Source organism: Pseudomonas sp. 50_B (genome assembly GCF_017491625.1).
In the GTDB taxonomy this organism is placed as follows: domain Bacteria; phylum Pseudomonadota; class Gammaproteobacteria; order Pseudomonadales; family Pseudomonadaceae; genus Aquipseudomonas; species Aquipseudomonas danubii.
Window position 1 is genome coordinate 1 of record NZ_JAFGYX010000018.1, and the last position, 115,343, is coordinate 115,343.

Genomic DNA, 115,343 nt, shown 5'->3' on the forward strand with positions numbered 1-115,343 from the left:
CTCCCTGGCCCGCTCCCGACGCCTGCTGGCAGGCGCTGATGACCCTCAAGGTGTCCCGCCTCGAGGGTTGTGTACTGGTCAGCGGCGAACCGCAACTTCTGCAGTCAGGGCTCAACGCCGGTCTCTGGACCATAGGTCTGGCCTCCTGCGGGTCCCTGTGCGGCCTGACGCCTAGTGAATGGCAGGCTCTGAGCCAGCAGGAGCGCGAACTCAAGCGCGGCAAGGCCACCCTGCAACTCTTCGGCCTGGGGGTGCACTCGGTCATCGACCACCTGGGGGACCTGAACACCTGCCTGGCGGACATCGAACTGCGCCGGCTCAAAGGTGAAAAACCCTGACATAAGCCTGTTGATCAGGATCATGCACAGTGCCCGGGAGTGGATTACTCTAAGCCGTGGGCATGGACCTTTGCCTCAAACGCGCGGTCCATCCCTGTGCCTATCAATAAAGGGAGAACGCCATGCCTGCCCGCGAACTGCAAGAACAACTCGATACCCTGCGCGAGCAATTGGAGCAGAACCCACCGCTTTCGGAAGCCGAGCGCGCCAATCTGCAGGAACTGATGCAGCAGATCGAACTGCAACTCAAGCTGGAGACCAGCACCCACGACGCCAGCCTCGCCGACGGCGTCAACCTGGCAGTGGAACGCTTCGAACTGGAACATCCGGCCATCGCCGGAACCCTGCGCAATATCGTCCAGACCCTGGGCAACATCGGTATCTGATAGCGCCCGATAACACCGCCCCATAAAAACAAAGCCCCGCATCATTTGCGGGGCTTCTGCTTACTGGCGAACCAATCGCTGATTGGCGAACTCCATGGTTTCGGTACTGCGGTACGGATTGATATCCAGCCCGCCGCGACGCACATAGCGAGCGTAGACGGTGAGTTTCTCGGGTTTGAGCAACCGCTGCAGATCAAGGAAAATCCGCTCCACGCATTGCTCATGGAAGTCCGAGTGTTGACGGAAACTCACCAGATAGGCCAGCAGGCTGGCGTGATCCAGCGCCGCGCCACGGTACTCCACCACGACACTGCCCCAGTCCGGCTGGCTGGTCACAGGGCAATTGGATTTGAGCAAGTGGCTGTGCACGCTTTCCTCCACCACTTGCGAATCATCGCAACGCAGCAGCTCAGGTCGCGGATGCTCATAGCTGTCGACACTGATATCCAGCTCGTCGATGCAAATGCCTGGCAGTGCCACCACACCTTGCGCCTCGACCTCCCCAAGGCTGCGAATACGCACCCCTACGGGCTTGCCTGCGGCGGCCGAGAGATCCTGACGCAAAGTTGCCTCAAGCGTCGCTCGATCAGCGAAGGGGGTCTGGTTCAACGAGTTGAGGTACAGCTTGAAAGACTTGGACTCGATGATGTTCGGCGAATCTGCAGGAATACTGAATTCACCAATGGCCACCACCGGCTTGCCTGAAGGCAGCAGCCAGGACAATTCGAAGCAGTTCCAGAAATCCACTCCCTTATACGGCAGGGTATCGGCACTCAAGCCCAGCTCGGCCCATTTTGCTGCCCGGGGAATCGGGAACAGCAGGGATGGCGTGTAAGTGGAAACGTATTCACTGGACTTGCCCAGCGGCGAATGTTCGGCTGCGGGATGCATGGCGGAAACCTGACTGAAGAATCAGCGGATTCTACCAGCCTTTGCTCCCGCCTTTGAGCCCCGAACGCTTAAGGGCTGACGGTGAGCTTGCCGACCATACCGGCCTGGTAGTGCCCGGGAACATTGCAGGCGAACTCCAGGCTGCCGCTTTTGCTGAAGGTCCAGGTCAGGTCGGCCTGCTTGCCAGGCTCCACCAGCACACTGTTGGGATCGTCATGCTGCATGCCGTGATCCATGCCCGCCATGGAGCCGTGGCCCATGGCTGCGTGATCCATGGTTTTCATGGCTGTAGGCGTGAGCATCCCGCTTTGCTGCATCTTGAGCATTTCCTGCTGGTGCTCGGCATGCATCGCCGCGTTACCCAGGTTGAATTCGTGGAGCAGTTGCCCCTTGTTGATCAACACAAAACGCACAGTCTCGCCGGCCTTGATCTCCAGGACCTTGGGATTGAACGACATATCGCCCATCACCACTTCGACCACCCGAGTGGCCTTGGCGGCCGCGGCCGGCTGGCCGAAGTCATAAGAGGCCGCCGGTGAAGCCCAGAGCGGTACGCTCAACAGCATCAGACAGCCTCCCAGGGCCGAGCGGCGTCGCAACCACAGGTTTTGCAGATTCATCATCAGGCTCCAACAAGATCAGGATTGAGCATGTGGCAAACTCTAACGGCCCAGCGCTGCCAGCCAGCTGACGGCTAGATTACAACTTTGTCAGCTTGATCTGCCCTGCCCCCCAGCAAGGTATAAAGCCCGGGTTACACAAGCCACGAGTACCACCATGAAACTGTTGATCGTCGAAGACCAGCCGAAAACCGGCCAGTACCTGCGCCAAGGCTTGAGCGAAGCCGGCTTCAATGCCGAGCTGGTAGCGGATGGCAATACCGGCCAGCACCTGGCGCTGACCGGTGACTACGCCCTGTTGATTCTCGACGTGATGCTCCCGGGGCGCGACGGTTGGCAGATCCTCCAGGCCGTACGCAGCGCCGGCCTGGACATCCCAGTGTTGTTCCTCACCGCCAGGGACGCCGTGGAGGACCGAGTCCACGGCCTGGAACTGGGAGCCGACGACTATCTGGTCAAGCCCTTTGCCTTCTCCGAACTGCTGGCACGGGTTCGCAGCCTGCTGCGCCGGGGTAGCGTGATGACCCAGGAAACCAGCCTGCAACTGGCTGACCTGCGACTGGACCTGATCCGCCGCCGGGTAGAACGCAGCGGCCAGCGCATTGATCTGACCGCCAAGGAGTTCGCCTTGCTGGAAATGCTCCTGCGACGCCAGGGAGAAGTCCTGCCCAAATCGCTGATCGCCTCCCAGGTCTGGGACATGAACTTCGACAGCGACACCAACGTCATCGAAGTAGCAATCCGCCGTCTGCGCCTGAAAATCGATGACGATTACCCGAACAAGCTGATCCATACCGTACGCGGCATGGGGTATGTGCTCGAAGAGCGTCCGGCCTGATGCGCCGCCTGTCACTCAGCGCACGCCTGGCGCTGCTGTTCGCCGCCTGCACCGCCGTGGTCTCGCTATTTGCAGGGGTGCTGTTCAGTCGCGCCAGCGAAGCCCACTTCATCGAACTGGACCAGCAACTGCTGGACAGCAAGCTGATCGCCCTGCGCAGCGTCTTGCAGGATGTGACCGAGGCCCGAGATTTTGCCCGGCATCAGGCACGGCTGCAGGACGAGCTGAGCCATCAACCGGACCTGGCCCTGCGGATTATCGGCAGTGACGGCCGACTCTGGTTCGACAGTGCCCCTGCCCTACCCGCCTCCTTGCCCAGCGAAGCCGGCCTGCACAACCTGAATCTGAACAGTGCGGCCTACCGGATCTACTCCGCGCCGCTCAAGCCAGGTCAACCCGACTCGCCACAGCTGGCCCTGCTGCTGAATATCACCCATCACCAGCACTTTCTGCAGCGCATGCAGCACCTGATCTGGTTCACAGTAGGGCTCTCGGCCCTGGCCACTGCCCTGCTTGGTGCCTGGGCCGCCCGCAGCGGCCTGCGACCCTTGCGACGCATGAGCGCAGTGGCCGCAGGAGTCTCCGCCAGTTCCCTGACCCAGCGCCTGCCCCAGGAACAGATGCCCGTCGAACTGGCCGACCTGGCCAGCAGCTTCAACGCTATGCTCGGCCGCCTTGAGGAATCCTTCCAACGCCTTTCGGCCTTTTCCGCTGATATTGCCCACGAGTTGCGCACGCCCCTGTCGAACCTGCTGACCCACACCCAAGTCACCCTGACCCGCCCGAGAGCGATCGAGGACTACCGCGAAGCCCTGCACAGCAACCTCGAGGAACTGCAATGGATGGCGCAACTGGTCAACGACATGCTGTACCTGGCCAAGGCCGACCATGGACTGCTGACCCCGAAATGCGAAGCACTGGAGCTGGCCGAGGAAACCGACATGCTGTTGGAGTTCTATGGCCCCCTGGCGGAAGACGCGAACGTCAGCCTGAGCCGTGAAGGCCATGCCGGCTTTATCGGTGATCGCAGCATGCTGCGCAGGGCATTGTCCAACCTGCTGGACAATGCCCTGCGTTTCACACCTCCTGGAGGATCGGTCCAGGTACGGATCAGCGACAGCCTACAGGGCTTGAACCTGAGCATCGAAAACAGCGGAGAGGGTATCGCCAGGGAGGTACTGCCGCGGTTGTTCGACCGTTTCTACCGGGTAGATCCGGCGCGACGCGAGGGCAGCAGTGAACATGCAGGATTGGGACTGGCGATCACGCAGTCGATCATTCGCGCCCATGGCGGACGGATACGTTGCGAATCGGAAGCGGGCTGGACACGCTTCGTGATCGAGTTGCCGAGCAAGCGTTGAGAGCCTGTTCACCGGCAAGCCGGCTCCTTCACCAATCAGGCAGGAGCCTGCTTGCCGGCGAGAGCGGACCTCAGGAATACCGCAAAGCGTGAGCCGGCTCGACCTTGGATGCGCGCCAGGCCGGATACACAGTGGCCAGGAAGCTGAGGATGAACCCAGCGCTACAAATCAGCGCCACATCCCCACCCTGCAGTTCGGAAGGCAGGTTGCTGACAAAGTACACATCCGAACTGAAAATCTGCTGACCGCTGATCCGCTCCAGCCAGCCCACCATCTCGCTCACGTTCAACGCCGCAATGACCCCTAGCACCCCGCCGATCAGGGTGCCGACAATCCCGATCACCGTGCCCTGGACCATGAAGATCGCCATGATCTGCCGCGGCGTGGCGCCGATGGTGCGCAGGATTGCGATGTCCGCGCCCTTGTCGTTCACCACCATGATCAGGGTGGCGATGATGTTGAACGCCGCCACCGCGACGATCATCAGCAGCAACAGGCCGATCATGGTCTTTTCCATCTTCATTGCGCTGAACAGGCTGCCCTGGGTGTGGGTCCAGTCATCGGCGCGGAAGTCCGCACCCAGCCCCTTGGCGATATCCACCGCCACCTGTGGCGCGGCATACAGATCCTTGACCGCCAGGCGCACGCTCTGCACCTGATTGGGCTGCCAGCGCTGCATCTCTGCGGCGTCGGCCATATGGATCAGGCCCATGGAGCCATCCAGCTCGGCGCCCACCTTGAACACCCCCACCACGTTCAGGCGCTGCATACGCGGGGTGATACCCCCTGGGGCCGTGCTCACTTCAGGCACGATCAGGGTCAGCTTGTCGCCTACATTCAAGCGGAAACGCCGAGCGGTGATCTCACCGATCACCACACCGAACTCGCCGGGTTTCAGGTCTTGCAGGCTGCCCTGGACAATATGCTGGGCGACGATGGACACCTTGCCCTCCTGGGCCGGGTCGATACCGCTGATCTGGATCGGTTGCATCGCCCCCTTGTAGGAGAGCATGCCCTCCATCTCGGTGAAGGGCACCGCCGCAGTGACTTCCGGGTTCTTCAGGGCCGCTGCGGCCACTGGCTGCCAGTCATCAATGGGCTTGACCCCGACGATGGTGGCGTGGGGCACCATACCAAGGATGCGCGAGCTCATTTCCCGCTGGAAGCCGTTCATCACCGACAGCACCACGATCATCGCCAATACGCCCAGGGCGAGGCCGATCATCGAGGTCATGGAAATGAACGAGACAAAACGATTGCGCCGCTTGGCGCGGGTGTAGCGCGCGCCGATAAAGATCGATAAGGGTCTGAACATGGGCAAGGCACCCTGGAAAAATTAATGACCCGGTGTCAACGGGCCAGCCGCCGACACCGCGTGCGGCCGCATCAGATGGCGACCAGGTGACCTTCTTGCAGGTGCAGTACGCGATCCATCTGCCGGGCCAGGTTCATATCGTGCGTCACCACCAGGAAGGCGGTACGCATCGAAGTGCTGAGTTCCAGCATCAGGTCCTGAATGCCCTGGGCCGTGTGCGAGTCGAGGTTGCCGGTGGGCTCGTCGAGCATCACCAGCCCCGGCTGGTTCACCAGGGCCCGGGCGATGGCTACCCGCTGACGCTCACCGCCGGACAGTTCGGCCGGCTTGTGCTCCAGGCGATGACCCAGGCCGACCCGCTCCAGCAGCGCAGTAGCACGCTGACGGGCTTCAGGAATCGGCGTACGGCCGATCAGCAGCGGCATGCAGACGTTCTCCAGTGCGGTGAACTCCGGCAGCAGGTGGTGGAACTGGTAGACGAAGCCCAGGGCGCGATTGCGCAGTTGACCGCGAGCCTTCTCACCCAGTGCCGAGAGTTCTTCGCCGGCCAGCCAGACGCTGCCCTTGGAGGGCGTATCCAGGCCGCCCAGCAAGTTGAGCAAGGTACTCTTGCCGGAGCCCGACGTACCGACGATGGCCACTCGCTCCCCCGGATGCAGCTCCAGTTGCAGGCCGGACAGGACCACCACCGATTCCGGACCTTCCTCGTAGGACTTGCCCAGGTCACGGCAGCTCAGGATTGCTTTTTCACTCATGCCCAACTCACTCATAACGTAGCGCCTCCGCAGGCTGGGTGCGCGCCGCACGCCAGGCTGGATACAGGGTGGCGAGGAAACTCAGGACCAATGCCGCGCCGCAGACCATCAACACGTCCTCGGCCATCAGTTGCGACGGCAGGTAGTCGATGAAATACACGTCGGCATTCAGGAATTTATGGCCGATCAGACCTTCAAGGGCGGAGATCGCAGCACTGACATTCAAGGCTGCGAGCATCCCCAGCACCGCACCGATCAAGGTGCCGACCACACCGATCACCGTGCCCTGGACCATGAAGATCGCCATGATGGTGCCCGGCGTAGCGCCCAGGGTGCGCAGAATAGCGATGTCGCCCTTTTTGTCGTTCACCACCATCACCAGGGTCGAGATGATGTTGAATGCAGCGACCGCGACGATCAGCAGCAAGAGCAGGCCGATCATGGCTTTTTCCATGCGGATGGCCTGGTACAGGTTGCCGTGAGTACGGGTCCAGTCACGGGCGTAGAAGTGGTTCTCGCCCAACTGCTGAGCGATTTCCCAAGCGGTGCGCGGGGCCTGGAACAGGTCGTCGAACTTCAGCCGCAGGCCCTGGACCTGATCCGGCTTCCAGCGGTGCAAGCGGCCCAGGTCTTCCAGGTTGGTCAGGCCCAGGTAGCCGTCGATCTCGCCGGCGCCGACATGAAAGATGCCCACCACGGTAAAGCGCTTCATCCGCGGGAACATGCCGGCCGGGGTCACCGTGACTTCCGGGGCAACGAAGGTCAGCTTGTCCCCCAGGCCAACCCCCAGCTTGGCGGCCGCCTTATCGCCGATGACGATACCGAAGCTACCGGGCGCCAGCGCGTCCAGCTGCCCCTGCTGCATGAAATGGTCGATGATCGACACCTGCCGCTCTTTGCCAGGATCTATGGCGTTGAGCAGCACCTTCTGCACCTGGCCGTTGTTGGTCAGCAGGCCCTGCATCTGGGTGAATGGCGCCACCGCCAGGACTTTCGGGTTCTGCTTGACCTTGTCGGCCAGGCTTTGCCAGTCACTGATGGGTTCACCGGATTCGATGGTGGCGTGGGGCACCATGCCCAGCACGCGGGTGCGCATTTCATGATCGAAGCCATTCATCACCGACAGCACCACGATCATCACGATCACGCCAAGGGCGAGTCCGATCATCGAGGTCAGGGAAATGAATGACACAAAATGATTGCGACGCTTTGCACGGGTGTAACGCGTGCCGATAAAAGCAAACAGAGGTCTGAACATGTCGGGGCTTGTGCAGAGGAAAAGAAGACGTCCTTGTGGCGGGGCCTGGTAAGCAGCTTTACACTCAGACCACTGCCTCTACCATGGGTTCGCCATGTCGACATTAGATGAAGAAGATCGCCGCGAATACTACCGTATCGAGGACACGATCGCACTGGAAATTAGCCCCTTGTCCGCCCACGACGCGGCGAGCAAGGAAGTGTTGCAGGATGAGTCTCCGCTGTTCAATCTACTCAGCGAACTGCACCTGAGCGAATTCGAATCACAGCACCTGCTGCGCCAGGTCAGCGAGCGCGATCGCACCCTGGCCAGCTACCTCAAGGCCATGAACAAACGCATCGACCTGCTCAGCCAGGTGGTGGCGCAGACCGTGTTCGGCAAGTTCGGCGAACCGCAGCGGGTCACCCTTTCCGAAGGCGGCATCGAGTTCAACCACCATCTGAGCTATCCCAGCGGCAGCCACCTGGCGGTGAAACTGCTGTTGATGCCGCAAGCCCTGGGTCTGCTGCTGCGAGCCAGGGTCATCCACTGTGAGCCACAGAGCTTCGGCACCTTCGAGATCGGCACCGAATTCGAAGCATTGACCGATGCCCAGCGCCAACTGCTGGCGCGCTACATCCTGCAAAAACAGGCTCAGCAACGCCGCATGGCCCGGGACCAGACAGACCCCGCCGCTGGTTGAGCCGCAAGCCTGACCCCCTCTTAAGGAACAACATCCGTGAAGGAGCAATTGTGACCCTGATCTATGGCCATCGCGGCGCTAAAGGCGAAGCACCGGAAAACACCCTGACCAGCTTTCAGGAATGTCTCAAGCACGGCGTGCGCCGCTGCGAGCTCGACCTGCACCTGTCCATGGACGGCGAGCTGATGGTGATTCACGACCCGACCCTCAAGCGCACCACTGACCGGCGCGGCAAGGTGGTGGAGCATTCCGCCGCCGAACTGGTGACCTACGACGCACGCAAAGGCGGCCCGGGCTGGGTCAGCCCCTGCCCTATTCCGCGCCTGGAAGAGCTGTTCGAGAAATGCGACTTCGAGCACTGGCAGCTGGAAGTCAAGAGCGCCTCACGCACCCGCGCCGCTACGACGGTGCTGGCGATTCGGGAAATGGCCCAACGCTTCGGCCTGCTGGACAAGGTCACCGTGACCTCAAGCTCGCGGGAAGTGCTGAAAGCGGCGGTCGAACTGACCCCGGACCTGTCTCGCGGACTGGTAGCCGAATACGCCTGGCTCGACCCCTTGAAGGTCGCCCAGAGCTATGGCTGCGAGATTCTTGCGCTGAACTGGACCCTGTGCACCCCGGAGCGACTGCAAAGGGCGCAGCGTCAGGGCTTGCATGTGTCAGTGTGGACGGTCAACGAGCCCGCGCTGATGCGCAGGCTCGCCGACTTCGGCGTAGATAGCCTGATTACAGACTTTCCCGGTTTGGCCAGCGCCACCCTCGAGAATTACTGAAATCGGTCTCCCCGGCCGGCTCAGGCCACCGGCCGGAGCCGCTCAAAAAAGCCGGTTGAGGCCGTCGTACGCTGCTACCCGATAGGCTTCGGCCATGGTCGGGTAGTTGAAGGTGGTGTTGACGAAGTACTTCAGGGTGTTGTGCTCACCCGGCTGGCTCATGATCGCCTGACCAATGTGGACGATTTCCGAAGCCTGATAACCGAAGCAATGCACGCCGAGGACCTCCAGGGTTTCCCGATGGAACAGGATCTTCAGCATGCCTTGCGGCTCGCCGGCGATCTGCGCACGGGCCATGCCCTTGAAGAACGCCTTGCCCACTTCGTAAGGCACCTTGGCCTGGGTCAGCTCCTGCTCGTTCTTGCCGATCGAGCTGATCTCCGGAATGGTGTAGATCCCGGTCGGTACATCGTTGACGAAGCGCCAGCTGCCATTGTCGACGATGCTGCCGGCGGCCGAGCGTCCCTGGTCATGGGCGGCACTGGCCAGGCTTGGCCAGCCGATCACGTCACCGGCACCGTAGATGTTCGGCACACAGGTGCGGTAGTTCTCGTCGACTTCGATCTGGCCGCGGCTGTTGACCTTGACCCCGATATTCTCCATGCCCAGCTTGTCGGTGTTGCCGGTCCGGCCGTTGCACCAGAGCAAGGCGTCGGCCTTGATCTTCTTGCCGGATTTCAAGTGCAGGATCACCCCGTTGTCCACACCTTCAACGCGGTCGTATTCCTCGTTGTGGCGCACGGTGATGTTGTTGTTGCTGAAGTGGTAGCTCAGGGCCTGGGAAATCTCCGAGTCCAGGAAGCTGAGCAACTGGCCGCGGTTGTCCACCAGTTCCACCAACACCCCAAGACCACTGAAGATCGAGGCGTATTCACAACCAATGACCCCGGCGCCGTAAACGATGAGTTTGCGCGGGGTGTGGCCAAGGCTGAGGATGGTGTCGCTATCGTAGATACGCGGGTGACTGAAATCGATGTCCGCCGGGCGATAAGGACGCGAACCGGTGGCGATGATGATGTGCTTGGCTACCAGTTTTTCCACCACGCCATTGGCGCAAACCACTTCCACGGTCTGCTCGTCGGCGAAGCTGCCAGTGCCGAAGAACACGTCGACCCGATTGCGGGCGTAGTAGCCGGTGCGCGAAGCCACCTGCTTGGAAATCACCTTCTCGGCGCTCTTGAGCACGTCCGGGAAGGAGAACCAGCGCGGCTCGCCAATGGCCCGGAACATCGGATTGGTGTTGAACTGCATGATCTGCCGGACCGAGTGACGCAGGGCCTTGGACGGAATGGTACCCAGGTGGGTGCAGTTGCCGCCGACCTGGCGACGGCTATCGACCATCGCCACTTTGCGTCCTGCTTTCGCGGCGTTCATTGCCGCACCTTCTCCAGCGGGGCCCGAGCCCAGCACCACTACGTCGTAGTTGTAGACAGCCATGCGTACTCCTCAGAACAGGCCGAGATGCCCTTCTGGCATCTCCGGCTAAATCATGCCGCGGCCAGCGGCATGAAGGATCAATTTGGCTCGGTTACGAACCCGGGCACAGTCTATAGAAGCGTCAACGCCGCGCACATTAACCCTTGGTCGCGTCGTAGGCTACTTTTGCCTGCACTACAGCATTCACAACAGCGTGCCTGGTTATTGTTTTGGTCCGGCCAACAGCGCATCGAACGCCGGGTTGCTACGTGTGACGAAGCCTTTATCGGCACGCATCACAAAAAATGCGCCGATACGGTGTTTTTGTGCGTAGTCCCAGCCTGCTTCGGGACCAAGAATCAGTAACAGCGTAGAGAGGCCATCGGCCATGAGTGCCGAAGGATGAATCACGGTCACCGACGCCAGCCTGTGAGTGATGGGCTTGCCAAGCCTGGCATCGAAGGTATGGGAATAGCGCTGGCCGTCCTGCTCGAAGTAATTACGGTAGTCGCCAGACGTGGATACACCATAGCCGTCCAGTGCGATCACCCGCTGGGCCACCTGCTGGTCGTCCCGCGGCTCCTCCAGGGCGATACGCCAGGGCGCGCCGTCCGGTTTGCGGCCCACGGCCTTGAGCTCGCCAGTGACTTCGGCGAGAAAACTGTCGATTCCCAACTGCGCAAGCCGCGCGGCGATGCGATCCACTGCGTAACCGGCGGCAAGGCTGTTGAAGTCCACCTCCACCGGCGCATCCTTGCACAGCTCCAGGCCTTCGATATGCAAGTGCCCATGTCCGACCCGCTGCCGAGCCTCGGCCAGGGCTGACGCACTGGGAATTTTTTCTTCTCGCCCCTGAGGCCCAAAGCCCCAGAGGTCGAGCAGCGGCTCCACCGTCAGATCAAAGGCGCCGCCACTGTCCCGGGACAGCTGCTCGCCAACTCGCGCCAAGTGCAACACCGACTCAGGCATCGGTTGGCAGCTGTTGCTGGGCAAGGCGTTGAAACGCTCGATATCCGAGTCACTGCGGTAGGTGGACATCTGCCGATCAACCTCGGCCAGGATTTGCTCGACCTCGGCCTTGACCCGCGACTCATCCGGCACGCCGGGGCGCTGCACGTACTGAACGGAGTAGGTGCTGCCCATGGTCGGCCCGGAGACGCTGTGCAAGCGATCGCCACCGCAGCCCGCCAACAGCGCCATCGCCCCCCACAATGCGTTCCACCACCATCGCCCTCCCGACACGATTCCCCTCCAGATCAATTGCCCCAGAGGGCGAGCTGACAACACAAATGGCCATTATGCGACAGGCGGATGCGGCATGCGCGCCAGACCTGCCAGCCTGGACGGCACCAGAAGCTCGACCCAGAGCCATCGCGCAGCACCCAAGAGTTTTTGTTGCCTGACGCCACCAGCACACATATTGTTACAAAACTGTTCAGCGTGCTGCCTCGCGCCCCACCTTTGCAGTGAGGACGAGTACTGACCAGGGATTGCTAACAAAACAGCCAAAGTGAGTGAAAAAATGTCCACGACCACGGGCAACGGCAAGGCGATCTTTCGCGTTGTCAGCGGCAACTTTCTCGAGATGTTCGACTTCATGGTCTATGGCTTCTACGCCACGGCAATCGCCAAGACCTTCTTTCCGGCCGACAGCGCTTTCGCTTCATTGATGCTGTCCCTGGCCACTTTCGGCGCCGGCTTCCTGATGCGTCCACTGGGAGCGATCTTCCTCGGCGCCTACATCGACCGTCACGGCCGCCGCCAGGGCCTGATCATTACCCTGGTACTGATGGCCGCGGGCACTGTGCTGATTGCCTGCGTGCCGGGCTACGCCACTCTCGGCGTCGCCGCTCCACTGCTGGTGCTGCTGGGTCGCTTGCTGCAGGGCTTTTCCGCTGGCGTGGAACTGGGTGGCGTGTCGGTGTACCTGGCCGAGATCTCGACACCGGGTCGCAAGGGCTTCTTCGTCAGCTGGCAATCGGCAAGCCAACAGGCGGCCGTGGTGTTTGCCGGCTTGCTGGGGGTGGGTCTGAACCACTGGCTGAGCCCCCAACAAATGGGTGACTGGGGCTGGCGCGTGCCGTTCCTGGTGGGCTGCATGATTGTTCCGGCAATCTTCATGATCCGCCGCTCTCTCGAGGAAACACCCGAGTTCCAGGCCCGCAAACATCGCCCCACCCTGCAGGAAGTCATCCGCTCCATCAGTCAGAACTTCGGAGTCGTCATTGCCGGCATGGCCTTGGTGGTGATGACCACCGTGTCCTTCTACCTGATCACCGCCTACACCCCGACCTTTGGCAAGGCCGAGCTGCACCTGTCGGACTTCGACGCCCTGCTGGTGACTGTGTGCATCGGCCTGTCGAACTTCTTCTGGCTGCCGGTCATGGGCTCGCTGTCGGACCGCGTCGGTCGTAAACCGCTGCTGCTGGGCGCCACCATCCTGGCCATCTTCACCGCTTACCCGGCGCTGTCCTGGCTGGTGGCCAACCCCAGCTTCAGCCACCTGCTGATCGTCGAGCTGTGGCTGTCCTTCCTCTATGGCTCGTACAACGGCGCGATGGTGGTGGCCCTGACTGAAATCATGCCGGTAGAAGTGCGCACCACCGGCTTCTCGCTGGCCTACAGCCTGGCAACCGCAACCTTCGGCGGCTTTACCCCGGCGGCCTGCACCTACCTGATCCACGTTCTGGGCAACCAGGCGGCACCGGGCATCTGGCTCAGCGGCGCGGCGGTGCTGGGGCTGATTGCGACACTGGTGCTGTTCCGTGGCAACCGCCACGAACTGCGTACAGCGCAGGCGGCTGGCAGCGCCTGACAGCCAACAGCGCGGACAAGTTGGCACCTACAAATGACGCCGGCCTCGCAGGCGAAAGCCACAAACAAAAACGCCCCGACAAGTCGGGGCGTTTTCATTTCAGCAGTCGCTTAGCGTGGGAATGCTGGCGGGTTGACCCCTGCCATGTCTTCCATCACGCGCACAACCTGGCAGCTGTAACCGAACTCGTTGTCGTACCAGACGTACAGAACAACGCGGTTGTCCTGAACGATGGTCGCTTCAGCGTCGACAACACCGGCGTGACGCGAACCCACGAAGTCGGTGGACACCACTTCCTGCGAATTGACGAAGTCGATTTGCTTATGCAGATCGGAGTGCAGCGCCATGTAGCGCAGGTACTCGTTCATCTCTTCACGGGTGGCGGCTTTCTCAAGGTTCAGGTTGAGAATGGCCATCGACACGTTTGGCGTTGGAACGCGGATCGCGTTACCGGTCAGCTTGCCGGCCAGCTCAGGCAGGGCCTTGGCAGCAGCGGTAGCAGCACCCGTCTCGGTGATCACCATGTTCAGCGCGGCGCTACGGCCACGGCGATCGCCCTTGTGGAAGTTGTCGATCAAGTTCTGGTCGTTGGTGTACGAGTGAACGGTTTCAACGTGACCGTTGATGATGCCGAACTTGTCATTCACCGCCTTGAGCACCGGCACGATGGCGTTGGTGGTGCAGGAAGCGGCGGACACGATCTTGTCGTCAGCAGTGATTTCGTTGTGGTTGATACCGTGAACGATGTTCTTCAGCTTGCCTTTGCCAGGTGCGGTCAGAACCACGCGGTCGATACCCGGGCAGGTCAGGTGCTGGCCCAGGCCGTCGGCATCACGCCATACACCGGTGTTGTCCACCAGCAGCGCATTCTTGATCCCGTACTGGGTGTAGTCCACCTCGGTCGGGTTCTTCGCGTAGATCACCTGGATCAGGTTGCCGTTGGCGGTGATGGTGTTGTTTTCTTCGTCGATGGTGATGGTGCCGTTGAACGAACCGTGTACCGAATCGCGACGCAGCAGGCTGGCGCGCTTGGTCAGGTCGTTTTCGGCGCCTTTGCGCACCACGATGGCGCGCAGACGCAGGCCGTCGCCACCACCGGTTTTCTCGATCAGGATGCGCGCCAGCAGACGGCCGATACGACCGAAGCCGTACAGGACAACGTCAGTGCCTTTGCGGGCTGAAGCGTTTTGCTGGCCAACCACGTCAGCCATTTCTTCGCGAACGAACTGCTCGGCGCTGCGGCCATTGCCTTCGTTACGGAATTTGAACGCCAACTTGCCCAGGTCTACCGAAGCTGCGCCGAGCTTGAGCTCGCTCATTGCTTTAAGCAGAGGGAATGTTTCGTGGACGGAGAGTTCGCTGTCGTCGGAGGAGCGATGGCGAGCAAAGCGATGAGCCTTGAGAATCGCGATGACAGACTGGTTGATCAGGCTGCGGCCATAGATCGAGCTCACCACATTGTTATTGCGGTAGAGCTGACCGATAAGCGGAATCATCGCTTCTGCGAGTGCTTCACGGTCGATCCATTCACCAAGACACTGGTCGGGCTTCTGAGTCACGGGAACCTTCCACATGTAGGGGCAGAAAAAAGGGGCTACATTATGACGCCGAGTCCCTCTCGTAGCAATGCGCGCCTGTCGTGCGGAACGTAACAAAAAGCCCTTGCAAAAAAACACCACTATGCTGGAGGCCAGTAAAACCGCGGCTTCCAGCCGCGTCAATTTTTTGGACAGCCAAGCAACCTGTATGTAACCCTCCGTAACACCGAGCAAATTCGGCACTACATTTCCGCCAAAAAAGCACATTATGTTGTCATAGCCACTACATTTGCCCTGACCGGCGTAATAGACGCATCAGCCACTGACAGTGGCCACCCGGGGCCGTTACAATTACCGACTTTCGTCGCAACGCTTGGAGCTTGACCGTCCGTGCCCGTCCTGCGTCTACCGCTACTCCCTGCCGCCGCCGGTAAACAGCATTGGGGCAACCTGCCCGGTGCCGCCCTGAGCCTGGCCATCGCCGAAGCCGCCAGCGCCGCCAAGCGCTTTACCCTCCTGCTGACCGCCGACAGCCAAAGCGCTGACCGGCTGGAACAGGAACTGGGCTTCTTCGCCCCGGATCTGCCGGTGCTGCATTTCCCCGATTGGGAAACCCTGCCCTACGACCTGTTCTCGCCGCACCAGGACATCATTTCCCAGCGCATCGCCAGCCTCTACCGGCTGCCGGAGCTGGAGCACGGCGTACTGGTGGTGCCCATCACCACCGCCCTGCACCGCCTGGCGCCAACCCAGTTCCTGCTGGGCAGCAGCCTGGTACTGGACGTTGGCCAGAAGCTCGATGTGGAACAGATGCGCACGCGCCTGGAGGCCAGCGGCTACCGCTACGTCGATACAGTTTATGAGCACGGCGAATTCACCGTGCGCGGCGCCTTGATCGACCTGTTCCCCATGGGCAGCAAGTTGCCTTACCGCATCGACCTGTTCGACGACGAAATCGAGACCCTGCGCACCTTCGATCCGGAGAACCAGCGCTCCATCGACAAGGTCGACTCGGTGCGCCTGCTGCCAGCCAAGGAATTCCCTCTGCAGAAAGAAGCAGTGACTCGCTTCAAGGCGCGCTTTCGCGAACGCTTCGACGTGGACTTCCGCCGCTGCCCGATCTTCCAGGACCTGAGCAGCGGGATTACCCCGGCCGGTATCGAGTACTACCTGCCGCTGTTCTTCGAAGAGACTTCGACCCTGTTCGACTACCTGCCCCAGGACACCCAGGTGTTCTCCCTGCCGGGCATCGAACAGGCCGCGGAAAACTTCTGGAACGATGTACGCAACCGCTATGAAGAGCGCCGCGTTGATCCATCGCGCCCGCTCCTGCCTCCGGCGGAACTGTTCCTGCCGGTGGAAGACTGCTTCGCCCGCCTGAAAAACTGGCCACGGGTGGTGGCCAGCCAGCAGGACATCGAAACCGGCGTCGGCCGCGAGCGTTTCCCGGCCCACGAATTGCCCAACCTGGCTATCGAAGCCAAGGCCAACCAGCCGCTGGCGGCGCTCTCGGGCTTCCTCGACGAGTTCCCCGGCCGAGTGTTGTTCACCGCCGAATCCGCCGGCCGCCGGGAAGTGCTGCTGGAGTTGCTGGAACGCCTCAAGCTGCGACCGAAGACCGTCGACAGCTGGCCGGATTTCGTCGCCAGCAAGGAGCGCCTGGCGATCACCATTGCCCCTCTGGACGAGGGACTGGTATTGGACGATCCGGCCCTGGCCCTGGTGGCGGAAAGCCCACTGTTCGGCCAGCGGGTGATGCAGCGTCGGCGCCGGGAAAAACGCGCCGACGCCAATAACGATGCAGTGATCAAGAACCTCACCGAGCTGCGCGAAGGCGCGCCGGTGGTGCACATCGACCACGGTGTCGGCCGCTACCTGGGCCTGGCGACCCTGGAGATCGACAACCAGGCCGCCGAGTTCCTGACCCTGGAATACGCAGAGGGCGCCAAGCTCTATGTGCCCGTGGCCAACCTGCACCTGATCGCCCGCTACACCGGCAGCGACGACGCCCTGGCGCCGTTGCACCGCCTCGGTTCCGAAGCCTGGCAGAAAGCCAAGCGCAAGGCCGCCGAGCAAGTGCGCGATGTGGCCGCCGAGCTGCTGGACATCTATGCCCGGCGCGCCGCCCGGGAAGGTTACGCCTTCGCCGATCCGAAGGCCGACTACGCCACCTTCAGCGCCGGCTTCCCCTTCGAGGAAACCCCGGACCAGCAGAGCACCATCGAAGCGGTGCGCGAGGACATGCTCTCGGGCAAACCGATGGACCGCCTGGTGTGCGGCGACGTCGGCTTCGGCAAGACTGAAGTGGCCATGCGCGCCGCTTTCATTGCGGTCCACGGCGGCAAGCAAGTGGCCATCCTGGTGCCCACCACCCTGCTCGCCCAACAGCACTACAACAGCTTCCGCGACCGCTTCGCCGACTGGCCGGTGACCGTGGAGGTGATGAGCCGCTTCAAGTCGGCCAAGGAAGTGAACGCCGCGGTGGCGGACCTGGCCGAAGGCAAGATCGACATCGTCATCGGCACCCACAAGCTGCTGCAGGACGATGTGAAGATCAAGAACCTGGGGCTGGTGATCATCGACGAAGAACACCGTTTCGGGGTGCGCCAGAAGGAACAGCTCAAGGCCCTGCGCAGCGAAGTCGACATCCTCACCCTGACCGCCACGCCGATCCCGCGAACCCTGAACATGGCCGTCTCGGGCATGCGCGACTTGTCGATCATCGCCACGCCGCCGGCGCGACGCCTGTCGGTGCGCACCTTTGTCATGGAGCAGAACCAGAGCACGGTCAAAGAGGCCCTGCTGCGTGAACTGCTGCGTGGCGGCCAGGTGTACTACCTGCACAACGACGTTAAAACCATCGAGAAATGCGCCGCCGACCTGGCCGAACTGGTGCCCGAAGCACGGATCGGCATCGGCCATGGGCAGATGCGCGAACGCGAACTCGAACAGGTGATGAGCGACTTCTACCACAAGCGCTTCAACGTGCTGATCGCCTCGACCATCATCGAGACCGGGATCGACGTGCCGAGCGCCAACACCATCATCATCGAACGCGCCGACAAGTTCGGCCTGGCCCAGTTGCACCAGTTGCGCGGTCGGGTCGGCCGTAGTCACCACCAGGCCTATGCCTACCTGCTGACACCCCCGCGCCAGCAAATCACCCCGGACGCTGAAAAGCGCCTGGAAGCCATCGCCAATACCCAGGACCTGGGGGCCGGTTTCGTGCTGGCCACCAACGACCTGGAGATTCGCGGCGCTGGCGAGCTGCTGGGCGACGGCCAGAGCGGGCAGATCCAGGCTGTGGGCTTCACCCTTTATATGGAGATGCTCGAGCGCGCGGTGAAGGCCATCCGCAAGGGCGAACAGCCAAACCTCGACCAGCCCCTGGGCGGCGGCCCGGAAATCAACCTGCGCCTGCCGGCACTGATTCCCGAGGACTACCTGCCGGATGTCCACGCCCGCCTGATCCTCTACAAGCGCATTGCCTCGGCGACCGACGAGGACGGCTTGAAGGACCTGCAAGTGGAGATGATCGACCGCTTCGGCCTGCTGCCGGAGCCGACCAAGAACCTGGTCCGCCTGACCCTGCTCAAACTCCAGGCCGAAACCCTGGGGATCAAGAAGGTCGATGGCGGCCCGCAAGGCGGGCGCATCGAGTTTGCCGCGGATACGCCGGTGGACCCATTGGCACTGATCAAACTGATTCAGAGCCAGCCCAAACGCTACAAATTCGAAGGCGCAACCCTGTTCAAGTTCATGGTGCCGATGGAGCGCCCGGAAGAGCGCTTTAATACACTGGAGGCGCTGTTTGAACGCCTCACCCCGAAAACTGCTTGAAGGACGCCCCATGCGCCTGTTCCGCTCCCTGTCCCTGCTCTTGACTCTGATCGCGCCGATGGCGTTTGCCGACGACCTGTACCAGGTGGAAATGATCCTTGTACGGCAGAATGCCGAGCCGCAGATCCTCAGCCGTGCTGCCCCGGAAGACTGGGCCGCCGGCGCTCAACGCCTGAGCCCGGACAGCCAGCGCACCCCGTCCCTGGGCGGGATCGTCGAGAAGCTCAACGCCAGCGGCAACTACAGCGTGCTGCTGCACAAGGCCTGGCAGCAGACCCTGGGGGAAACCCCGGTCAAGGTGGCCCTCAGCGACGGGCCGGAGCAATTCGGCCAGTTCCCCATCGAGGGCACCCTGAACCTCAAGCTCGGGCGCTTCACCGATGTGGACGCAGACTTCTGGATCAACCAGATCGACAGCAATGGCCTGGTCACCCGCAGCGAACGCCTGAAGCAGCAAAGCCACACCAAAAACGGTCAGCTCAACTACCTGGACAACGGCCACCTGGCGCTGCTGATCAAGATCACCTCGCTCACCGCACCGGCGCCGCGCCCTGCTCCAACTGAAATACCGGACTGATCGAAGTCCCTATGACCCCGCCCCTGACCAAACCCCTGGCCCCGTCCTGGGTCAATCGCTTCAAGGAACAAACCTTGGAGCGTGGCCGGCGTTACGCCCTGGAAAGACGCGTGCGCATCGTGACTGCCGCAGACAGCGCTATCACTGCCAGTTGCGAAGGCTCCGGTGGCAATGTCTATCGGCAGAACATCAGCCTGCGAGAATCGAGCAAGGGCAACCTGCTGCTGATCGACGCCCATTGCACCTGCCCGGTCCGCAGCAACTGCAAACACATCGCCGCCGTGCTGTTGCAAGTGGAAGAAACCCTGGCCTTCCCCGCCGCAGCCAAGGATGCCGAGCTGCTGGAGAAACTCTCCGCTGTCCTCGACAGCCGCCGCCCCGCCGCGCCGCCACAGCACTTGCTGGAGGATGTGCAACCCGTGCCGCGCCTGTGGCTGGCAAGCATCGAATTCAGCGCTTTCGAACCACGCAACGGCAAGATGCAGCGCTATATCCAACACCGCGCCGCACTGTCATTCAACTACATGGGCGAACACGTCAGCGGCCAGAAGTATGCCGATGTGATCATCCGCCAGGAGCATCAGACCCTGCGTATAAAGCGCCACCCCGAGCGTGAGCAAGGCTGGCGCGAGCAACTGCGAAACCTGGGTTTCAAGATCGCCACCCGGCAGAGCAAGGCGTTACCGGAAAGCGCCGGCGAGCTGTTCGAGATGGTCAACGACAGCGCCTGGCTGACCTTCACCCTCAATGAGCTGCCCAAGCTGCGCAACCAGGGCTGGGAGCTGCAGATCGACGACGGCTTCGGCTTCGACCTGACAGCCGTGGACGACTGGTACGCCAGCGTCGACGAAGCGCCAGGGCGCGACTGGTTCGACCTGGAACTGGGGATCATCGTCAATGGCGAGCGCCTGAGCCTGCTGCCGATCCTACTTAACCTGATGCGCTCCCACACCGAACTCCTCAACCCGGAACGCCTGGCCAGGCGCCGTGACGATGAGTTGATCCTGGTGAACATTCCCAACCGACCCAATTCCTTGCACGGCCCGCTGCAAGTGGCACTGCCCTACGGCCGCCTGAAACCGGTGCTGGCAACCCTGGGTGAGTTCTATCTACATGAGCCCGGGGAAACCGCCCTGCGCCTGAGCAGTGCCGATGCCACACGCCTGAACCCACTGCAGGACCTGCCGCTGCTCTGGGAGGGTGGCGAGCATATCCGCACCTTTGCCCAGCGCCTGCGCGACATCAAGGACTACTCGGCGCCGGTGCCAGAAGGGTTGAATGCCACCCTGCGCCCCTATCAACAGGAAGGCTTGAGCTGGATGCAGTCCCTGCGCCAGCTGGAAGTGGGCGGCATCCTCGCCGATGACATGGGCCTGGGCAAAACCCTGCAGACCCTGGCCCATATCCTCAGCGAGAAAAACGCCGGCCGCCTGGACCGCCCTTGCATGGTGGTCATGCCCACCAGCCTGATTCCCAACTGGCTGGACGAAGCGGCGCACTTCACCCCGCAACTCAAGGTTCTGGCGCTGTATGGCGCGGGACGCAAGAAACACTTCGCGCAACTGGCCGACTACGACCTGCTGCTGACCACCTACGCACTGCTGCCCAAGGATGTTGAACTGCTGGCCGCGCAGCCCTTGCACGTACTGATCCTAGACGAGGCGCAGTACATCAAGAACCCGTCGAGCAAGGCCGCCCAAGCCGCACGCGAACTCAACGCCCGGCAGCGCCTGTGCCTGTCTGGCACGCCCCTGGAAAACCATCTTGGAGAACTCTGGTCGCTGTTCCACTTCCTGTTGCCGGGCTGGCTTGGCGATGCCAGGAGCTTCAACCGCGACTACCGGGTGCCGATCGAAAAGCACGCCAGCGAAGTGCGCCTGCAGCACCTCAACGGCCGGATCAAACCCTTCCTGCTGCGCCGCACCAAGGAGCAGGTGGCCACCGAGCTGCCGCCCAAGACCGAGATCATCCATTGGGTCGAGCTCAACGAGGCGCAACGTGATGTCTACGAAACCATGCGCCTGGCCATGGACAAGAAAGTCCGCGACGAGATCACCCGCAAGGGCGTAGCGCGCAGCCAGATCATCATCCTCGAAGCGCTGCTCAAGCTGCGCCAGGTGTGCTGCGACCTGCGCCTGGTCAACGACTCGCCCCCGGCGCGGGGCAGCTCGTCGGGCAAACTCGACAGTCTGATGGAGATGCTTGAGGAGTTGTTCGAAGAAGGCCGGCGCATTCTGCTGTTTTCGCAGTTCACCTCGATGCTGAGCCTGATCGAAGCCGAGCTCAAACGACGCAAAATCGCCTACGCCCTGCTCACCGGCCAGACCCGGGATCGGCGCACGCCGGTGCGGGATTTCCAGAGCGGCAAGCTGCAGATCTTTTTGATCAGCCTCAAAGCGGGCGGCGTGGGCCTGAATCTGACCGAGGCCGACACCGTGATCCACTACGATCCGTGGTGGAACCCGGCGACCGAGAGCCAGGCTACCGACCGCGCCTACCGCATCGGCCAGGAAAAGCCGGTGTTCGTCTACAAGCTCATTGCCCGGGGCACCGTGGAGGAGAAGATCCAGCTCCTGCAACAGGAGAAGTCGGACCTGGCGGCAGGCGTACTGGACGGACGCAAGGCCGGCGACTGGAAACTGCAGAGCGAAGACATCGAAGCCCTGTTCGCCCCGCTGCCAGACAACAAAGCCGGCCGCTGACCCGATATGGGCACCCGGGAGTTGCTCCTGGTGCCCATTAGTCCGGCGTCCTCAGTCAATCAGCTGGGCAGCCCTCAACGCCTCCAGGGCCTTGAGCCAGCGAGGGTCCTGCTTGTACTCGACATTGGCAAACGCCTGACCACGCATCCGTGCAATGCGCGGCGACGGCTGCACTTTCAGGCGCTGCGCCGCGCTCAATGCCAGCTCGGCCGCAGCACGGTCATTGCACACCAGGCCCATGTCACAACCGGCACCAAGAGCGGCTTCGATCCGGCTCGCGGCATCCCCCACCACGTGAGCGCCGGCCATGGACAAGTCATCACTGAAGATCACCCCGTCAAATTGCAGCTCGCCGCGCAGGATGTCCTGCAACCAGCGCCGAGAGAAACCAGCCGGCTGGGGGTCGACTTGCGGGTAGATCACATGAGCCGGCATCACTGCCGCCAGTTGCTTGCTCAGGCGCGCAAATGGCAGCAGGTCCTTGGCACGAATCTCATCCAGGCTGCGCTCGTCGTTGGGAATCGCCACATGGGAATCGGCCTCGGCCCAGCCATGCCCGGGGAAATGCTTGCCCGTGGCCGCCATCCCGGCGCTGTTCATGCCGCGGATAAAGGCACCGGCCAACAGCGCCGCGCGCTCCGCACCCCCCTCGAAAGCCCGACTGCCCACTACCGCACTGCGCTGATGATCAAGGTCCAGGACCGGAGCAAAACTCAGATCAAGGCCCACAGCCAGCACTTCGGTGGCCATTATCCAGCCACACTGTTCAGCCAGGTATTCGGCATTCGGGTTATCCGCGAGGGCGCGCATGGCCGGCAGACGAACAAAGCCCTGGCGTAGCCGCTGTACCCGGCCACCTTCCTGATCCACCGCCAATAGCAGATCAGGACGGATGGCGCGGATCGCCGCACAGAGCTCACGCACCTGGCGCGGATGCTCGATATTGCGAGCAAAGATGATCAATCCACCCACTTGCGGCTGGCGCAGGAGTTGGCGATCTTCAGCCGTCAGCCAAGTACCGGCGACGTCCACCATCAAGGAGCCTTGCAGGCCAACGGTCATAAAATTTCCTTAATCACAAATACGCGCGCCATCAGCGATGGCTTCCTGGCGACGCAGACAAGGCCGTATCCGCGAGGGACACAGCCGAGCCGATCGACATCGACGAGAGGAAAGCACAGGGGTAAAAACGGGAATCGGCATGGGCGGCTAGCTTAGCGGATGTAAGCTGTCGCGCCCACCCGTGAGGTCAAGCCTTGGCGACTGCCGGGGCCGACTTGCTACGCGGCTTGAGCTGAGCGCTAGCCATGGCTTCGTCTGTGACCCCGGTTTCGGCACGCATGCCGGCGGCGAGGAACGGCACCATCAGCCGCATCACCTGCTCGATGGAGGTATTGACCCCGAAATCGGTCTCGGCAATGGCACGCAGCGCCTTGATACCAGACATGCTGAAGGCCGCAGCACCCAGCATGAAGTGCACACGCCAAAACAACTCGATGGGGGGAATACGCGGCGCCGCTTCGTTAACCAGCAACATATAACGGCGGAATACCTTGCCGTACATGTCTTCCAGATAACGCCGCAAATGGCCCTGGCTCTGGCTAAAGGCCAGTCCCAGCAGACGCATGAAGATCGACAGATCGTTACCACTACGAGGCTGCACCACCAGCGCCTGTTCGACGAGGATTTCCAACAGTTCCTCAAGACTCGGCTTGCTGTCCGGTTTTGACTGCCGCCGCTCCAGCTCGCGATCAAGACTGATGCAGAAAGGTCCAAGGAAGCGCGAGAACACTGCCTGGATCAACGCCTTCTTGGAACCGAAATGATAGTTGACTGCCGCCAGGTTGACCCCGGCCTTGCTGGTGATCAGCCGCAACGAGGTTTCGGCAAAACCTTTTTCCGCGAACAACTGCTCGGCAGCATCGAGAATGCGTTCAACGGTTTCCGACTGGGCCATGGCTACTCCGCCTGACAAACACTTGTTTGAAACATACGTTTCAGGCTCTGCAATGTCAAGCCTGCCGGCCTCTGCAGAGGCCATACGGCGCGCTATTTAATCATACCTACCGACCTCTGTAGCCAGCCTTCGGCAACGGATTCCAGCATCAGGATGACGACCGCCCGGTAGCCCCCACAAAAAGGAGGATTGCCAAGTGACACTCACTGTATATAATCCCAGTCACTGTATAAAAAGACAGAGCGATCGACATGCTAAAACTGACGCCACGCCAAGCTGAGATTCTGGCTTTTATCAAACGCTGCCTCGAAGACAATGGGTATCCCCCCACCCGTGCCGAAATTGCCCAGGAGCTGGGCTTCAAGTCACCCAATGCCGCCGAAGAACATCTCAAGGCTCTGGCCCGCAAAGGCGCTATCGAGATGACTCCAGGAGCCTCTCGCGGCATTCGCATCCCCGGTTTTGAAGCCAAAACCGACGACTCGCTACCCATCATTGGTCGTGTCGCCGCCGGCGCCCCTATTCTCGCCCAACAGCACATCGAAGAGTCCTGCAACATTAACCCGACCTTCTTTAATCCTCGCGCCGACTACTTGCTTCGGGTCCAAGGCATGAGCATGAAAGACATCGGCATCTTCGACGGCGACTTGCTCGCGGTGCATACCACCCGCGAAGCTCGTAATGGCCAGATTGTAGTAGCGCGCATCGGCGATGAAGTCACGGTCAAGCGCTTCAAGCGCGAAGGCAGCAAGGTCTGGCTGATCGCCGAGAATCCGGAATTTGCCCCTATCGAAGTCAACCTGAAAGATCAGGAACTGGTGATCGAAGGCTTGAGTGTCGGCGTCATTCGCCGCTAAAGGAGGCTCCATGCAGTTCCCCCAGACACCACAGCAAGCACAACTACCACTGTTCGAAGCGTTCCTGGCCCAGCCACTGGCGCCCGTACTCAAGGAAGCGGTCGAATCGCCCTGGAACAACGATCCAGAAGCCTTCAGTGAACTGTCGCTGCGCGGCGCCACCGGGAACTGCCTGAACCTTCTGGCCCCCATCCTCAGGGAGCTGAGTCAGGATCAGGACGCCCGCTGGCTGACTCTGATCGCCCCTCCATCCAGCCTGACCCAAAGCTGGTTGCGGGAGGCTGGACTGAATCGCGAGCGCATCCTGCTGCTGCATCCACGGGGTAATCAAAGCCCGCAGCAGCTCGCTTGTGAAGCCTTAAGACTGGGCCGCAGCCATACCGTGGTCAGTTGGCTGAACCCGCTAAGCGGCAGTGCTCGGCAACAATTGATCAGTGCCGCACGCACGGGTGATGCGCAAAGCCTGAATATTCGCCTGGGATAAATACCGGGAAGTCACAGTAAATGCACTTGAATGACGCGAGGCTTCTCCAGGATTGAGAAGCCGAAACAAATATGACGAATAACCGGAAGAAAACCGATAAACGGGTTTAGTGGAGAACCCGCGGACCGTCTTCCTTGTCGATTTCACCTTCAACCAAGCGTCCGGCCATCTGCACGCCGACGCTCAACATGGCCTTGGCCACTTCCACATGCTGACCTTGCAAAAAGACTTTGGCATCCTCGGAAAAATCCAAAGTAACCAGAGAACCCTCGTCCTCAGCTCTGCGCAGCTCAATACGACCGTCTGGCAATTCGACAATTTCTAGAAAGGACGTTGGCATAAAAGTCTGGTCTCCACGAAAGGCGGGGATTATATCAGTCATAACCCCCACCTCGCTCAGGATCTTGCATGGCAGCAGCCACTGCTCGACGCGCCACCTTCCCTTCTCCACCCGATGCCCCCTAAGCCGAACCCGCCAAAGAGGCGCAGCAGAGCCCCTCAGAAATTCGGCTTGTATTCAAAACCCGCCGACGCCTGGCTGTCGGAAAACGGCGTGACCAGTGACTTTTTCAGGGTCAACCGATTAACCAGCGAGCCGGGAAACAACTGAATGCTGTTATTGAAATGCTCCACATTCAGATTGAACAGGGTAATGGCGCCGCTGACATTGCCCTCCTGCTCGGCTACCTCACGCATCAGGTTGTTCATCAGCTCCGCAGACTTGAGCTCGGGATAGGCTTCAAACGCCAGGTTCAACCCTCCCAGCAACGCCTTGGTCTCCCGATCCACCGACTTCAACGCATCGCCATCCGCCACAGATGGCAAGCTGGTGATAGCGCTACGGAGCCCGACTATTTTCTCCAGCAACTGGCTTTCGTAATCCTGAAAACCGGCCACTTGCGGCTCAAGCACATCCAGCACCTTGATCTTCTGCCTCTGGTAGGTGAGCACATCTGACCAGGCCCGTTGCACGCGGTTATAAGCGCTGACGATCTTGTTGTAATGCACATAGGCAAGAACACCCAAGACAATCGCAATCAATAACAACAATTCCATACCCTACTGCTCCATATCATCGGTGACTGTCAGCGGAAGCTCGAAATTGTTGTCCTGCAACTCCGCCAACTCATGCACGAGGGCCAGAACCGGAAAAAGGTTCGGCAATTTAAGCCCCTGCTTGATCTTTGCGTAGAAGCCCGGAAGGTCCTCAAGGGTTCCCGGGTCCTGATAGGCCATGACTTCGGCATCATCGAAGCTCAGACACAAGCGCCCCTGACTGGAAAACTCCAGATTCACATTCTTCAGCTGCCGACAAAGACCCAGCAAGAAAACCAGGGTGGTGGGCGTTGCGAACCTTGCGCAAGCCAGCTCACTCTCACCACAAAACATGAAAGTCCTGTTGAAGTCATCGAAGGTAGTCTCGAAGACCTTGCGCCTGGTAATTTTTTTATCCGGGAGATTGCTGCGCACTGCCACGCCCCTCACCCAGGGGAACTCCACCACCAGACTGAAGCGATCGAAGCTCTCATACACCCGCTCGGACTCGCCATCGGATTTTTTCTTGATATGAGAGTTCACATAACGCAGGTGGTGAAAGACAAAAGACAGCTCGTGCCGAGCTCCCTGATAGACCCCCTTGGCCGAAGCCTCGATACGACGACTGTCATTGCCACGGTCATAGTCATCAAACTCACCGCTCAATTGCCTGAAACGCTCATCAGCTGATCCACCCGGGTCCCACAGACCATTACTGAGGAACGAACATTTACGGGCTATCTTCTTCGGTAGCTCGTCAAAGACCGCCTTACGGCTCATCCAGATGTACAGACTGGCAAAACCCAGGCACGCCGCGACAAACACCATCGGGATCACACCAGCCATGGCAGGCACGGCCGCAGCAATAGCCAGCATCAACAGCACCAGGGGCTGGGCATGATCGAATTTCAACCCACCTTTGAAAGTGCGGAGCTTGTCGATAACCTTCAGCAAATCCTCGTTTGACCTGGCGCGCGCAACTTCCGCGTCGCAGTTGGCCAACAAGCGGACCAGCTCGGCATCATGCTTGAGAAACTGCATCATTCTTCCTTGCTCAATTCGCCGGATTCAGAAGTCTGTGGAACGACAGCAGCAACAACATGACCGTCGTGCTGCTGGGCCAACCGCTCTATCTGCGCCAACAACGGATACAACTTCGGCAACTCGATGCCAGCCTCGATCCGCTCACGAAAGACCGCCAGATCACTCAGCAACCCCGGATCGGCATAAGCCATGATGTCTTCATTGTTGAAGCTCAGGCAGAGCCGTCCCTGGCTGGAGAACTCCAGATTGACCCCATGGAGCTGGCGCGAAAGCCCCATCAACAGATCCAGCGTCGCAAGCGTGGCGAAGCGCTCGCAACGGGCGGGGTCAATGCCGCGCAGCACAAAGGTCTGATTGAAATCGTCGCGGTCGGTCTTGAAGGGCTGTCCAGACAGCGGTATTTCCAAGGGGCTGGACCGAACCGCAATCTCTCTCACCCAAGGGAAATCCACCACCAGACTGTAGCGGTGGTAGTTCGTGTAAACCGTCCTGAAGCCTCCGCTGGCCTCACGTTCGCGACTGGAGATCACATATCGTAGATGGTGATACTCGAATGCCAGCGAATGCCGCTCTCCTCGATACACCCCCTGGAGCGAGTCCAGGATACGGCGCTGCTCAATCTCGCTGCCCCGCTGGTAATCGGTGAACTCGTTGTCCAGTCTCTTCAGGCGCCAGTCGGCACTGCTGTCGAATTCGCTCAAGTCGTTGCCCAACATCATGCACTTGCGGGTAATGCTCGCCGCCAGATCCGTCAACGCCCCAGAGACGCCCTTGCTGACCCGGTAGCTGAAGAAACAAAGAGCCACAAACACCCAGAACATTCCGCCCATGCCATCCATCAACAACCCAGCCGCTAGCGCGGCAAACGCCAGCACCAGGAGCGTTATTGACTGCACATGATCGAACTCCAGGCCACCGGGGAATATCTCCAGCCGGTCGAGCACCTCCAGCAGATCCGCCTTGGACTGAGCGTTGATGACTCGCATCTGGCAATCGCTCAGCAGGCGAACTAGCGCTTGGTCACGCAAGAAGAACAACATAAATCTTCCTTGATCAATTAAACGCGTCGCGCATCAAGCGACGCTCAGGCTCAACACTCGTTCAAGCCATCTCGAAAACGAATGGCCAGGGCCTTGAGATTCTGCCGCCAACTTTCCAACTCTTCCCGGCTCAGTTCCTGCTCCGACTCTTCCTCGTCCAGATTGACCGCCACGATCAGCGGCTGGGTCACATCACCCTTGGGCTTGTGTGGTGCTCGCGGCGGTTGAAAGAGTTCGCTGTAAGCGGATAGCAGTTGCGCCAGCCAGGTCTGCGGGCTCTGCGCCAATTCCACCAGCTCCGCCAGCTCGGGAATCGCAATGCTATCCAGCACTTCACGGCTAAGGATCTGCTCGACCCGCGCAGTATTGGCCTGCGGTAGCCGGTAGAACCCTGCAATTTCGTGGCATAGCCCCAGCAAGGCACCGTACAGGTGGAACAGCACCGATTCGCGCCCGGCCTGAACCTGTGCCTGGGCATTCATCGCCCGCCCCTCTTCGGCCCGGGCCAGGGATTCGAGGGCCAGGCCGGCAAAGTAGATTTTCTGATTGGTACGGGTATAGAGCTCGTGGGCCATGTAGGCAGCCTCCACTACAAGAAGAGAACCGAATGCGGACGGCACAGTTTCAAGGATCACTCCCGCGCACCGCAAGGCAAAAGAAAGGCCGCATGACTCCCAACGGAATCATGCGGCCCTGTACAGCGCTACATCGAGGAGCAAGCCCCTCGAAACAAACAGTGCTTAGCGCTTGTCTTCGACCTTCCAGGTACCACCGTCGTAGAACGCACGCCAGCCGGTCGGCTTGCCATCAACCTCGGTCTGTACGTACTGCTCCTTGGTCTTGCGGCTATAGCGCACCACCGCCGGACGACCGTCCGGGTCCTTTTTCGGCGCTTCGCAAAGGAAGTGATACTTCGGATCAATTTCGTCCTTGTGCGGGATCAGCTCCAGCACCAGCGGCGCGCGGGTTTCACGGTTTTTCGGGAACTGACTGGCGGCCAGGAACAGACCCGAAGCACCATCGCGCAGTATGTAAGTGTCGTTGACCTTCTCGCACTTGAGCTCAGGCATCTTCACCGGGTCCATCTTCGGTGGCGCCGCGTCGCCGCTTTTCAGCAGCTTGCGAGTGTTCTTGCAGGTCGGATTGGTGCAACCGAAGAACTTGCCGAAACGGCCTGTCTTGAGCTGCATCTCGCTCCCGCACTTGTCGCATTCCAGGCTCGGGCCTTCATAGCCCTTGATCCGGTAGCTGCCCTCTTCGATCTCGTAACCGGCGCAATCCGGGTTGTTACCGCAGATGTGCAGCTTGCGCTTTTCATCCAGCAGGTAAGCGTCCATCGCCGTGCTGCAGATCGGGCAACGGTGCTTGCCGCGCAGTACCAGGGATTCAGATTCGCCCTCGTCGTCCGCAGCGATCTCATCGCCCGGCACCAGGTTGACGGTGGCCTTGCATCGCTCCTTCGGAGGCAGGCTGTAGCCCGAGCAACCCAGGAACACGCCGGTGGAAGCGGTACGAATCTGCATCGGCCGACCGCAGGTCTGGCACGGAATATCGGTCATCACCGGCTGATTAGCGCGCATGCCGGTGTCAGCGCCCTCGGCCACTTCGAGTTTCTTCTTGAAGTCGCCGTAGAACTCGTCAAGGACGTTCTTCCAGTCGCGCTCGCCCTGGGCCACGTCATCGAGGTTCTCTTCCATGCCGGCGGTGAAGCCGTAGTCCATGAGGTTGGAGAAGCTTTCGGAGAGACGCTCGGTGACGATGTCACCCATCTTTTCCGAATAGAACCGACGGTTGTGCAGGGTTACGTAGCCGCGATCCTGAATGGTCGAAATGATCGCCGCATAGGTCGAAGGACGACCGATGCCGCGTTTTTCCATTTCCTTCACCAGGCTGGCTTCGGAATAGCGCGCCGGCGGCTTGGTGAAGTGCTGGCTTGGATCGAGCTTGATCAACTTCAGCACTTCGCCCTGCGCCATGTCCGGCAGCACATCGTCATCACCTGGCTTGCTGATCTGCGGCATGACCCGGGTGTAGCCGTCGAACTTGAGGATACGGCCCTTGGCGCGCAGCTCGAAGTCGCCAGCGGCCACGCTGACGGTAGTGGACAGGTATTGCGCCGGCAGCATCTGGCAAGCAACGAACTGGCGCCAGATCAGCTCGTAGAGCCGCTCAGCGTCACGTTCCATGCCCGACAGTTTGCTTGGATGGGTGTTCACGTCGGACGGACGAATCGCTTCGTGCGCCTCTTGGGCCCCTTCCTTGCTGCTGTAGACGTTGGGCGAGGCCGGCAGGTACTTGTTGCCGAACTCGTCTTCGATATAGGTCCGCGCCATCGCCACGGCATCAGCCGAGAGGTTGGTGGAATCGGTACGCATATAGGTGATGTAGCCAGCTTCATACAGACGCTGGGCCATCATCATGGTCTTCTTCACCCCGAAGCCCAGGCGGTTGCTCGCGGCCTGCTGCAGGGTGGAGGTAATAAATGGCGCCGACGGCTTGCTGCTGGTGGGTTTGTCTTCGCGCTTGGCGACGCTGTAGGCCGAAGCCTTGAGCTTCTCCAGGGCAGCCATGGCCTGTGTTTCATTGAGCGGTTTGAAGGCCTCGCCGTTTTCACGGGCCACTTCAAAACGCACATTCGAGCCCTTGGCGGTGCCCAGATCAGCGTGAACTTCCCAGTATTCTTCCGGGATAAAGGCACGAATTTCGCGCTCGCGCTCCACCACCAGCTTCACGGCTACAGACTGCACACGACCGGCGGACAGGCCACGGGCAATCTTCGCCCACAGCAGCGGCGAAACCATGTAGCCCACCACGCGATCAAGAAAGCGACGGGCCTGCTGAGCGTTGACCCGATGAATGTCCAGCTCGCCGGGCTGGGAGAAGGCTTCCTGGATCGCCTTCTTGGTGATTTCGTTGAACACCACGCGCTTGTAGCGGCTGTCGTCACCGCCGATGGCTTCCCGCAGGTGCCAGGCGATGGCTTCCCCTTCGCGGTCCAAGTCCGTTGCGAGATAGATGGTGTCGGCATCCTTGGCAAGGCGGCGCAGCTCTTCAATGACCTTTTCCTTGCCGGGAAGGATTTCGTACTTGGCCTTCCAGCCGTGCTCGGGGTCGACGCCCATGCGTGAAACCAGCTGCTTGCGCGCTTTTTCCTTCGGCGACAAGGCCGGGGCTTCGCCCGCAGCGGCCTTGCCACGCTTGGCGGCTGGCTCTTTGGCGGCGCTCGCCGAACCGCTGGTGGGCAGGTCTCGGATATGGCCGATACTCGACTTCACCACGTATTGGTTGCCCAAGTACTTGTTGATGGTCTTGGCCTTAGCCGGGGATTCCACAATGACCAGCGATTTGCCCATGGATCAGAAAATTCCTGAATTCGAGAAGTGAAAGGCGGTTGGCGCCTGACGCGGCCCCGCTATATATAGTGGCAACAAGGTGAGGTCAAGCGCAGGGTACTGCGCGACCTGCACTTACGTCGGTGAAAAAAGACTGGGTTCGGCCTGCACCAAAGCAAAGCGTGGGACCTGCTCGCCGTCAACTTCGACCGACTCCAGGAACATGCTCAAGGGTCGCACCCAAAAACCGTAATCCCCATACAGGGCTTGGTAAAACACTACTTCTTCTTCCGTTTCCGAGTGCCGCGCCACGCTGAAAACGCGGTACTGCGGCCCCTTGTAATGCTGATAGAGCCCGGGTTGTAACTGCATGCTCTGGCCCTCGTGCAATTTTTTTTCAAAATAAAAACAAATAAATCTTCAGAAAAACAAAAACCGGGGCACAGGGCCCCGGCTTCCATCAACCCAACGCTTAAACGCGTTCGAAGACGGTCGAGATGCCCTGGCCAAGGCCGATGCACATGGTGGACACACCGAAGGTGCCGCCATTCTGCTTCATGACGTTGAGCAGGGTCCCGGAGATACGTGCACCGGAGCAACCGAACGGGTGACCCAAGGCGATCGCGCCGCCGTGCAGGTTAACCTTCTCATTCATCTTGTCGAGCACTTTCAGATCTTTCAGCACTGGCAGAGCCTGTGCAGCAAAAGCTTCGTTGAGCTCGAAGAAGTCGATGTCGTTGATGCTCAGGCCTGCGCGCTTCAAGGCTTTCTGCGTGGCCGGTACTGGACCATAGCCCATGATCGCCGGGTCCACACCCGCCACCGCCATGGAACGGATCACTGCCAACGGCTGGATGCCCAGATCCTGGGCACGCTGGGCCGACATCACGATCATGCACGAAGCGCCGTCGGTGATCTGCGACGAAGTACCGGCAGTCACGGTGCCACCCTTGGGGTTGAACGCCGGCTTCAAGGCCGCCAGGCTTTCCAGGGTGGTTTCGGGACGAATGGTTTCATCGTAGTCGAACAGTTTCAGGAAACCGTTCTCGTCATAGCCCTGCATCGGGATGATTTCGTCCTTGAACTTGCCTTCCACGGTCGCCTTGTGGGCGAGCTGGTGGGAGCGCACGCCAAAGGCATCCTGCTGCTCACGGGTGATGCCATGCATCTTGCCCAGCATCTCGGCGGTCAGGCCCATCATGCCCGAGGCTTTCGCCGCGTACAGGGACATGTGCGGGTTCGGATCGACACCGTGCATCATGCTCACGTGACCCATGTGCTCGACGCCGCCCACCACGAACACATCACCGTTACCGGTCATGATCGCTTGCGCAGCGGTATGCAGTGCGCTCATGGAAGAGCCGCACAGGCGGCTGACGGTCTGGCCGGCCGAGGTGTGAGGGATCTGGGTCATCAGCGACGCCATGCGCGCGATGTTCCAGCCCTGTTCCAGGGTCTGGTTGACGCAGCCCCAGATCACGTCCTCGACTTCCGCCGGGTCGACCTTGGTGTTGCGTTCCAGCAGTTTGCTGATCAGGTGCGCCGACATGTCTTCGGCGCGGGTGTTGCGGTGCATGCCGCCCTTGGAGCGGCCCATCGGAGTACGACCGAAGTCGACAATCACGACGTCTCTAGGATTCAAGCTCATATGTTCACTCTCGCTCTAGTGTGGGCGCTTAACCGAAGAAGCTCTGGCCGTTCTTGGCCATTTCACGCAGCTTCGCGGTCGGGTGGTACAGCGCGCCCAGATCGGCGTACTGGTCGGCCAGGGCAACGAACTGGGCAACACCGATGGAATCGATGTAGCGCAGCGCACCACCACGGAATGGAGGGAAACCAATACCGTAGACCAGGCCCATGTCAGCTTCGGCAGCAGTTTCGACGATGCCGTCTTCCAGGCAACGAACGGTTTCCAGGCACAGCGGGATCATCATCCAGTTAATGATGTCTTCGTCAGTGACTTCACGCTGCTCGTAGACGATTGGCTTGAGCACTTCCAGCACCGACGGATCAGCGACCTTCTTCTGCTTGCCCTTCTTGTCGGTTTCGTAGGCATAGAAACCCTTGCCGTTCTTCTGGCCCAGGCGCTTGGCTTCGTAGAGTACGTCCACGGCCGAACGACGATCGTCCTTCATGCGATCCGGGAAGCCTTCAGCCATCACGTCACGACCGTGGTGACCGGTGTCGATGCCGACCACGTCCATCAGGTACGCCGGGCCCATTGGCCAGCCGAATTTTTCCATGATCTTGTCAATGCGCACAAAATCCACACCGGCGCTGACCAGCTTGGCGAAACCGCCGAAGTACGGGAACAGAACGCGGTTGACCAAAAAGCCCGGGCAGTCGTTGACCACGATCGGGTTCTTGCCCATTTTCTTGGCGTAGGCAACGGTGGTGGCAACGGCCAGCTCGCTGGACTTCTCGCCGCGGATCACTTCCACCAGAGGCATCATGTGCACCGGGTTGAAGAAGTGCATGCCGACGAAGTTTTCCGGACGCTTGAGGGCCTTGGCCAACAGGCTGATGGAGATGGTCGAAGTGTTGGACGCCAGAATGGTGTCTTCTTTGACCTGACCTTCGACTTCAGCCAATACCGCTTGCTTGACCTTAGGGTTCTCGACCACCGCCTCGACCACCAGGTCGACGTGACCGAAGTCCCCGTAAGACAGGGTTGGACGAATGCCGTTGAGCACTTCAGCCATTTTCGCGGCAGTCATGCGGCCTTTATCAACGCGACCGACCAGCAGTTTCGCAGCTTCCGCCAAACCCTGCTCGATACCGTGTTCGTTGATGTCCTTCATCAGGATCGGCGTGCCTTTAGAGGCCGACTGGTAGGCAATGCCACCGCCCATGATGCCGGCGCCGAGTACTGCGGCCTGCTTCACGTCCTTGGCGATCTCATCGTAGGCCTTGGCCTTTTTCTTCAGTTCCTGATCATTCAGGAACAGACCGATCAGGCTTTGTGCGGCAGAGGTCTTGGCCAGTTTGACGAAGCCGGCGGCTTCCACTTCCAGAGCCTTGTCGCGGCCGAAGTTGGCGGCCTTCTGGATGGTCTTGATCGCTTCAACAGGCGCCGGGTAGTTCGGGCCTGCCTGACCGGCGACGAAACCTTTGGCGGTTTCGAAAGCCATCATCTGCTCGATGGCGTTGAGCTTGAGTTTTTCCAGCTTCGGCTGACGCTTGGCCTTGTAGTCGAACTCGCCGGAAATAGCGCGCTTAACCAGGGCCAGAGCGGCGTCCTTGAGTTTATCGGGAGCAACCACAGCATCGACGGCACCGACTTTCAGCGCGTCTTCAGCACGGTTTTCCTTGCCGGCGGCAATCCACTCGATGGCGTTGTCGGCACCGATGATGCGCGGCAGACGCACGGTACCGCCGAAGCCCGGGTAGATGCCCAGCTTGACTTCCGGCAGGCCGATCTTGGCGCTGGCCGCCATGACGCGGTAGTCCGCCGCCAGGCACATTTCCAGGCCGCCGCCCAGGGCGATGCCATTGATCGCGGCAACGGTCGGCACGTTGAGGTCTTCGAAATCGCTGAAGATCTTGTTGGCTTCGAGGTTACCTGCCACCAGCTCGGCATCCGGCAGCTTGAAGTTATCGACAAACTCGGTGATGTCGGCGCCGACGATGAATACGTCCTTGCCACTGCTGACGATCACGCCCTTGATCGAAGCATCTGCCTTGATGGTGTCAACAGCCTGACGCAATTCATTCAGGGTTAGACGGTTGAACTTGTTGACGGACTCACCCTTGAGGTCGAAATTCAATTCGACGATGCCACTTTCAAGAGCCTTAACCGTGATGGCTTTACCTTCGTAAATCATCAACTGATCTCCACGATATGGAAGCTGAACAGTACACGTCGGACGCTGACTTCTGGCTTGGCACTAACGTCACCGTCGATGCTAACGCCAATCCGCCAGGCACACCCGCCAACGCGATAGTCGGGATTCTGTATAGAGCCGCCTGAGATACAAACGCTCATTTCATACGCCCGTTTGATTTGGGTACGCCACATTCAGGGAAAATCCGGCAATTGTCAATCGTACAAAACGCTGTTTGAAACGCGACTTTGCGGTCACTTCACTGCTCCCCAGATGATCAACACACCCCTGCATTCATCGCCATTCATAGGATCAATATTTAGAAAAATCGCCCTAAATCGTCAGCCCACAGGGAACGATAGCGACTAAGCTGGAGATATATCTGAAGAAAAGGTCAGAAAGTTTTATCAAATAGGGGCACAGCCCAGACAGCAAGAAGCCACCCCAGGGTGGCTCAAACGAGATTACCGGCCTGCCTGGCCATCCCGCCCGATGCTGAGTCGGGCTTTTTATTGCCAAACGCCCACGATTGCCGCGGGCGCCCTCCCCCCCCATGACTTCAGGCCAAGGCCTTGAGCACCGAGGCGATATCCTGCAAGACACTGGCCTCGCCGCGCTCGCTCCAGTACAGGGCGATCAGTTGCTTGTCCGCTTCAACCTTGAAGACCCCTGGCGGCAAGCTCTGCAGATGCTGGAGCAGCGACTCATCGACACAGGGTTCACGCCACTGGTTGACCCAGCTACCAGGGGCTATCTGCCAGTAACTCCAGCAAGCCGATTGTGCGCTGCGCCTCGGCCGGTGGTATTGCGGGCAAGGATTGGGCGGCTCCTGCCCCAACCAGTGCGGCCATTCCTGGGGCGCCAGTTGCATGGCCAACCCCATGCGCCGCGCCTCCAGGCGTAGGGCGATCAAGCCGCTCTGGCGGCGCGAGGGCCGCAGCCACGCCAACGGGCTCAGAACCACCGCAAGGATTGACACCACTATCCAGACCGTCATATCAGTACTCTCGATTTTTAGATGAGCGGGGCCTGGGTGGAACCAACCCGCTTGAAACCAGCCATACTTGAAGCTATTGCAATCCTCAGGAGGAGCGCCTCATGTCCTACCACCATATTCTGGTCGCCGTAGATTTAACCGAAGAGTGCGATCCTGTTATCCACCGTGCTCGCGAGCTGTCGGTGAGCAATGGAGCCAAGCTGTCCCTGGTGCACATCGTCGAACCCATGGCCATGGCCTTCGGCGGTGACGTGCCCATGGATCTTTCGCAGCTGCAGCAGCAACAGTTCGATCAGGCCAGGGAACGCCTGGACCGGCTGATCCACAAGTACCCGGAGCTGACCAAGGAATACAGTCACCTGACCTATGGACAACCGCGCCAGGAAATACATCACCTGGCCAAGGAACAGGAATGCGATCTGATTGTGGTGGGCAGCCACGGCCGTCATGGCCTGGCCCTGCTGCTGGGCTCCACCGCCAATGACGTCCTGCACGGCGCACCGTGTGACGTGTTGGCTGTGCACCTGGCCAAACGCTAAGCCCTCACCCGACAGTTACCAGACCGGTCACTGCTCCGAAAAAAAGCCCGACGCTAAAGTCGGGCTTTTTTATCAAACACCGGTCACTCAGGCATCCAGCTCGGCCCAGCGCTCGACCATCTGCTCCAGCTCGGCATTCAACTGCTCCAGCCGGGCAATGACCGCAGCGGTTTCAGCCGCAGGGCGCTGATAGAAACCGGCATCAGCCATCTCCGCCTCGACCCCGGCAATCTGTTGTTCCATGGCATCGATCTGCCCCGGCAGCGCCTCAAGCTCACGCTGCAATTTGTAGCTGAGCTTCTTCTTCGCCGGAGCCTCTTGCACGGGGGCTGGCGCTGCGGCTTGCACCGGCGCAACCACGGCGGAATTCAGTTCGGCCTTGCCGGACTTGTTCTCGGTAACCCCCAGCAGCCGCGGCGAGCCACCCTGGCGCAACCAGTCCTGATAACCGCCAACGTACTCGCGAACCTTGCCTTCGCCTTCAAAGACCAGGGTGCTGGTCACCACGTTGTCGAGGAAGGCCCGGTCGTGGCTGACCATCAGCACGGTGCCCTGGAAGGTCAGCAACACTTCTTCCAGCAGCTCGAGGGTTTCCACATCGAGGTCGTTGGTCGGCTCGTCGAGCACCAGCAGGTTGGCCGGTTTGCTGAACAACTTGGCCAGCAACAGACGGGCACGCTCACCGCCGGACAGGGCCTTGACTGGCGTACGGGCACGTTGCGGACTGAACAGGAAATCACCGAGGTAGCTCAGCACGTGACGGCTCTGGCCATCGATCTCGATGAAGTCGCGACCTTCGGCAACGTTGTCGATCACGGTCTTTTCCAGGTCCAACTGGTGGCGCAACTGGTCGAAGTAGGCCACGTCGATCCGCGTGCCCTCTTCCACCTTGCCGCTGCTCGGCACCAGACCGCCGAGCATCAGCTTGAGCAAGGTGGTCTTGCCGGTGCCGTTGGCGCCCAGAAGGCCAATGCGATCGCCGCGCTGCAGGACCATGGAGAAGTCCTTGACCAGGAACGGGCCGTCCGGGTGAGCGAAGCTGACATTCTCCAGCACCATTACCTGCTTGCCAGACTTGTCGGCGGTTTCCAGCTGAATGTTGGCCTTGCCGGTACGCTCGCGACGCTCACTGCGCTCCACGCGCAGCGCCTTGAGCGCACGCACGCGGCCTTCGTTACGGGTACGCCGGGCCTTGATGCCCTGGCGAATCCACACTTCTTCCTGGGCCAGGCGCTTGTCGAACAGCGCGTTGGCGGTTTCTTCCGCCGCCAGCATGGCTTCCTTGTGCACCAGGAAACTGGCGTAGTCGCCGTTCCAATCGATCAGGCCGCCACGATCCAGTTCGAGGATGCGGGTGGCCAGGCTCTGCAGGAAGGAACGGTCGTGGGTAATAAAGAGGACCGCGCCCTGGAAATCCTTCAGCGCCTCTTCCAGCCAGGCAATGGCGCCGATGTCCAGGTGGTTGGTCGGCTCGTCGAGGAGCAGCAGATCCGGCTCGGATACCAGGGCCTGCGCCAACAGCACGCGACGCCGCCAGCCACCGGACAACTCGGCGAGGGTCTTGTCGGCTGGCAGTTGCAGGCGGCTCAGAGTGCTGTCCACCAGTTGCTGCAGGCGCCAGCCGTCACGGGCTTCGAGGTCGTGCTGGACGTGCATCAGTTTTTCCAGATCGGCGTCGGTGACAATGTTCTGGCTCAGGTGGTGGTACTGGGCCAGCAGCTCGCCGACACCGTCCAGGCCCTGGGCAACCACGTCGAACACGGTCCGCTCGTCGGCCACAGGCAGTTCCTGAGGCAATTCGCCGATCTTCAGACCGGGTGCGCGCCATACGGAGCCGTCGTCGGGCTTCTGATCGCCCTTGACCAGCTTCATCATGCTGGATTTGCCAGTACCGTTACGGCCGATGATGCACACCCGCTCACCACGGGCGATCTGCCAGGACACCTTGTCCAACAACGGCATGGCGCCGAAAGCAAGGGACACATCGCTGAATTTGAGCAGGGTCATGTTCTTCTCCAAAAACCGGGCGCGCATTCTACCTGACTTGCGCCCTCAGAAGGCCCGCTATTTCGCCACCGGCAACCCCGAAGGCACTTTTGTTGCCAACTGATGCCAAGGGCTCGGCAAAGCTTTCACCGGTTGCTGGCAAAAGGCTAAGCTAGTGAACAATCAGTGTTGGCCTTGTCGGCACTTGTCATGATTTCTCTGCCCGGATGTCTCATGCGCAGTCGCCTTTTCAGCCTTTTATCCTGTCTGCTTCTTTCCGCCACTGCCGTCCAATCCGCCCAGGCGGCGGACCTGACCCAACAACGCCGGTATTACGACGAGGCCAAACGCGCTCTGGCCAAGGGCGATTCAGGCCCTTATTTCCGTTATGCCGATGCCCTGCGCGACTACCCACTGGAACCGTACCTGGCCTATGACGAACTTACGGCCCGCCTGAAGAGCGCCAGCAACGCCGAGATCGAGAAATTCCTCGCCGAACATGGCGATCTGCCCCAGGCCAACTGGATGAAACTGCGCTGGTTGCGCTGGCTGGCGGAACGCGGCGATTGGGCGACCTTCACCAAGTACTACGACCCGAAACTCAATTTCACCGAGCTGGACTGCCTCAACGGCCAGTACCAGTTGGGACACAATCTCAAGGCCGAAGGCTACGCCGCTACCGAAAAGCTCTGGCTGACCGGCAAATCCCAACCGGCCGCCTGTGACGCGCTGTTCGCCCAATGGGCCGCTGAAGGCCAACTGACCGAACAGAAGCGCTGGCAGCGGGCCAAGCTGGCGGCCGAAGCCCGCAACTACCCCCTGGCCAACAGCCTGGTCAAGAGCATGACCACCCTCGCGCCCCAGGGCCGTCTGCTGGTGGACGTGGCACAAAAGCCGGAGCTGCTGAGCCAGCCTTCGCGCTTCCAGCCCGCCGATGAGGCGATGTCCGACGTGGTCGGCCTCGGCTTGCGCCGACTGGCTCGCCAGGACCCGGACAAGGCCATGGCCCTGCTGGACGGCTATGCCAGCAGCATGCACTTCTCACGTGACGAAAAAGTGGCCATTGCCCGCGAAATCGGCCTGACCCTGGCCCGGCGCTTCGACAGCCGCGCCCTGGACGTCATGACCAAGTACGACCCAGAGCTGCGGGACAACACCGTCTCCGAATGGCGCCTGCGCCTGCTACTGCGTCTGGCGCGCTGGGAAGATGCCTACCAGTTGACCCGCAAGCTGCCTCAGGACCTGGCCAGCACCAACCGCTGGCGCTACTGGCAGGCGCGCAGCCTGGAGCTGGCCCAACCGAAGAACCCCCAGGCCCTGGCGCTGTTCAAAGGCCTGGCCCGGGAGCGTGACTTCTACGGATTCCTCGCCGCGGATCACGCCAAGGCCCCTTATCAGTTGAACAACCAGCCGCTGATGCTGAGCCAGGCAGTCATCAACAAAGTGCGCAACACTCCGGGCGTGCGTCGCGCCCTGGAATTCCATGCCCGGGGTCAGATCGTCGATGGGCGCCGTGAGTGGTACCACGTCAGCCGGCACTTCAACCGTGACGAAATGGTGGCCCAGGCCAGGCTGGCCTACGACCTGAAATGGTACTTCCCGGCCATTCGCACCATCAGCCAGGCCCAGTACTGGGATGACCTGGACATCCGCTTCCCCATGGCTCACCGCGACACCCTGGTGCGCGAAGCCAAGGTCCGCGGCCTGCATTCCAGCTGGGTGTTCGCCATCACCCGCCAGGAAAGCGCCTTCATGGACGATGCCCGTTCCCACGTGGGCGCCAGCGGCCTGATGCAACTGATGCCTGGTACCGCCAAGGAAACCGCGCGCAAGTTCAGCATTCCCCTGGCCTCTCCCCAGCAAGTGCTGGACCCGGACAAGAACATCCAATTGGGCGCGGCGTACCTGAGCCAGGTCCACAGCCAGTTCAACGGCAACCGGGTATTGGCATCTGCTGCCTATAACGCGGGTCCTGGACGGGTGCGGCAATGGCTCAAGGGCGCCGACCACCTGAGTTTCGACGTGTGGGTGGAAAGCATTCCCTTCGACGAAACCCGCCAGTATGTGCAGAACGTGCTGTCCTACTCGGTGATCTACGGCCAGAAGCTCAACTCACCGCAGCCGCTGGTGGACTGGCATGAGCGCTACTTCGACGATCAGTGAGGCCAGCCTTCTACAAGCCCGCAGCGACGCGGGCTTTTTATTGGGCGGCCACCCATTGCGGGAGCTGGCATGCCGGCAAAGAGGCCTTCGGACTCAGCACCAGCTTGATGGCCGCTTTCGCCGGCAAGCCGGCTCCTACGCAGATGCCTGAGGGCCGTCGTTGAATTGCAGGGCCGCCAATCGCGCATAGAGCGGACTGTTGGCGATCAGTTGCTGATGAGTACCTACCGCCACCAGCCTGCCCTGATCCATGACCGCAATCCGGTCGGCATTCTTCACCGTGGCCAGGCGATGGGCGATCACCAGGGTGGTGCGGTTCTTCATCAGACTGGGCAAGGCTTGCTGAATCAGATGCTCACTCTGCGCATCCAGGGCGCTGGTGGCCTCATCCAGCAACAGGATCGACGCATCCACTAACAGCGCTCGAGCAATTGCCAGGCGTTGCCGCTGTCCGCCAGAAAGTCCCAGCCCGCCATCCCCCAGGTGAGTCTGATAACCCTCTGGCATCTGCTCGATGAACTCGTGGGCATAGGCGATCTTCGCCGCCTCCTGGACCTGGGCCAGGGTGGCACCAGGATTGCCATAGCGGATGTTCTCTTCGATGCTGCCGTAGAACAGCGCCGGGCTTTGCGACACCAGGGCAAAACAGCGCCGCAGATCCAGCGGATCGAGCTGGGTCAGGGGCACCCCATCCAGCAATATCCGCCCCTGCTGCGGGTCGTAGAAACGCAGCAGCAGATCGTAGAGGGTGGATTTGCCTGCCCCCGACGGCCCGACCAACGCCAGGGTTTCTCCGGCCTGAACCTTCAGGCTAAGGCCATCGACGGCGTAGCGGTCCGGCCTTGACGGATAGGAAAAGCTCAGGCCGTCCAACTCCAGATCGCCCTGCACACGTGCCGGCAAGCTCACCAGACCGCTACTGGGCGCCTGGATAATGTTCTCCGCCCGCAGCAGTTCGGCGATCCGCTCCGCAGCTCCGGCAGCGCGCTGCAGTTCGCCAATGACCTCACTCAAGGTGCCAAAGGCGCTACCGACAATCAGGCTGTAGAACACGAAAGCCGCCAGCTCACCGCCGGAAATACGCCCGGCGATCACATCCATGCCTCCTACCCAGAGCATCACCCCCACCGCGCCCAAGACCAGGACGATCACCAGAGTGATCAGCCAGGCGCGCTGGACAATACGCTTGCGCGCGGTATCGAAGGCCTGCTCCACCGTCACGGCAAAGCGCTGCTCGTCCTGGGCCTGGTGGTTGTAGGCCTGGACCGTCTTGATCTGCCCCAGCGTCTCGGACACATAGCTGCCGACATCGGCGATCCGGTCCTGACTCAAGCGCGACAGGCTGCGCACCCGGCGGCCGAAAATCAGGATCGGCACCAGCACCAGCGGCAAGGCCACCACCACGATGCTGGTGAGCTTGGGGTTGGTGACGAACAGCAGGACGATCCCTCCCAACACCATCAGGGCATTCCGCAGGAACAACGACAGCGAAGAACCGATCACCGACTGCAGCAAGGTGGTGTCCGCCGTGAGCCGCGACTGGATCTCCGAACTGCGATTGTTCTCGTAGAAGCCGGGATGCAGGTAGATCAGGTGATTGAACACCTGACGCCGGATGTCCGCCACGCAGCGCTCGCCGATCCAGGACACCAGATAGAAACGCACGAACGTGCCTATCGCCAGGGCCAGGACCAACAGCAGGAACAGGCCAATGGACTGGTTCAGCAAATGCGGGGACTGGGTCATGAACCCCTGGTCCACCAACAGGCGAATCCCCTGCCCCATGGACAAGGTGATGCCCGCAGTAACAATCAATGCCAACAGGGCGCCGAGCGCCTGCCAACGGTAGGGAGCGATAAAACGGCTGGCCAGATGCAACGCCCGGCGGTGACGAGAAGAGAGCATGCAGTTCATCCATTGACGCACCGGCGACTGACCCGTTGCAGCGGCGGCAACGAGAGGAATTCGCAGGAACTTTGCTAAATCACAATGAGTCAGGTTGATTATGACCGCTGACACTAGCGCCTAGAGATTATCGGTCTAATCCGTGGCTGGCACTCCCCGGGCATTTCTGTTGGAGTGAAGTCGCCGGGCCAGCCCTTGCGGCGGTCTGTAACAGCTTGGTCACCCGGCCATTCTAGAGTAAGCACACAACCTGATGAGGAGACAGGCCATGTCCTTGCAACACAGCAGCAATGACAAGATTCAAGTAATCCGTACCCAGCCGAACCAGTCTCTGGGGTGTGCCATCATCGACGCCCAGGGTCGCGAAGTACCTATTACTGAAGAAATGATCCAGAACGCCTGCCGCGAGCTGGAAAAGCGACTGGTCAAGCCTGCTCGGCAAGATTGACACTCAGCCTCATGTCCTCTTGACCCGGCCAGACGGCCGGGTTTTTTATGCCCGCGCAATACTGCTTGAACGGGTTCAGACTTCGCTGGCGCCCAGGGCCCGAACGATCTGGCTCAGGGCTGGCGAATCACCCTGAATCCGCACCTGCAGCCCGTCGATCTCGCGACGCTCCGGATAATGCTTGCGCAGGCCGTCGAAGGCGCTGCGTTGCTGAGCGACATCATCCGCCAGGCTACGGCGAAAATCCGCATCATCACGGCGCGGGTCATACACCGCCCGGCAGATCATCGCCAAGGCCCAGGCCGGATCGGCATTGGCATTCAGGCTGACTTGCGGCACCCAGGGCGCCGGCAGCAATGTGGCCAGGCTGACCTGTTCGGCCTGACCAAGGAAGCGGCAGTAGGCCTGGTAGATCTGCGCCGTGCCACGCTGCTTGCCATCCAGGCTGTAGCCGGCGATATGGGGCGTGGCCAGCACGCACAGGTCCGCCAGCTCGCGATCCACTGTCGGCTCCTCTTCCCAGACATCCAGCACCGCCTGCAAATCCTCACGCTGCAGCAACACTTCACGCAGTGCCTGGTTATCCACCACCGGGCCACGGGCTGCATTGATCAGCCAGGTACCTTGCTTGAGCTGGTTCAAGCGCTGGCGATCCAGCAGGTGCCAGGTGGCATGCTCGCCATGCCGAGCCAGTGGCGTGTGCAGGCTGATGACGTCGCAACGCTCGATCAATTGCTCCAGGCTGACGTAGTCGCCGCCTTCCGCTGCCTGTCGCTGCGGGTCACAGACCAGGACTTGCCAACCCAGACCGCGCAGGACCTTGATCAGGCGTCCGCCGACTTCACCAGCCCCCACCACGCCGTAACAGCGTTGAGCCAGGTCCGCCCCTTCGATCTCGGCCAGGGTCAACAGGCTGCCCAGTACATAATCCACCACGCCACGGGCATTGCAGCCCGGCGCACTGGACCAACTGATACTCGCCTGCTGGAAGTAATCCAGGTCCAGATGATCGGTGCCGATGGTGCAGGTGCCGACAAACCGCACCGGACTGCCTTCCAGCAATTGGCGATCGACTTGAGTCACCGAGCGCACCAGCAACACATCCGCCTGCTCCACGGTCGCCCGATCAATGGCACGCCCGGGGAAACGCCGGATCTCGCCGAAGCCGGCAAAGAACTCTTCGATCAGGGGAATATTTTCGTCGGCAACAATCAACATGGCTGGCTCCTCGTGCGGAGCCGCAGTGTAGGCGCAGATGACAGGCCGAGCCAGCGCGGCTTGAGGTCGAGCGCTCATTTCCCCGCGGCCGGCCATTACAAATCCACAACACTGGATTTTTTCCTGACCAGAGTGTCAACGCGTAGACTGTCGCGTCCCGCGCAACACGCCTATGGACGCTACGCCCCGTGAATTCCGTGACCGACACACCCATCACCCCAGCCACCAGCCGCCCTGCACGGGTTGGCCGCGAACTGCACGACCTGCTGCGACTGGCCCTGCCCATCATGATTGCCCAGGTGGCCACCACCGCCATGGGCTTTGTCGATGCCGTCATGGCCGGTCGGGTCAGTCCGCGGGATCTCGCGGCCGTAGCCCTGGGCAACTCAATCTGGATTCCAGTGTTCCTGCTGATGACCGGCACCCTGCTGGCCACCACACCCAAAGTGGCCCAGCGCTTTGGTGCCGGCAAGCTGCACGAGATCAGTCCAGTGGTGCGCCAGGCCCTGTGGCTGGCGGTAGTGACGGGCCTCTCGGCCACGCTGATATTGATCAGCGCCGAACCGATACTGCACCTGATGAAGGTTGATCCGGAACTGATCAAGCCCTGCATGGGTTATCTGCATGGCATCGCCAGCGGCCTGCCGGCTGTAGCGCTGTACTACGTGCTGCGCTGCTTGAGCGACGGCCTGGGCCGCACAGTGCCGAGCATGGTCATCGGGCTTTGTGGCCTGGCCCTCAACATCCCCATCAACTACATCTTCATTTATGGCCACTTCGGTGTGCCGGCCATGGGCGGCGTCGGCTGTGGCTGGGCCACGGCGATCGTGATGTGGGCCATGATGCTGGGCATGGCCGGCTGGGTTCACTGGGCACCGGCCTATCGCAAGATCCAGCTGTTCAGCCGGTTCGACTGGCCACAATGGGCGGTGATCAAATGCCTGGTGAGTGTCGGCCTGCCCATCGGCATCGCGGTGTTCGCCGAGTCGAGCATCTTCGCGGTCATCGCCCTGTTGATCGGCAGCCTGGGTGCCACGGTAGTGGCCGGACACCAGATTGCCCTCAACGTCAGCGCCCTGATGTTCATGATCCCCTACTCCCTGGCCATGGCCGTAACGGTGCGGGTCGGCCAGTCTCTGGGCCGTCAGCAACCGCGCGACGCACGCTTCAGCGCCGGAGTCGGCATGGGCGCGGCACTGGCCTACGCCTGCCTGTCGGCAAGCCTGATGTACCTGCTGCGTGAACCCATCGCCTCGATCTACACCAACGACCCGATGGTGATCCAGGTAGCCTCGATGCTCATCGTGTACTCGGCATTGTTCCAGTTTTCCGATGGCATTCAGGTCACCGCCGCTGGCGCACTGCGCGGCTATCAGGACACTCGGGTGACCATGATCCTGACCCTGTTCGCTTACTGGGGGATTGGTTTGCCGGTGGGCTACGCCCTGGGCCTGACCGATTGGTTCGGAGCGGCCCGGGGCCCGAGCGGTCTGTGGGAGGGGTTGATTGCCGGCTTGACCTGCGCCGCGCTGATGCTGTTGATCCGCCTGACACGCAGTGCGCGCAAGCAGATCCGCATCGGCCGTTCGGCGGGTTAATCGAGCTTCTTGCGAATCCAGTAGAGGTAGGTGCCGGCCTCTTCCTGCTGCGCCACCAGTTCGTGGTCGAGGAACACGCAGAACTTGGGAATGTCGCGGCGGGTGGAAGGGTCGGTGGCGATCACCTTCAGCAGCCCGCCTGCGGGCAGGTCGCGAATGTGCTGGTGCAGCATCATCACCGGCTCGGGGCAATTAAGGCCGGTGGCGTCGAGGGTGCCGTCAACCGGCGTATCGATGATTTGACTCATGGTTCACTCCTGAAACAGGCGGCCATTGTCGCGCAATGGTGCCATCGGGTCATCAGTTGCGGGCTCCTGCGGGCGTCGCCACAACACCCCACGCCCAGGAGCCTGCTTATGTAGAAGCGGGCTCCTGCGGGGCATCCGACGCTATGACGAGGGCTACGCCGATTTGGGCTTTTTCACATCCAGGCGCCGCAGATGGCAGGTCACTTCCTCGCGGTCGTGATACAGCTGCTTGCAGCCAATCGCCACCCGAATTCCCCGCGCCTTGAAGCCCTCTTCAATCCGCTCCAGCAAACGCTTCACTTCGGCATAACGCTGCTTCATCGGCAGCTTCAGGTTGACCACGGCCTCGCGGCAATGGCCCTCGCCGATCCAGGTTTCCAGAAGTGCGGCGTTGCGCGCCGGCTTCTCGACGATGTCGCAGACCATCCAGTCCACCGGCTGTCGCGGCTTGAAGGTAAAGCCGTCCGCCATCAGGTGTTGCACCAGGCCAGTGTCCATCAGGCTTTCAGCCATAGGGCCGTTATCGACGGCGGTCACCAGCATGCCGCGATTGACCAACTGCCAGGTCCAGCCCCCTGGCGCCGCACCCAGATCGACCCCGGTCATGTCGCTGTGCAAACGCTCATCCCACTGATCCCGGGGGATGAAGTGGTGCCAGGCCTCTTCCAGTTTCAGGGTCGAACGGCTTGGCGCTTCCCGGGGGAACTTCAAGCGTGGAATGCCCATCGGCCACATGGCCGAGTTGCCGGCATCCGCCAGGCCGACAAAGACTTCACGCCCACTCTTGAAGGTCAACAGCAAGCGCGGCTTGGCGGCATCCTCCACCAGCTTGCCGGCAGCGCTCAGGGCCTTGCGCAGCGGACCTTCGAACTTTTTGCAGAAGTTCGACAATTCCTTGCCGTCATTGGTATCCACCACCTCCAGCCACAGGCTGCCGCACTGGGGAAAGCCGGCCAGGTAGGCCAGGATCACGCTAATGCGGTCGGTTTCCGGCAACTCGATGAAGCCGCCGCGGGCCCACTGCCGGGGGAAGATCAGTTCGGCAAAGCGCAGCCCCTGCATCAGGCGCTGGGCGCCATCGTCCTCGGTGCAGATGAACTCGGCGCAGGCAGTGCTGGGCTTGGCCTTGGCGTAGCCGGCGACATTCAGCCGAGCCGCGTGGTCGGCGATCTCGGAGCAGACTTCGCCCTCGAAACCGGGCCGGCAATGGATAAACAGGGTGTTCATTGAATCTCCTGGGCAAATGGCGACGAATCGATGCGCAAACCTGCCCTGTAGCAAAGCCTGTCACGAAAACCGGCGCATCATAACCGAGTTCGGAACCTTGGACTGACCCCAGGAGTCCAGTGATTAGCTATAAGCCCCAAACAGAGCTAGGTTAACCCTCTGTCCGTATCACAGGCCCGTAGCCGTGCGGGCCACAAGGAGTCATTCAATGCCATCCCTCGATAGCCTGAAAACCCTTAAAACCCTAAAAGTCGACGACAAGACTTATCACTATTTCAGCCTGCCGGACGCCGCCAAGAGCCTGGGCGATATCGACGCCCTGCCCATGTCGCTGAAAGTCCTGCTGGAAAACCTGCTGCGCTGGGAAGACGACAAGACCGTCACCGGCGCCGACCTCAAGGCCCTCGCCGCCTGGCTCAAGGAGCGTCGCTCCGACCGGGAGATCCAATACCGACCCGCTCGCGTCCTGATGCAGGACTTTACCGGTGTGCCCGCCGTGGTTGACCTGGCCGCCATGCGCGCTGCCATGGCCAAGGCCGGTGGCGATCCACAACGGATCAACCCGCTGTCCCCGGTGGATCTGGTGATCGACCACTCGGTGATGGTGGACAAGTTCGCCAGCAGTAGCGCCTTCGAACAGAACGTCGACATCGAGATGCAGCGCAACGGCGAACGCTATGCCTTCCTGCGCTGGGGCCAGAGCGCCTTCGACAACTTCAGCGTGGTGCCGCCGGGTACAGGCATCTGTCACCAGGTCAATCTGGAATACCTGGGGCGCACGGTCTGGACCAAGGACGAGGATGGCCGCACCTACGCCTTCCCCGACACCCTGGTGGGCACCGACTCCCACACCACCATGATCAACGGCCTCGGCGTGCTGGGCTGGGGCGTGGGCGGGATCGAGGCAGAAGCGGCGATGCTCGGCCAGCCGGTGTCGATGCTGATTCCGGAAGTCATCGGCTTCAAACTCACCGGCAAGCTCAAGGAAGGCATCACCGCCACCGATCTGGTGCTGACGGTGACCCAGATGCTGCGCAAGAAGGGCGTAGTGGGCAAGTTCGTCGAGTTCTATGGCGATGGCCTGGCCGACCTGCCCCTGGCAGACCGCGCCACCATTGCCAACATGGCCCCGGAATATGGCGCCACCTGCGGCTTCTTCCCAGTGGACGACATCACCCTGGATTACCTGCGCCTGTCCGGGCGCCCTGCCGAGTTGGTGAAACTGGTGGAGGCCTATAGCAAGGCCCAGGGCCTGTGGCGCCTGCCGGGCAAGGAGCCGGTGTTCACCGACAGCCTGGCCTTGGACATGGGCACCGTGGAGGCCAGTCTCGCCGGCCCCAAACGGCCACAAGACCGGGTTGCGCTGCCCAATGTGGCCCAAGCCTTCACCGACTTCCTCGACCTGCAGTTCAAGCCCACCAGCAAGGAAGAAGGTCGCCTGGAAAGCGAGGGCGGCGGCGGTGTCGCCGTGGGCAATGCCGACCTGGTGGGCGAAGCCGACTACCAGGATGCAGGCCAGACCTATCGCCTGAAAAACGGCGCGGTGGTGATCGCCGCCATCACCTCCTGCACCAACACCTCCAACCCTAGCGTGATGATGGCGGCAGGCCTGGTGGCCAAGAAAGCCGTGGAAAAGGGCCTGCAGCGCAAACCCTGGGTCAAGAGTTCGCTGGCTCCAGGCTCCAAGGTGGTGACTGACTACTATAAAGCCGCCGGACTTACGCCTTACCTGGACCAACTGGGCTTCGATCTGGTGGGCTATGGTTGCACCACCTGCATCGGCAACTCCGGACCGCTGCAGGAGCCGATCGAAAAAGCCATTCAGCAGGCCGATCTCACCGTGGCTTCGGTGCTATCGGGAAACCGCAACTTCGAGGGCCGGGTCCATCCTCTGGTCAAAACCAACTGGCTGGCCTCGCCGCCGCTGGTGGTGGCCTATGCCCTGGCCGGTACGGTGCGCATCGACCTCAGCAGCGAGCCCCTGGGGCACGGCAAGGACGGCCAGCCGGTGTACCTGCGGGACATCTGGCCCAGCAGCCAGGAAATCGCCGAGGCCGTGGCCCAGGTCAACACACGGATGTTCCACAAGGAATACGCCGAGGTGTTTGCCGGTGACGCCCAATGGCAAGCCATTGAAGTGCCACAGGCGGCCACTTATGTCTGGCAGGGCGACTCGACCTATATCCAGCACCCTCCCTTCTTCGACGACATTGCCGGCCCCCTGCCGGAAATCAAGGACGTCAACGGTGCACGGGTGCTGGCGCTGCTGGGGGACTCGGTGACCACCGACCACATCTCTCCCGCCGGCAACATCAAGGCCGACAGCCCGGCCGGGCGCTACCTGCGGGACAAGGGCGTGGAACCGCGAGACTTCAACTCCTACGGCTCGCGTCGGGGCAATCACCAAGTGATGATGCGCGGCACCTTCGCCAACATCCGCATCCGCAACGAAATGCTCGGCGGCGAAGAAGGCGGCAATACGCTCTACATCCCCAGCGGCGAGAAAATGCCGATCTACGACGCGGCCATGAAATATCAGGCCTCGGGCACGCCGCTGGTGGTCATCGCCGGTCAGGAATACGGCACCGGCTCCAGCCGTGACTGGGCCGCCAAGGGCACCAACCTGCTGGGGGTCAAGGCGGTGATCGCCGAAAGCTTCGAGCGCATCCATCGCTCCAATCTGGTGGGCATGGGGGTCTTGCCCTTGCAGTTCAAGCTCGACCAGAACCGCAAGAGCCTGAAACTCACCGGCAAGGAGACCCTGGACATCCTCGGCCTGAGCGACGTGGAACTGACCCCGCGGATGAACCTGCCCCTGGTGATCACCCGTGAGGATGGCAGCCAGGAGAAAATCGAGGTGCTGTGCCGCATCGATACGCTGAACGAAGTCGAGTACTTCAAGTCCGGAGGGATCCTGCACTACGTGTTGCGCCAACTGATTGCATCCTGATCCACCACGAAATAAAACACCGCCTCAGGGCGGTGTTTTTCGTCGGTCTGTCGAACAAAACTCAGCTGGTTATACTTGCCGCCCGCCAAAGCTGACTCACCGGTCGCAATGGCGACTACAGATCCGCCGCTGAACAACGTTTCTGCAATACCTCTTTCTTTTGCAACAAGGATTCCACATGACCGCTTTGCCATGGATGTATCTGGCACTCCTTTCTATCGGCTACGCACTGGCCCTGAGCTACGGGCAACTGGGGCTGCTGGCCGCCCTCTCGATCTTCCTGCTGCTCTGCGCCGGATTTGCCGTACGCCAGCAACGCAGCCGCATCGGCCAATACCTGGGCCACGGCCTGTTCGTGGTGCTCGCCCTGGCTCTGGCCATGCACTGGCTGCCAGGCTTCTACAACGGCCGGGCCATCGACCCGCAGCGCTTTACCGACGACGCCGTGCCCTTCTCCATGTACCTGAATCAGGACAAACCGCTGATCGGCTTCTGGCTGCTCTTGGTCTGCCCCTGGATCGTCGGTCGGCGCTCGCTACGTCTGTCGTTCTACGCAACGGTTCTGGCCCTGACGTTGTGCGCAATCGCCGCATTGGGCGGAGCATTGCTGCTGGGAATCATCAGTTGGGCGCCGAAATGGCCGGATCAGGCCTGGTTGTGGGTGCTGAACAATCTGCTGCTGGTCACCCTGGTGGAGGAAGCGCTGTTCCGGGGTTACATCCAGGGCGGCCTGAGCCGTAAATTCAAGGCCCTTCCCTATGGTGAGAACCTGGCACTGCTGTGTGCGGCCCTGTTATTTGGCCTGGTACACCTGGGTGCTGGCTGGCAATGGACCCTACTGGCGACCATCGCCGGGGTCGGCTACGGTCTGGCCTATCGCTTTGGGGGCCTGGGTGCGGCGATTGCCACGCACTTCGGTCTCAATCTGCTGCATTTCGGCCTGTTCAGCTATCCGATGCTCGCCGGATAACCCAGCGAAAAGTTGCCCAAACCAGTACTTCAGGACAATTGACTATCAAGGAAGAAGATCAATGATTAACGCCTCGCCAACGCCATCGGAACCTCGGTGGCGCATTTTGCAAGCGACAGCTTCTGCCTAATGAGACCCAGCGCCGATTATTGAAAAATAATTTCAATAATCGGCTGAAGCGGCCGACAACCCATCAAAGCCTTGCGGATTGAAAAACCATGCGTAATAACCAGCCTGTCACTCAGCGCGAACGTACCTTCCCGGCTCAACAACGGTTGATTTCCACCACCGACGCCAAAGGCGTGATCACCTACTGCAACGATGCCTTTGTCGAGATCAGTGGGTTCTCCCGTGAAGAACTGGTTCGCGCGCCGCACAACCTGGTCCGTCACCCTGATGTCCCAGCGGCAGTGTTCGCGCACATGTGGGGCACCTTGAAACAAGGCTTGCCATGGATGGGCATCGTCAAGAACCGCTGCAAGACCGGCGACCACTACTGGGTCAACGCCTATGTGACTCCGGTGTTCGAAGGCAACCAGGTGGTGGGTTACGAATCGGTACGGGTCAAGCCCACCGCCGAACAAGTGCGCCGCGCCGAAGCGCTTTACCAGCGTATCAACTCCGGCAAGTCGGCCATTCCCAAGCGTGACAAGTGGCTACCGGTGCTGCAGGACTGGCTGCCCTTCATTCTGGTCAGCCAACTGAGCTTCATGATCGGCGCCTGGCTCAACTCCCACTGGGGCTTTGCCCTGGCGGCGGCGCTCTCGGTGCCGCTGGGCCTGCTGGGCCTGAGCTGGCAGCAACGCGGCCTCAAGCGCCTGTTGCGCCTGGCCGAGCAGACCACCTCCGACCCGCTGATCGCCCAGATGTACACCGACAGCCGCGGCGCCCAGGCACGCCTGGAAATGTCGATCCTGAGCCAGGAAGCGCGCCTGAAGACCTGCCTGACCCGCCTGCAGGACACCGCCGAGCACCTCAACGAGCAGGCTCGCCAGTCCGATACCCTGGCCCACAACAGCTCCAGCGGCCTGGAACGTCAGCGGGTCGAGACCGAGCAAGTGGCCACCGCAGTCAACCAGATGGCCGCCACCACCCAGGAAGTGGCCAGCCACGTGCAACGCACCGCCGACGCCACCCAGGAAGCCAATCGCCTCACCGGTCGTGGCCGGGACATCGCCGGGGAAACCCGTGAAGCAATCCAGCGCCTGTCGGTGGTGGTGGGCGAAACCGGCCTGACCGTGACCCAGCTGGCCAAGGACAGCGACGAGATCGGCGGCGTGGTGGACGTGATCAAGGGCATCGCCGACCAGACCAACCTGCTGGCCTTGAACGCGGCCATCGAAGCGGCACGCGCCGGGGAAATGGGCCGCGGCTTTGCCGTGGTCGCCGATGAAGTGCGCCAGCTGGCGCAACGCACCAGCGAGTCCACCGGGCAGATCCACACCCTGATCGCCAAGCTGCAACAAACCGCCGCCACCGCCGTGCAAACCATGGACGCCGGTCACCGTCAGGCCGAAGAAGGCGTGGCGCGAGTGCTGGAAGCCGACCAGGCGCTGGTGGGCATCAGTGAAGCGGTGGCCAACATCACCGACATGACCACCCAGATCGCTGCCGCCACCGAAGAGCAAAGCTCGGTGGCCGAAGAGATCAGCCGCAACATCAGCACCATCGCGCAACTGGCGGACCAGACTTCGGAGCAGGCCCAGCACTCGGCCGAACTCAGCGAAGCCCTGACCCGCACCGCCCACACCCAGTACTCGCTGGTGGAGCGTTTCAACCGCTAAGCCCCCGGGCCGGCGACAAAAAAACCGCAAGCACCGGCTTGCGGTTTTTTTATGCCTGCGAACTCGCCCAACAGCCGCAGGAGCGAGCTTGCTCGCGACAGATCTACGCCGCGATACCAATTCGAGGGCCGGGTGAGCGCTTCGCGAGCAAGCTCGCACCTACAGGATCAGGCCAGTGTTTGCAGGAACGCAGCGACCTTGGTCGCCGCAGACTCCAGGTGCTGCTCATGGGTGAAGCCTGAGGCCTTCAGGGGCTTGAGATCGTGATCAGCGGCCGCCAGCCAGTACAGCTCGATACTGGGCACCAGTGAGTAGGCTTCGACCGCCTGGCGATTGCCCAGGGCGTCACGCTCGCCCTGCACGATCAAGCTCGGCGTGGCCAGTTCGGCCAAGTGCGCCACCCGCGGCTTCTCAGGCTTGCCGGTGGCATAGAAGGGATAGCCCAGGCACACCAGGGCATCGGCAGCCAATTCATCGGCCAGCAAACTGGCCATGCGTCCGCCCATGGACTTGCCGCCCACCGCCAGAACCCCAGTGACATAAGGTCGCACCAAGGCATGCACCTCGCGCCAGCACTCCAGGAGTTTGGGTGCCGGGTTGGGCGGGCGCTTGCCGCCATCCAGGCGCCGCTGGGCCATGTAGGGAAACTCGAAGCGCAAGACGTTCACCCCATGCCCGGCAAGGCGTACAGCGATGTCGTTCATGAAGCCGCTGTCCATCGGCGCGCCGGCACCATGGGCCAGGATCAGGGTCGGAGCCTGCAACGGGCTGGCAACAGCGGCGACCTCCCATAACCAGCCCCGTTTCCGCACGCACTGCGCCCATTGATCCCCGTCAATACTGGCCTTGTGCTCATTGCTCATGCTTGCCTCGCTTTTAGTCTGCCTATAACTCCAGACGAAGTGAGCGCGCCTTGCCGTGCGCAGTCGCTTTCACTTCAGCTGAACCGTGGATGGGGAACCATGAACACTTCTATCAGTACCGCCTACAACTACAAGGTGGTCCGCCAATTCGCCATTATGACGGTGGTGTGGGGCATCGTCGGCATGGGGCTCGGGGTTTTTCTCGCTGCCCAGTTGGTCTGGCCTGAACTCAACTTCGACCTACCGTGGACCAGCTTCGGCCGTCTACGTCCGTTGCACACCAACGCGGTGATCTTCGCCTTTGGCGGCTGCGCACTGTTTGCCAGCTCGTTCTACTCGGTGCAACGCACCTGTCAGACTCAGTTGTTCGCGCCGAAAATCGCCGCGTTCTGCTTCTGGGGCTGGCAGTTGGTCATCCTCTTGGCGGCTATCAGCCTGCCACTGGGCTACACCAGCTCCAAGGAATACGCCGAACTGGAATGGCCGATCGATATCCTGATCACCATTGTCTGGGTGGCCTACGCCATTGTGTTCTTCGGCACCGTGATGCAGCGCAAGACCAAACACATCTATGTGGGTAACTGGTTCTTCGGCTCCTTCATCATCACCGTGGCCATCCTGCACATCGTCAACAACCTGGAACTGCCGGTCAGCTTCACCAAGTCCTACTCGGTGTATGCCGGTGCGACCGATGCAATGGTGCAGTGGTGGTACGGCCACAACGCCGTGGGCTTCTTCCTGACCGCGGGCTTCCTGGGGATGATGTACTACTTCGTACCCAAGCAGGCCGAGCGTCCGGTGTATTCCTATCGCTTGTCCATCGTGCACTTCTGGGCACTGATCACCCTGTACATCTGGGCCGGTCCGCACCACCTGCACTACACCGCACTGCCGGACTGGGCTCAGTCCCTGGGGATGGTGATGTCCCTGGTACTGCTGGCGCCAAGCTGGGGCGGCATGATCAACGGGATGATGACTCTCTCGGGTGCCTGGCATAAGTTGCGCAGCGACCCGATCCTGCGCTTCTTGGTGGTGTCCCTGGCGTTCTACGGCATGTCGACCTTCGAAGGTCCGATGATGGCGATCAAGACCGTCAACGCCCTGTCCCACTACACCGACTGGACCATCGGCCACGTTCACGCCGGCGCTCTGGGCTGGGTGGCGATGATCTCCATCGGCGCGCTGTACCACCTGATCCCGAAAGTCTTCGGTCGCGAGCAGATGTACAGCACCGGCCTGATCAACACCCACTTCTGGCTGGCCACCATCGGTACCGTGCTCTACATCGCCTCGATGTGGGTCAACGGTATCGCCCAGGGCCTGATGTGGCGTGCAGTCAACGAAGACGGCACCCTCACCTACTCCTTCGTCGAAACCCTGGTGGCCAGCCACCCAGGCTTCATCGTGCGACTGGTCGGTGGTGCGATCTTCCTCAGCGGCATGTTCCTGATGGCCTACAACACCTGGCGCACCGTGCGTGCCGCCGTGCCAGCCGAAGTCAACGCCGCTGCGCAGATGGCCTGAGGAGTCCGCCATGAAACACGAAACGATTGAAAAAAACGTCGGCCTGCTGATGCTGCTGATGGTCTTCGCGGTGAGCATCGGCGGTCTGACCCAGATCGTCCCGCTGTTCTTCCAGGACGTCACCAACAAGCCGGTGGAAGGCATGAAGCCCTACACCGCCCTGCAACTGGAAGGCCGCGACATCTACATCCGCGAAGGCTGCGTACAGTGCCATTCGCAGATGATCCGTCCGTTCCGCGCTGAAACCGAACGTTACGGTCACTACTCGGTGGCTGGTGAAAGCGTCTGGGACCACCCGTTCCTGTGGGGCTCCAAGCGTACCGGTCCGGACCTGGCCCGTGTCGGCGGCCGCTACTCCGATGACTGGCACCGTGCGCACTTGTACAACCCGCGCAACGTTGTGCCCGAGTCGAAGATGCCGGCCTACCCGTGGCTGGTGACAGCAGCGGTGGACAGCAGCCATACCGAAACCAAGCTCAAGGTCATGCGCACCCTCGGCGTGCCCTATACCGACGACGACATCGCCGGGGCCACCGCCTCGCTCAAGGGCAAGACCGAGATGGACGCCCTGGTGTCCTACCTGCAAGTGCTTGGCACTGCGATCAAGAGCAAGAGGTGAGCCATGGGTTTTGAACTCGATAGCGGCATGATCCGCGGGCTCGGGACCCTGGTGGTGATGATCGCCTTCGTCGGTCTGTCGATCTGGGTGTTCAACTCAAAACGCAATCCCGAGTTTGCCCAGGCACGCCTGCTGCCCTTCGCCGACGACCCGATGCCGGGTGCGGCACCGGCCGGCAATACAACTGATGACGCTCAACCTCAAGAGCCTGCAACAAGGAGCATTCGGCCATGACCACCTTCTGGAGTACGTGGATCTGCGTACTGACCATCGGCAGCCTGATCGGCCTGACCTGGCTGCTGGTCGGCACCCGCAAGGGTGAAACCAAGGGCAGCGTGGACCAGACCATGGGCCACGCTTTCGATGGCATCGAGGAGTACGACAACCCCCTGCCGCAATGGTGGTTCCTGCTGTTCGCCGGGACCCTGGTGTTTTCCGTGGGCTACCTGATCCTCTACCCGGGCCTGGGCAACTGGAAAGGCATTCTGCCGGGCTATGAAGACGGCTGGACCCAGACCAAGGAATGGGAAAAGGAAATGGCCAAGGCGGATGTGAAATTTGGGCCGATCTTCGCCAAATTCGCAGCCATGCCCGTGGAAGAAGTGGCCAAGGACCCACAAGCACTGAAGATGGGCGGACGCCTGTTCGCGTCCAACTGCTCGGTGTGCCACGGCTCTGACGCCAAGGGTGCCTTCGGCTTCCCCAACCTGGCGGACGACAACTGGCGGTGGGGCGGCAGCGCCGACACCATCAAGGCCACCATCATGGGCGGCCGCATGGCGGCCATGCCGGCCTGGGGTGAAGTACTCAAGGAAGCAGGCGTGAAGAACGTAGCGGCTTATGTCCGTCACGAACTGGCCGGCCTGCCCCTGCCAGCGGACAGCGACGCCGACCTGGTGGCCGGGCAGCAAGCGTTCAGCACCACCTGCGTGGCCTGTCACGGCGCCGACGGCAAGGGCACCCAGATCATGGGCGCGCCCGACCTGACCCAGCCTGCCGGCTTCATCTACGGCACCAGCCTGGCGCAACTGCAGCAGACCATCCGCCACGGTCGCCAGGGTCATATGCCGGCGCAGAGCGAACTGCTCGGCAATGACAAGGTGCAACTGCTGGCCGCCTACGTGTACAGCCTCTCCCACCACAACAGCAACAAGCCACAAGCAGAAAGCGACCAGTAAAAGATCAACGGCAAGCTGCGAGATTTCACTTGCAGCTTGCCGCTTGAAGCTTTCCCTCCTGCCTCTTTGCGACCAAGTGTCGCACCCCTCTCCCCCACCGCCTTTGCACTGATCCGAATCAGGTCTAAGCTTGCCCCGAAGTGGACTGGCAATGACCGGTCACAGGCCATCGGTATCCTTGACGTTCGAAGCTTTCGCTCGATGACAGGCCGCAAAGGCTGGTTTATACCGGCTGTCGACAGGCTTACCACCTGTCAGCTGATCCGCGGACTTCCACACACCCGGTTACAACTGACCTGACACCCCAAGTTTTTTGTCCACTGCGACATTTTGTCCGAGGGCAATTTTTGTCCCTACTCGGCATAGGGAAAGGCCGCAGAATCAGGCATGGAACGCATTGACCCAGGTCATGGCGCGTTGCAATGACCCCCTGCTTTCTCCATACTTGCGGCCGATTTTTATCCCTAATAAAACACCCAAACCGTGGAACCTTAGAATGAGCACAGCAATCAGTCCGACTGCTTATAACTATAAGGTAGTCCGCCAGTTCGCCATCATGACGGTGGTCTGGGGGATCCTTGGCATGGGGCTCGGTGTCTTCATCGCCTCGCAACTGGTCTGGCCGGAGTTGAACTTCGATCTGCCATGGACGACCTTTGGACGCCTGCGCCCGCTGCACACCAACCTGGTGATCTTCGCCTTCGGTGGATGTGCATTGTTTGCCACCTCTTACTATGTCGTGCAGCGAACCTGCCAGACGCGACTGATTTCCGACAGCCTTGCGGCCTTCACCTTCTGGGGTTGGCAAGCAGTGATCGTCGGCGCGATCGTGACCCTGCCACTGGGTTACACCACCACCAAGGAATACGCCGAACTGGAATGGCCCCTGGCTATCCTGCTGGCGATCGTCTGGGTCACCTACGGCCTGGTGTTCTTTGGCACCATCACCAAGCGCAAGACCAAGCACATCTACGTCGGTAACTGGTTCTACGGTGCCTTCATCGTGGTGACCGCGATGCTGCACATCGTCAACCACGCCTCCCTGCCGGTCAGCTTCTTCAAGTCCTATTCGGCCTATGCCGGTGCGACTGACGCCATGATCCAGTGGTGGTATGGCCACAACGCCGTGGGCTTCTTCCTGACCACCGGCTTCCTGGGGATGATGTACTACTTCGTACCCAAGCAGGCCGAGCGTCCGATCTACTCCTATCGCCTGTCCATCGTGCACTTCTGGGCGCTGATCACCCTGTACATCTGGGCCGGTCCGCACCACCTGCACTACACCGCACTGCCGGATTGGGCCCAGTCCCTGGGCATGGCCATGTCGATCATCCTGCTGGCACCCAGCTGGGGCGGCATGATCAACGGCATGATGACCCTGTCGGGTGCCTGGCATAAGCTGCGCACCGACCCGATCCTGCGCTTCCTGGTGGTGTCCCTGGCGTTCTACGGCATGTCGACCTTCGAAGGTCCGATGATGGCGATCAAGACCGTCAACTCGCTCTCGCACTACACCGACTGGACCATCGGCCACGTACACGCTGGCGCTCTGGGCTGGGTAGCAATGATCTCCATCGGCGCCCTGTACCACCTGATCCCGAAAGTCTTCGGTCGTCAGCAGATGCACAGCACCGGCCTGATCAACACCCACTTCTGGCTGGCCACCATCGGTACCGTGCTCTACATCGCCTCGATGTGGGTCAACGGCATTACCCAGGGCCTGATGTGGCGTGCAATCAACGATGACGGCACCCTCACCTACTCCTTCGTCGAAGCGCTGCAAGCCAGTCACCCGGGCTTTATCGTCCGCGCTCTGGGCGGTGCGTTCTTCGCCGCCGGCATGCTGATCATGGCGTACAACGTGTTCCGCACCGTTCGCGCCTCGAACCCGGCTGAAGCTGAAGCCGCCGCTCAGATCGCTGTAGTTGGAGCTCACTGATGAAGCACGAAGTAGTCGAGAAGAACATTGGCCTACTGGCCTTCTTCATGGTCATCGCCGTCAGCATCGGCGGCCTGACCCAGATCGTCCCGCTGTTCTTCCAGGACGTTACCAACAAGCCGGTGGAGGGCATGAAGCCGCGCACCGCGTTGGAACTGGAAGGTCGCGACGTTTACATCGCCAACGGCTGTGTCGGCTGCCACTCGCAGATGATCCGTCCGTTCCGCGCTGAAACCGAACGCTATGGCCACTACTCGGTGGCCGGTGAAAGCGTCTGGGACCACCCGTTCCTGTGGGGTTCCAAGCGTACCGGCCCGGACCTGGCCCGTGTCGGCGGCCGCTACTCCGATGACTGGCAGCGTGCGCACTTGTACAACCCGCGCAACGTGGTCCCCGAGTCGAAGATGCCGGCTTATCCGTTCCTCGTAGAAAACAAGCTCGACGGCAAAGACACCGCGAAGAAAATGGAAGTCTTGCGCACACTCGGCGTCCCTTACACCGACGAAGACATCGCCGGCGCTCAGGATGCTGTGAAGGGCAAAACCGAAATGGACGCGCTGGTGGCCTATCTGCAAGGCCTGGGCACCATCATCAAAAGCAAACGGTGATCTAGATGGATATCGGGATGATTCGTGGCCTGGGCACCCTTGTTGTGATGGTGGCCTTCATCGGCTTGGCGCTCTGGGTGTTCAGCCCCAAGCGCAAGTCCGAGTTTGAAGACGCGACCTTGCTGCCGTTCGCGGATGATCCCGACGCCATCAAGCACGTCGAGCAAGCTTCTAGGAGTAACAAAGAATGACTACGTTCTGGAGTCTGTACGTCACAGTCCTCAGTCTGGGTACCATCTTCGCCCTGACCTGGCTGCTGCTGTCGACCCGCAAGGGCCAGCGCACCGAGCAGACCGACGAGACGGTCGGCCACTCCTTCGACGGGATCGAGGAGTACGACAACCCGCTGCCACAGTGGTGGTTCATGCTGTTTGTCGGCACCATCGTCTTCGCCCTGGGTTACCTGGTGCTGTACCCGGGCCTGGGCAACTGGAAAGGCGTCCTGCCGGGCTACAACTACCTCGATAACGAGAAGCAGACCCCGTTTGCCAACGGCCAGCCCGGCTGGACCGGTGTGCATGAGTGGGAAAAGGAAATGGCCAAGTCAGACGCCAAGTTCGGTCCGATCTTCGCCAAGTACGCCGCCATGCCTATCGAAGAAGTGGCCAAGGACCCGCAAGCCCTGAAAATGGGCGGTCGCCTGTTCGCGTCCAACTGCTCGGTCTGCCACGGTTCCGACGCCAAGGGCGCCTATGGCTTCCCTAACCTGACTGACGCCGACTGGCGTTGGGGCGGCGAGCCGGAAACCATCAAGGCCTCCATCATGGGCGGTCGCCACGCGGTGATGCCGGCCTGGGTGGACGTGATCAAGGAACAGGGCGTCAGTGACGTTGCCGCTTATGTCCTGACCAACCTCGACGGCCGCAAGTTGCCGGAAGGCATCAAGGCCGACCCGGTCAATGGTCAGAAGCTGTTCGCCGCCAACTGCGCGGTCTGCCACGGTCCGGAAGGCAAAGGCACACCAGCCATGGGCGCCCCGAACCTGACTCACCCGGCAGCCTTCATCTACGGCTCGAGCTTCGCCCAACTGCAGCAGACCATTCGTCATGGCCGTCAGGGCGTGATGCCTGCCCAGGAACAACTGCAAGGCAATGACAAGGTTCACCTGCTGGCCGCCTATGTCTACAGCCTGTCCCACGGTAACAAGCAGGCCGACGCCGAGTAAGACCGACGCCTGAAAGCAATACCCAACGGCCCCGCCAATGAAAATTGACGGGGCCGTTTTGTTTGCGCCTTGCATCGGCTGGTGCTCGACGGTGGATCACCCTTCCCGGCAACCCGGTAGTAACCTTTCTAGAACAAGAAGGACTTTGAGGCCTGCGGAGTCCGCCTGATCACTCCCTGGAAGAATTGAACGGCGCCGCCTGCAAATGGGTCCATAATTCGTAAGTCAATTGATTCAAGTCATTACACCATCAGTTGATTTCCCCCAACGCGACCAAAGGTCGCACCCTTGCGCTAGAGCTACAGGCGTATCATTGCGCCACTGCAACACCCCTTTTGACCCCGGCCGGCATGTACTGGCCGAGGCATTTTTCCACTGCCGTGGGATGCAATGATGAGCAACCAGATTCCCGTACAAGACGTTACCCCGCCTGCCAAAAACGCGACCAACAGCGTCGACCTCTACGCCTCCAGGGAAAAAATCTACACCCGCGCCTTCACTGGCCTGTTCCGCAATCTGCGCATGCTGGGCGGCGCCGGATTATTCCTGCTGTACTTCGGCACCGTGTGGCTCAACTGGGGTGGTCACCAGGCCGTCTGGTGGAACCTGCCGGAACGTAAGTTCTTCATCTTTGGCGCCACGTTCTGGCCCCAGGACTTCATCCTGCTCTCGGGATTGTTGATCATTGCCGCTTTCGGCCTGTTCTTCATCACCGTCTATGCCGGACGTATCTGGTGCGGCTACACCTGCCCGCAGAGCGTCTGGACCTGGATTTTCATGTGGTGCGAGAAAGTCACCGAAGGCGACCGCAATCAGCGCATCAAGCTGGACAAGGCGCCCATGAGCGCCAACAAGTTCCTGCGCAAACTCAGCAAGCACAGCCTCTGGCTGTTGATTGGCTTCGTCACCGGCATGACCTTCGTCGGCTACTTCTCGCCCATCCGCGAACTGGTCATCGAGTTCTTCACGGGCCAGGCCGATGGCTGGTCGTACTTTTGGGTCGGTTTTTTCACCCTGGCCACTTACGGCAACGCCGGTTGGCTGCGCGAGCAAGTGTGCATCTACATGTGCCCCTATGCGCGCTTCCAGAGCGTGATGTTCGACAAGGACACCCTGATCGTGTCCTACGATCCGCGCCGTGGTGAAAGCCGTGGCCCACGCAAGAAAGGCGCCGACTACAAGGCCCAGGGTCTGGGCGACTGCATCGATTGCACCATGTGCGTCCAGGTCTGCCCCACCGGCATCGATATCCGAGATGGCCTGCAGATCGAATGCATCGGCTGCGCCGCCTGTATCGACGCCTGCGACAGCATCATGGACAAGATGGAGTACCCACGCGGACTCATCAGCTACACCACCGAACACAACCTCTCCGGACAGAAAACCCATAAACTGCGTCCGCGCCTGATCGGTTACGCCCTGGTGTTACTGGCCATGATCAGCCTGCTGGTCACCGCGTTCTTCATGCGCTCGCTGGTGGGCTTCGATGTCAGCAAGGACCGGGTGCTGTACCGCGAAAACTCAGAAGGCCGGATCGAAAACGTCTATAGCCTGAAGATCATGAACAAGGACCAGCGCGACCACACCTACGTGCTCGATGCCGCTGGCCTGCCAGACCTGAAGCTGCAAGGCAAGCGCGAGATCCACGTGGAGGCCGGCGATATCGTCAGCATGCCAGTGGAACTGTCCATCGCTCCAGAGCAACTGCCATCGACCACCAACGAGGTGAAGTTCATCCTCAAGGATGCCGACGATGACAGCGTCCACGTTGAAGCCAAGAGCCGGTTCATCGGCCCACAAATTCGTTAAGAGCCAAGAGAAGTGATCATGCCCGCAGCTACCACCACCAGCCCCTGGTACAAACACCTCTGGCCCTGGATCATCATTGGCATCCTCGCCTGCTCGGTGACCCTGACCCTGTCCATGGTGACCATTGCCGTGAACAACCCGGACAACCTGGTCAACGACAACTACTACGAGGCTGGCAAGGGCATTAACCGCTCCCTGGACCGTGAACTGCTGGCCCAGACCCTGAAGATGCGCGCCAACGTGCACCTCGACGAACTGACCGGCGAAGTGGAACTGCGCCTGAGCGGTAACAGCCAGCCCAAGACCCTGGAGCTGAACCTGATCTCGCCGACCCAGCCCGAGAAAGACCGCAAGATCGCCCTCACCCGCAGCGAAACCGAACAAGGTCGCTACATTGGCCAGTTGAGCGATCAGGTCGAAGGCCGGCGCTTCGTCGAGCTGCTGGGAGTCGAAGGCGACAAGACCTGGCGCATGTTCGAAGAGGAACAAGTCAGCCACGACAAAGACCTGCTGCTGGGCGATGAGCCGCTACAAGGGGCGGAAGACCTGAACTGAACAACACCTGTCGTCCATCGCCGGCCCGCCGCCCTCCCCGTCACCCGGGTTGCAGGCGACTGGCCGGCGATGAGTTTTTTCCCGACCACAAAGACCGCCGATGACCACGCCACTGCCCTGCTACCACTGCGCCCTGCCGGTTCCCACTGGCAGCCGGTTCACCGCCGTCGTGCTCGGCGAGCCTCGGGAGTTCTGCTGCCCGGGCTGCCAGGCGGTGGCCGAAGCCATTGTTGCTGGCGGCCTGGAGCATTACTACAGCCACCGCAGTGAAGCCTCGGCCAACCCCGAAGCCTTGCCTGTGCAGTTGCTGGACGAATTGGCACTGTACGACCGTGCCGACGTGCAACAGCCCTTTGTCCGCCACGAAGGCGAGCTGGCGGAAACCACACTGCTCATGGAAGGCATCAGTTGCGCCGCCTGTGGCTGGCTGATCGAAAAACACCTGCGCAGCCTGCCAGCAGTGGTCGAGGCCCGCCTCAACCTTTCCAACCACCGCCTGCATGTGCGCTGGGCCGATAGCCAACTGCCCCTGAGCCAGGTTCTCAGCGAACTGCGGCACATCGGCTACGCCGCCCACCCCTACCAGCCGGACCGCGCCTCCGAGCAACTGGCCAGCGAAAACCGCCTGGCCCTGCGCCAGCTGGGGGTCGCCGGACTGCTGTGGTTCCAGGCCATGATGGCGACCATGGCCACCTGGCCGGAATTCAATATCGACCTGAGCCCGGAGTTGCACACCATCCTGCGCTGGGTCGCACTGTTCCTCACCACTCCCATCGTGTTCTACAGCTGCGCACCTTTCTTCAAGGGCGCCATGCGCGACTTGCGCACCCGTCACCTGACCATGGATGTCTCGGTGTCCCTGGCCATTGGCGGGGCCTACCTGGCGGGAATCTGGACCGCTATCAGCGGTGTCGGCGAACTGTACTTCGACGCTGTGGGCATGTTCGCACTGTTCCTTCTCGCCGGCCGCTACCTGGAACGTCGGGCCCGGGAACGCACCGCGGCGGCCACAGCGCAGTTGGTCAACCTGTTGCCTGCCTCCTGCCTGCGCCTGGGCCAGGACGGCCAGAGTGAACGCATCCTGCTCACCGAACTGCGCCTGGGCGACCGGGTACTGGTGCATCCTGGCGCGGTGCTGCCGGCCGATGGCAAGATCCTCGACGGCCAGTCGAGCATCGACGAATCCCTGCTCACCGGCGAGTACCTGCCGCAACCACGCAGCCTGGGAGATAGCGTCACTGCCGGCACCCTGAACGTCGAAGGCGCGCTGACGGTGGAGGTTCAGGCCCTGGGCCAGGACACCCGGCTGTCCGCCATCGTCCGCCTGCTGGATCGGGCTCAGGCAGAGAAACCGCGGCTCGCGGAGGTCGCCGACCGTGCGGCCCAGTGGTTCCTGCTGTTTTCATTGATCGCTGCAGCAGCCATCGGCCTGCTGTGGTGGCAACTGGATGCCTCGCGCGCCTTCTGGATCGTCCTGGCCATGCTGGTTGCCACCTGCCCTTGCGCGCTGTCCCTGGCCACCCCAACGGCCCTGACCGCCGCCACCGGCACTCTGCACAAGCTCGGTCTGCTGTTGACCCGCGGCCATGTGCTCGAAGGCCTGAACCAGATCGACACGGTGATTTTCGACAAGACCGGCACCCTCACCGAAGGACGCCTGGCACTGCGCGCCATTCGCCCCTTGGGGCCGCTGTCCAGCGATGACTGCCTGAGCCTCGCGGCCGCCCTGGAGAACCGCTCCGAGCACCCTATTGCCCGGGCTTTCGGCCGTGCTCCAGTAGCGGCCGAAGAGGTCACCAGCAGCCCGGGGCTGGGCCTGGAAGGCCTGGTGGGCACACAGCGCTTGCGCATCGGCCAGCCGGCATTCGTCTGCGAACTCAGCGGTTGCCCGGTGCCCTCGATGCCCGATGAAGCCGGCCAGTGGCTATTGTTGGGCGACAGCCAGGGTGCCCTCGCCTGGCTGGTGCTCGATGACCGGCTGCGCAGCGACGCCCCAGCCCTCCTGGCCGCCTGCAAGGCTCGCGGCTGGCATACCCTGCTACTGTCCGGGGACAGCTCACCGATGGTGGCCAGCGTCGCAGCCGAACTACAGATCGACGAGGCCCGTGGTGGCCTGCGCCCGGATGACAAGCTGCAGGTACTGCAACAGCTGCATCAACAGGGCCGCAAAGTGCTGATGCTCGGCGACGGGGTCAACGATGTGCCGGTGCTGGCCGCCGCCGACATCAGCGTGGCCATGGGTTCGGCCACCGACCTGGCCAAAACCAGCGCCGATGCAGTGCTCCTGTCCAACCGCCTGGACGCACTGGTGCAGGCCTTCAGCCTGGCCCGCCGGACCCGCCGGGTAATCATCGAGAACCTGCTTTGGGCCGGGCTGTACAATGGCCTGATGCTGCCGTTCGCCGCCCTGGGCTGGATCACTCCGGTCTGGGCTGCAATCGGCATGTCCATCAGTTCCCTGACCGTGGTGCTCAATGCCCTGCGCCTGACCCGCATGCCGCAGTCAGCCGACAGCGCCGGCGCCCCCGAAACCCGCCTGTTGCCGGCCTGAGCCGCCGGGCCTGGAGTCCAGATGCCAGCTCTATATGTGATGATTCCGGCTGCCCTGCTGATCGTGGCCATCGCCATCTATATCTTCTTCTGGGCCGTCGACAGCGGTCAGTACGACGACCTCGACGGCCCGGCCCACAGCATCCTGTTCGACGATCAAGACCCTAGCCACACCGCAGCGGTGGACGAAGCCAAGGGCCAGCCAGGCAACGACGCCGAGCCGGTCAAGAAAGCGGAACCACCTCATGCTTGAGCTGGCTCCCCTATTGGTTTCGGCGGTGATCCTTGGCTTGCTGGGTGGAGGGCATTGCCTGGGTATGTGTGGCGGCCTGATGGGCGCTCTGACCCTGGCCATTCCCCAGGAGCAACGCAGCCGGCGTTTCCGCCTGCTACTGGCCTACAACCTGGGGCGCATCCTCAGTTATGCCCTGGCCGGCCTGCTGCTGGGCCTGGCTGGCTGGGCCGTGGCCAGCAGCCCGGTGGCGCTGTTCATGCGGGTACTGGCTGGCTTGCTGTTGATCGCCATGGGCCTGTACCTGGCCGGCTGGTGGAGCGGCCTGACCCGCATCGAAGGCCTTGGACGGGGCCTGTGGCGGCATATCCAGCCTGTCGCCAACCGCCTGCTGCCAGTTTCCAGCCTGCCTCGTGCACTGCTCCTGGGTGCGCTCTGGGGCTGGCTGCCTTGCGGCTTGGTGTACAGCACCCTGCTGTGGTCGGCGAGCCAGGGCAACGCTCTGGACAGCGCTCTGCTGATGCTGGCGTTCGGCCTCGGCACCTGGCCTGTGCTATTGGCCACGGGCCTCGCGGCAGAACGGGTCACCGCCCTGCTGCGCCGTCGCAGCGTGCGCATGGCCGGAGGGCTGCTGGTCATGCTGTTCGGCATCTGGACCCTGCCTGGTCCTCACCAGCACTGGCTGATGGGCCACTGATCCCAGGAAAGTGCCCGACTACAGGGCTTGCACGCCCCGTCGGCGCTACCTCAGCGGCTCCCGAACACCCTTGATACAAATCAAGATGGCCGCAGCCCTAACCCCCTAGACTCGCGAACACTGCCAGCCTATCCGGGGGAATTCCCGCATGCTCGACGCCATTCGTTGGGACACAGATCTGATCCGCCGCTATGACCTGGCGGGACCACGCTACACCTCATACCCGACCGCGGTGCAATTCAACAGCCAGGTCGGCGCCTTCGATCTGCTGCACGCCCTGCGCGACAGCCGCAAGGCCCAGCGCCCGTTGTCGTTGTACGTACACATCCCGTTCTGCGCCAACATCTGCTACTACTGCGCCTGCAACAAGGTCATCACCAAGGATCGCAGCCGCGCCCTGCCCTACCTGCAACGCCTGGAACAGGAGATGCAACTGATCGCCTGCCACCTGGCGCCCAACCAGCGGGTCGAGCAGTTGCACTTCGGCGGCGGCACCCCGACCTTTCTCAATCACGATGAGCTGCGCCAACTGATGGCGCTGCTGCGCAAGCACTTCAACCTGCTGGACGATGATTCCGGGGATTACGGTATCGAGATCGACCCCCGGGAAGCCGACTGGTCCACCATGGGCCTGCTCCGGGAGCTGGGCTTCAATCGGGTCAGCATTGGCCTGCAGGATCTGGACCCGGCGGTACAACGGGCGGTCAATCGCCTGCAGAGCCTGGAGGAAACCCGGGCCGTGATCGAAGCGGCCCGTACCCTGCAATTTCGCTCCATCAACATCGACCTGATCTACGGCCTGCCCAAGCAGACACCAGAGCACTTCGCCCGCACCGTGGAAGAAGTGATCAGCCTGCAACCGGATCGCCTCTCAGTCTTCAACTATGCCCATCTGCCCGAGCGCTTCATGCCGCAACGGCGGATCAATGGCAATGAGCTGCCGGCTCCGGCAGAGAAACTGGAAATGCTGCAACGCACCATCGAGCAATTGACCGCAGCTGGTTATCGCTACATCGGCATGGACCATTTCGCCCTGCCCGATGACGAGTTGGCAATCGCCCAGGAGGAGTCGACCCTGCAACGCAACTTCCAGGGTTACACCACACATGGTCATTGCGACTTGATTGGGCTGGGAGTATCGGCCATCAGTCAGATCGGGGATCTCTACTGCCAGAACAGCAGTGACTTGACCCAGTATCAAAATGCTTTGGCGGGTGCACAACTGGCCACTAGTCGTGGCTTGGTATGCAACACCGACGACCGTCTGCGCCGCGAAGTTATTCAACAACTGATCTGCAACTTTAGTCTTAAGTTCGAAGATATAGAAAAAGCATTCAATATCGACTTTCGTGGCTACTTCAACGAACTATGGCCGGATCTGCAGGAGATGGCCGAAGATGGCCTGATTCAACTCAGCGCCGAGGCGATTATCGTACTTCCAGCAGGACGCCTGTTGGTGCGCTCGGTGTGCATGATCTTCGATGCATACCTGGGCCAACAGAATCGCCAGCGTTTTTCCCGGGTGATCTAGGACTTCATGATCAGGGAAGCGGCCTTCATCACCTGCTCGGGGCTCAGACCTGCCTCTTTCATCGCCTTGGCCAGGGAGGCATTGGCGGTCAGCAAACCGCTGTTCAGGCTCGCCAGGGCAGACTGCAAGCTGGCAACCTTCGCCTTGGCCTCTTCAGGGCTCAGGTGTTTGTCGGCCATGACTGCCTGAAGCCGGGCAAGCTTTTCGGCAATCTGTTGTTGCAATTTTCTGATCATTTTGAGGAGTTGTTGAATATTTTCGGGCAGGCCGCTTTCCTCGATGTCACGGTCATCGCCCGCAGCACTGGAGGATTTCTGCAATCCAACGCCCGACAGCGACACTTTGACGCCCTCTCCGATCACCGATTCAGCAACTAATGGAGAGTTCCTTAGTTCATCGTCATCACTGCCTTTCGAGGTCTCTGAAAGTAGCTGCAAGTTGTTGCTGCCATTAGTAATACCGCCAACAGAGGACATAGTTTCAGCTCTCCAAGTTAACTTTGTTAACTGGTTATCGACTCATAAAAGGAATGCTTTACGACTAACAATCAATACGGCACGGACTGGCCGGAACCTCCTCCCGTGAGTTACCCTTACGGCTTATGTGTGTTTTCCCACAAGGATTCTAGAATGTCCGAGCCAGTTAAACTGCGCGCTCATAACCAGGCCCATTGCAAGGATTGCAGCCTGGCCCCTCTGTGCCTGCCACTTTCCTTGAATTTGGAAGACATGGACGCGCTGGACGAAATCGTCAAACGTGGCCGCCCATTGAAAAAAGGCGAATTCCTGTTCCGTCAGGGTGACGGCTTCGACTCGGTGTATGCCGTGCGTTCAGGTGCCCTGAAAACCTTCAGCCTCAGTGACGGCGGCGAAGAACAGATCACCGGTTTCCACCTCCCCAGCGAGCTGGTGGGGCTGTCCGGCATGGATACCGAAAGCCATCCGGTTTCGGCACAAGCCCTGGAAACCACCTCGGTGTGCGAGATTCCCTTCGAACGCCTCGACGAACTGGCTCTGCAACTGCCGCAACTGCGCCGTCAGTTGATGCGGGTCATGAGCCGTGAAATCCGTGACGATCAGCAGATGATGCTGCTGCTGTCGAAAAAGACCGCAGACGAGCGCATCGCTACCTTCCTGGTCAACCTCTCCGCACGTTTCCGCGCACGAGGCTTCTCGGCCAACCAGTTCCGCTTGAGCATGTCGCGCAACGAAATTGGCAACTACCTGGGCCTGGCGGTGGAAACCGTATCCCGGGTGTTCACCCGTTTCCAACAGAACGAACTGATTGCCGCCGAAGGCAAGGAAGTGCACATCCTCGATCCGATCCAGCTCTGCGCCCTGGCCGGCGGCTCGGTAGACGGCTGAACCACAGCACTTGCGACTGAGCCAAGCCGCTCGGTCGCGGGTATACTGGCGCGGCCTATTTGCCCGCCAGGACACCTGAAGATGGCCTTCGATTCCTTCGACATCAAATCCCTGATCCGCCCTGTCATCGACTTCCCGAAACCGGGCGTGATCTTCCGCGACATTACCCCTCTGTTCCAGTCTCCCCGGGCCTTGCGCCTGGTAGCCGACAGTTTCGCCCAGCGTTATGTCGAAGAAGACTTCAGCCACATCGGTGCCATGGATGCCCGGGGCTTCCTGATCGGCTCGATCATTGCCTACCAACTGAATAAGCCGCTGATCCTGTTTCGCAAACAGGGCAAGCTGCCTGCGGACGTGCTCGCCGAGGGCTATCAGACCGAATACGGCGAAGCCTTTCTCGAAGTCCACGCCGACAGTCTGTGCGAAGGCGATTCGGTACTGATGTTCGATGACCTGATCGCCACCGGCGGCACCCTGATCGCCGCGGCCAATCTGGTACGGCGCATGGGGGCGAAGATCTACGAGGCCGCCGCCATCATCGACCTGCCGGAGCTGGGCGGCTCGCAGAAACTGGAAGACATGGGCATCCCAACCTTCTGCCTGACGCAGTTCTCGCTGACTGAGCGCTAGGATCTACCCGCGTATTCACCAGCAAGCAGGTTTCTACAGACCCATCTGCTTGCTGATGATTTCGTTCATCACCTCGCGAGTGCCGCCGCCGATCGAGAGAATACGGTTGTCGCGATACAGGCGCTCCACCAGGCTCTCGCGCATATAGCCCATGCCACCGAGTATCTGCACCGCATCATGGGTAATACGGTCGGCGGTATCGGTGGCAACGTTCTTGGCCATGGAGATTTCCTTGATCACACTCTTGCCGGCGGCCATCTTCGCCGCCTGGCGATAGGTGAACTCCCGCGAGACTTCCAGAGCCGTAGCCATCTCCGCCAGACGATGCTTGAGCACCTGGAACTTGCCGATGGGCTTGCCGAACGCCTCGCGCTCGCGAGCCCACTTCAGGCTTGCCTCCAGGGCCATCTGCGCCGTCATGTTGGCCATCAGCGCCAGGGCCAGGCGTTCGCTCTGGAAATTGCCCATGATGCAGGCAAAGCCCATGTTCTCGGCACCGATCAGGTTGCCCACCGGTATCCGGCAATCGTCAAAGAACAGTTCGGCAGTGTCCGAGGCCCACCAGCCCATCTTTTTCAGCTGTCGCCCCACGGTGAAGCCCGGCGTGCCCTTTTCGATCAGCAGCAAGCTGATGCCGCCGTAACCGGGCTCACCGGTACGCACCGCAACGGTGTAGAAATCGGCGCGTACGCCGCTGGTGATAAAGGTCTTGCTGCCACTGACCCGATAATGATCGCCATCACGCACGGCGCGAGTTTGCAGGTTGGCCACGTCAGAGCCGCCGCTGGGCTCCGTCACCGCCAGAGCGCAAATTTTCTCGCCGCACAGCACTTGGGGTGCCACTCGGTCCCGCACTTCGGGTCGAGCCCATTTGACGATGGGCGGCAGGCCGATATCCAGGGAACCCAGCCCTGCCACCAGGCCGCCGGAACCGCTGCGCATCAGCTCTTCACTGGCGGCGATCTTGGCGAACAGGTCACCTTCGTGACTGCCCCCCAGGGCTTCGGGATAGCCGATCCCCAGAATCCCTGCCGCACCGGCCTTGAGATACAGCTCGCGGGGGAAGCTTTCAGCCTCCTCCCACTGATCGATCTCGGGGAGAATTTCCCGTTCGACGAAACGTCGCACGCTGTCACGGACCAACTGGTGGCTGGGGTCGAAGTATTCCTGGCAGGCAGACATCGGCAAGCTCCTCTGAAGGGTCGAGGGAACTTACCAAGCGCTTGCTTGGTTTTCAAGAAAATGTGTGGAGGGTTTTTCGCCGGCAAGCCGACTCCTACCGCGTTAAAGCGCTATGGGTTTGCGACCGGCGAAGGAATGGGCCAGGGTGCCGCCGTCCACCAGCTCCAGCTCGCCCCCCAGAGGCACGCCGTGGGCGATACGCGAAGTGATCAGGCCTTTGTTGGTCAGCAGTTGGGCGATGTAGTGCGCAGTAGCCTCGCCTTCCACGGTCGGGTTGGTGGCCAGGATCACTTCGCTGAAGCTCCCTTGCTCCTCGATCCGTGCCAGCAACTGCGGAATACCGATCGCTTCGGGCCCTAGACCGTCCAGCGGTGACAAGTGCCCCTTGAGCACGAAATATCGACCGCGATAGCCGGTCTGTTCCACCGCGTACACATCCATCGGTCCTTCCACCACGCAGAGCAAGCTGTCGTCGCGACGCGGGTCGGCACACTGCGGGCACAGCTCGTCTTCAGTCAGTGTCCGGCATTGACGGCAATGCCCCACCCCTTCCATGGCCTGGCTCAAGGCCTGGGCCAGGCGCAAACCACCACTGCGATCACGTTCAAGCAGCTGCAAGGCCATGCGCTGGGCGGTTTTCTGACCCACGCCCGGCAAGGTGCGCAGGGCATCGATCAGTTGGCGAATCAGGGGGCTGAAGCTCATGGGCAAAGGTCCGACAAAACGACGAGACGCGGTTTATACCCGCGCCTCAGGGTAGCGTCAAATACTCGCGTGCGCGGCAACCTTGACCACCAGCTTGCCGAAGTTGCGCCCCTCCAGCAGGCCGATGAAGGCTTCAGGCGCCTGCTCCAGGCCTTCGACCACATCTTCCTTGAACTTGACCTTGCCTTCGCGCACCCAGGGCGCCATGGCCTTGATGAATTCTGGATGCCGGTCACCATAGTCGTCGAAGACGATAAAGCCCTGGATCCGCACCCGCTTGGTCAACAAGGCGCGCTGCAACAGCGGCAGACGGTCCGGGCCTGGCGGCAGTTCCTGAGCATTGTACTGGGCGATCAACCCGCACAGGGGAATGCGCGCCTTGGGATTGAGCAAGGGCAGCACGGCATCGAACACCTTGCCACCGACGTTCTCGAAATAGATGTCCACGCCCTTGCAGCAGGCCTGGGCCAGCTCAGCGGCAAAATCGACGCTCTTGTGATCGATGCAGGCGTCGAAACCCAGTTCCTCGACCACGTAGCGGCACTTGTCCGCGCCACCGGCCACACCCACCACCCGCAGCCCCTTGAGTTTGGCCACCTGCCCTACCACCGAGCCCACAGCGCCGGACGCCGCAGCCACCACCAGGGTTTCCCCGGCCTTGGGCTGACCGATGTCCATCAGCCCCATGTAGGCAGTCATCCCGGGCATACCCAGCACGCCCAAGGCCATGGAGGGGCTGGGCAGGCCGGAAGGCACCGGAATCAGGTTACGACCATCACTGATGCAGTGGCTCTGCCAGCCAGTGGCCCCCACGACCAGATCGCCTTCCTGGAACTTTGGATTCAGCGAACGCTCGACCCGACTCACCGCGCCACCGGTCATGACTTCATTGATTTCCACCGGTGCGGCGTAGGACGGCGCGTCACTCATGCGGCCGCGCATGTAGGGGTCCAGGGACAGGTAGAGGGTCTGCAGCAGGACTTGGCCGTCCGCCAGCTCCGGCAAGGCGACCCGCTCCAGACGGAAGTTCTCAGGGACCGGTGCACCCTGGGGACGAGAGACCAGCACCACACGCTGGTTGAGGGTCAATGTTTGCGACATCACAGACACTCCTGTATCGAGGATTGGATAGGACTGTATAGGGTGCAGACCCCGCGAGGGCCGTGGCGTTCGATGTTTCTACAGACAGATCGGCGGCGGCCTTCGCCCGCAATCCAGCTCCCACGAACAGTGCAGTGCTTATCGACAGGATAAAAAAAGCCAGGCTCAAGGCCTGGCTTTTTGCGTCCATCCGAAGCGCCTGGGCGACTCAGAACGGCAGCTTCATGCCTGGAGGCAGTTGCATGCCGGCAGTCATGCCGGACATTTTTTCCTGGCTGTTGGACTCGATCTTGCGCACGGCATCATTGACCGCAGCGGCAAACAGGTCTTCCAGCACTTCACGGTCATCTTCGCTGACGCCTTCCAGCAGGCTCGGGTCGATGCTCACACGCTTGATGTCGTGACGACCGGTCATGACCACAGTGACCATGTCGCCGCCAGCCTTGCCGGTGACTTCAGCGTTGGCCAGTTCTTCCTGCATCTTGGCCATTTTTTCTTGCATTTGCTGTGCCTGCTTCATCAGGCCGGCCATGCCACCTTTCATCATGGGAATTACCTCAAAGTACGGGGATTGAAACAGCGCCCGACCCAGGGTCCGGCGCCCTTTAAGTGATCAACCCTGAGCGGCCAGGGCCTCGACAGGTTCAATAGTATCCTGGCGCACCACGGCGCCGAACTCCTGGACCATCTGCTGGATGAACGGATCGCCGTGGATCGAGTCCTCCGCCTCGCGCTGACGGTCGGCCCGACGCCTCGAAGCCGCCTGGGCCGGGGTTTCCTGCTCGGGCTTGATCAGCTCGATGGTCAGGGTCAGGGTACGTCCGTGGTGCTGGTTCAGCGCGTCATTGAGCCGGCGCTGCTGAGTGGCGTTGAACAGTGCGCTGTGGGCCGGGTCCAGGTGCAACAGCCAGTTGTCGCCCTCTACGGCCATCAGGGTGCAGTTGGCGGCGATGCTGCCGGTCATGCCGGAAATCGGCAGTTTCGGGAACAGTTGCAGCCACTCCAAGGCCAGGCCGGTGGCCGGCTTGGCAGCAGGTTCGGGCTCGGGCTCCGGGGCCGGATCGGCGGCGTGCTCGCTGGCCAACTCGTCCAGGTAGCTGTAGGCCGAATCCATGTCCGGCTCGATGTAGTCCTCGTCCAGGGGCGGCTCGTCGTCCAGATCAATGCCCGGGGTGGCAGCGTCGACCTCGGCCACGCTCGGCTCGGGCACCGGCGCACTGACCCACTCCGGCGCATCCGGCACCACGCTGTCAGGCGTTGGAGTTGGCATTGGCGTCAGTTCGGGCTGTTCGGCCACCACTTCCAGCACCGGTTCAACAGCTGGTTGCTGCTCGATCTGCGGCACTACCGGATCGTTCCAAGGCAGGTCGACCACCTCATCGGCGGCCACAGGCTCAGGCTCGACGTCAACCGCTTCGACGGCAACCGCTTCGGCAACCGGCGGCGCGACAGGTACAGGCGCGACCGGCGGAGCTGGAATCGGAGCCGGAGCGGCAGCCGATGCGACCGGCGCGCTGGCAATAGGAGTAACGGGAGCCACAGGCACAGCAGGTGCTGGTACCGCCACGGCTTGGGCGGAATCAACTGTGGCCTGGCTGATCCCCACTGGCTTTAGCGGCTGTCTCGGTGCATCGGCGGTGTCCGCCGGGCGGAAGGCCAGCATCCGCAGCAAGACCATTTCGAACCCCCCTCGCGGGTCCGGCGCCAACGGCAGGTCGCGACGGCCGATCAGGCCCATCTGGTAATAGAACTGTACGTCTTCGGCCGGCAGCGCCTGGGCCAGAGCCAGTACCCGGTCACGATCGCCATGACCGTTGTCGACCCCTTCGGGCAACGCCTGGGCAATCGCTACCCGGTGCAGCACGTTGAGAATTTCCGAGAGCACGCCGTTCCAGTCCGGGCCCTGCTCCGCCAGATGGCGCACAGCTTCCAGCAACGCCTTGGCGTCACCATTGATCAGGGCATGGAGAACGTCATAGACCTGGCCGTGATCGAGGGTGCCGAGCATCGCTCGCACGTCGGCGGCCATGACCTTGCCTTCACCGAAGGCGATGGCCTGATCGGTCAGGCTCATGGCGTCACGCATCGAGCCGTCGGCGGCGCGGCCCAGCAGCCACAATGCGTCGTCTTCGAACGGCACGTTCTCTACACCCAGCACGTGGCTCAGGTGCTCGACCACCCGTTCGGGGGTCATGTTCTTCAGGGAGAACTGCAGGCAACGGGACAAAATGGTCGCCGGCAGCTTCTGCGGGTCGGTGGTTGCGAGGATGAACTTGACGTAGGGTGGCGGCTCTTCGAGGGTCTTGAGCAAGGCGTTGAACGAGTGACTGGAAAGCATGTGCACTTCGTCGATCAGGTAGACCTTGAAGCGCCCGCGGCTCGGCGCGTATTGCACGTTATCCAGCAGTTCACGAGTGTCCTCGACCTTGGTCCGGCTCGCGGCGTCGATCTCGATCAGGTCGACGAAGCGTCCTTCGTCGATCTCGCAGCACACCGAACAGGTGCCGCACGGCGTGGAAGTGATGCCTGTTTCACAATTCAGACATTTGGCAATGATCCGCGCGATGGTGGTCTTGCCCACCCCGCGGGTGCCGGTAAACAGATAGGCGTGGTGCAGCCGCTGGCTGTCCAAGGCATTGATCAGAGCCTTGAGCACATGGGTCTGGCCGACCATTTCGCGGAACGAGCGCGGACGCCATTTACGTGCAAGAACCTGATAACTCATCGAAAACCGTCGCAACTGGAAAGCGGAAGCCGGTAATGCTAGCGGAGCAAGGGCGAAATTGCATCCGGCGCGCTCGTCTAATCTGTCTAAGCTGCATTTCGCAAAGGATTGCTCGGTCGTTGGAACCGTGGGAGACCGTATGCATTTGACCTGGGGCGCCCTGCTACTCTTGAGCACCAGCCTGGAAGCCGCCGAAGCGCCTTTACGCTTTGTCATCGCCGACAGTTGGGCCATGCCGACCATCGAGGTCGATGGCGAGCAACCCACCGCCGGCATCCTTTACGACACCATGAACAGCCTCGCCCGGCATATGGGCACCCGTGCCGAGTTCCACGTCCTGGCTCGCGCCCGGGTGCAGAACGCCATGGCCCAGGGCGAAGTCGACGTGCGCTGCTTTGCCGCACAAGCCTGGCTGCCGAACCTGTCCGGGGATTACCTGTGGAGCGTGCCGCTGTTCGTGCAACGTAACCTGCTGGTCAGTAACCGCTACCATCATGAGCAGATCAACCCGCAGCAGTTACCCACTCAGCACATCGGCACCGTACTGAGCTACACCTACACCTCGCTGCAACCTCTGTTCGAGAGCGCCCAGCTGATTCGTGACGATGCCCGCAACGAGGAGCAAGTCCTGCAAAAGCTCCAGGTAGGACGCTACCAGTACGCTATCGCCAGCCAGTGGACCCTGGACTGGTTCAACAAGACCCAGTCCTCCGGCAACCCCTTGCACCGCGTCGCGCTGCTGCAGGAGCAAGCAGTGGGCTGCTACGTGCGCAATGACCCGGCAGTGCCGGCCCAGCGAATTCTGCGGACCCTGCTGAAGATGAAGATGTCCGGCGAGATCGAGGCCATCGTCCAGCGCTACGTCGACCCGCAGACCGGCGCTCAGGCCTCCGACACCGTGTCGCCCTGAAGCGTGCCGCACCGCCACGACAGCGGCGGCTCGAAGTTGCTTACCCACTCCAGCACGGCGTCAGCGGGCATGGGCGCAGCAATGAACTCACCCTGAGCCACCTCACATCCGAGGGCCATCAATCGCTCACCATGGGCCAGGCTTTCCAGGCCCTCGGCCACAACTTGGCGGCCAAACGCCCGGGCCAGTCCGACCAGAGCCTGAATCAGGGCCTGGTCATCCTGGTCGTGAAGCATGTCGCGGACAAACAATCGATCGATCTTGATGGTCTGGGTACGCAGACGTTTGAGGTAGCTCAGGGACGAATGCCCAGTACCGAAGTCCCCCAGGGAAAACTGCACACCAAAGCCCTGGCAGGCATCGAGGCAATCGCTGACTCGCTGGATATTGTCGATGGCCACCGACTCGACGATCTCCAGATCCAGCAAGACGGGTGACACATCCGGGTAGCGATCGAGCATCCCCTTGAGCCGCTCGACAAAATCCGTGCGCTGGAAATGCCGGGCCGCGACGTTCAGGCTCACCGGCCAGACATGGCCTGCCGCCTGCCAGCGTTGCAACTGACTCATCACCTGATCCATGACCCACTCGCCGATATCGACGATGAGGTCGGTCTCTTCCACCTGAGGCAGGAAATCCTGGGAACCCAGCATCCCGCGCTGCGGGTGCTGCCAGCGCAACATGGCTTCAAACCCCACCACCGCGCCGCTGCGCATGTTGACCTTGGGCTGGAAATACAGCTGCAGCTCGCCGCTGTTCAGCGCCTGGCGCACGTGCTCCACCGTCTGGTAGGTGACCATCACTTCACGATCACGCAGGACATCGAACAGGTGGAAGCGATTGCGTCCGCTTTGCTTGGCCACGTACATCGCCTGGTCGGCGTGGCGCAGCAAGGTATCGGCATCATGGTTGTCGGTGGGAAACAGGGTCACCCCAATGCTGGCAAACACATTGATGTCCTTGCCCTGGATCGAATACGGCTGGGAAATGGTCGCCAACACCCGCTGCAGTGCCGCCCGCAGCTCCAGCATGTCCCTGACGTAACGCAGGATCAGCACGAACTCGTCTCCGGCCAGGCGTGCCACCACATCTTCACCCCTGATGATCGAACGCAGGCGCGCAGCCACTTCCACCAGCAGCAGGTCACCACAGGCGTGACCGTAGCCATCATTGACCGCCTTGAAACCGTCCAGATCGAGCATGCATACCGCCAGGGGAATATTCTCCTGGCGGGAGAAGTCCAGCGCCTGGTGCAACAGGTCGGAAAGGAAGGCCCGATTGGGCAGACCAGTGAGCACGTCATGCCCAACCCGCCATTGCAGCGAATGCAGCAACTGACGCTTCTCGCTGACATCGAAGCGGATCGATACATAGCGCATCACCTTGCCGGAGCGCTGATCCACCAGGGGCACCATGGTGCTGTCGACCCAGTACAGGCTGCCGTCCTTGGCACGGTTGCAGATCTCACCTTTCCACACCCGCCCCTGGATGATGGTCTGCCACAGCTCGGTAAAGAACTCCGGTGGATGCAGCCCCGAACTGAGCATCCGGTGATTGGCTCCGATCAGCTCTTCACGGCTGTAGCCCGAGATCTGGCAGAACAGGTCGTTGACATAGGTGATGCAACCGCCGAGATCTGTCTCGGAGAAGATGGCGGCGGCATCGACGGCCCTGCGGTATTTCTCATCCATGAGTCGAACTCACTGTCGCTAGCGGTTGAACCGCTCGACCAAGGCACGCAGCCCGGAAGAGATGTTTTCCAGCTCCGCGCCGCGAACGACTCCGGCACTGGCATTCTCGGCAGTGCGCTGCACCGTGGCGGCGACACTGTTGATCTGTTCGGAAACCGATTCCGCTACATGGGACTGCTCCTGGGACGCCGCAGCCATCTGCTGACTCATGTCGGTGATACGCTCCACCGCCGCGCCTATGCCCTGCAAGGCTTGCTGCGCCTGCAAGACCTGCTGCACCCCTTGCTCGGCTTCCTCGATGCCCAGGCTGGCGATCTGCACCGCCTCATCGGCACCGGCCCGCAGGCTCTGGATGATGCCCTGGATCTGCTGGGTGGACTCACGAGTCTTACCGGCCAGGGCGCGCACCTCATCGGCCACCACGGCAAACCCGCGCCCCTGCTCTCCGGCCCGAGCGGCTTCGATGGCTGCGTTCAAGGCCAGCAGGTTGGTCTGGTCGGCAATCGCCTGGATCATGCTCGCCGCCACCATGATGTCCTGGGTCTGCCCGGCCAGGTCACCCACCGCCTGATTGATCTGGGTAACAGTGCGGGCCAGCAACTGGATGGCGTCACGGGAAGTGCCCGCCACCTGGCTGCCTTGCTGGGCCAGCAGGTTGGCAGTGTGAGCCTCACTGGCGGTGTGCTGTACGTGTTCGGCAACCTCGGTGATCGAAGCGGCCATCTGGGTCATGGCAGCGGCCGTCATGTCGGTCTCCGCTCGCTGCTCCAGCAGCGCCGACTCAGTGCGGCTGGACAACTGACTGGAGTCGGCCGCCGCCGTAGCCATCTGTCGAGCCAGGTCGCTGAGTCGGGTCAAGGCGGTTTTCAGCCGCGCCTCTTCACTGGCCAGGATCAGTTGCAACTGCGCCGCCGGTCCCAGCGCGTCGCTGTAAGCCAGGGCACAGATCGGATCGGCAAAGGTGTTTGGAGTGCTACGGACAATCTGCTTGAGCTGCTGCCCCAAACGGCGCTGGGCCATCAGCCCGACCCCCACGAATCCCGTGACCGTCAGCCCCTGGGCCAGCAGCGTCGGCAACCAGGTGAACGCCGCCAGGCAACCCACCGCCACCGCAACCGGCAACAGCAATGGCCTGGCTGCTGCCTCCAGGTGCCGCCAGGCCGAGACCGGTGCCTTGTCAGCACGCAATCGCGCATAGAGAATTTCAGCGCGGTTCACTTGCTCCCGGGTCGGCTTGACCCGCACCGACTCATACCCCACCAGTCGACCCTCTTCGAGGATGGGCGTGACATAGGCGCTGACCCAGTAGAAATTGCCGTTTTTGCAGCGGTTCTTCACCACGCCCATCCAGCTCTGCCCTGCCTTGAGATACCCCCACATCGACTCGAACACCGCCGCCGGCATATCCGGGTGACGCACCAGGTTATGGGTGCTGCCAATCAGCTCGGCCTGGCTGAAACCACTCATCGCGGCGAATTCGGCATTGCAGTAGGTGATGTGGCTGTTGGTATCGGTGGCGGATATGAGCCGCTGCTGGTCGGGAAAGGTCTGCTCAACAGAGGTGACCGGCAAATTGAGACGCACTTTAGAACTCCATAGACAGCCTGCGATCAACAGCACCGGGAAGCCGGCAACAGGTTGATTCGAAATGTACTTTCCTGGCGGTACGACTCAATCGAAAGGATCGCCCTGATTGCGGCCGTACAGCGGTTTGCGCGGCAGTTGACCGTCGATTCGACGAAGATCAACTAGGATCAGATAAGGCGTCAGGTGGGGGACGGCGGACGGTGCGTTGGCGGGATTTACGAGACGGTCGAGCCTCTGCCAAGTCCTCGGTTTAGGTGAACAAGGGAAATGCAATGATTTCTTGTTTCATAAACCTGCCCTCTGAAACTAGATCACCAAATACCTGTCCGAAGCGCCGATTCTACGAAATGCATCACATTTTGCAAAGCAAGGTGATGAATCATGGTGTTGTCTAATGCCAATATTTATCGTTAAGTTCTTGATTCTAAATGGGAATTGAGCGATGCAAATTTCAAGTTTGGGTGCAGCCATCAAGCGTTATCGAAAGGTAGCGGGGCTTACTCAGGCTGAACTAGGTGAAAAAACCGGTTTTGACCCAAAAACCATCAGCCGCTTCGAAACCGGCACCTACACCCCCAGCGTTGAAGCTCTATTTCTGCTAGCCGAAGTACTGGGAGTGAAGCTGAAAGCCTTCTTCGCCGATCTGGGCGACGAAGAGGAACAGCGGGCTTATTTGTTCGGTGTCATTCACAAAGCCACCCCGAAGGATCTGGGAAAGCTGATAGCAGCGGTAGACCAGGCCTTGTCCAAGCCTTGAGCCCCGCAACAAATCAACGAGAAGAGGCACGCTTATCACCCCTGATAAGTTGGCCTCTTTTTTAATCCACGACTCCTGACAGGAACTGACAGACCCAGCCCATAAGCTTGTGCCCACAGCACAGCCCAAAGGCCCCTGGAGTCGTCATGATCAATAACACCTACTTCCTGCTTTATGTGGACAGCCCGCCCCTCAGTGCAGAGTTCTACAGCCGCCTGCTGGACAAACAGCCGGTGGAATCATCCCCATCCTTCGCCCTGTTCATCCTCGACTCGGGGATCAAGCTCGGCCTCTGGTCCCGGCACACGGTTGAACCGAGCGCCCAATCAACCGGTGGTGGCGGCGAACTGGGCTGGGCCGTGGACAGTCGAGAAGCCGTGGACGAATTGCATCGCCGCTGGCAGGCGCTGGACATGACCATCGCCCAGCCCCCCACCCAGATGGACTTCGGCTACACCCTGCTCGCCCTTGATCCGGACGGACATCGCTTGCGCGTGCTCTATCTCACTGCCGACTGAATCCATGCCCCAACAGAGGCGCTATACCAGCGCCTTCCCCGCCAACGCTGAGAGATTACTAGAAACACCTCATTGAGCCCTCCAACACTCATCGCTATCCTCCCCTCCGACTTGTCACAATTTGTAAGGGAATACGATGAAGTACCTGCGCCTCCTCATGGTGATGGCCGTCCTCTGCGCCACGCCCCTCCCTGCCTTTGCCGCCGCGCCGAACGAGAACAAGGACGCCGAACCCCAGACCGCCGAACAGTTTCTCGCCTCGCTCTCCCCACGCCACGGCAACGTCAAGCTGCCCGGTGATATCGCCAGCCTCGACCTGAGCCAGGAGTTCTACTACCTCAACCCCAAGGACACCGAGAAGCTGCTGACCGAGGGCTGGGGCAACCCGCCCGGCTTCACCACCCTGGGCATGATCGTGCCCAGCGCAGTCAACCCACTGTCCGCCGAAGGCTGGGGCGTGATCATCAGCTACAAGAATGACGGCCACATTTCCGATGACGACGCGGCGAAAATCGATTATCAGGACCTGCTCAAGCAAATGCAGGAAGCGGACGAGGAAGACAATAAGCAACGCAAGGAACAGGGCTATGGCGCCATCCACTTGCTGGGCTGGGCCGAACAGCCAAGCTATGACGCGCAATCCCACAAGATGTACTGGGCCCGCGAACTCAAGGCTGAAGGCGCCCAGAGCCACACCCTGAACTACAGCATCCGGGTGCTGGGACGCGAAGGCGTGCTGGAACTCAACGCGGTCGCCTCCATGGACGACCTGGCAACTATCAAGCGCGAAATTCCCAAGGTACTGGCCTTCACCAACTTCACCGACGGCAACCGCTACGCCGACTACAACCCAAGCACCGACAAACTGGCGTCCTACGGCCTGGCCGCCCTGGTGGCCGGAGGCCTGGCCAGCAAGGCTGGCTTGTTCGCCAAGCTGGGGGTACTGCTCCTGGCCGGCAAGAAGTTCATTGTCATCGGCGTGCTCGCACTTGCCGCGTTCGCCGGCCGGCTGTTCAAGAAAAAAGGCTGACTGCAAGGTGCAACGCCTCCCGCATGATGAGGGGGCGTTGCAACTCATCAATCACCCTGTTTTACCTGCACATCTCGCTCCTTCGCCGGCAAGGCCCGCAGCCGCCAACGCCCTTCCAATTGCATGGCCATCACACTGCCCAGCACCACGGCCGCCCCCAGCACCACAGAAGATTGCACCCGCTCTCCCAGGACCATCGCAACCAGCAGCATCGCCACCGGCGGAATCAGATACATGGCGATCGATGCCCGACTGACCTCCACCCGCTCCAATACGTAAGCCCAGGCCAGATAGGCCAAAGCACTGGGAAACAACCCCAGCAACAGCACCGCCAGATTTACCCGCCACGACGCCTGTGCCACCGCCTCGGGCAACCCGGGTGCGTACACCGACAACAGCAACGTGCCGCCCCAAACCATGTAGCACACCGTGGTCAACACGCCATAGTGCCCGGAAAAGCGCCGCTGCAAAACGAAGTACAACCCCCAGGAAAAAGCCGCCAACAACACCAGCAATCCGCGCGGTTCGACCGAGCCCAGCCCCTTGTCGGCCGCCACCACCAGCACCGCTCCAAGCAAACCCACCCCCACGCAGCCCCAGCGCCAACCACTGACCGGCTCCTTGAGCCAGAAGAAGGCGATCAGCGTGCTGAAGATCGGTGCCGACTGCGCCAGCACGCTCGACGCGCCGGCACTCAAGCCCTGCTGACCATAATTGAGGCTGACGTGATGCAGGGTGATAGCAAAAAAACCCAGCACCAGCAGCCAAGGCAGATCACGCCAGCGCGGCAGGGATATTTTCAACGCCACTGCCATTGCCGCCATGAACAGCGAAGCGATCAGGAAGCGCAGCAGCGCCAGATGCCCCGGACTGTAGCCCTCAAGGCCAATATGGATACCCACCGGTGAATAGGCCCAGCACAGAATGACCGCAGCGGTAGCCAGCAATGACTTGAACCCAGGTAAGCGCTTCACGGCACAGGCATCCAGACAATAAGAAGAAACGCAGTCTCTCGCCCCCCATAACTCACCACAACTAACCGATACTAACGCCACCCATCACTGGAAATGAGCAATGGAACTGACCCAATTGAAGATGGTGAAAGCCGTGGCCCGCTCCGGCAGCATTGCCCGCGCAGCCGAGCAATTGCATTGCGTGCCCTCCAACATCACCAACCGCCTCAAGCAGCTGGAGAACGAGCTCGGGACCCCGCTGTTCACCCGGGTCGGGCGCGGCCTGAAGATCAGCCCGGCCGGGGAAATATTCCTCGGCTACAGCGAGCGAATCCTGGCTCTGGTCGACGAAGCCAAACGCGCCGTGGACAGCCAGGCGGAGCCCAGCGGATTGCTGCGCCTGGGCTCGATCGAGTCCTGCGCTGGCGGCCGCCTGCCACCGCTGCTGGCGCAATACCACCGACGCTACCCCAAAGTGAACGTGGAACTGGTAACCGGCACCTGGTCGCAACTCTTTGAAGAACTGCAACACCAGCGTATCGACGGCGCCCTGGTGGCCATCGATACCTTGCCGCCCAAGCTTCAGCAAACCGTGCTCTACCACGAGCCACTGGTGCTGATCTCCAGCGCAGGCACCGCCGCCATCCGCAGCGCCAGCGATTTGCAGGGGCAGAATCTGTTCATGTGGCCACCGGGCTGCCCCTATCGCCGCGCCCTGGAAACCTGGCTCGCCAGGCACGGCCTGAACCTGCCCATTACTGGGTATGCCAGCTGGGGCACCATTATCGGCTGCGTCAGTGTCGGTGCCGGCGTCTCGCTGATACCGGAAGGCGTGCTGGAGCGCTATTCGCAATCGGCGACCCTGAACGTGCAGCGTTTCAGCGACCTGCTGCCGGTGGACAACCGCTTTGTCTGGCACCAGGACGTGCAGCGCCACAGCGCACGGGATGCGTTTGCCCAGTTGTTGCGGGAACAGCTGGGAGCATGACGCCCTTTCCCGGCAAGCCGGCGAGCGTTTCGGCACAATGCACGAGCGCCCCGGCACAACAACGGACTCAGCCGGCCAATAGACTCGTCTTTCATCACCAACACCCAGACGAGCCCCTCATGAAAAACCGACTTTTACTCAGCGTGCTTTCCTTGGGTCTGAGCCTTGGCGCCCACGCCGCCGAGTTCAGCATCAGCAGCCACGACATCAGCGACGGCCACCCCTTGAGCCCTCGTGAAGTGTTCCAGGGCTTTGGCTGCGAAGGCGGCAACACCTCTCCCGAACTGTCCTGGAAGAATGCCCCACCGGGTACTAAAAGCTTTGCCATCACTGTTTATGATCCGGACGCCCCCACCGGCAGCGGCTGGTGGCACTGGACCCTGGTCAACCTCCCGACTTCCACCCAGCAATTGCCCAGGGGCGCCGGTAGCGCCAACGGCGAGCAACTGCCGCCCGGCGCCATTCAGGGGCGTACCGATTACGGCCAACCCGGCTTTGGCGGCGCCTGCCCGCCAGTGGGCGATAAACCGCATCGCTATCAATTCACCGTCTGGGCATTGAAGGTGGATAAACTGCCCCTCGATGCCCAGGCCAGCGGTGCATTGGTGGGCTACATGCTCAACGCCAACGCCTTGGCCAAGACCACACTGACCGCTACTTACGGACGCTAGTAACGATGAATGCCCCTGCCGGCCTGCAGCATCATGAAAGCCGTATCGACACCTGCGTCATCCGCGCCCGGCAAGCCCATGTCCTGCAACGGGTACCGATTTTCGTCAGTGCTCTGTGCCGGGTGCGCCAGGGCGAGAAACGCATGGAGTGGGACGACCGCCAGATGCGCGTGGGCGGCCAGCACCTGATCCTGCTGCCGGCGGGACGCGAAGTGGGCATCAGCAACTATCCGGGCGCGCAGGGTCACTACATCGCCGATGTCGTGACCTTTCCTGCCCCGGCCTTGCGGGCGTTCAGCCTGCGCTACCGCCAGCAGATCATTACCCGTCCCGGGCGCAGCGGCGCGGACCTCTGCGTCCCCCTGGAGCGGCACACCGCCCTGGCCTGGGACAACCTGCTGGAGTGCATTGCCAGCGATGCACCGGACGCCCTGCGCAGCCACTACGGCGAAGCGGTGCTGCTGGCCCTGGCCCTTGGCGGCTGGGCCGGCCCATTGCTACTGGATCGTCACGACCCACTGTGCGAACGGGTGCAACAGATCCTCATGAGCAACCCGGCGCGGGACTGGACAGTAGCCTGCGTCGCCGAGCGCCTGAACCTTGGGGCTTCCACATTGCGTCGCCAGCTGGCGAACGAGAATGACAGTTTCAGCAACATCCTCGAGAACGTCAGGCTGGGCCTGGCCCTGCAGTGGCTGCAAACCACGCCACGCCCCATCGGTGAAATCGCCGCAGCCAGCGGCTACGCCTCGGCATCACGCTTTGCGGTGCGCTTTCGCAAACATTACGGGCTTTCGCCCCGAGAACTGCGGGCAGCGATCTAGCCAGCGCGCATCACTGCGACAGGCCATCCATCACCGCGTCGATGAAGGGCGCCTTTTGCGCGAGATACTCGCCAATGCCCTCGCGATTGCCGGCTTCAAGCCGAAGCTTAAGATCCTGATACTGCTGACGGATGCCGCTGTCCTGACGCAACAGATCACGAAAACGCAGCATGCGCCCGATCTGCTCATGACCACAGATGCAGACATGCACTTTGTGGGTGCGCACGCCCTCGACATCGCGGCGGTAAAAGTGATGCCCCGGGGACAGATCACTGCCCCGGACATAGCCCAGGGTCGCCATGAAGGCGTTGCGCGCAACCTCATCCCGATGCTCCACGACCACTACCAAAAGATCGATTTCCGGCTTGGCCGCCAGCCCAGGCACAGCCGTGCTACCCACGTGATGTACCGCTATCAGTTCGCAACCGAAACCTTTGGCTAGGCGCCCCTTCTCAGCACTGAATGCACCAGGCCACTGATCGTCATAGAGGGAAATCTTACTGGTAAGCGCCATGACCACTCCTTGATGCAAAGGCGTTGGATATTCCAGAAACGAACCGCACGGGCTTGCTGGACAAGGGATTAGCGAACCAGAAATCGGGCGCACGACAAAAAACACGCCAACAGGGATGCTGCGCGGCTTCGAAGACTTTCAGGTGCTTTAATAATTTTGATCAATCTCGCTGAGGACCAACGAGAAGCGTTATGGAGGCAACCCCACCAGCCACACCCCGGCACACAATGTTCCCGCTGTGGCTGCTGCCTTCCGGCTCTGACCAGGTTCACGGGTAATCGTTGCGGGGGGACCGATGGGGTCACCATAACGACGTTCGCCTGACGGCGAGCCGCGCCATTGTACCTATCTGAGTTGAACTTACAACCGCTCGTTGCAGATTAAAAAATCCGATGAGCTTCAAGCACTTGGATACACCTCTGGGTAAAAGCCTTCCCCCACCGCCTGAAGGACGGTGGAGTCAGTCCAGGGACAGCACTTCGTCGGCGCGGCCGCCTTCTTGCTGGATCACCAAATGAATGAAATGCAGCTTGGCAATCACCGCCGGCGACAGGATGAAGGGGTAGAAATCCGGCTGGCCCATGCTGCGGGACAGTTCGTTGAGCATGCCAGCCAATTCGATCCAAGCGTTGACGAAGGCCAGGAACGCCGGTCCGCCAGGATGCTGCGGGTCGTACAGGCTGCTCAGGGGAAACGGCTGGTAGTCGAGATCGACGTCGCGGGCACTCATGCCAAAGCCCAGGGCGGTGTCCACCGCGTCCATCATGTGCAGGTAGTGAGCCCAGGTTTCCGCCCAGTCCTCCCAGGGGTGCATGGTGGCGTAGGCACTGACGTGACTTTGCTGCCAGCCGTTTGGCGCGCCCTGCTGATAGTGCTGCTCCAGAGCCTCGGCGTAGCTGTAGCGCTCGTCGCCGAACAAGCTGCGAAACGACTCCAGCCAGGGGCTGTTGGCAATCAGCCGATCCCAGTAGTAGTGCCCCACTTCATGGCGAAAGTGCCCAAGCAGGGTGCGGTAAGGTTCGTGCATCTGCGCCCGCACCCGCTCGCGATGGGCATCATCGGCTTCCTTGATATCCAGGGTGACCAGGCCATTGGCATGCCCGGTAATCGGCGTCCTTCCCTCAAGATCAACACCAAGGAAGTCGAAAGCCAGGCCCCGCTCTTGGTCGTCGCTCTTGGGGATCACTTGCAGCCCGAGGGCGATCAGTTGGGCGACCAGGCGGCGCTTGGCGATTTCCACTTTGCGCCAGCGCTCAGGATTCTCCGGGACGGACAAGTCGGGGATCGTGCGGTTGAGGCTGCAGGCTACGCACAGATTGCCGGTCAGGTGGGCCGGCAACAGCCAGTTACAAGCGGCGGGCGTATCGAGGTTGGCGCAGCGCTTGAAGGCACCCGCCTCAGGCTCGGCATCCAGCACCCAGGTCCCGGCGGCGGGCACTGGCTGCAGGGACGACAGACAGCCTGATTGCGGCGCATAACCGAGCAAGGCAGAGCACGCCAGGCACTGGCTGTTGCGAAAGAACAGCGACTGCCCACAGCGGCATGACCAGAGTTTGCTGTTGCGTGAGCGGTCGCCGACGAAGGGCGCGGCAATCCGGGAACTGAGCTGCTCGAAGAAACGGTACATGACGCATCCTCCCTGGGGCTTGCCAAGACTAGATCATCCTGGCTGCCTCATCGTTCCCTCGGCCTGTCAGGAGCCGGCTTGCCGGCGAAACCATCGCTGCCCAGCCGGCTCCCAAGGATCACGCGGGGATGGGGATGCCGTGGTCGACGAGAAAGGCGACAAAGGCCGCTTCATCCAGGACCTTGAGCCCCAGCTCATTGGCCTTGGCCAGTTTGGAGCCGGCTCCGGGGCCGGCGACGACGCAGTGGGTTTTCGCCGAAACGGACCCCGCCACCTTGGCCCCCAGGCTTTCCAGCTTTTCCTTGGCCACATCGCGACTCATCAACTCCAGGGACCCGGTGAGCACCCAGGTCTTGCCAGCCAACGGCAGGCCTTCAACCACCTTCTTCTCGCTCTGCCAATGCATGCCAAAGGCCTTGAGCTGCTCTTCGATGGCCTGGGCCAACCGGGCATTGGCCGGGTTGTCGAAGAACTCCCGCACCGACTTGGCCTGCTTCTCCGGCAGGGCCTGGCGCATATCCAGCCAGTCAGCCGCAATCACGCCCTGCAGGGAACCGAACTTGTCTGCCAGTTTCTGCGCCGCACCCGGCCCCACCGAGGGGATATTGAGCTTGTCGAGCATGCCGCCCAGCGTGGTGCTGGCGGCAAACTCTGCCCCCAGCTCACCCTGATCCTGCAACACCAGGCCGCATTGATCCTCGGCCAGCAAGGCACCAATCACGCTCTGGTTATGACTGTCTTCGAAAAAGCTGTGAATCTCGTGGGCCACTTCCAGCCCCACATCCGGCAGGTAGGTCAGCACCTGGGGCAAAGCCTGCTGGACCCGTTCCAGGGTTCCCAGGGAACGGGCCAGGACCTTGGCGGTTTCCTCACCCACATCAGGAATACCCAAGGCATAGATGAAGCGAGCCAGGGCCGGACGCTTGCTGTCCTCGATGGCCTTGAGCAGCTTGTTGCTGGAAACCTCGGCAAAACCTTCCAGATCGATGATCTGTTCGTACTTGAGCTGATAAAGATCCGCAGGCGAAGCAATGAGCTTTTCGTCCACCAGTTGCTCGATGGTCTTGTCCCCCAGGCCTTCGATGTCCATGGCTCGACGGGAAACGAAGTGGATGATCGCCTGCTTGAGCTGGGCACCGCAGGCCAGACGACCAACACAGCGATACACCGCGCCTTCGCTGACGGTTTCCCGGCCCTTGCTGCGCTTGACCAGTTGCGTGCGTTCGACATGAGAGCCACAGACCGGGCAGCTTTGCGGAATCTGTACCGGCCGGGCGTTTTCAGGGCGACGCTCAACGACCACCTGCACCACTTGCGGGATCACGTCACCGGCGCGGCGGATGATCACCGTGTCGCCGATCATCAGCCCCAGGCGCGCCACCTCATCCATATTGTGCAAAGTAGCGTTGGACACAGTGACTCCCGCCACCTTGACGGGCTTCAGGCGTGCCACCGGCGTCACGGCGCCGGTGCGGCCGACCTGGAATTCCACATCCAGCAACTCGGTGAGCTCTTCCATGGCCGGGAATTTATGGGCAATGGCCCAACGCGGCTCCCGAGCACGGAAGCCCAGTTCACGCTGAGAGGCGATGCTGTTGACCTTGAACACCACACCGTCGATCTCATAGGGCAGCGCATTGCGCCGCTCGCCGATCTCACGGTAATAGTCCAGGCATTCATCAACCCCTTTGGCCAGGCGCAGCTCACGACTGATGGGCATGCCCCACTGCTTGAGTTGCTCCAGGTTGCCGATATGCGTGTCGGCAATGTCGGCACTGACTTGGCCCAGGCCGTAGCAGCAGAACTCCAGCGGCCGGCTGGCAGTGATCTTCGAATCCAGCTGGCGCAGGCTACCCGCCGCCGCATTGCGCGGGTTGGCGAAGGTCTTGCCGCCCGACTCCAGTTGCGCCGCATTCAGGCGCTCGAAACCGGCCTTGGACATGAAGACTTCGCCGCGCACTTCCAGGGTCGCCGGCCAGCCGCAGCCTTGCAGCTTGAGCGGAATGTTGCGCACGGTACGCACGTTGACGCTGATGTCTTCACCGGTGGTGCCGTCGCCACGGGTGGCGCCACGGACCAGCACACCATCCTGATACAGCAGGCTGACTGCCAGGCCGTCGAGCTTGGGCTCGCAGCTGTACTCCACCGCCGCACCGCCACCAAACAGATCGCCCGCCGGCAGGTCCAGGCCCTCGTTGACTCGGCGATCAAACTCGCGCATGTCGACTTCTTCAAAGGCGTTCCCCAGGCTGAGCATGGGGATTTCATGGCGCACCTGGGTGAAGGCCGAGAGCGCCGCGCTGCCCACACGCTGGGTTGGAGAGTCACTGGTGACCAGCTCCGGGTGCTCGGCCTCCAGGGCCTTGAGCTCGTGGTACAGGCGGTCGTACTCGACGTCCGGAATGCTCGGTTCGTCCAGTACGTGATAACGGTAGTTGTGTTGGTCCAGCTCGGCGCGCAGCTCAAGAATGCGGGTTTCAGCGGCGGTCATGGGGGTTCTCTCATAAAGCAAAAGAGCAGCCTAGGCTGCTCGATCTGAAGATGGGGGCGTGGGCTTCGCTGGCAAGCCAGTTCCTGCACAGTCAGCTCCTGCGAGAGGAACTGACTGTGGAAGCTTAGCGCTTCTGGGTCAGAGCGCGGCGTTCGAATTCGACGATACGCTGGCGGTAGTGCTCGATGGTCTGGGCAGTCAGCACGCTGCGCTGGTCGTCCTTGAGTTCGCCATTGAGCTCCTGGGACAGCTTGCGCGCCGCCGCCACCATCACGTCGAAGGCTTGCTTCGGGTGACGCGGGCCAGGCAAGCCGAGGAAGAAGCTCACCGCCGGAGTGCTGAAGTGATCGATATCATCCAGATCGAACACGCCGGGCTTGACCGCATTGGCCATGGAGAAAAGCACTTCGCCATTGCCCGCCATGCTTTCGTGGCGGTGGAAGATATCCATCTCGCCAAAACGCAGGCCACTTTCAAGGATGTTCTGCAACAGCGCCGGGCCTTTGAAACCGGCGCTGTCGCGGCAGATCACACTGATCACCAGCACTTCTTCGGCCTGCGGCTGTTCCTTGTCGCTGTGACTGGCAGCCTTGCCTTCATCCGCCGGGAAGTCATCGTCGCGGCTACTGAAGCTTGGGCCGCTATCCAGATCCAGGTCCAGATTGAGGTCACCCTGATGAGGCTCGCCCCCACGCTTGCCGCGCTTGGACGAAGAACTATCCCGAGGCTCGCGGGCAGGCATGCTCACCGACGGCAGATCGTGCTCGTCCAGTTGCGGTTCTTTATGAGTATCCAGCACCCGAGGCGGACCCAGGAGTTCGGCACTGCCTTCATCGTCCGGCAGATTGGAAAGACTTCGATCAAGACGGAACTTCAACTTCCCCTTGCCGCCGCGCATACGTCGCCAGCCATCAAAAAGAATACCGGCGATAACAATAATGCCGATGACGATCAGCCACTCGCGCAGACCGATTTCCATGTAATCCCGTGCCTCTATAAAAAATGCTGAAAAATAAGGGGTTTACAATCTGCAAACCGCTTTAAAACGTGGCGCCAACTCTATGTTCTGAATGGCGTTTTGCCCACGCATAGGAAAAATTGACATTAAACTAGCACGACCAAAGGCAACTTTACACCGTCTGTCGCAACGGTTACGGCCAATATGTCGATTGGCCAGCTTGGTAATGGGAAAAATCCCCCGGCTTGCCGTCCAATAGTCGCCTTAGTCGCACGGACTCAAGCGTCCACCATCGCCATCGCCTCCTCGACATCCACGGCTACCAGGCGCGAACAACCGGGTTCGTGCATCGTCACCCCCATCAACTGATCGGCCATTTCCATGGCGATCTTGTTGTGGGTGATATAGATGAACTGCACAGTCTGCGACATCTCTTTAACCAATCTTGCATAGCGTCCAACGTTAGCGTCATCCAGCGGCGCGTCAACTTCATCGAGCATGCAGAATGGCGCCGGATTCAACTTGAAGATGGCGAATACCAGGGCCAAGGCAGTCAATGCCTTTTCGCCCCCCGAGAGCAAATGAATGGTGCTGTTCTTCTTCCCGGGAGGACGCGCCATGATCGTTACCCCTGTATCGAGTAGATCTTCGCCCGTCAGTTCCAAATAAGCGCTGCCGCCACCGAAAACTTTTGGAAAGAGTGCCTGCAAACCGCCGTTGATCTGATCAAAGGTATCTTTGAATCGATTGCGGGTTTCCTTGTCGATCTTGCGAATCACGTTTTCCAGGGTTTCCAGGGCCTCCACCAGATCGGCGTCCTGGGCATCCAGATAGCGCTTGCGCTCGGACTGCTGCTGATACTCGTCGATGGCCGCAAGGTTGATTGCGCCCAAGCGTTGAATTCTTGCCGCAATGCGCTCCAGCTCTTCTTCGGCGGCCTGCTCGCTGGCCTCCCCGGTCAGGGTCGCCAGCACGCCGTCCAGGTCGTAGCCATCGGCCAGCAACTGCTCCTGCAAGGTCTTGCGGCGCACGGTCAGGGCTTGCCATTCCATGCGTTGCTGTTCGAGCTGGCCGCGGATCAGTTGGGATTGCTGCTCGGCCTGGTTACGGCGCTTCTCGGCATCGCGCAGTTCGCGATCGGCATCTTCCAGGGCGATCTGCGCGGTCTTGAGCTCGACATCTACGGTCATGCGCTTTTCCAGCAGCTCTTCGAGCTTGAGGCGCAGTTCTTCCAGCGGTGCCTCGCCCTCCTCCAGGTTGAGGCTGAGCTGTTCGCGCTTCTCGGTCAGGCGCTCGGACTGCAGCTCCAGGCGCTCCAGGGCCTGACGCGTGGAATCGTGCTGGGCCTTGAGGGAGCCCATGCGCACCGCCAATTGATGAGCGTGATCCTTGTGCTGGCGTGCTTCCTGGCGCACCCGATCAAGGCGCTCGCGCAAGCTGTCGCGCTGGGCCAACAGCAGCTCACGCTGCTCGGTGTCCAGGGCCATGCTGTCGAGGGCCTCCTGCAATTGCAGGCGCGCCTCGCCCACTTGTTCATGCTCCAGCTCACGCTGCTCGCCGAGCTCTACCAGCTCTTCATCGAGGCGGGTACGACGCAGATTCAACTGCTCGGCCTTGGCCTTGCCGGCGGACAGCTTGGCTTTCAATTCACCCTGCTGGCGAGCCTCATCCTGCAACAGGCGACGCAAGTGTTCGCGACCGTTCTCCTGCTGACGTTGCTGGGCCCGCAGGTTGAGCAATTGACTCTCCAGGGCTTCGACACTGGCTTCGCGCTCATCGCGCTCCAGGGTCAGTTGCTGGATTTCCTGGCCTCGCGCCAGCACGCCACTTTCCGCTTCGCTGGCCCGCCGTACCCGCAGGAAATGCCGGCCGACCCAGTAGCCGTCGCGACTGATCAGGCTCTGCCCGGCTGCCAGTTGCCCACGCAAGGCCAGGGCCTGTTCGAGGTTTTCCACCGGTTTGACCTGCCCCAGCCAGGGCGACAGATCGACCGTGGATTCCACCTTGTCCAGCAAGCTGCCGGGCATGCGCAGCGCATCGTCTTGCAGGCTCAGCAGACGCAGGTCGCCTTGCTGGAAACCGGCCAGATCGATACCGGTGAAATCATCCACCAGCACCGCTTGCAGATCGGCGCCAAGCACGGTTTCCACCGCCAGCTCCCAGCCCGCCTCCACCTGCATGCCATCGGCCAGGCGCGGACGCTCGGCCAACTGCTGTTCACGCAGCCACTGTGCAGTACCGGTGCCCGGGTCCAGCGCGGCTTGCTGCAGGGCCTCCAGAGACGCCAAGCGGCCATTGAGCCGCTGCAATTCACCCTGGGCCTGCTGCTGGGCCTGGGTCGCCTGCTGCAATTGCTGGCGCAGTTGCTCCAGGCGCTCGACCTGGGATTCCTCACTGGCTTGCAGGTCTTCCAGAGTTGCTTCGCTGGCGGCCAATTGTTCGTTGAGTTCGAGGATCGCCGCGTCTTCCGGGTCGGCCGAGAGCAATTCGCGCTCCTCCCCCAGGCGTCGCTGACGCTCGGCCAGCCGCTCCATGCTGCTTTCGAGCTGCTGGATGCGCGACTGCTGCACTTCCGCCTGGCGCCGCGGCTCGGCGGAACTCAGGTTGAAGGCGTCCCACTGCTCCTGCCAGCCGTGCATGGTGGTTTCGGCTTCTTCCAGGGTCGCGGCGGCTTCCTCGGCGGCGGCTGCAGTGACCTCCTGCTCGGGCTCGAGCATGGCCAGCTCTTCCCCCAGGGTTGCCAGCAAGGTGCGGTCGTGGCCCAGGTGTGACTCGGTCTCCAGGCGCGCACGCTCGGCTTCCTTGAGATCATCCTGCAATTGCCGCAGGCGCTGCTGGCCGTGCTGGATGCTTTGCTCGACCCGGGCAATGTCGCCGCCCACCGAATAGAAGCGCCCCTGCACCAGATTGAAGCGCTCGGACAATTCATGGTGACCGTCACGCAAGCGTTCGATAGCAGCATCGGCATTGCGCTGCTCAGCCACCAGGGCCTCGAAGCTGACTTCCTGGCTACCGATCACCGACTCGCGCTGGCCGACCTGCTCATTCAATGCCTGCCAGCGCAGAGCCGACAGTTGCGCCTTGAGCTGGCGCTCCTCGGCCTTGTATTCCTGATACTTCTCGGCGGCCTGGGCCTGGCGATGCAGGCGTTCCAGCTGACGCTCCAGCTCTTCGCGCAGATCGGTCAGGCGGGCGAGGTTCTCATGGGTGCGGCGGATGCGGTTTTCCGTCTCGCGCCGGCGCTCCTTGTACTTGGAGATGCCCGCGGCTTCTTCAATGAAGTTGCGCAGGTCCTCGGGCTTGGCCTCGATCAGCTTGGAGATCATGCCCTGCTCGATGATCGAGTAGCTGCGTGGCCCCAGGCCGGTGCCAAGGAAGATGTCGGTGATGTCCCGACGGCGGCACTTGGCGCCGTTGAGGAAATAGCTGTTCTGGCTGTCGCGTGTGACCTTGCGGCGAATGGAGATCTCGGCGTAGGCCGCGTATTCGCCCACCAGGGTGCCGTCGGAGTTGTCGAACACCAGTTCGATACTGGCCTGGCTCACCGGCTTGCGACTGGTGGAGCCATTGAAGATGACATCGGTCATCGACTCGCCACGCAGGTTTTTCGCCGAGCTTTCGCCCATCACCCAGCGCACGGCGTCGATGATATTCGACTTGCCGCAGCCATTGGGCCCCACCACCGCCGCCATGTTACTGGGGAAGTTCACCGTGGTCGGATCGACGAAGGACTTGAACCCCGCCAGCTTGATGCACTTGAGTCGCACGCTTAAGCATCCGCCAACGCAGACACCACCAGATCGCTGCTGCGCTGGGCGTAGGCCGTCAACACCTGGCGGATCTGCTCCAGATCACGGGCCAGCACTGCGGCCAGCAACTGCTCGAACAACTCCAGGTACTCGCTCATCGACGCCTTGCGCTGCTCCAGTGCCAGGTAATAGGCACGGCTCATGGCCGGCTGCAGATTCTCGACGGTTTCCTGCAGGTAAGGGTTGTTGGCAAAAGGATAGGCCGCGCGCATCACGCTGAAGCTGTCCTCGACGAAGGCCCGGATGTCCTGGCGCTCGTAGGCACCCTCCAGACGCTGCTGGATCTGCAGGAACGGCGTCATGTCGCTCTGCTGCACCCAGCCACTGGCCACGCAGTTGCCCAGCAGGATGTACAACTCGCTCATCAGGGTGCAAAGACTGCGGACCTTGTGCTCGGTGAGCTCGGTCACGTGGGCACCACGGCGCGGCAGGATGGCAATCAGATGGCGGCGCTCAAGAATCAGCAAGGCCTCGCGGACCGAACCACGACTGACATTGAGGGCCAAGGTGACCTTCTGTTCCTGAATGCGCTCTCCAGGCTTGAGATCCCCGCGAATGATACGTTCGGCGAGGTGGTGAGCAATCTGCTCGGCGAGGCTGTCCGGCGCCTTGAACGTCATGGTTTTCCTTCAAATCTTTAATCGGCACAAGCGGCGCAGTGTAGCGCAATTGCTACCTCATCGCGGAGTGCTCCGACAGGGGAATTTGGCATGAAACAAGCAGATTGATGTTGATTCAAGGGTTTCTCAAATGCCGTTCATACTTGAAATGTTGAGCACAGAAATTTCCTGACCCAAAGGTCAGAAAATCATTGACCGAAAAGTCAGACATGACTAAATTCGGCTCAGTTCGCTTAACAACAATAAAGAGTCTGCGAGGCCTTCCGTGATCCAGTTTTTACTCAACCAGGAACTCCGTAGCGAGCACGCCCTGGACCCAAACCTGACCGTGCTCAACTATCTGCGCGAGCACCTGGGCAAACCCGGCACCAAGGAAGGCTGCGCCAGCGGCGACTGCGGCGCCTGCACCGTGGTGGTGGGCGAGTTGCAGGTGGATGCCCAGGGCGGCGAATCCATTCGCTATCGCAGCCTCAACTCGTGCCTGACCTTCGTCTCCTCCTTGCACGGCAAACAGCTGATCAGCGTCGAAGGCCTCAAGCACCAGGGCCAACTGCACAGCGTGCAGCAGGCCATGGTCGAATGCCACGGTTCACAATGCGGCTTTTGCACCCCGGGCTTCGTCATGTCGCTGTTCGCCCTGCAAAAGAACAGCAGTGAACCCGACGCCCACAAGGCCCATGAGGCCCTGGCCGGCAACCTGTGCCGTTGCACCGGCTACCGGCCGATCCTCGCTGCTGCCGAACAGGCCTGCTGCGGCCAGCAGAGCGATCAGTTCGACGCCCGCCAGACCGAGACCATCAGTCGCCTCAAGGCCATCGCTCCCAAGGACACCGGTGAACTCAACAGTGGCGACAAGCGCTGCCTGGTGCCGCTGACCGTGGCCGACCTGGCCGACCTCTACGACGCCTACCCCCAGGCACGGCTGCTGGCCGGTGGCACCGACCTGGCCCTGGAAGTCACCCAGTTCCACCGCACCCTGCCCGTGATGATCTACGTCGGTAACATTGCCGAGATGAAGCGCGTCGAACGCTTCGACGATCGCCTGGAGATCGGCGCGGCCACGGCCCTCACCGACTGCTACGACGCACTGCGCGCCGAGTACCCGGACTTCGGCGAATTGCTGCAGCGCTTCGCCTCGTTGCAGATCCGTAACCAGGGCACCCTGGGGGGCAACATCGGCAACGCCTCGCCCATCGGCGACTCACCGCCCCTGCTGATCGCCCTGGGTGCGCAGATCGTACTGTGCAAGGGTGAAGTACGCCGCACCCTGGCCCTGGAAGACTATTTCATCGATTACCGGGTCACGGCCCGTCAGGACAGCGAGTTCATCGAAAAGATCATCGTGCCCCGGGCCAGCGCCGAACGGCTGTTCCGTGCGTACAAGGTCTCCAAGCGCCTGGACGACGATATCTCTGCGGTCTGCGCGGCATTCAACCTGCAGATTGAAAACGGCGTGGTCAGCGACGCGCGCATTGCCTTCGGCGGTATGGCGGCGATCCCGAAACGAGCCAAGAGCTGTGAAACCGCACTGATTGGCGCGCCCTGGAACCTGTCCACGGTGGAGCGCGCCTGCGCGGCCCTGGCGGAGGATTTCACCCCGCTTTCGGATTTCCGTGCGAGCAAGGAATACCGCCTGCTGAGTGCGCAGAACCTGCTGCGCAAGTACTTCATCGAACTGCAAACACCGCACATCGAGACCCGGGTGACCGCTTATGTCTAATCATCACAAAGTCGAGAAGACTCAAGCCGAACTGACGGCCCTGTTTCACCAGGACCTGACCACGGGCGTTGGCCGCAGCGTCAAGCACGACAGCGCCGACAAACACGTGTCCGGCGAGGCGCTGTATATCGACGACCGCCTGGAATTCCCCAACCAGTTGCACGTCTACGCGCGACTGTCGGACCGAGCCCATGCCAAAGTCATCAGCATTGACACTGGCCCCTGCTACGCCTTCGAAGGCGTGCGCATCGCCATTACTCATGAAGACATTCCCGGCCTCAAGGACATCGGCCCGTTGCTGCCCGGCGACCCGCTGCTGGCCATCGATACCGTGCAGTTCGTCGGCCAGCCGGTGCTGGCGGTGGCCGCCAAGGACCTGGAAACCGCGCGCAAGGCGGCCATGGCCGCGATCATCGAGTACGAGGACCTGGAGCCGGTGCTGGACGTGGTGGAAGCCCTGCGCAAACGCCACTTCGTGCTGGACAGCCACACTCACCAGCGAGGCGATTCCGCCGGCGCCCTGGCCAACGCCGAACACCGCATCCAGGGCACGCTGCATATCGGCGGCCAGGAGCATTTCTACCTGGAAACCCAGATCTCCTCGGTGATGCCCACCGAAGACGGCGGCATGATCGTCTACTGCTCGACCCAGAACCCCACCGAAGTGCAGAAACTGGTGGCGGAAGTGCTCGACGTGTCGATGAACAAGATTGTGGTGGACATGCGGCGCATGGGCGGCGGCTTCGGCGGCAAGGAAACCCAGGCCGCCAGCCCCGCCTGCCTGTGCGCGGTGATCGCCCGCCTCACCGGCCAGCCCACCAAGATGCGCCTGCCCCGGGTCGAAGACATGCTCATGACCGGCAAGCGTCACCCGTTCTACATCGAATACGACGTGGGCTTCGACAGCAACGGCCGCCTGCACGGCATCCAGCTGGAACTGGCGGGCAACTGCGGCTGCTCACCGGACCTCTCGGCGTCCATCGTCGACCGTGCGATGTTCCACTCCGACAACGCCTACTACCTGGGTGATGCCACCATCAACGGCCACCGCTGCAAGACCAACACTGCCTCCAACACCGCCTACCGCGGTTTCGGCGGCCCGCAAGGCATGGTTGCCATTGAAGAGGTGATGGACGCCATCGCCCGCCACCTGCACCTGGACCCGCTGGCGGTGCGCAAGGCCAACTACTACGGCAAGACCGAACGCAACGTCACCCACTACTACCAGACCGTCGAGCACAACATGCTCGAAGAGATGACGGCCGAACTGGAAGCCAGCAGCCAGTACGCCGAGCGTCGCGAAGCCATCCGGCTGTACAACGCCAACAGCCCGATCCTGAAAAAGGGCCTGGCACTGACCCCGGTGAAGTTCGGCATCTCCTTCACCGCCAGCTTCCTCAACCAGGCCGGCGCGCTGATCCACATCTACACCGACGGCAGCATCCACCTGAACCACGGCGGCACCGAAATGGGCCAGGGCCTGAACGTCAAGGTGGCCCAGGTAGTGGCCGAGGTGTTCCAGGTGGACATCGAGCGGGTACAGATCACTGCCACCAACACCGACAAGGTGCCCAACACCTCACCGACCGCGGCATCCAGTGGCGCCGACCTCAACGGCAAGGCCGCGCAGAACGCGGCGCAGACCATCAAGTCGCGCCTGGTGGAGTTTGCCGCGCGCAAGTACCAGGTCAGCGAAGAGGATGTGGAATTCCACAACGGCCACGTACGGGTCCGCGACCATATCCTGACCTTCGAGGAACTGATCCAGCAGGCGTATTTCGCCCAGGTGTCGCTGTCCAGCACCGGTTTCTACAAGACCCCGAAGATCTACTACGACCGCAGCCAGGCTCGGGGTCGGCCGTTCTACTACTTCGCCTTTGGCGCAGCCTGCGCCGAGGTGATAGTCGATACCCTGACCGGCGAGTACAAGATGCTGCGTACCGACATCCTGCACGACGTCGGTGCCTCGCTGAACCCGGCCATCGACATCGGCCAGGTGGAAGGCGGTTACATCCAGGGCATGGGCTGGCTGACCACCGAAGAACTGGTGTGGAACGCCAAGGGCAAGCTGATGACCAATGGTCCCGCCAGCTACAAGATCCCGGCGGTGGCTGACATGCCCCTGGACCTGCGGGTCAAGCTGGTGGAGAACCGCAAGAACCCGGAAGACACGGTGTTCCACTCCAAGGCCGTGGGCGAGCCGCCGTTCATGCTTGGCATCGCTGCCTGGTGCGCCATCAAGGACGCAGTAGCGAGCCTGGGCGACTACCGCCATCAACCGCAGATCGATGCCCCGGCGACACCGGAGCGAGTGTTGTGGGGCTGCGAGCAGATGCGTCGCTTGCAGGTGACCAGGGCCGCGGATCAGCAAGTCGAGCTGGCGCCGCTGTAACGGCCTTCACGGGCAAGCCCGCTCCTGCACCGCGCCCGTAGGAGCTGGCTTGCCGGCGAAGCAGCCCGAACAGACCACCAAGATGTCGAGGTGAACATGTACAACTGGATCAGCGCCCTCGCCGACCTGCAGACCCAGGGTGAACCCTGCGTGTTGGTGACCATTATCGAGGAGCTTGGCTCAACGCCGCGTAATGCCGGTTCGAAAATGGTTGTCAGCGCCACCCAGGCCTTCGACACCATCGGTGGCGGGCACCTGGAATACAAGGCCATGCAGATCGCCCGTGACCTGCTCGCCAGCGGCCAGCAGGCCACCCACCTGGAGCGCTTCAGCCTCGGTGCCAGCCTCGGCCAGTGCTGCGGCGGCGCCACGGTGCTGCTGTTCGAACCCATGGGCCAGGTGCAAGCGCAAATCGCCGTGTTCGGTGCCGGCCACGTCGGCCGCGCCCTGGTGCCACTCCTGGCCAGCCTGCCGTGCCGGGTACGCTGGATCGATTCCCGGGAACAGGAATTCCCCGAACAGATTCCCCAGGGCGTGAGCAAGATCGTCAGCGAAGAACCGGTGGAGGAAATCGATAACCTGCCACCTGGCAGCTATTGCATCGTCATGACCCATAATCACCAGCTGGACCTGGAGTTGACCGCCGCCCTGCTCAAGCGCAACGACTTTGCCTATTTCGGCCTGATCGGCTCGAAGACCAAGCGGGTGAAGTTCGAGCACCGCTTGCGCGATCGCGGTTTCGACGCAACCACCTTGCAGCGCATGCGTTGCCCGATGGGGCTCGCTGAAGTCAAAGGCAAGTTGCCCGTGGAAATCGCCATCTCCATTGCCGGTGAGATCATCGCTACCTACAACGCCCATTTCGGCCAGTCCAGCGCCAGCGCCGAACCCATTGCCAAGCTGCTGCCGGTCTCGCGCCGCAGCCAGACTTCGAACTGACACGCCACACACTGAGAACGACCATGCCTTTGACTCGCAAAGCCTACCGTGCCGCCATCCTGCACAGCATCGCCGACCCGGCCGAAGTCGGAATCGAAGCCTCCTACGAGTATTTCGAAGACGGCCTGCTGGTGGTCGAGGACGGCCGGATCAGCGCCCTCGGCCACGCCAGTGAACTGCTTGCCGGCCTGCCCGCCGATGTAGAGATCAATCATTACCCCGATGCCCTGATCACCCCGGGCTTCATCGACACCCACATCCACCTGCCCCAGACCGGTATGGTCGGTGCCTACGGCGAACAGTTGCTGGACTGGCTGAACACCTACACCTTCCCCTGTGAACGCCAGTTCGCCGATCAGGCCCACGCCGATGAAGTGGCGGACATCTTCATCAAGGAATTGCTGCGCAACGGCACCACCACCGCGCTGGTGTTCGGCAGCGTGCATCCACAGTCGGTCAACGCCTTCTTCGCCGCCGCCGAGAAACTCGACCTGCGGATGATCGCCGGCAAGGTGATGATGGACCGCAACGCCCCGGACTACCTGACCGACACCGCAGAGTCCGGCTACCTGGAAAGCAAGGAACTGATCGAACGCTGGCACGGCAAAGGGCGCCTGCACTACGCAGTGACCCCGCGTTTCGCCCCGACCAGCACCCCGGAACAACTGACCCTGGCCGGCAAACTGCTGACCGAGTACCCCGATCTCTACATGCAGACTCACATCAGTGAAAACCTGCAGGAGATCGAATGGGTCAAGGAACTGTTCCCGGAGCGCAAGGGTTACCTGGACGTTTATGACCACTATCAACTGCTGGGGGAACGCTCGGTGTTCGCCCACGGCGTGCACCTGTGCGATGACGAATGTGCGCGCCTGGCGGAAACCGGTTCGGCCGTGGCCTTCTGCCCAACCTCGAACTTCTTCCTCGGCAGTGGCCTGTTCAACCTGCCCATGGCGGAAAAACACAAACTCAATGTCGGCCTGGGCACCGACGTCGGTGGCGGCACCAGTTTCTCGCTGCTGCAGACCCTGAACGAAGCCTACAAAGTCATGCAGCTACAGGGCGCACGCCTGAACCCGTTCAAGTCCCTGTACCTGGCGACCCTGGGCGGCGCCCGCGCCCTGCGCCTGGAGGAGCGTATCGGCACTCTGCACCCTGGCACCGACGCCGACTTCGTGGTCCTCGACTACCACGCCACTCCCTTGCTCAGCTATCGCCTGAAGCAGGCCAACAGCATCGCTGAAACCCTGTTTGTACTGATGACCCTGGGGGACGATCGCACCGTGCTGCAGACCTACGCTGCCGGCCAGCCAGTCCACCAGCGCTAACCCCGCAAACGAAAAATCCCCCGCTCGCGGAACATCGAACGGGGGATTTTTCATGCCTGAGTCCCAGGCGATCAGGTGCAGATCTAGAACGTCACTTCCATGTTCAAGGTCGGCGCCGTGGTCCGCGTACCCCGTCCACCGTCCACCCCGAACTTGTTGTGCCAGTACTCGTAGCCAACACCCAGGTACAGGTTGGGCTTGACGTTCTTGCCGGGCAACACGGCCACCATCAGCGACGTCCGCATCAGGGTTTCCGCTGCGGTGTCACGATAGTTGTAGTCGTGGCCCTTTTCCCCGGTGTAGTTGACGAAGCCCTGGAACTTGGCGGCGTGACTGCCAACTTCGAAGGGACGCATCCAGGCCAGGTTGAGCATGTAAGTATCGTCGAAGGTGTGATCCGGGTCCTTGGCCCCGGGGATGCCGGAATGGTTGTTTTCCTTGTAGTACAGCAAGCTCAGGTCCAGCACGCCGACGGTGTTGAATTTCAGGGTCGGACCGAAGACCAGGGCGCGTTTCTTGGCCGAACCCAGGTTGTTGTTGCGACTGGCATCGAAGCCCAGGGTCAGCGCGTAGTCCTTGACGAGGCCGGTGCCCAAGGGGGTATCAAACACCCGGGACGCGAAGAGCTGGTGACGATAGACGCCATAGACTTCGCTGCTGCCCTTGTGGGTGCCCTTGCGCGGATCGTCGCTGTCGGAGAGCAGCAGGTCCAGGTGCAGGTAGTTGCTGCCGTACTGGTAGCCACTGGCGTGGGTGAAACTGTAGATGCGCTTGCTGATGTAGTGCGGATTGTTCGGGTTGGTGAACTCCTTGCCGTACCGAAAGCCGACGCTGTTGTTCATCCACTCCAGGGCGGCTGCTTCCCCTGCTCCGATCAGTGTCATCAGCAGGGTTGCGCCTTGTAATGCCTTTTTCATTTTTATTATGTCCTGTGGCGGTGTGGCGTAAGGCAGCTTCGCTGGCTGCCATCCACACGCAGTATCGGCACAAGCGCCACAGGCCCCAAAGCACAGAATATCGATCAGCGCGCTGCCAAAACGGCAACAGCCGCCCACAACCATGGACTCAGAGCGTTAGCTGGCCGAAAGCGCGCTCGGCCCGCTCGCGAATGGCGATCTCCTCGCCAAGCAGATGCGCCAGCGCCTCCACCGCGCTGGGCAGATCGCGACCGCTGCGGGCATAGAGCCCCAGGTCGCTGTAGATACCTCCCTGATCGCTCAGCGGGATATGCACCAGTTCGCCCTTGCTCAGGTCGCCCTCGACCCCGACCCGGGTCTGGAAGGCCACCCCCATGTTGTGCCGGGCCATCTGCCGCGCCAGCTCCATGGAGTTGCTCTGCAAGGGCGGTTTGTCCAACAGCCCCAGGCGCTTGTGCAACGGCGCCAGCAAGTGATGGATCGACAGCTCGCTCTTGGCCAGGATCAGCCCGTGCTCGGCGCAGGTGGCGAAATTGACGCTGCCCCGCTCGGCCAAGGGATGATCGGGACTGACCAGAGCCCCCAGGCGAAAATGACCGACGCTCAACGGGCGGATCTCCGGCGCCCTGGGCAGGGCGAACGCCAGGCCCAGGTCCGCACGACTGTTGATCAAGGCCTGGGGAATGGATTGCGAGCCCTGCACCGTGACGCCGATGGTCACCTGTGGATACAGATCGCGCATGCGCTTGAGCACCGAGGGCAGCAAATCCACCGTCGCGCCTTCCACAGCGGCAATCTCCACATGCCCGCTCTTGAGGCCACGCAGAGCATCGAACTCCAGGCGCACCCGCTCCAGGTCCTGCAACACCAGATTGACATGACGGCTCATGACCTCTCCCGCCAGGGTCAGGCGCAGGCCGCCCGGCAGGCGTTCGAACAAGGGCGCGCCGATTTCATCCTCGATCTTCAGGATCTGCCGGTTCACCGCCGAAGACGCGACATTCAGGCGCCGAGCAGCCTCGCGGATCGAATGACAGCGACGAACCATGTCGAAGTAATGGATGGCGGAAGAATGAATGCGTAGCGTTCTGCCGATCATGCCGCGGGCTCCTTTCGCAGGACCAGAGGCGCACAGATTGCCGGCCGTGAGCCTCGAAGCAGGCACTGTATACAATCTTAATTAAAATTTAAAACAATCTTCCTGATCAGCAGGCAGACCCGCCGCCAAACAAAAATCCCCCGCTGCATAGGGCTACGCAGCGAGGGATTTTCAGTCTGATCGAAGCTTACAGCTTGGCCGTCGGCCGCCCCGGCTTCTTGGTCTGCAGCAGGTGCGAGAACACCGCATGCAGGTCGTCCGAGGCGCTTTCCTCGTCGAGGTTGAGCTTGCTGTCGATGTGATCCATGTGATGCATCATCAGGTTCACCGCCAGCTCGCCGTCCCGGGCCTCGATGGCGTCGATCAGTTGGGTGTGTTCATCGTAGGAGCAGTGGGAGCGGTTGCCGCTTTCATACTGGGCAATGATCAGCGACGTCTGGGACACCAGGCTGCGCTGGAAGCTGATCAGCGGTGCATTCTTCGCAGCTTCCGCCAGCTTCAGGTGAAACTCCCCGGACAGGCGGATACCGGCACCACGATCGCCTCGGGAAAAGCTGTCGCGCTCCTCGTTGACCATCTGCCGCAACTCCAGCAGCTGTTCGGCGGTGGCATGCTGGACCGCCAGCTCGGTAATGGCTCGCTCCACCAGACGCCGGGCGAGAAAGACCTGACGGGCTTCCTCGACGCTCGGACTGGCAACCACCGCCCCCCGATTGGGCCGCAACAGGACTACGCCTTCATGGGCCAGCCGCGACAATGCACGACGGATGATGGTCCGACTGACTCCGAATATTTCCCCAAGCGCCTCTTCACTCAACTTGGTGCCGGGCGCCAGGCGCTGCTCGAGGATGGCCTCAAAGATGTGCGCGTAGACAATATCGTCCTGGGTTCCGCTGCGACCGGCTTTGCCTGCTCGCGGTTGTTTCTTGAGAGGTTGCAACTGTTCGTTCATGGGCACTCGGGTCGGGAGGACTGCGGCGATTTCGGCGTGACTTTAATACGCCACGGTGGGTCGCTGGCAAGTATCGCGTTAAAACAGGGGCACATTGTACACAACCGCTGGGGATCACTAGCAAAAAGTGTTATCGGCCCCACCACTTATTCAACGACTGTACGGCTATTTGTAGTCACGGCTGTATTGCAATGCAAAGTTGCTTTTAAGTTTAGGCTTGAACCTTGAACCCTATTACCGGCTCGTTGCTTGCGCAGGCTGCAAGCAGCGTTCGCCGGGTATGGGTTTTGCGTCTTTCAAGAACAAGGAACAGCAGTAATGTCCGATGCCACCCCCGCGCAATTACGCCCCCTCGCGGACACTTCGCCCTCCGCCATCGTTGCCGGCTTCATCGCCATGATGACCGGCTACACCAGTTCACTGGTGCTGATGTTCCAGGCTGGACAAGCCGCCGGCCTGACCAGCGGTCAGATCTCCTCTTGGATCTGGGCCATCTCCATTGGCATGGCGGTGTGCAGCATCGGCCTGTCTCTGCGCTATCGCACCCCCATCACCATCGCCTGGTCCACACCCGGCGCTGCCCTGCTGATCACCAGCCTGTCGGGGGTGACCTATGGCGAAGCCATTGGCGCCTACATCACTTGCGCAGTCCTGGTGACCATTTGCGGACTCACCGGCAGCTTCGAGCGCCTGGTGAAAAAGATCCCGGCATCCCTGGCAGCCGCCTTGCTGGCGGGAATCCTGTTCAAGATCGGCAGTGAAATCTTTGTGGCGGCCCAACACCGCACCGGTCTGGTACTGGGGATGTTCCTTACCTACCTGGTGGTCAAGCGCCTGTCGCCACGTTATGCCGTTCTCGCGGCCCTGCTGATCGGCACTGCACTGTCCGGGCTGATGGGCTTGCTGGACTTCAGTGGCTTCCACCTGGAAGTGGCGACGCCGGTCTGGACCACGCCGCACTTTTCCCTGGCGGCCACCATCAGCATCGGTATTCCACTGTTCGTGGTCGCCATGACCTCGCAGAACATGCCCGGGATCGCGGTGCTGCGCGCCGACGGCTACAACGTCCCGGCCTCGCCACTGATCACCGCCACCGGGCTGGCTTCGTTGCTGCTGGCGCCGTTTGGTTCCCACGGCATCAACCTGGCGGCGATCAGCGCGGCGATCTGCACCGGCCCCCACGCCCACGAAGATCGCAGCAAGCGTTACACCGCCGCAGTGTGGTGCGGGGTTTTCTATGGCATCGCCGGGGTCTTCGGCGCCACCCTGGCTGCGCTGTTCGCGGCTTTGCCCAAGGAACTGGTGCTGTCCATCGCCGCCCTGGCGCTGTTCGGCTCGATCATCAACGGCTTGAGCATCGCCATGAGTGAAGTGAAGGAGCGAGAAGCGGCGCTGATCACCTTTATGGTGACGGCCTCGGGGCTGACGCTGTTTTCCATTGGCTCGGCGTTCTGGGGAATTGTCGCTGGGGTCGTGACCTTGATGATTCTGAATGGGCGCAATGCCTGAAGAACTTCGCCGGCCTACCTGTTCCTACCCAAGACAGCACCCACTGTAGGGGCCGACTTGCCGGCGAACGGCGCCCACGAGCATCTCCCGGGCAAGCCCGCACAGAGACAAGGAACACAAGGGAAAATTCGAAAGGCCGCCCAGGGAGGGCAGCAACGCATGAGCGGCCCGGACGGGCCGCTCACACATGACATCACGCGACTGGGTTGATCGCGTTGTCCGGGTACCAGACGTCCAGCAGCGGGCTGACTTCAACGCTGGTCAGCTCGGTACGACCTTTGAGCCAGGCTTCAACAGCTGCACGCTGTGCTTCGCTGACGGAACCGCGCTTGCTCAGGCAAACCAGACCGAAGTCATCGCCGCCAACATAGCCCAGACCGTTGGCTTCCATCGCTTCTTTGAGGAACGCGTCGAGGAAAGCGTCAATAGCTTCTTCAGCCAGATCTTCTTTGAAATCCAGGTTCAGCTCAAAACCCAGCTCCTGAAATTCATCTACGCAGAGTTTTTTGCGCAGACGGCGGGAACGGTTAGTGGCCATGGAACAATCCTCATAAGTAATAACGGGCGGCACTTTACCAGTTTAGGCGGGCGATTGCCTGACTCTATGAGGATGCGGGACCGCCATTGGTAAAAAAAATACCGCCACGGCGGCCCGTGGCACGGCACAAGCCGCTATACCTTGGGGCATAATGCCGACACTTTCATGATCACTGAGGGATTTTATCTGCATGCCCTCGCCTTTTTTCCCCTCGACTGCAGGGTTCCACTTCATATGATCAAATCGTTGCGTCCTCTGTTGCTTGCCAGTGTTTTTCTTCCCCTGGCATTTCCTGTCTCTGCGGCTCCGGTCAACACCACCCTGACCCCCAAGGTTCAACAAGCCCTCAAAGCCAGCAAGCTCCCGAACAACGCCCTGTCGCTGGTGATGATTCCCCTGAACGGCCCTGGCACGCCGACGGTTTTCAACGCCGATGTCTCGGTCAACCCGGCCTCCACCATGAAGCTGGTGACCACCTACGCGGCCCTGGAAATGCTTGGCCCGACCCACCAGTGGAAGACCGAGTTCTACACCGATGGCACCCTCAGCGGTGGCATTCTCAACGGCAATCTCTATCTCAAGGGCGGCGGCGATCCCAAGCTGAACATGGAGAAGCTCTGGCTGCTGATGCGTGACCTGCGGGCCAATGGCGTGCAGCAAGTCACCGGCGACCTGGTACTGGACCGCAACTACTTCGTGCAACCGCAGTTGCCTGAGTTCAATGACGACGGCAACGACGAGAACAAGCCGTTCCTGGTCAAGCCCGACGCGCTGATGGTCAACCTCAAGGCCCTGCGCTTCGTCGCCCGCAATGACTCCGGCCGGGTGCTGGTGTCGGTAGAGCCGCCGATTGCCAAGATCCGCATCGACAATCAGGTCAAGGCAGTCAACACCAAGCAGTGCACCGGCGACGTTCGCTACAACCCCGTGCCCCAGGCCGATGGCAGCGTGATCGTCACCGTTGGCGGCCAGTTGGGTGATGGCTGCAGTTCCCAGACCTACCTGTCGCTGCTGGACCACGCCACCTACACCGCCGGTGCGGTGCGGGCGATCTGGAGCGAACTGGGCGGCAGCATCCAGGGCAAGGACCGCCTCGCGGTAGTACCCAAGGATGCCAAGGTCCTGGCCCGTGCCTTCTCTCCGGACCTCGCGGAGGTCATCCGCGACATCAACAAATACAGTAACAACACCATGGCCCAGCAGCTGTTCCTGAGCCTGGGCGCCAAGTACCGCAATGAAGCCGACGGCGATGACGCCAAGGCGGCCCAGCGTGTGGTGCGCCAGTGGCTGGCGAAAAAAGGCATCACCGCGCCGCATCTGGTAATGGAAAACGGCTCCGGCCTGTCCCGTGCCGAACGGGTCAGCGCCCGGGAACTGGCCGGCCTGCTGCAAGCGGCCTGGAAGAGCCCCTACGCCGCCGAGTTCATCAGTTCAATGCCGATTGCCGGCATGGACGGCACCATGCGCAAGCGCCTGAAACGTACCGCCATGTCCGGTGAGGCCCACATCAAGACCGGCACCCTGAACACCGTGCGCGCCATTGCCGGCTATAGCCGCGATGACAACGGCAACACCTGGGCGGTGGTGGCGATCCTCAACGATCCGCGCCCCTTCGGCGCCTCTTCGGTGCTGGATCAGGTGCTGCTGGATCTGTATCGCCAGCCAAAACTGGCCACCAGCGCATCCGTTCTCTAACTCGCTGTTGCGACAGTGGCGGACCCGCTCCGCCGCTGTCAGCGATCAAGGCAGCTCTGGCTGGACTCGATCGCGTCCGGCCTGCTTGGCGGCATAGACCCCGGAGTCGGCCCGCAACAACAAACCGTCCGCCCCCTCGCCTTCGCGCCAGCTGGCAATGCCGAAACTGGCGGTGACACTGCCCACCGGCTCGATCGGCGAACTGCGCAGTCCCTGCCACAGTTCCTGAGCCAGGATCAGCGCCTGCTGGGCGTTGGTGCCCGGACACAGCACCATGAACTCCTCGCCGCCGAGACGGCAGAACACATCGGTACGCCGCAGACGCCCACCAATGCGGACACAGAGCCCCCGCAATACCTGATCCCCGACGCCGTGTCCGTACTGGTCGTTGATCCGCTTGAAATGATCGATATCCAGCATGATCACCGCCATCTCGCCTCCAACACGCTCAAGACGCTGCATTTCGCTCTGCAACTGCTCCTGGAAATAGCGCCGGTTGTGAATGCCGGTCAGGGAGTCAGTCACTGACAACGCACGCAACTCTTCCTCGACCCGCTTGAGGTCGGAAATGTCCGAGATATAGCCGTGCCAGAGCACGCCGCCGCCCTGCAGGCTTTCCGGGGTCGCCGCGCCACGCATCCAGCGCAGCCCCCGTTGCGGCAGGCAGACCCGATACTCCTCGCGCCACGGACTGAGCTGCTTGGCGGAAACCTGGATCGACTTGCGCACCCGCTGCACATCCTCAGGATGGATACGCTCGAACACTGCCTCGGCATCCTCCTGCAACACCTGCGGCTCGATCTCGTAGATTTCGCGTATGCCATCGCTGGCATAGGTGAAGCTCGCGTGTCCCTCGGCATCCAGCTTGAACTGGTAGATCCCTCCGGGAACATGGGCACTGAGCCTTTTCAACAGGCGGTCCCGGGCCGCCAGGGCCTCGTGCACCCGCTTGCGCTCGGTGATGTCGATGCAGATGGCCAGGTGGCCGATCCACAGCCCCTGATCATCCAGCACCGGGGTCGCCAGCATGTTCACTTGCAGGTGGCTGCCGTCACGCCTGACCAGCGTCCACTCTCGCGCCTCATGGCCACCGGCCAGGCCTTCTTCCACCAGCATGGCCCGGGACACTGGAATGGCCTTGCCATAGCGCTGGGTAAGGCTCTGAGCCCAGCTTTCCAGCTCCCGGGGCAGGTGCAGGCTTTCCAGGGTCAGGTGGCCTACCGCTTCACTGCTGCTGTAGCCGAGCATCTGCTCGGCCCCGGCATTGAAGGTACTGATGACACCACGCAGGTCCGTGGCGATGATCGCCACCTGGGTCGCGGCATTGAGCACGCAGCGCAACTGACTGTGAGTGCCGCGCAATTCCTGCTCGCGACTGCGCAGCTCCCCCGTGCGTTGCTCCACCAGGGCCAAGGCCCGTTGCCGCTGACTCACCAGCACATAGAGCAAGGCGCTGAGCAGCAGACTGAGCAAGCCACCGAGAATCACCAGGCTGCTCAGGGAAGATTGGTTGGCATGCAGGAACGCCGCGCTGGGGCGGATATCAACCTGATAATCCCGGTCCGCCAGGCGCAACAGACGGCTGGCCATCAGGTGACTGGCGATCGGCGGGTTGTTCGATTCATAGAGCACCTCGTGCTGGCCCTCGGTGGACAGATCGAGAATGCGCACCGACAAATTGTCGCTGGCCGGCACTGGCAAGCCGTCCGCCACCAGTTGCCGCAGGCTGATCACCGCCAGCACATAACCGTAAGGCCTGGCCTCGGGCAAGGGGCTGTCCTGGGGGCGCCTGACCGGCGCCGCCAGCAGCACGCCCCGGGCATAGGCCGGGTCCACGGCAACCAGGTGCAAAGGCGGCGAAACCGCCAGGCCGTTGAGCTCCCTGGCCCGCTCCAGAGTAGCCCGGCGCTGAGGCTGGGCCAGCAAGTCGTGCCCCAGGGGCGACCCCAGGGGGCTTTGCGTCTGGCTGTACAGAATCGGCGCAAAGTCTTCTTGCTCACCGGCGGGCTCCATCTGGCCGCTGGCGTTCAATTGCAGGATGGTGAACCCCGCCACCCCCTGATCCCGCACCGCCTGTTCGAACGCCGGCCGCTGGGCACGACTCACCAGAGGCGCCCAGGCATAGGCCTGAGTGTGGCGCAGCAGAGGCTTGGCGTAACCATCGAAGTCCTGGCGGGTCACCAGGTCGGAATTGACAAAGAAACGCCGCAGACCGTCCAGGCGTTGCTCCTGGTCTTGAAAGCGCTCTTCGATACGGCTGTAGCGTTCACTGGCGAGCAATTGGAAGCGCTGGCGCAGTTGCTGTTTGTTCGAGTTGTAAGTGGACCAGGCCAGCAGCCCGGTGAGAATGCCGCCCGCAAGCAACACCAGCACAGCCACTAGCCAGGCAGAGACTTCTTCACTAATGAAACCCAGGATCTTCGGGCGTACCACATGCAACGGCATAAGTAGAACTCATCACGCCAGCGAGTTTGGGTGTCATCCGGACTTGGTGTGAGTTATAGCTATTAGCCACTAATTTGACCAGCGCTAAACAGCCCCCAAAGCCCGAAAAAACGGGCGTCGGGGACTTATCCGGCCATCAGCGGGCGCTGATTTTCCAAGCACGGTGAATTTTGCTGTTACGGGCAAAATCCGGGTCGATGGTTTTCGCCGTGATCTCCTCGACCTGATAGCGCGCGGCGAGGTTCTCGTCCAACTGGAACTTGCGGAAGTTGTTGGAGAAGTAGAGCACGCCACCCGGCGCCAGACGGGCCATGGCCAGGTCCAGCAACTGCACCTGGTCACGCTGCACGTCGAACACCCCTTCCATGCGCTTGGAGTTGGAGAAGGTCGGCGGGTCGATGAAGATCAGGTCGAACTCGTCACGGCAACTGTCCAGCCAGGCCATCACATCACCCTGCTCCAGACGGTTCTTGTCGGAGAAACCGTTGAGGGAGAAGTTGCGTCGCGCCCAGTCCAGGTAGGTTTTCGACAAGTCGACGCTGGTCGTGCTGCGGGCTCCACCCTTGGCCGCGTGCACACTGGCGGTGGCGGTGTAGCAGAACAGGTTGAGGAAACGCTTGCCAGCAGCCTCTTTCTGGATGCGCATGCGCATCGGCCGATGGTCGAGGAACAGCCCGGTGTCCAGGTAGTCGGTCAGGTTCACCAGCAGCTTGACCCCGCCTTCGCGAACTTCGGTGAACTGGCCCTGGGCGCTCTGGCGCTCGTATTGCTTGGTGCCGCTCTGGCGCTCGCGACGCTTGATCACCACCCGGCTCTTATCCACGTTCAGTGCCTGGGGAATCGCTGCCAGGGCATCGAACAGACGCGCCTGGGCCTTCTCCGGGTCCACCGACTTGGGCGCCGCGTATTCCTGGACGTGCACCCAATCTTGGTACAGGTCGATGGCCAGGGAGTATTCCGGCATGTCCGCGTCATAGACCCGATAGCACTCGACACCTTCGCGCTTGGCCCATTTGCCCAGCAGCTTGAGGTTCTTTTGCAGGCGGTTGGCAAACATCTGCCCGCCCTCGCTCAGACGGGCCTGCTCGACCACCGGCGCCGGCGCAGGAGCCGGCTTGATCGGGTTGCCATTCTTGTTGTACTGGCGCACCGGCGGCTCGTCTGCAGCGGCCTGGGCCTGCTCGCGTTCCACCTGGCGCTGCTCGGCGGTGCGTCGCTCACCGGTGACGAACTGGTCCGGCAGCACCTTGATCAGCAGCAGCTTGCACGGCAAGGCGCCGTTCCAGAACGAGTACTGCTTGTGGCTGCGAATGCCCATGCGCTTGCCCAGGTCCGGGGCGCCGGTGAACACCGCCGCTTCCCAGTTCAGGCAGGCCTGACGCAGGCGCTCGCCGAGGTTCTGGTAGAGGTACAGCAGGCTGGCTTCGTCACCCAGACGCTCGCCGTAGGGCGGGTTGCAGATCACCAGGCCCTTCTGGTTCTGGTCCGGACGCGGTTCAAAAGTCCCCACTTCGCCCTGGTAGATCTTGATCCAGTCGCTCAAGCCCGCGCGCTCGACGTTGTTGCGACCCGGCTGGATCAATCGTGGATCGGCCTCGTAGCCGCGAATCCACAGCGGTGGCTTGGCCAGTCCGGCCTGGGCCCGAGCCTGTGCTTCATCGTGCAGCTTGCGCCACAACGCCGGCACATGGCCGAGCCAGGCGGTAAAGCCCCACTGCTCACGCTTGAGGTTGGGAGCGATGTCCGCGGCAATCATCGCCGCTTCCACCAGGAAGGTGCCGACACCGCACATCGGGTCGGCCAGGGCCCCGCCGTCTGCGGCGATGCGCGGCCAGCCGGAACGGATCAGGATCGCGGCCGCCAGGTTTTCCTTGAGCGGCGCGGCGCCTTGCTGCAGGCGATAGCCGCGCTGGTGCAGGCTGTGGCCGGACAGGTCCAGGGACAGGATGGCTTCGCCGCGATCCAGGCGCAGGTGGATGCGCAGGTCCGGATTGAGCTTGTCCACCGAAGGACGCTCGCCGGTGGGTGTGCGCAGTTTGTCGACAATGGCGTCCTTGACCTTCAGGGCACCAAAGTGGGTGTTGTCGATGCCCGAACCGTGGCCGCTGAACTCCACCGCCAGGGTGCCATCGGCCAGCATGTGGTCCTGCCAGTCGACGTCGAGCACGCCGTGGTAGAGGTCCTCGGCGTCCTTCATTGGAAAGCGCTTGAGGACAAGCAGCACCCGGTTGGCCAGGCGCGACCACAGACACAGCCGATAGGCCGTCTCCATGTCGGCCATGCCGCGCACGGCAGAGGTGTGCTCACGTGCTTGCTCAAGGCCAAGCCCGACGGCTTCCTCGATCAGCAGGCCTTCAAGGCCTTTGGGGCAGGTGAGGAAGAGTTCGTAACGATCCGACATGGGAGTACCAGGGCCTTTAGCAATAAGTGAACGGACAACGCATCGCCCGTTCGGTTTTCAATCAAGCGCTTTTCTTCAAGAGCGCTCGTGTGGCACGAAACTGTGCCGTCCCACCCCGGCAGACAGGCTTTCTTGCAGGGCAAAAAAGCTTAGAGGCCGGGACAGATAAAAAAGTCAGGGCAACAAAATGACATAAGTCGACCCTTCGTCGAATAGTAGTTGAGTGCAACCGTTCGACATTCTCACTAAAGCATTAACCTCATCATCTAGTGAGAGGCTGATCACAGCGGGCTTTGCCTGGCAAACAAGCTAAAAAACCCGTCCCGGCTTATGGCCTGGACAGCATTATCGTTACGTCCTTATGACAAAACGATCATTCACTTGCTGTGACCTATTGGTTAGAACTCAACACAGGTTGACGCCGCAATGGCGTCAACATCAAGGCTCGCCACGCCGGCAGCGAGCACCAACGGCAGAGACAATCTGCCCGACCTCAGAAGAAGGTCGACGGGACATAAGACAGTCAACAAGTGAGGGAAACACCCTATGAGAAGACTAAAGCGTGATCCGTTGGAAAGAGCATTTTTACGCGGATATCAGTATGGCGTTAATGGCAAGTCCCGTGAGCTTTGCCCATTTACTCTACCGTCGGTACGCCAAGCCTGGATTAACGGCTGGCGAGAAGGACGCGGCGACAACTGGGACGGTATGACTGGCACTGCGGGCATCCACAGACTCAACGAACTTCGCGCTGTCGGCTGATCAGGGCACA

At 61.4% G+C, this 115,343-nt stretch carries 96 protein-coding genes, 1 other RNA gene and 1 pseudogene; 49 read left to right on the top strand and 49 right to left on the bottom strand.

Annotated features, from left to right (window positions below; all coding sequences use genetic code 11):
• Nucleotides 1–338, top strand: a pseudogene (locus J5M73_RS22620) (HAD family phosphatase); the annotation flags it as partial.
• A 122-nt stretch (nucleotides 339–460) separates the two neighbouring features.
• Entirely contained in the window at nucleotides 461–724 is a 264-nt protein-coding gene (locus tag J5M73_RS22625) for a DUF4404 family protein (RefSeq protein ID WP_102863756.1), read from the top strand.
• Between the two features lie 60 nt (nucleotides 725–784).
• Here J5M73_RS22625 and queF read toward each other — a convergent pair whose 3' ends face one another.
• Both queF and J5M73_RS22635 read right to left on the bottom strand, forming a co-directional pair.
• Nucleotides 785–1,615, bottom strand: a complete 831-nt coding sequence (queF, locus tag J5M73_RS22630; RefSeq protein ID WP_102863757.1) for an NADPH-dependent 7-cyano-7-deazaguanine reductase QueF — start codon at nucleotides 1,613–1,615, stop codon at nucleotides 785–787.
• Between the two features lie 68 nt (nucleotides 1,616–1,683).
• The gene (locus J5M73_RS22635) at nucleotides 1,684–2,220 is read right to left on the bottom strand and encodes a cupredoxin family protein (protein WP_205413515.1); all 537 of its coding nucleotides are present in this window, start codon (nucleotides 2,218–2,220) and stop codon (nucleotides 1,684–1,686) included.
• Between the two features lie 172 nt (nucleotides 2,221–2,392).
• On the opposite strand from J5M73_RS22635, the gene J5M73_RS22640 reads away from it, so the two are divergent.
• Both J5M73_RS22640 and J5M73_RS22645 read left to right on the top strand, forming a co-directional pair.
• Nucleotides 2,393–3,073, top strand: a complete 681-nt coding sequence (locus tag J5M73_RS22640; protein ID WP_102863759.1) for a heavy metal response regulator transcription factor — start codon at nucleotides 2,393–2,395, stop codon at nucleotides 3,071–3,073.
• Nucleotides 3,073–4,434 (top strand): heavy metal sensor histidine kinase, encoded by a 1,362-nt coding sequence (locus J5M73_RS22645; RefSeq protein WP_102863760.1) that lies wholly within the window; start codon nucleotides 3,073–3,075, stop codon nucleotides 4,432–4,434. The genes J5M73_RS22640 and J5M73_RS22645 overlap by 1 nt, the downstream gene beginning before the upstream one ends.
• Before the next feature lie 70 nt (nucleotides 4,435–4,504).
• Here the strand turns inward: J5M73_RS22645 and J5M73_RS22650 are convergent, their stop codons facing one another.
• From J5M73_RS22650 to J5M73_RS22660, 3 genes are all read right to left on the bottom strand, one after another.
• Nucleotides 4,505–5,749: a lipoprotein-releasing ABC transporter permease subunit gene (locus J5M73_RS22650; protein WP_207816189.1), complete on the bottom strand. Its 1,245-nt coding sequence runs from the start codon at nucleotides 5,747–5,749 to the stop codon at nucleotides 4,505–4,507.
• A gap of 71 nt (nucleotides 5,750–5,820) precedes the next feature.
• Nucleotides 5,821–6,504: a lipoprotein-releasing ABC transporter ATP-binding protein LolD gene (lolD, locus tag J5M73_RS22655; protein WP_162884123.1), complete on the bottom strand. Its 684-nt coding sequence runs from the start codon at nucleotides 6,502–6,504 to the stop codon at nucleotides 5,821–5,823.
• Between the two features lie 7 nt (nucleotides 6,505–6,511).
• Nucleotides 6,512–7,762: a lipoprotein-releasing ABC transporter permease subunit gene (locus J5M73_RS22660; protein WP_102863763.1), complete on the bottom strand. Its 1,251-nt coding sequence runs from the start codon at nucleotides 7,760–7,762 to the stop codon at nucleotides 6,512–6,514.
• Between the two features lie 94 nt (nucleotides 7,763–7,856).
• Here J5M73_RS22660 and J5M73_RS22665 point away from each other — a divergent pair, with 94 nt between their 5' ends.
• Both J5M73_RS22665 and J5M73_RS22670 read left to right on the top strand, forming a co-directional pair.
• Nucleotides 7,857–8,444 (top strand): PilZ domain-containing protein, encoded by a 588-nt coding sequence (locus J5M73_RS22665; protein ID WP_102863764.1) that lies wholly within the window; start codon nucleotides 7,857–7,859, stop codon nucleotides 8,442–8,444.
• 50 nt (nucleotides 8,445–8,494) lie between these two features.
• Entirely contained in the window at nucleotides 8,495–9,217 is a 723-nt protein-coding gene (locus tag J5M73_RS22670; protein WP_016967735.1) for a glycerophosphodiester phosphodiesterase family protein, read from the top strand.
• A gap of 42 nt (nucleotides 9,218–9,259) precedes the next feature.
• On the opposite strand, the gene sthA is transcribed toward J5M73_RS22670, so the two are convergent.
• Nucleotides 9,260–10,654 (bottom strand): Si-specific NAD(P)(+) transhydrogenase, encoded by a 1,395-nt coding sequence (gene sthA, locus J5M73_RS22675; RefSeq protein WP_016967736.1) that lies wholly within the window; start codon nucleotides 10,652–10,654, stop codon nucleotides 9,260–9,262.
• 201 nt (nucleotides 10,655–10,855) lie between these two features.
• On the bottom strand, nucleotides 10,856–11,833 hold the full coding sequence (locus tag J5M73_RS22680) for an FAD:protein FMN transferase (RefSeq protein WP_207816192.1): 978 nt from the start codon (nucleotides 11,831–11,833) through the stop codon (nucleotides 10,856–10,858).
• Nucleotides 11,834–12,155: 322 nt separating this feature from the next.
• On the opposite strand from J5M73_RS22680, the gene J5M73_RS22685 reads away from it, so the two are divergent.
• Entirely contained in the window at nucleotides 12,156–13,448 is a 1,293-nt protein-coding gene (locus tag J5M73_RS22685) for an MFS transporter (protein WP_207816194.1), read from the top strand.
• 110 nt (nucleotides 13,449–13,558) lie between these two features.
• Here the strand turns inward: J5M73_RS22685 and J5M73_RS22690 are convergent, their stop codons facing one another.
• Nucleotides 13,559–15,022, bottom strand: a complete 1,464-nt coding sequence (locus J5M73_RS22690; protein WP_102863767.1) for a glyceraldehyde-3-phosphate dehydrogenase — start codon at nucleotides 15,020–15,022, stop codon at nucleotides 13,559–13,561.
• 354 nt (nucleotides 15,023–15,376) lie between these two features.
• Between J5M73_RS22690 and mfd the strand changes: the two genes are divergently transcribed.
• The 3 genes from mfd to J5M73_RS22705 are packed head-to-tail and all read left to right on the top strand — an operon-like array spanning nucleotide 15,377 to nucleotide 22,105.
• Nucleotides 15,377–18,826, top strand: coding sequence for a transcription-repair coupling factor (gene mfd, locus J5M73_RS22695; protein ID WP_102863768.1), 3,450 nt, complete (start codon nucleotides 15,377–15,379; stop codon nucleotides 18,824–18,826).
• 10 nt (nucleotides 18,827–18,836) lie between these two features.
• Nucleotides 18,837–19,403 carry a CsiV family protein gene (locus tag J5M73_RS22700; RefSeq protein WP_115581963.1) on the top strand — a complete coding sequence of 189 codons (567 nt, stop codon included), beginning with the start codon at nucleotides 18,837–18,839 and terminating at the stop codon, nucleotides 19,401–19,403.
• Between the two features lie 11 nt (nucleotides 19,404–19,414).
• The gene (locus J5M73_RS22705; protein WP_207816196.1) at nucleotides 19,415–22,105 is read left to right on the top strand and encodes a DEAD/DEAH box helicase; all 2,691 of its coding nucleotides are present in this window, start codon (nucleotides 19,415–19,417) and stop codon (nucleotides 22,103–22,105) included.
• A gap of 51 nt (nucleotides 22,106–22,156) precedes the next feature.
• Here J5M73_RS22705 and nagZ read toward each other — a convergent pair whose 3' ends face one another.
• Nucleotides 22,157–23,167, bottom strand: coding sequence for a beta-N-acetylhexosaminidase (gene nagZ, locus J5M73_RS22710; protein WP_102863771.1), 1,011 nt, complete (start codon nucleotides 23,165–23,167; stop codon nucleotides 22,157–22,159).
• Between the two features lie 187 nt (nucleotides 23,168–23,354).
• A complete protein-coding gene (locus tag J5M73_RS22715) occupies nucleotides 23,355–24,062 on the bottom strand; it encodes a TetR/AcrR family transcriptional regulator (protein WP_016967101.1) in 708 nt (235 codons plus the stop codon).
• Between the two features lie 251 nt (nucleotides 24,063–24,313).
• Here J5M73_RS22715 and lexA point away from each other — a divergent pair, with 251 nt between their 5' ends.
• Together lexA and sulA are read left to right on the top strand one after the other, a co-directional pair.
• Complete coding sequence (gene lexA / locus J5M73_RS22720) at nucleotides 24,314–24,919, top strand: transcriptional repressor LexA (protein WP_102863772.1); 606 nt, start codon at nucleotides 24,314–24,316, stop codon at nucleotides 24,917–24,919.
• 10 nt (nucleotides 24,920–24,929) lie between these two features.
• Nucleotides 24,930–25,403, top strand: a complete 474-nt coding sequence (gene sulA / locus J5M73_RS22725) for an SOS-induced cell division inhibitor SulA (RefSeq protein ID WP_102863773.1) — start codon at nucleotides 24,930–24,932, stop codon at nucleotides 25,401–25,403.
• Nucleotides 25,404–25,509: 106 nt separating this feature from the next.
• On the opposite strand, the gene J5M73_RS22730 is transcribed toward sulA, so the two are convergent.
• From J5M73_RS22730 to J5M73_RS22775, 10 genes are all read right to left on the bottom strand, one after another.
• Nucleotides 25,510–25,743, bottom strand: a complete 234-nt coding sequence (locus J5M73_RS22730; protein ID WP_102864101.1) for a hypothetical protein — start codon at nucleotides 25,741–25,743, stop codon at nucleotides 25,510–25,512.
• A gap of 158 nt (nucleotides 25,744–25,901) precedes the next feature.
• Nucleotides 25,902–26,459, bottom strand: a complete 558-nt coding sequence (locus J5M73_RS22735) for a LemA family protein (protein WP_102863774.1) — start codon at nucleotides 26,457–26,459, stop codon at nucleotides 25,902–25,904.
• A gap of 3 nt (nucleotides 26,460–26,462) precedes the next feature.
• Nucleotides 26,463–27,479 (bottom strand): hypothetical protein, encoded by a 1,017-nt coding sequence (locus J5M73_RS22740; RefSeq protein WP_102863775.1) that lies wholly within the window; start codon nucleotides 27,477–27,479, stop codon nucleotides 26,463–26,465.
• Nucleotides 27,479–28,522 carry a hypothetical protein gene (locus J5M73_RS22745; protein WP_102863776.1) on the bottom strand — a complete coding sequence of 348 codons (1,044 nt, stop codon included), beginning with the start codon at nucleotides 28,520–28,522 and terminating at the stop codon, nucleotides 27,479–27,481. The genes J5M73_RS22740 and J5M73_RS22745 overlap by 1 nt, the downstream gene beginning before the upstream one ends.
• Before the next feature lie 50 nt (nucleotides 28,523–28,572).
• A complete protein-coding gene (locus J5M73_RS22750; RefSeq protein ID WP_102863777.1) occupies nucleotides 28,573–29,097 on the bottom strand; it encodes a DUF6586 family protein in 525 nt (174 codons plus the stop codon).
• Nucleotides 29,098–29,262: 165 nt separating this feature from the next.
• A complete protein-coding gene (topA, locus tag J5M73_RS22755) occupies nucleotides 29,263–31,875 on the bottom strand; it encodes a type I DNA topoisomerase (protein WP_102863778.1) in 2,613 nt (870 codons plus the stop codon).
• A gap of 114 nt (nucleotides 31,876–31,989) precedes the next feature.
• Nucleotides 31,990–32,226: a DUF1653 domain-containing protein gene (locus J5M73_RS22760; RefSeq protein ID WP_102864102.1), complete on the bottom strand. Its 237-nt coding sequence runs from the start codon at nucleotides 32,224–32,226 to the stop codon at nucleotides 31,990–31,992.
• 100 nt (nucleotides 32,227–32,326) lie between these two features.
• A complete protein-coding gene (fadA, locus tag J5M73_RS22765) occupies nucleotides 32,327–33,502 on the bottom strand; it encodes an acetyl-CoA C-acyltransferase FadA (RefSeq protein WP_102863779.1) in 1,176 nt (391 codons plus the stop codon).
• Nucleotides 33,503–33,530: 28 nt separating this feature from the next.
• Nucleotides 33,531–35,678 carry a fatty acid oxidation complex subunit alpha FadB gene (gene fadB, locus J5M73_RS22770; protein WP_102863780.1) on the bottom strand — a complete coding sequence of 716 codons (2,148 nt, stop codon included), beginning with the start codon at nucleotides 35,676–35,678 and terminating at the stop codon, nucleotides 33,531–33,533.
• 559 nt (nucleotides 35,679–36,237) lie between these two features.
• A complete protein-coding gene (locus tag J5M73_RS22775; protein ID WP_102863782.1) occupies nucleotides 36,238–36,675 on the bottom strand; it encodes a hypothetical protein in 438 nt (145 codons plus the stop codon).
• Between the two features lie 101 nt (nucleotides 36,676–36,776).
• Between J5M73_RS22775 and J5M73_RS22780 the strand changes: the two genes are divergently transcribed.
• Nucleotides 36,777–37,214, top strand: coding sequence for a universal stress protein (locus J5M73_RS22780; protein WP_047302975.1), 438 nt, complete (start codon nucleotides 36,777–36,779; stop codon nucleotides 37,212–37,214).
• Nucleotides 37,215–37,301: 87 nt separating this feature from the next.
• Here the strand turns inward: J5M73_RS22780 and J5M73_RS22785 are convergent, their stop codons facing one another.
• Complete coding sequence (locus J5M73_RS22785; protein ID WP_207816200.1) at nucleotides 37,302–39,221, bottom strand: ATP-binding cassette domain-containing protein; 1,920 nt, start codon at nucleotides 39,219–39,221, stop codon at nucleotides 37,302–37,304.
• A 213-nt stretch (nucleotides 39,222–39,434) separates the two neighbouring features.
• Here J5M73_RS22785 and J5M73_RS22790 point away from each other — a divergent pair, with 213 nt between their 5' ends.
• Nucleotides 39,435–41,363: a transglycosylase SLT domain-containing protein gene (locus tag J5M73_RS22790; RefSeq protein WP_207816205.1), complete on the top strand. Its 1,929-nt coding sequence runs from the start codon at nucleotides 39,435–39,437 to the stop codon at nucleotides 41,361–41,363.
• A 135-nt stretch (nucleotides 41,364–41,498) separates the two neighbouring features.
• Here the strand turns inward: J5M73_RS22790 and J5M73_RS22795 are convergent, their stop codons facing one another.
• Entirely contained in the window at nucleotides 41,499–43,277 is a 1,779-nt protein-coding gene (locus J5M73_RS22795; RefSeq protein ID WP_180988585.1) for an ABC transporter transmembrane domain-containing protein, read from the bottom strand.
• 259 nt (nucleotides 43,278–43,536) lie between these two features.
• On the opposite strand from J5M73_RS22795, the gene J5M73_RS22800 reads away from it, so the two are divergent.
• The gene (locus J5M73_RS22800; RefSeq protein WP_102863786.1) at nucleotides 43,537–43,716 is read left to right on the top strand and encodes a PA1571 family protein; all 180 of its coding nucleotides are present in this window, start codon (nucleotides 43,537–43,539) and stop codon (nucleotides 43,714–43,716) included.
• A gap of 75 nt (nucleotides 43,717–43,791) precedes the next feature.
• On the opposite strand, the gene pdxB is transcribed toward J5M73_RS22800, so the two are convergent.
• Entirely contained in the window at nucleotides 43,792–44,934 is a 1,143-nt protein-coding gene (pdxB, locus tag J5M73_RS22805; protein WP_102863787.1) for a 4-phosphoerythronate dehydrogenase PdxB, read from the bottom strand.
• Nucleotides 44,935–45,122: 188 nt separating this feature from the next.
• On the opposite strand from pdxB, the gene J5M73_RS22810 reads away from it, so the two are divergent.
• On the top strand, nucleotides 45,123–46,532 hold the full coding sequence (locus tag J5M73_RS22810) for an MATE family efflux transporter (RefSeq protein ID WP_102863788.1): 1,410 nt from the start codon (nucleotides 45,123–45,125) through the stop codon (nucleotides 46,530–46,532).
• Here J5M73_RS22810 and tusA read toward each other — a convergent pair.
• On the bottom strand, nucleotides 46,529–46,780 hold the full coding sequence (tusA, locus tag J5M73_RS22815) for a sulfurtransferase TusA (RefSeq protein WP_047302965.1): 252 nt from the start codon (nucleotides 46,778–46,780) through the stop codon (nucleotides 46,529–46,531). The two genes, J5M73_RS22810 and tusA, sit on opposite strands and share 4 nt — an antisense overlap.
• Nucleotides 46,781–46,933: 153 nt before the next feature.
• On the bottom strand, nucleotides 46,934–48,007 hold the full coding sequence (gene rlmM, locus J5M73_RS22820; protein ID WP_102863789.1) for a 23S rRNA (cytidine(2498)-2'-O)-methyltransferase RlmM: 1,074 nt from the start codon (nucleotides 48,005–48,007) through the stop codon (nucleotides 46,934–46,936).
• Between the two features lie 208 nt (nucleotides 48,008–48,215).
• Between rlmM and acnA the strand changes: the two genes are divergently transcribed.
• Nucleotides 48,216–50,957: an aconitate hydratase AcnA gene (gene acnA, locus J5M73_RS22825; RefSeq protein WP_102863790.1), complete on the top strand. Its 2,742-nt coding sequence runs from the start codon at nucleotides 48,216–48,218 to the stop codon at nucleotides 50,955–50,957.
• On the opposite strand, the gene J5M73_RS22830 is transcribed toward acnA, so the two are convergent.
• Nucleotides 50,927–51,151, bottom strand: coding sequence for a hypothetical protein (locus tag J5M73_RS22830; RefSeq protein ID WP_207816206.1), 225 nt, complete (start codon nucleotides 51,149–51,151; stop codon nucleotides 50,927–50,929). The genes acnA and J5M73_RS22830 overlap by 31 nt on opposite strands.
• Here J5M73_RS22830 and J5M73_RS22835 point away from each other — a divergent pair.
• Together J5M73_RS22835 and J5M73_RS22840 are read left to right on the top strand one after the other, a co-directional pair.
• Nucleotides 51,136–51,927 carry a CPBP family intramembrane glutamic endopeptidase gene (locus J5M73_RS22835; protein ID WP_102863791.1) on the top strand — a complete coding sequence of 264 codons (792 nt, stop codon included), beginning with the start codon at nucleotides 51,136–51,138 and terminating at the stop codon, nucleotides 51,925–51,927. The genes J5M73_RS22830 and J5M73_RS22835 overlap by 16 nt on opposite strands.
• A gap of 218 nt (nucleotides 51,928–52,145) precedes the next feature.
• Nucleotides 52,146–53,711 (top strand): PAS domain-containing methyl-accepting chemotaxis protein, encoded by a 1,566-nt coding sequence (locus J5M73_RS22840; RefSeq protein WP_102863792.1) that lies wholly within the window; start codon nucleotides 52,146–52,148, stop codon nucleotides 53,709–53,711.
• A 167-nt stretch (nucleotides 53,712–53,878) separates the two neighbouring features.
• Here the strand turns inward: J5M73_RS22840 and J5M73_RS22845 are convergent, their stop codons facing one another.
• Nucleotides 53,879–54,574: an alpha/beta family hydrolase gene (locus tag J5M73_RS22845; RefSeq protein WP_102863793.1), complete on the bottom strand. Its 696-nt coding sequence runs from the start codon at nucleotides 54,572–54,574 to the stop codon at nucleotides 53,879–53,881.
• A gap of 99 nt (nucleotides 54,575–54,673) precedes the next feature.
• Between J5M73_RS22845 and ccoN (J5M73_RS22850) the strand changes: the two genes are divergently transcribed.
• The 14 genes from ccoN (J5M73_RS22850) (at nucleotide 54,674) to hemN (ending at nucleotide 68,981) form a co-directional block, all read left to right on the top strand.
• Nucleotides 54,674–56,098: a cytochrome-c oxidase, cbb3-type subunit I gene (gene ccoN / locus J5M73_RS22850; protein WP_102863794.1), complete on the top strand. Its 1,425-nt coding sequence runs from the start codon at nucleotides 54,674–54,676 to the stop codon at nucleotides 56,096–56,098.
• A 10-nt stretch (nucleotides 56,099–56,108) separates the two neighbouring features.
• A complete protein-coding gene (gene ccoO / locus J5M73_RS22855) occupies nucleotides 56,109–56,717 on the top strand; it encodes a cytochrome-c oxidase, cbb3-type subunit II (RefSeq protein ID WP_102863795.1) in 609 nt (202 codons plus the stop codon).
• Nucleotides 56,718–56,720: 3 nt separating this feature from the next.
• Nucleotides 56,721–56,951 (top strand): cbb3-type cytochrome c oxidase subunit 3, encoded by a 231-nt coding sequence (locus J5M73_RS22860; protein WP_016967269.1) that lies wholly within the window; start codon nucleotides 56,721–56,723, stop codon nucleotides 56,949–56,951.
• Nucleotides 56,948–57,895: a cytochrome-c oxidase, cbb3-type subunit III gene (gene ccoP, locus J5M73_RS22865; RefSeq protein ID WP_102863796.1), complete on the top strand. Its 948-nt coding sequence runs from the start codon at nucleotides 56,948–56,950 to the stop codon at nucleotides 57,893–57,895. Before J5M73_RS22860 ends, ccoP (J5M73_RS22865) begins: the two co-directional genes overlap by 4 nt.
• A gap of 496 nt (nucleotides 57,896–58,391) precedes the next feature.
• Complete coding sequence (ccoN, locus tag J5M73_RS22870) at nucleotides 58,392–59,834, top strand: cytochrome-c oxidase, cbb3-type subunit I (protein WP_102863797.1); 1,443 nt, start codon at nucleotides 58,392–58,394, stop codon at nucleotides 59,832–59,834.
• Complete coding sequence (ccoO, locus tag J5M73_RS22875) at nucleotides 59,834–60,442, top strand: cytochrome-c oxidase, cbb3-type subunit II (RefSeq protein ID WP_102863798.1); 609 nt, start codon at nucleotides 59,834–59,836, stop codon at nucleotides 60,440–60,442. Before ccoN (J5M73_RS22870) ends, ccoO (J5M73_RS22875) begins: the two co-directional genes overlap by 1 nt.
• Before the next feature lie 5 nt (nucleotides 60,443–60,447).
• Nucleotides 60,448–60,633 (top strand): CcoQ/FixQ family Cbb3-type cytochrome c oxidase assembly chaperone, encoded by a 186-nt coding sequence (locus J5M73_RS22880; protein WP_011060239.1) that lies wholly within the window; start codon nucleotides 60,448–60,450, stop codon nucleotides 60,631–60,633.
• The gene (gene ccoP / locus J5M73_RS22885; protein ID WP_102863799.1) at nucleotides 60,630–61,607 is read left to right on the top strand and encodes a cytochrome-c oxidase, cbb3-type subunit III; all 978 of its coding nucleotides are present in this window, start codon (nucleotides 60,630–60,632) and stop codon (nucleotides 61,605–61,607) included. The genes J5M73_RS22880 and ccoP (J5M73_RS22885) overlap by 4 nt, the downstream gene beginning before the upstream one ends.
• 393 nt (nucleotides 61,608–62,000) lie before the next feature.
• Entirely contained in the window at nucleotides 62,001–63,416 is a 1,416-nt protein-coding gene (gene ccoG, locus J5M73_RS22890) for a cytochrome c oxidase accessory protein CcoG (RefSeq protein WP_102863800.1), read from the top strand.
• 18 nt (nucleotides 63,417–63,434) lie between these two features.
• Nucleotides 63,435–63,971 (top strand): FixH family protein, encoded by a 537-nt coding sequence (locus tag J5M73_RS22895; RefSeq protein WP_102863801.1) that lies wholly within the window; start codon nucleotides 63,435–63,437, stop codon nucleotides 63,969–63,971.
• 100 nt (nucleotides 63,972–64,071) lie between these two features.
• The gene (locus J5M73_RS22900) at nucleotides 64,072–66,522 is read left to right on the top strand and encodes a heavy metal translocating P-type ATPase (RefSeq protein WP_102863802.1); all 2,451 of its coding nucleotides are present in this window, start codon (nucleotides 64,072–64,074) and stop codon (nucleotides 66,520–66,522) included.
• Between the two features lie 21 nt (nucleotides 66,523–66,543).
• Entirely contained in the window at nucleotides 66,544–66,774 is a 231-nt protein-coding gene (gene ccoS / locus J5M73_RS22905) for a cbb3-type cytochrome oxidase assembly protein CcoS (protein WP_102863803.1), read from the top strand.
• The gene (locus tag J5M73_RS22910) at nucleotides 66,767–67,450 is read left to right on the top strand and encodes a sulfite exporter TauE/SafE family protein (protein WP_102863804.1); all 684 of its coding nucleotides are present in this window, start codon (nucleotides 66,767–66,769) and stop codon (nucleotides 67,448–67,450) included. The genes ccoS and J5M73_RS22910 overlap by 8 nt, the downstream gene beginning before the upstream one ends.
• 148 nt (nucleotides 67,451–67,598) lie before the next feature.
• Entirely contained in the window at nucleotides 67,599–68,981 is a 1,383-nt protein-coding gene (hemN, locus tag J5M73_RS22915; RefSeq protein WP_102863805.1) for an oxygen-independent coproporphyrinogen III oxidase, read from the top strand.
• Here the strand turns inward: hemN and J5M73_RS22920 are convergent.
• Complete coding sequence (locus J5M73_RS22920) at nucleotides 68,978–69,457, bottom strand: hypothetical protein (protein ID WP_102863806.1); 480 nt, start codon at nucleotides 69,455–69,457, stop codon at nucleotides 68,978–68,980. The genes hemN and J5M73_RS22920 overlap by 4 nt on opposite strands.
• A gap of 153 nt (nucleotides 69,458–69,610) precedes the next feature.
• Here J5M73_RS22920 and fnr point away from each other — a divergent pair, with 153 nt between their 5' ends.
• Both fnr and J5M73_RS22930 read left to right on the top strand, forming a co-directional pair.
• On the top strand, nucleotides 69,611–70,345 hold the full coding sequence (gene fnr / locus J5M73_RS22925) for a fumarate/nitrate reduction transcriptional regulator Fnr (protein ID WP_102863807.1): 735 nt from the start codon (nucleotides 69,611–69,613) through the stop codon (nucleotides 70,343–70,345).
• Nucleotides 70,346–70,426: 81 nt separating this feature from the next.
• Nucleotides 70,427–70,975: an adenine phosphoribosyltransferase gene (locus J5M73_RS22930; RefSeq protein ID WP_102863808.1), complete on the top strand. Its 549-nt coding sequence runs from the start codon at nucleotides 70,427–70,429 to the stop codon at nucleotides 70,973–70,975.
• 33 nt (nucleotides 70,976–71,008) lie between these two features.
• Here the strand turns inward: J5M73_RS22930 and J5M73_RS22935 are convergent, their stop codons facing one another.
• The 5 genes from J5M73_RS22935 to dnaX form a co-directional block, all read right to left on the bottom strand.
• Nucleotides 71,009–72,157, bottom strand: a complete 1,149-nt coding sequence (locus tag J5M73_RS22935; RefSeq protein ID WP_102863809.1) for an acyl-CoA dehydrogenase family protein — start codon at nucleotides 72,155–72,157, stop codon at nucleotides 71,009–71,011.
• Nucleotides 72,158–72,259: 102 nt separating this feature from the next.
• Nucleotides 72,260–72,862 carry a recombination mediator RecR gene (gene recR, locus J5M73_RS22940; protein WP_102863810.1) on the bottom strand — a complete coding sequence of 201 codons (603 nt, stop codon included), beginning with the start codon at nucleotides 72,860–72,862 and terminating at the stop codon, nucleotides 72,260–72,262.
• A 57-nt stretch (nucleotides 72,863–72,919) separates the two neighbouring features.
• Complete coding sequence (locus J5M73_RS22945; protein ID WP_102863811.1) at nucleotides 72,920–73,963, bottom strand: NADP-dependent oxidoreductase; 1,044 nt, start codon at nucleotides 73,961–73,963, stop codon at nucleotides 72,920–72,922.
• 208 nt (nucleotides 73,964–74,171) lie between these two features.
• Nucleotides 74,172–74,510 (bottom strand): YbaB/EbfC family nucleoid-associated protein, encoded by a 339-nt coding sequence (locus J5M73_RS22950; RefSeq protein WP_015634779.1) that lies wholly within the window; start codon nucleotides 74,508–74,510, stop codon nucleotides 74,172–74,174.
• A 66-nt stretch (nucleotides 74,511–74,576) separates the two neighbouring features.
• Nucleotides 74,577–76,688, bottom strand: a complete 2,112-nt coding sequence (gene dnaX / locus J5M73_RS22955; protein WP_102863812.1) for a DNA polymerase III subunit gamma/tau — start codon at nucleotides 76,686–76,688, stop codon at nucleotides 74,577–74,579.
• A gap of 139 nt (nucleotides 76,689–76,827) precedes the next feature.
• On the opposite strand from dnaX, the gene J5M73_RS22960 reads away from it, so the two are divergent.
• Entirely contained in the window at nucleotides 76,828–77,598 is a 771-nt protein-coding gene (locus tag J5M73_RS22960; protein ID WP_207816207.1) for a transporter substrate-binding domain-containing protein, read from the top strand.
• On the opposite strand, the gene J5M73_RS22965 is transcribed toward J5M73_RS22960, so the two are convergent.
• Entirely contained in the window at nucleotides 77,571–79,289 is a 1,719-nt protein-coding gene (locus tag J5M73_RS22965; RefSeq protein ID WP_102863814.1) for an EAL domain-containing protein, read from the bottom strand. The two genes, J5M73_RS22960 and J5M73_RS22965, sit on opposite strands and share 28 nt — an antisense overlap.
• 18 nt (nucleotides 79,290–79,307) lie before the next feature.
• Nucleotides 79,308–80,873, bottom strand: coding sequence for a PAS domain-containing methyl-accepting chemotaxis protein (locus J5M73_RS22970; protein ID WP_102863815.1), 1,566 nt, complete (start codon nucleotides 80,871–80,873; stop codon nucleotides 79,308–79,310).
• Nucleotides 80,874–81,318: 445 nt separating this feature from the next.
• Here J5M73_RS22970 and J5M73_RS22975 point away from each other — a divergent pair, with 445 nt between their 5' ends.
• The 3 genes from J5M73_RS22975 (at nucleotide 81,319) to J5M73_RS22985 (ending at nucleotide 83,181) form a co-directional block, all read left to right on the top strand.
• Nucleotides 81,319–81,633, top strand: coding sequence for a helix-turn-helix transcriptional regulator (locus tag J5M73_RS22975; RefSeq protein ID WP_011060220.1), 315 nt, complete (start codon nucleotides 81,319–81,321; stop codon nucleotides 81,631–81,633).
• Between the two features lie 146 nt (nucleotides 81,634–81,779).
• Nucleotides 81,780–82,151, top strand: coding sequence for a VOC family protein (locus J5M73_RS22980; RefSeq protein ID WP_115581948.1), 372 nt, complete (start codon nucleotides 81,780–81,782; stop codon nucleotides 82,149–82,151).
• 136 nt (nucleotides 82,152–82,287) lie between these two features.
• Nucleotides 82,288–83,181 carry a DUF2167 domain-containing protein gene (locus J5M73_RS22985; RefSeq protein ID WP_207816208.1) on the top strand — a complete coding sequence of 298 codons (894 nt, stop codon included), beginning with the start codon at nucleotides 82,288–82,290 and terminating at the stop codon, nucleotides 83,179–83,181.
• A 47-nt stretch (nucleotides 83,182–83,228) separates the two neighbouring features.
• Here the strand turns inward: J5M73_RS22985 and J5M73_RS22990 are convergent, their stop codons facing one another.
• Entirely contained in the window at nucleotides 83,229–84,155 is a 927-nt protein-coding gene (locus J5M73_RS22990) for a DMT family transporter (protein WP_207816209.1), read from the bottom strand.
• A gap of 100 nt (nucleotides 84,156–84,255) precedes the next feature.
• On the opposite strand from J5M73_RS22990, the gene J5M73_RS22995 reads away from it, so the two are divergent.
• The 3 genes from J5M73_RS22995 (at nucleotide 84,256) to J5M73_RS23005 (ending at nucleotide 86,617) form a co-directional block, all read left to right on the top strand.
• On the top strand, nucleotides 84,256–85,122 hold the full coding sequence (locus J5M73_RS22995; RefSeq protein WP_207816210.1) for a LysR family transcriptional regulator: 867 nt from the start codon (nucleotides 84,256–84,258) through the stop codon (nucleotides 85,120–85,122).
• A gap of 119 nt (nucleotides 85,123–85,241) precedes the next feature.
• Nucleotides 85,242–85,793, top strand: a complete 552-nt coding sequence (locus J5M73_RS23000) for a kinase inhibitor (RefSeq protein WP_102863820.1) — start codon at nucleotides 85,242–85,244, stop codon at nucleotides 85,791–85,793.
• A gap of 5 nt (nucleotides 85,794–85,798) precedes the next feature.
• Nucleotides 85,799–86,617, top strand: coding sequence for a helix-turn-helix transcriptional regulator (locus J5M73_RS23005; protein ID WP_207816211.1), 819 nt, complete (start codon nucleotides 85,799–85,801; stop codon nucleotides 86,615–86,617).
• 10 nt (nucleotides 86,618–86,627) lie between these two features.
• Here the strand turns inward: J5M73_RS23005 and J5M73_RS23010 are convergent, their stop codons facing one another.
• The 7 genes from J5M73_RS23010 to J5M73_RS23040 form a co-directional block, all read right to left on the bottom strand.
• Nucleotides 86,628–87,131: a GrpB family protein gene (locus tag J5M73_RS23010; RefSeq protein WP_207816212.1), complete on the bottom strand. Its 504-nt coding sequence runs from the start codon at nucleotides 87,129–87,131 to the stop codon at nucleotides 86,628–86,630.
• 201 nt (nucleotides 87,132–87,332) lie between these two features.
• Nucleotides 87,333–87,429: signal recognition particle sRNA small type (gene ffs / locus J5M73_RS23015), an RNA gene on the bottom strand.
• Nucleotides 87,430–87,591: 162 nt separating this feature from the next.
• A complete protein-coding gene (locus J5M73_RS23020) occupies nucleotides 87,592–88,758 on the bottom strand; it encodes a putative zinc-binding metallopeptidase (RefSeq protein ID WP_207816221.1) in 1,167 nt (388 codons plus the stop codon).
• Between the two features lie 118 nt (nucleotides 88,759–88,876).
• Nucleotides 88,877–91,249, bottom strand: a complete 2,373-nt coding sequence (gene ligA, locus J5M73_RS23025) for an NAD-dependent DNA ligase LigA (protein WP_102863824.1) — start codon at nucleotides 91,247–91,249, stop codon at nucleotides 88,877–88,879.
• A gap of 124 nt (nucleotides 91,250–91,373) precedes the next feature.
• On the bottom strand, nucleotides 91,374–92,228 hold the full coding sequence (gene zipA / locus J5M73_RS23030; RefSeq protein ID WP_102863825.1) for a cell division protein ZipA: 855 nt from the start codon (nucleotides 92,226–92,228) through the stop codon (nucleotides 91,374–91,376).
• Nucleotides 92,229–92,485: 257 nt separating this feature from the next.
• Nucleotides 92,486–95,974 (bottom strand): chromosome segregation protein SMC, encoded by a 3,489-nt coding sequence (gene smc, locus J5M73_RS23035; RefSeq protein WP_102863826.1) that lies wholly within the window; start codon nucleotides 95,972–95,974, stop codon nucleotides 92,486–92,488.
• Nucleotides 95,975–95,976: 2 nt separating this feature from the next.
• Complete coding sequence (locus tag J5M73_RS23040) at nucleotides 95,977–96,636, bottom strand: GntR family transcriptional regulator (protein WP_102863827.1); 660 nt, start codon at nucleotides 96,634–96,636, stop codon at nucleotides 95,977–95,979.
• 265 nt (nucleotides 96,637–96,901) lie between these two features.
• Between J5M73_RS23040 and xdhA the strand changes: the two genes are divergently transcribed.
• From xdhA to guaD, 4 genes are all read left to right on the top strand, one after another.
• Nucleotides 96,902–98,356: a xanthine dehydrogenase small subunit gene (gene xdhA, locus J5M73_RS23045; RefSeq protein ID WP_102863828.1), complete on the top strand. Its 1,455-nt coding sequence runs from the start codon at nucleotides 96,902–96,904 to the stop codon at nucleotides 98,354–98,356.
• Nucleotides 98,349–100,748, top strand: coding sequence for a xanthine dehydrogenase molybdopterin binding subunit (gene xdhB, locus J5M73_RS23050; protein WP_115581941.1), 2,400 nt, complete (start codon nucleotides 98,349–98,351; stop codon nucleotides 100,746–100,748). The genes xdhA and xdhB overlap by 8 nt, the downstream gene beginning before the upstream one ends.
• 96 nt (nucleotides 100,749–100,844) lie before the next feature.
• Complete coding sequence (gene xdhC, locus J5M73_RS23055) at nucleotides 100,845–101,687, top strand: xanthine dehydrogenase accessory protein XdhC (RefSeq protein WP_102864103.1); 843 nt, start codon at nucleotides 100,845–100,847, stop codon at nucleotides 101,685–101,687.
• A 23-nt stretch (nucleotides 101,688–101,710) separates the two neighbouring features.
• Nucleotides 101,711–103,015: a guanine deaminase gene (gene guaD / locus J5M73_RS23060; protein ID WP_102863830.1), complete on the top strand. Its 1,305-nt coding sequence runs from the start codon at nucleotides 101,711–101,713 to the stop codon at nucleotides 103,013–103,015.
• An 83-nt stretch (nucleotides 103,016–103,098) separates the two neighbouring features.
• On the opposite strand, the gene J5M73_RS23065 is transcribed toward guaD, so the two are convergent.
• From J5M73_RS23065 to J5M73_RS23075, 3 genes are all read right to left on the bottom strand, one after another.
• Entirely contained in the window at nucleotides 103,099–103,932 is an 834-nt protein-coding gene (locus J5M73_RS23065) for a nucleoside-binding protein (RefSeq protein WP_102863831.1), read from the bottom strand.
• Nucleotides 103,933–104,080: 148 nt separating this feature from the next.
• The gene (locus J5M73_RS23070; protein WP_102863832.1) at nucleotides 104,081–105,031 is read right to left on the bottom strand and encodes a LysR family transcriptional regulator; all 951 of its coding nucleotides are present in this window, start codon (nucleotides 105,029–105,031) and stop codon (nucleotides 104,081–104,083) included.
• 187 nt (nucleotides 105,032–105,218) lie between these two features.
• Entirely contained in the window at nucleotides 105,219–105,983 is a 765-nt protein-coding gene (locus tag J5M73_RS23075) for a GntR family transcriptional regulator (RefSeq protein WP_025128787.1), read from the bottom strand.
• A gap of 318 nt (nucleotides 105,984–106,301) precedes the next feature.
• Between J5M73_RS23075 and J5M73_RS23080 the strand changes: the two genes are divergently transcribed.
• On the top strand, nucleotides 106,302–107,492 hold the full coding sequence (locus tag J5M73_RS23080) for a benzoate/H(+) symporter BenE family transporter (RefSeq protein ID WP_102863833.1): 1,191 nt from the start codon (nucleotides 106,302–106,304) through the stop codon (nucleotides 107,490–107,492).
• A 193-nt stretch (nucleotides 107,493–107,685) separates the two neighbouring features.
• On the opposite strand, the gene J5M73_RS23085 is transcribed toward J5M73_RS23080, so the two are convergent.
• Complete coding sequence (locus J5M73_RS23085) at nucleotides 107,686–108,030, bottom strand: YggL family protein (RefSeq protein WP_102863834.1); 345 nt, start codon at nucleotides 108,028–108,030, stop codon at nucleotides 107,686–107,688.
• Between the two features lie 234 nt (nucleotides 108,031–108,264).
• Between J5M73_RS23085 and dacB the strand changes: the two genes are divergently transcribed.
• Entirely contained in the window at nucleotides 108,265–109,725 is a 1,461-nt protein-coding gene (gene dacB / locus J5M73_RS23090) for a D-alanyl-D-alanine carboxypeptidase/D-alanyl-D-alanine-endopeptidase (protein ID WP_102863835.1), read from the top strand.
• A gap of 45 nt (nucleotides 109,726–109,770) precedes the next feature.
• Here the strand turns inward: dacB and J5M73_RS23095 are convergent, their stop codons facing one another.
• A complete protein-coding gene (locus J5M73_RS23095) occupies nucleotides 109,771–112,170 on the bottom strand; it encodes a diguanylate cyclase (protein WP_102863836.1) in 2,400 nt (799 codons plus the stop codon).
• Between the two features lie 136 nt (nucleotides 112,171–112,306).
• Nucleotides 112,307–114,571: a bifunctional 23S rRNA (guanine(2069)-N(7))-methyltransferase RlmK/23S rRNA (guanine(2445)-N(2))-methyltransferase RlmL gene (rlmKL, locus tag J5M73_RS23100; RefSeq protein WP_102863837.1), complete on the bottom strand. Its 2,265-nt coding sequence runs from the start codon at nucleotides 114,569–114,571 to the stop codon at nucleotides 112,307–112,309.
• Between the two features lie 546 nt (nucleotides 114,572–115,117).
• Between rlmKL and J5M73_RS23105 the strand changes: the two genes are divergently transcribed.
• Nucleotides 115,118–115,333, top strand: coding sequence for a ribosome modulation factor (locus J5M73_RS23105; protein ID WP_016965693.1), 216 nt, complete (start codon nucleotides 115,118–115,120; stop codon nucleotides 115,331–115,333).
• Nucleotides 115,334–115,343: the final 10 nt, after the last annotated feature.

Coding starts and splice junctions, on each gene's coding strand:
- J5M73_RS22625 (WP_102863756.1), top strand. CDS start 461: ATGCCTGCCCGCGAACTGCAAGAACAACTCGATACCCTGCGCGAGCAA.
- queF (WP_102863757.1), bottom strand. CDS start 1,615: ATGCATCCCGCAGCCGAACATTCGCCGCTGGGCAAGTCCAGTGAATAC.
- J5M73_RS22640 (WP_102863759.1), top strand. CDS start 2,393: ATGAAACTGTTGATCGTCGAAGACCAGCCGAAAACCGGCCAGTACCTG.
- J5M73_RS22645 (WP_102863760.1), top strand. CDS start 3,073: ATGCGCCGCCTGTCACTCAGCGCACGCCTGGCGCTGCTGTTCGCCGCC.
- J5M73_RS22650 (WP_207816189.1), bottom strand. CDS start 5,749: ATGTTCAGACCCTTATCGATCTTTATCGGCGCGCGCTACACCCGCGCC.
- lolD (WP_162884123.1), bottom strand. CDS start 6,504: ATGAGTGAAAAAGCAATCCTGAGCTGCCGTGACCTGGGCAAGTCCTAC.
- J5M73_RS22660 (WP_102863763.1), bottom strand. CDS start 7,762: ATGTTCAGACCTCTGTTTGCTTTTATCGGCACGCGTTACACCCGTGCA.
- J5M73_RS22665 (WP_102863764.1), top strand. CDS start 7,857: ATGTCGACATTAGATGAAGAAGATCGCCGCGAATACTACCGTATCGAG.
- sthA (WP_016967736.1), bottom strand. CDS start 10,654: ATGGCTGTCTACAACTACGACGTAGTGGTGCTGGGCTCGGGCCCCGCT.
- J5M73_RS22680 (WP_207816192.1), bottom strand. CDS start 11,833: ATGGCGCTGTTGGCGGGCTGCGGTGGCGATCGCTTGCACAGCGTCTCC.
- J5M73_RS22685 (WP_207816194.1), top strand. CDS start 12,156: ATGTCCACGACCACGGGCAACGGCAAGGCGATCTTTCGCGTTGTCAGC.
- J5M73_RS22690 (WP_102863767.1), bottom strand. CDS start 15,022: ATGTGGAAGGTTCCCGTGACTCAGAAGCCCGACCAGTGTCTTGGTGAA.
- J5M73_RS22700 (WP_115581963.1), top strand. CDS start 18,837: ATGCGCCTGTTCCGCTCCCTGTCCCTGCTCTTGACTCTGATCGCGCCG.
- J5M73_RS22705 (WP_207816196.1), top strand. CDS start 19,415: ATGACCCCGCCCCTGACCAAACCCCTGGCCCCGTCCTGGGTCAATCGC.
- nagZ (WP_102863771.1), bottom strand. CDS start 23,167: ATGACCGTTGGCCTGCAAGGCTCCTTGATGGTGGACGTCGCCGGTACT.
- J5M73_RS22715 (WP_016967101.1), bottom strand. CDS start 24,062: ATGGCCCAGTCGGAAACCGTTGAACGCATTCTCGATGCTGCCGAGCAG.
- lexA (WP_102863772.1), top strand. CDS start 24,314: ATGCTAAAACTGACGCCACGCCAAGCTGAGATTCTGGCTTTTATCAAA.
- sulA (WP_102863773.1), top strand. CDS start 24,930: ATGCAGTTCCCCCAGACACCACAGCAAGCACAACTACCACTGTTCGAA.
- J5M73_RS22730 (WP_102864101.1), bottom strand. CDS start 25,743: ATGCCAACGTCCTTTCTAGAAATTGTCGAATTGCCAGACGGTCGTATT.
- J5M73_RS22735 (WP_102863774.1), bottom strand. CDS start 26,459: ATGGAATTGTTGTTATTGATTGCGATTGTCTTGGGTGTTCTTGCCTAT.
- J5M73_RS22740 (WP_102863775.1), bottom strand. CDS start 27,479: ATGCAGTTTCTCAAGCATGATGCCGAGCTGGTCCGCTTGTTGGCCAAC.
- J5M73_RS22745 (WP_102863776.1), bottom strand. CDS start 28,522: ATGTTGTTCTTCTTGCGTGACCAAGCGCTAGTTCGCCTGCTGAGCGAT.
- J5M73_RS22750 (WP_102863777.1), bottom strand. CDS start 29,097: ATGGCCCACGAGCTCTATACCCGTACCAATCAGAAAATCTACTTTGCC.
- topA (WP_102863778.1), bottom strand. CDS start 31,875: ATGGGCAAATCGCTGGTCATTGTGGAATCCCCGGCTAAGGCCAAGACC.
- J5M73_RS22760 (WP_102864102.1), bottom strand. CDS start 32,226: ATGCAGTTACAACCCGGGCTCTATCAGCATTACAAGGGGCCGCAGTAC.
- fadA (WP_102863779.1), bottom strand. CDS start 33,502: ATGAGCTTGAATCCTAGAGACGTCGTGATTGTCGACTTCGGTCGTACT.
- fadB (WP_102863780.1), bottom strand. CDS start 35,678: ATGATTTACGAAGGTAAAGCCATCACGGTTAAGGCTCTTGAAAGTGGC.
- J5M73_RS22775 (WP_102863782.1), bottom strand. CDS start 36,675: ATGACGGTCTGGATAGTGGTGTCAATCCTTGCGGTGGTTCTGAGCCCG.
- J5M73_RS22780 (WP_047302975.1), top strand. CDS start 36,777: ATGTCCTACCACCATATTCTGGTCGCCGTAGATTTAACCGAAGAGTGC.
- J5M73_RS22785 (WP_207816200.1), bottom strand. CDS start 39,221: ATGACCCTGCTCAAATTCAGCGATGTGTCCCTTGCTTTCGGCGCCATG.
- J5M73_RS22790 (WP_207816205.1), top strand. CDS start 39,435: ATGCGCAGTCGCCTTTTCAGCCTTTTATCCTGTCTGCTTCTTTCCGCC.
- J5M73_RS22795 (WP_180988585.1), bottom strand. CDS start 43,277: ATGAACTGCATGCTCTCTTCTCGTCACCGCCGGGCGTTGCATCTGGCC.
- J5M73_RS22800 (WP_102863786.1), top strand. CDS start 43,537: ATGTCCTTGCAACACAGCAGCAATGACAAGATTCAAGTAATCCGTACC.
- pdxB (WP_102863787.1), bottom strand. CDS start 44,934: ATGTTGATTGTTGCCGACGAAAATATTCCCCTGATCGAAGAGTTCTTT.
- tusA (WP_047302965.1), bottom strand. CDS start 46,780: ATGAGTCAAATCATCGATACGCCGGTTGACGGCACCCTCGACGCCACC.
- rlmM (WP_102863789.1), bottom strand. CDS start 48,007: ATGAACACCCTGTTTATCCATTGCCGGCCCGGTTTCGAGGGCGAAGTC.
- acnA (WP_102863790.1), top strand. CDS start 48,216: ATGCCATCCCTCGATAGCCTGAAAACCCTTAAAACCCTAAAAGTCGAC.
- J5M73_RS22835 (WP_102863791.1), top strand. CDS start 51,136: ATGACCGCTTTGCCATGGATGTATCTGGCACTCCTTTCTATCGGCTAC.
- J5M73_RS22830 (WP_207816206.1), bottom strand. CDS start 51,151: ATGGCAAAGCGGTCATGTGGAATCCTTGTTGCAAAAGAAAGAGGTATT.
- J5M73_RS22840 (WP_102863792.1), top strand. CDS start 52,146: ATGCGTAATAACCAGCCTGTCACTCAGCGCGAACGTACCTTCCCGGCT.
- J5M73_RS22845 (WP_102863793.1), bottom strand. CDS start 54,574: ATGAGCAATGAGCACAAGGCCAGTATTGACGGGGATCAATGGGCGCAG.
- ccoN (WP_102863794.1), top strand. CDS start 54,674: ATGAACACTTCTATCAGTACCGCCTACAACTACAAGGTGGTCCGCCAA.
- ccoO (WP_102863795.1), top strand. CDS start 56,109: ATGAAACACGAAACGATTGAAAAAAACGTCGGCCTGCTGATGCTGCTG.
- J5M73_RS22860 (WP_016967269.1), top strand. CDS start 56,721: ATGGGTTTTGAACTCGATAGCGGCATGATCCGCGGGCTCGGGACCCTG.
- ccoP (WP_102863796.1), top strand. CDS start 56,948: ATGACCACCTTCTGGAGTACGTGGATCTGCGTACTGACCATCGGCAGC.
- ccoN (WP_102863797.1), top strand. CDS start 58,392: ATGAGCACAGCAATCAGTCCGACTGCTTATAACTATAAGGTAGTCCGC.
- ccoO (WP_102863798.1), top strand. CDS start 59,834: ATGAAGCACGAAGTAGTCGAGAAGAACATTGGCCTACTGGCCTTCTTC.
- J5M73_RS22880 (WP_011060239.1), top strand. CDS start 60,448: ATGGATATCGGGATGATTCGTGGCCTGGGCACCCTTGTTGTGATGGTG.
- ccoP (WP_102863799.1), top strand. CDS start 60,630: ATGACTACGTTCTGGAGTCTGTACGTCACAGTCCTCAGTCTGGGTACC.
- ccoG (WP_102863800.1), top strand. CDS start 62,001: ATGAGCAACCAGATTCCCGTACAAGACGTTACCCCGCCTGCCAAAAAC.
- J5M73_RS22895 (WP_102863801.1), top strand. CDS start 63,435: ATGCCCGCAGCTACCACCACCAGCCCCTGGTACAAACACCTCTGGCCC.
- J5M73_RS22900 (WP_102863802.1), top strand. CDS start 64,072: ATGACCACGCCACTGCCCTGCTACCACTGCGCCCTGCCGGTTCCCACT.
- ccoS (WP_102863803.1), top strand. CDS start 66,544: ATGCCAGCTCTATATGTGATGATTCCGGCTGCCCTGCTGATCGTGGCC.
- J5M73_RS22910 (WP_102863804.1), top strand. CDS start 66,767: ATGCTTGAGCTGGCTCCCCTATTGGTTTCGGCGGTGATCCTTGGCTTG.
- hemN (WP_102863805.1), top strand. CDS start 67,599: ATGCTCGACGCCATTCGTTGGGACACAGATCTGATCCGCCGCTATGAC.
- J5M73_RS22920 (WP_102863806.1), bottom strand. CDS start 69,457: ATGTCCTCTGTTGGCGGTATTACTAATGGCAGCAACAACTTGCAGCTA.
- fnr (WP_102863807.1), top strand. CDS start 69,611: ATGTCCGAGCCAGTTAAACTGCGCGCTCATAACCAGGCCCATTGCAAG.
- J5M73_RS22930 (WP_102863808.1), top strand. CDS start 70,427: ATGGCCTTCGATTCCTTCGACATCAAATCCCTGATCCGCCCTGTCATC.
- J5M73_RS22935 (WP_102863809.1), bottom strand. CDS start 72,157: ATGTCTGCCTGCCAGGAATACTTCGACCCCAGCCACCAGTTGGTCCGT.
- recR (WP_102863810.1), bottom strand. CDS start 72,862: ATGAGCTTCAGCCCCCTGATTCGCCAACTGATCGATGCCCTGCGCACC.
- J5M73_RS22945 (WP_102863811.1), bottom strand. CDS start 73,963: ATGTCGCAAACATTGACCCTCAACCAGCGTGTGGTGCTGGTCTCTCGT.
- J5M73_RS22950 (WP_015634779.1), bottom strand. CDS start 74,510: ATGATGAAAGGTGGCATGGCCGGCCTGATGAAGCAGGCACAGCAAATG.
- dnaX (WP_102863812.1), bottom strand. CDS start 76,688: ATGAGTTATCAGGTTCTTGCACGTAAATGGCGTCCGCGCTCGTTCCGC.
- J5M73_RS22960 (WP_207816207.1), top strand. CDS start 76,828: ATGCATTTGACCTGGGGCGCCCTGCTACTCTTGAGCACCAGCCTGGAA.
- J5M73_RS22965 (WP_102863814.1), bottom strand. CDS start 79,289: ATGGATGAGAAATACCGCAGGGCCGTCGATGCCGCCGCCATCTTCTCC.
- J5M73_RS22975 (WP_011060220.1), top strand. CDS start 81,319: ATGCAAATTTCAAGTTTGGGTGCAGCCATCAAGCGTTATCGAAAGGTA.
- J5M73_RS22980 (WP_115581948.1), top strand. CDS start 81,780: ATGATCAATAACACCTACTTCCTGCTTTATGTGGACAGCCCGCCCCTC.
- J5M73_RS22985 (WP_207816208.1), top strand. CDS start 82,288: ATGAAGTACCTGCGCCTCCTCATGGTGATGGCCGTCCTCTGCGCCACG.
- J5M73_RS22995 (WP_207816210.1), top strand. CDS start 84,256: ATGGAACTGACCCAATTGAAGATGGTGAAAGCCGTGGCCCGCTCCGGC.
- J5M73_RS23000 (WP_102863820.1), top strand. CDS start 85,242: ATGAAAAACCGACTTTTACTCAGCGTGCTTTCCTTGGGTCTGAGCCTT.
- J5M73_RS23005 (WP_207816211.1), top strand. CDS start 85,799: ATGAATGCCCCTGCCGGCCTGCAGCATCATGAAAGCCGTATCGACACC.
- J5M73_RS23010 (WP_207816212.1), bottom strand. CDS start 87,131: ATGGCGCTTACCAGTAAGATTTCCCTCTATGACGATCAGTGGCCTGGT.
- J5M73_RS23020 (WP_207816221.1), bottom strand. CDS start 88,758: ATGTACCGTTTCTTCGAGCAGCTCAGTTCCCGGATTGCCGCGCCCTTC.
- ligA (WP_102863824.1), bottom strand. CDS start 91,249: ATGACCGCCGCTGAAACCCGCATTCTTGAGCTGCGCGCCGAGCTGGAC.
- zipA (WP_102863825.1), bottom strand. CDS start 92,228: ATGGAAATCGGTCTGCGCGAGTGGCTGATCGTCATCGGCATTATTGTT.
- J5M73_RS23040 (WP_102863827.1), bottom strand. CDS start 96,636: ATGACGTTCAAGGCGCCGGACAGCCTCGCCGAGCAGATTGCTCACCAC.
- xdhB (WP_115581941.1), top strand. CDS start 98,349: ATGTCTAATCATCACAAAGTCGAGAAGACTCAAGCCGAACTGACGGCC.
- xdhC (WP_102864103.1), top strand. CDS start 100,845: ATGTACAACTGGATCAGCGCCCTCGCCGACCTGCAGACCCAGGGTGAA.
- guaD (WP_102863830.1), top strand. CDS start 101,711: ATGCCTTTGACTCGCAAAGCCTACCGTGCCGCCATCCTGCACAGCATC.
- J5M73_RS23065 (WP_102863831.1), bottom strand. CDS start 103,932: ATGAAAAAGGCATTACAAGGCGCAACCCTGCTGATGACACTGATCGGA.
- J5M73_RS23070 (WP_102863832.1), bottom strand. CDS start 105,031: ATGATCGGCAGAACGCTACGCATTCATTCTTCCGCCATCCATTACTTC.
- J5M73_RS23075 (WP_025128787.1), bottom strand. CDS start 105,983: ATGAACGAACAGTTGCAACCTCTCAAGAAACAACCGCGAGCAGGCAAA.
- J5M73_RS23080 (WP_102863833.1), top strand. CDS start 106,302: ATGTCCGATGCCACCCCCGCGCAATTACGCCCCCTCGCGGACACTTCG.
- J5M73_RS23085 (WP_102863834.1), bottom strand. CDS start 108,030: ATGGCCACTAACCGTTCCCGCCGTCTGCGCAAAAAACTCTGCGTAGAT.
- dacB (WP_102863835.1), top strand. CDS start 108,265: ATGATCAAATCGTTGCGTCCTCTGTTGCTTGCCAGTGTTTTTCTTCCC.
- J5M73_RS23095 (WP_102863836.1), bottom strand. CDS start 112,170: ATGCCGTTGCATGTGGTACGCCCGAAGATCCTGGGTTTCATTAGTGAA.
- rlmKL (WP_102863837.1), bottom strand. CDS start 114,571: ATGTCGGATCGTTACGAACTCTTCCTCACCTGCCCCAAAGGCCTTGAA.
- J5M73_RS23105 (WP_016965693.1), top strand. CDS start 115,118: ATGAGAAGACTAAAGCGTGATCCGTTGGAAAGAGCATTTTTACGCGGA.